General features: G+C 65.5%; 101 protein-coding genes, 1 tRNA gene and 1 rRNA gene (1 of these 103 only partly in view). 63 read left to right on the plus strand and 40 right to left on the minus strand.

Annotation, left to right across the window (positions count from 1 at the left end; translation table 11 throughout):
* Positions 1-61 precede the first annotated feature (61 nt).
* Positions 62-177 (plus strand): 5S ribosomal RNA (gene rrf / locus DN387_RS05955).
* A gap of 140 nt (positions 178-317) precedes the next feature.
* Here the strand turns inward: rrf and DN387_RS05960 are convergent.
* From DN387_RS05960 to DN387_RS05980, 5 genes are all read right to left on the minus strand, one after another.
* Positions 318-1,496, minus strand: coding sequence for a PepSY domain-containing protein (locus DN387_RS05960; RefSeq protein WP_043861335.1), 1,179 nt, complete (start codon positions 1,494-1,496; stop codon positions 318-320).
* A gap of 86 nt (positions 1,497-1,582) precedes the next feature.
* Positions 1,583-4,087: a TonB-dependent siderophore receptor gene (locus DN387_RS05965; protein WP_054915877.1), complete on the minus strand. Its 2,505-nt coding sequence runs from the start codon at positions 4,085-4,087 to the stop codon at positions 1,583-1,585.
* A gap of 92 nt (positions 4,088-4,179) precedes the next feature.
* Positions 4,180-5,148, minus strand: a complete 969-nt coding sequence (locus DN387_RS05970) for a FecR domain-containing protein (RefSeq protein WP_043861333.1) — start codon at positions 5,146-5,148, stop codon at positions 4,180-4,182.
* The gene (locus tag DN387_RS05975) at positions 5,138-5,635 is read right to left on the minus strand and encodes a sigma-70 family RNA polymerase sigma factor (protein ID WP_054915945.1); all 498 of its coding nucleotides are present in this window, start codon (positions 5,633-5,635) and stop codon (positions 5,138-5,140) included. The genes DN387_RS05970 and DN387_RS05975 overlap by 11 nt, the downstream gene beginning before the upstream one ends.
* A 95-nt stretch (positions 5,636-5,730) precedes the next feature.
* Positions 5,731-6,420: a GntR family transcriptional regulator gene (locus tag DN387_RS05980; RefSeq protein ID WP_043861332.1), complete on the minus strand. Its 690-nt coding sequence runs from the start codon at positions 6,418-6,420 to the stop codon at positions 5,731-5,733.
* A 211-nt stretch (positions 6,421-6,631) separates the two neighbouring features.
* Here DN387_RS05980 and lapG point away from each other — a divergent pair, with 211 nt between their 5' ends.
* Together lapG and lapD are read left to right on the plus strand one after the other, a co-directional pair.
* Positions 6,632-7,324 carry a cysteine protease LapG gene (lapG, locus tag DN387_RS05985; RefSeq protein ID WP_043861331.1) on the plus strand — a complete coding sequence of 231 codons (693 nt, stop codon included), beginning with the start codon at positions 6,632-6,634 and terminating at the stop codon, positions 7,322-7,324.
* A gap of 9 nt (positions 7,325-7,333) precedes the next feature.
* Positions 7,334-9,271: a cyclic di-GMP receptor LapD gene (lapD, locus tag DN387_RS05990; RefSeq protein ID WP_054915878.1), complete on the plus strand. Its 1,938-nt coding sequence runs from the start codon at positions 7,334-7,336 to the stop codon at positions 9,269-9,271.
* 76 nt (positions 9,272-9,347) lie between these two features.
* Here the strand turns inward: lapD and DN387_RS05995 are convergent, their stop codons facing one another.
* Positions 9,348-9,659: a hypothetical protein gene (locus tag DN387_RS05995; protein WP_043861329.1), complete on the minus strand. Its 312-nt coding sequence runs from the start codon at positions 9,657-9,659 to the stop codon at positions 9,348-9,350.
* A 168-nt stretch (positions 9,660-9,827) separates the two neighbouring features.
* Here DN387_RS05995 and DN387_RS06000 point away from each other — a divergent pair, with 168 nt between their 5' ends.
* From DN387_RS06000 to DN387_RS06055, 12 genes are all read left to right on the plus strand, one after another.
* Positions 9,828-10,727: a TauD/TfdA family dioxygenase gene (locus DN387_RS06000; RefSeq protein WP_054915879.1), complete on the plus strand. Its 900-nt coding sequence runs from the start codon at positions 9,828-9,830 to the stop codon at positions 10,725-10,727.
* Between the two features lie 20 nt (positions 10,728-10,747).
* Entirely contained in the window at positions 10,748-11,767 is a 1,020-nt protein-coding gene (locus DN387_RS06005; protein ID WP_043861327.1) for an ABC transporter substrate-binding protein, read from the plus strand.
* A gap of 4 nt (positions 11,768-11,771) precedes the next feature.
* A complete protein-coding gene (locus tag DN387_RS06010) occupies positions 11,772-12,635 on the plus strand; it encodes an ABC transporter ATP-binding protein (RefSeq protein ID WP_043861326.1) in 864 nt (287 codons plus the stop codon).
* A 15-nt stretch (positions 12,636-12,650) separates the two neighbouring features.
* Complete coding sequence (locus DN387_RS06015) at positions 12,651-13,520, plus strand: ABC transporter permease (protein ID WP_054915880.1); 870 nt, start codon at positions 12,651-12,653, stop codon at positions 13,518-13,520.
* 90 nt (positions 13,521-13,610) lie between these two features.
* Entirely contained in the window at positions 13,611-14,423 is an 813-nt protein-coding gene (locus DN387_RS06020) for a tetratricopeptide repeat protein (protein WP_043861324.1), read from the plus strand.
* Between the two features lie 97 nt (positions 14,424-14,520).
* Positions 14,521-14,973, plus strand: a complete 453-nt coding sequence (locus DN387_RS06025) for a MarR family winged helix-turn-helix transcriptional regulator (RefSeq protein WP_043861339.1) — start codon at positions 14,521-14,523, stop codon at positions 14,971-14,973.
* Positions 14,970-17,060 carry an FUSC family protein gene (locus tag DN387_RS06030; RefSeq protein WP_054915881.1) on the plus strand — a complete coding sequence of 697 codons (2,091 nt, stop codon included), beginning with the start codon at positions 14,970-14,972 and terminating at the stop codon, positions 17,058-17,060. The genes DN387_RS06025 and DN387_RS06030 overlap by 4 nt, the downstream gene beginning before the upstream one ends.
* Positions 17,057-17,269: a DUF1656 domain-containing protein gene (locus DN387_RS06035; RefSeq protein ID WP_043861322.1), complete on the plus strand. Its 213-nt coding sequence runs from the start codon at positions 17,057-17,059 to the stop codon at positions 17,267-17,269. Before DN387_RS06030 ends, DN387_RS06035 begins: the two co-directional genes overlap by 4 nt.
* Positions 17,266-18,141 (plus strand): HlyD family secretion protein, encoded by an 876-nt coding sequence (locus tag DN387_RS06040; RefSeq protein ID WP_254506032.1) that lies wholly within the window; start codon positions 17,266-17,268, stop codon positions 18,139-18,141. Before DN387_RS06035 ends, DN387_RS06040 begins: the two co-directional genes overlap by 4 nt.
* Positions 18,138-19,538, plus strand: coding sequence for an efflux transporter outer membrane subunit (locus DN387_RS06045; RefSeq protein WP_054915883.1), 1,401 nt, complete (start codon positions 18,138-18,140; stop codon positions 19,536-19,538). The genes DN387_RS06040 and DN387_RS06045 overlap by 4 nt, the downstream gene beginning before the upstream one ends.
* Positions 19,539-19,816: 278 nt before the next feature.
* A complete protein-coding gene (locus tag DN387_RS06050; RefSeq protein WP_043861319.1) occupies positions 19,817-20,059 on the plus strand; it encodes a DUF2789 domain-containing protein in 243 nt (80 codons plus the stop codon).
* A 69-nt stretch (positions 20,060-20,128) separates the two neighbouring features.
* Entirely contained in the window at positions 20,129-20,767 is a 639-nt protein-coding gene (locus tag DN387_RS06055; RefSeq protein ID WP_054915884.1) for a hypothetical protein, read from the plus strand.
* 3 nt (positions 20,768-20,770) lie between these two features.
* Here DN387_RS06055 and DN387_RS06060 read toward each other — a convergent pair whose 3' ends face one another.
* Both DN387_RS06060 and DN387_RS06065 read right to left on the minus strand, forming a co-directional pair.
* The gene (locus tag DN387_RS06060) at positions 20,771-21,211 is read right to left on the minus strand and encodes a CBS domain-containing protein (RefSeq protein ID WP_043861317.1); all 441 of its coding nucleotides are present in this window, start codon (positions 21,209-21,211) and stop codon (positions 20,771-20,773) included.
* Positions 21,212-21,315: 104 nt separating this feature from the next.
* Positions 21,316-21,942, minus strand: coding sequence for a LysE family translocator (locus DN387_RS06065; protein WP_054915885.1), 627 nt, complete (start codon positions 21,940-21,942; stop codon positions 21,316-21,318).
* Positions 21,943-22,066: 124 nt separating this feature from the next.
* Here DN387_RS06065 and DN387_RS06070 point away from each other — a divergent pair, with 124 nt between their 5' ends.
* From DN387_RS06070 to DN387_RS06105, 8 genes are all read left to right on the plus strand, one after another.
* On the plus strand, positions 22,067-23,485 hold the full coding sequence (locus tag DN387_RS06070; RefSeq protein WP_043861315.1) for a PLP-dependent aminotransferase family protein: 1,419 nt from the start codon (positions 22,067-22,069) through the stop codon (positions 23,483-23,485).
* 58 nt (positions 23,486-23,543) lie between these two features.
* The gene (locus DN387_RS06075; RefSeq protein WP_054915886.1) at positions 23,544-25,541 is read left to right on the plus strand and encodes a TonB-dependent receptor; all 1,998 of its coding nucleotides are present in this window, start codon (positions 23,544-23,546) and stop codon (positions 25,539-25,541) included.
* A gap of 367 nt (positions 25,542-25,908) precedes the next feature.
* Entirely contained in the window at positions 25,909-27,681 is a 1,773-nt protein-coding gene (locus DN387_RS06080) for a ShlB/FhaC/HecB family hemolysin secretion/activation protein (RefSeq protein ID WP_054915887.1), read from the plus strand.
* A gap of 8 nt (positions 27,682-27,689) precedes the next feature.
* Positions 27,690-28,208, plus strand: a complete 519-nt coding sequence (locus tag DN387_RS06085; protein WP_054915888.1) for a toxin-activating lysine-acyltransferase — start codon at positions 27,690-27,692, stop codon at positions 28,206-28,208.
* Between the two features lie 40 nt (positions 28,209-28,248).
* Complete coding sequence (locus DN387_RS06090; RefSeq protein WP_054915889.1) at positions 28,249-37,329, plus strand: hemagglutinin repeat-containing protein; 9,081 nt, start codon at positions 28,249-28,251, stop codon at positions 37,327-37,329.
* Positions 37,329-37,943 (plus strand): GAD-like domain-containing protein, encoded by a 615-nt coding sequence (locus tag DN387_RS06095; protein ID WP_043861310.1) that lies wholly within the window; start codon positions 37,329-37,331, stop codon positions 37,941-37,943. Before DN387_RS06090 ends, DN387_RS06095 begins: the two co-directional genes overlap by 1 nt.
* Before the next feature lie 4 nt (positions 37,944-37,947).
* Complete coding sequence (locus DN387_RS06100) at positions 37,948-38,565, plus strand: hypothetical protein (RefSeq protein WP_054915890.1); 618 nt, start codon at positions 37,948-37,950, stop codon at positions 38,563-38,565.
* 131 nt (positions 38,566-38,696) lie between these two features.
* The gene (locus DN387_RS06105) at positions 38,697-39,602 is read left to right on the plus strand and encodes a hypothetical protein (protein ID WP_043861308.1); all 906 of its coding nucleotides are present in this window, start codon (positions 38,697-38,699) and stop codon (positions 39,600-39,602) included.
* Between the two features lie 70 nt (positions 39,603-39,672).
* Here the strand turns inward: DN387_RS06105 and DN387_RS06110 are convergent.
* Positions 39,673-39,749, minus strand: a tRNA-Arg gene (locus tag DN387_RS06110).
* A 262-nt stretch (positions 39,750-40,011) separates the two neighbouring features.
* Here DN387_RS06110 and gabD point away from each other — a divergent pair.
* The 3 genes from gabD (at position 40,012) to DN387_RS06125 (ending at position 44,256) form a co-directional block, all read left to right on the plus strand.
* The gene (gene gabD / locus DN387_RS06115; protein WP_043861307.1) at positions 40,012-41,454 is read left to right on the plus strand and encodes an NADP-dependent succinate-semialdehyde dehydrogenase; all 1,443 of its coding nucleotides are present in this window, start codon (positions 40,012-40,014) and stop codon (positions 41,452-41,454) included.
* Between the two features lie 182 nt (positions 41,455-41,636).
* Complete coding sequence (gene gabT / locus DN387_RS06120) at positions 41,637-42,917, plus strand: 4-aminobutyrate--2-oxoglutarate transaminase (protein WP_054915891.1); 1,281 nt, start codon at positions 41,637-41,639, stop codon at positions 42,915-42,917.
* 136 nt (positions 42,918-43,053) lie between these two features.
* Complete coding sequence (locus DN387_RS06125; RefSeq protein ID WP_043861305.1) at positions 43,054-44,256, plus strand: response regulator; 1,203 nt, start codon at positions 43,054-43,056, stop codon at positions 44,254-44,256.
* A 97-nt stretch (positions 44,257-44,353) separates the two neighbouring features.
* On the opposite strand, the gene DN387_RS06130 is transcribed toward DN387_RS06125, so the two are convergent.
* Both DN387_RS06130 and desA read right to left on the minus strand, forming a co-directional pair.
* Positions 44,354-45,343, minus strand: a complete 990-nt coding sequence (locus DN387_RS06130; RefSeq protein WP_054915892.1) for a sensor domain-containing diguanylate cyclase — start codon at positions 45,341-45,343, stop codon at positions 44,354-44,356.
* Between the two features lie 150 nt (positions 45,344-45,493).
* Positions 45,494-46,678, minus strand: coding sequence for a delta-9 fatty acid desaturase DesA (gene desA / locus DN387_RS06135; protein ID WP_043861303.1), 1,185 nt, complete (start codon positions 46,676-46,678; stop codon positions 45,494-45,496).
* A 150-nt stretch (positions 46,679-46,828) separates the two neighbouring features.
* Between desA and dibA the strand changes: the two genes are divergently transcribed.
* The 6 genes from dibA (at position 46,829) to DN387_RS06165 (ending at position 52,983) form a co-directional block, all read left to right on the plus strand.
* Entirely contained in the window at positions 46,829-48,724 is a 1,896-nt protein-coding gene (gene dibA, locus DN387_RS06140; RefSeq protein ID WP_043861302.1) for a phosphodiesterase DibA, read from the plus strand.
* 236 nt (positions 48,725-48,960) lie between these two features.
* Positions 48,961-49,143, plus strand: a complete 183-nt coding sequence (oscA, locus tag DN387_RS06145; protein ID WP_007941032.1) for a sulfur starvation response protein OscA — start codon at positions 48,961-48,963, stop codon at positions 49,141-49,143.
* A 46-nt stretch (positions 49,144-49,189) separates the two neighbouring features.
* Positions 49,190-50,197, plus strand: a complete 1,008-nt coding sequence (locus DN387_RS06150; RefSeq protein WP_043861301.1) for a sulfate ABC transporter substrate-binding protein — start codon at positions 49,190-49,192, stop codon at positions 50,195-50,197.
* A gap of 87 nt (positions 50,198-50,284) precedes the next feature.
* A complete protein-coding gene (cysT, locus tag DN387_RS06155) occupies positions 50,285-51,103 on the plus strand; it encodes a sulfate ABC transporter permease subunit CysT (protein ID WP_043859898.1) in 819 nt (272 codons plus the stop codon).
* Between the two features lie 14 nt (positions 51,104-51,117).
* A complete protein-coding gene (gene cysW, locus DN387_RS06160) occupies positions 51,118-51,990 on the plus strand; it encodes a sulfate ABC transporter permease subunit CysW (protein ID WP_043859899.1) in 873 nt (290 codons plus the stop codon).
* Positions 51,991-51,993: 3 nt separating this feature from the next.
* Positions 51,994-52,983, plus strand: coding sequence for a sulfate/molybdate ABC transporter ATP-binding protein (locus DN387_RS06165; protein WP_054915893.1), 990 nt, complete (start codon positions 51,994-51,996; stop codon positions 52,981-52,983).
* Between the two features lie 119 nt (positions 52,984-53,102).
* Here DN387_RS06165 and DN387_RS06170 read toward each other — a convergent pair whose 3' ends face one another.
* Both DN387_RS06170 and DN387_RS06175 read right to left on the minus strand, forming a co-directional pair.
* The gene (locus tag DN387_RS06170) at positions 53,103-54,701 is read right to left on the minus strand and encodes an alkaline phosphatase family protein (RefSeq protein ID WP_043859901.1); all 1,599 of its coding nucleotides are present in this window, start codon (positions 54,699-54,701) and stop codon (positions 53,103-53,105) included.
* 100 nt (positions 54,702-54,801) lie between these two features.
* Entirely contained in the window at positions 54,802-55,746 is a 945-nt protein-coding gene (locus DN387_RS06175; RefSeq protein WP_043859902.1) for a LysR family transcriptional regulator, read from the minus strand.
* 144 nt (positions 55,747-55,890) lie between these two features.
* Here DN387_RS06175 and DN387_RS06180 point away from each other — a divergent pair, with 144 nt between their 5' ends.
* The 15 genes from DN387_RS06180 to DN387_RS06250 all read left to right on the plus strand — a co-directional run bounded on the left by DN387_RS06180 (position 55,891) and on the right by DN387_RS06250 (position 73,017).
* A complete protein-coding gene (locus DN387_RS06180; RefSeq protein WP_054915894.1) occupies positions 55,891-58,242 on the plus strand; it encodes a TonB-dependent receptor in 2,352 nt (783 codons plus the stop codon).
* Positions 58,243-58,494: 252 nt separating this feature from the next.
* On the plus strand, positions 58,495-59,295 hold the full coding sequence (locus DN387_RS06185; protein WP_043859904.1) for an energy transducer TonB: 801 nt from the start codon (positions 58,495-58,497) through the stop codon (positions 59,293-59,295).
* A 29-nt stretch (positions 59,296-59,324) separates the two neighbouring features.
* Positions 59,325-60,047, plus strand: coding sequence for a MotA/TolQ/ExbB proton channel family protein (locus tag DN387_RS06190; protein WP_043859905.1), 723 nt, complete (start codon positions 59,325-59,327; stop codon positions 60,045-60,047).
* A gap of 1 nt (position 60,048) precedes the next feature.
* Entirely contained in the window at positions 60,049-60,450 is a 402-nt protein-coding gene (locus DN387_RS06195; RefSeq protein ID WP_043859906.1) for a biopolymer transporter ExbD, read from the plus strand.
* Between the two features lie 226 nt (positions 60,451-60,676).
* Complete coding sequence (locus DN387_RS06200; protein ID WP_043859907.1) at positions 60,677-61,258, plus strand: alpha/beta hydrolase; 582 nt, start codon at positions 60,677-60,679, stop codon at positions 61,256-61,258.
* 66 nt (positions 61,259-61,324) lie between these two features.
* Positions 61,325-62,266, plus strand: a complete 942-nt coding sequence (locus DN387_RS06205) for a sigma 54-interacting transcriptional regulator (protein WP_043859908.1) — start codon at positions 61,325-61,327, stop codon at positions 62,264-62,266.
* 163 nt (positions 62,267-62,429) lie between these two features.
* Entirely contained in the window at positions 62,430-63,068 is a 639-nt protein-coding gene (locus tag DN387_RS06210) for a hypothetical protein (RefSeq protein WP_054915895.1), read from the plus strand.
* A 211-nt stretch (positions 63,069-63,279) separates the two neighbouring features.
* A complete protein-coding gene (locus DN387_RS06215) occupies positions 63,280-64,065 on the plus strand; it encodes a MetQ/NlpA family ABC transporter substrate-binding protein (RefSeq protein WP_043859910.1) in 786 nt (261 codons plus the stop codon).
* Between the two features lie 450 nt (positions 64,066-64,515).
* Positions 64,516-65,181, plus strand: a complete 666-nt coding sequence (locus DN387_RS06220; protein WP_054915896.1) for an amino acid ABC transporter permease — start codon at positions 64,516-64,518, stop codon at positions 65,179-65,181.
* A complete protein-coding gene (locus DN387_RS06225) occupies positions 65,162-65,821 on the plus strand; it encodes an amino acid ABC transporter permease (RefSeq protein WP_043859912.1) in 660 nt (219 codons plus the stop codon). The genes DN387_RS06220 and DN387_RS06225 overlap by 20 nt, the downstream gene beginning before the upstream one ends.
* On the plus strand, positions 65,818-66,591 hold the full coding sequence (locus DN387_RS06230; RefSeq protein WP_043859913.1) for an amino acid ABC transporter ATP-binding protein: 774 nt from the start codon (positions 65,818-65,820) through the stop codon (positions 66,589-66,591). The genes DN387_RS06225 and DN387_RS06230 overlap by 4 nt, the downstream gene beginning before the upstream one ends.
* Positions 66,588-67,466 carry a transporter substrate-binding domain-containing protein gene (locus DN387_RS06235; RefSeq protein ID WP_054915897.1) on the plus strand — a complete coding sequence of 293 codons (879 nt, stop codon included), beginning with the start codon at positions 66,588-66,590 and terminating at the stop codon, positions 67,464-67,466. The genes DN387_RS06230 and DN387_RS06235 overlap by 4 nt, the downstream gene beginning before the upstream one ends.
* 354 nt (positions 67,467-67,820) lie before the next feature.
* Complete coding sequence (locus DN387_RS06240; protein ID WP_043861586.1) at positions 67,821-68,909, plus strand: efflux RND transporter periplasmic adaptor subunit; 1,089 nt, start codon at positions 67,821-67,823, stop codon at positions 68,907-68,909.
* Positions 68,906-69,973: an efflux RND transporter periplasmic adaptor subunit gene (locus tag DN387_RS06245; protein ID WP_054915898.1), complete on the plus strand. Its 1,068-nt coding sequence runs from the start codon at positions 68,906-68,908 to the stop codon at positions 69,971-69,973. Before DN387_RS06240 ends, DN387_RS06245 begins: the two co-directional genes overlap by 4 nt.
* The gene (locus DN387_RS06250) at positions 69,970-73,017 is read left to right on the plus strand and encodes an efflux RND transporter permease subunit (protein WP_043861588.1); all 3,048 of its coding nucleotides are present in this window, start codon (positions 69,970-69,972) and stop codon (positions 73,015-73,017) included. Before DN387_RS06245 ends, DN387_RS06250 begins: the two co-directional genes overlap by 4 nt.
* A gap of 85 nt (positions 73,018-73,102) precedes the next feature.
* Here DN387_RS06250 and DN387_RS06255 read toward each other — a convergent pair whose 3' ends face one another.
* From DN387_RS06255 to DN387_RS06310, 12 genes are all read right to left on the minus strand, one after another.
* Positions 73,103-73,558, minus strand: coding sequence for a transposase (locus DN387_RS06255; RefSeq protein WP_054915899.1), 456 nt, complete (start codon positions 73,556-73,558; stop codon positions 73,103-73,105).
* 170 nt (positions 73,559-73,728) lie between these two features.
* Positions 73,729-74,373, minus strand: a complete 645-nt coding sequence (locus tag DN387_RS06260) for a methionine ABC transporter permease (protein ID WP_054915900.1) — start codon at positions 74,371-74,373, stop codon at positions 73,729-73,731.
* Complete coding sequence (locus tag DN387_RS06265) at positions 74,363-75,484, minus strand: methionine ABC transporter ATP-binding protein (protein WP_043861591.1); 1,122 nt, start codon at positions 75,482-75,484, stop codon at positions 74,363-74,365. The genes DN387_RS06260 and DN387_RS06265 overlap by 11 nt, the downstream gene beginning before the upstream one ends.
* A 1-nt stretch (position 75,485) precedes the next feature.
* The gene (locus DN387_RS06270) at positions 75,486-76,292 is read right to left on the minus strand and encodes a MetQ/NlpA family ABC transporter substrate-binding protein (RefSeq protein ID WP_054915901.1); all 807 of its coding nucleotides are present in this window, start codon (positions 76,290-76,292) and stop codon (positions 75,486-75,488) included.
* Positions 76,285-77,667: an LLM class flavin-dependent oxidoreductase gene (locus tag DN387_RS06275; protein WP_054915902.1), complete on the minus strand. Its 1,383-nt coding sequence runs from the start codon at positions 77,665-77,667 to the stop codon at positions 76,285-76,287. The genes DN387_RS06270 and DN387_RS06275 overlap by 8 nt, the downstream gene beginning before the upstream one ends.
* On the minus strand, positions 77,667-78,872 hold the full coding sequence (locus DN387_RS06280) for an SfnB family sulfur acquisition oxidoreductase (RefSeq protein ID WP_054915903.1): 1,206 nt from the start codon (positions 78,870-78,872) through the stop codon (positions 77,667-77,669). Before DN387_RS06280 ends, DN387_RS06275 begins: the two co-directional genes overlap by 1 nt.
* A gap of 21 nt (positions 78,873-78,893) precedes the next feature.
* Positions 78,894-80,135 (minus strand): SfnB family sulfur acquisition oxidoreductase, encoded by a 1,242-nt coding sequence (locus DN387_RS06285; protein ID WP_054915904.1) that lies wholly within the window; start codon positions 80,133-80,135, stop codon positions 78,894-78,896.
* Positions 80,136-80,318: 183 nt separating this feature from the next.
* Positions 80,319-81,044 (minus strand): hypothetical protein, encoded by a 726-nt coding sequence (locus tag DN387_RS06290; protein ID WP_054915905.1) that lies wholly within the window; start codon positions 81,042-81,044, stop codon positions 80,319-80,321.
* Positions 81,045-81,226: 182 nt separating this feature from the next.
* A complete protein-coding gene (gene tcyN / locus DN387_RS06295; RefSeq protein ID WP_054915906.1) occupies positions 81,227-81,988 on the minus strand; it encodes an L-cystine ABC transporter ATP-binding protein TcyN in 762 nt (253 codons plus the stop codon).
* 3 nt (positions 81,989-81,991) lie between these two features.
* The gene (gene tcyL / locus DN387_RS06300) at positions 81,992-82,660 is read right to left on the minus strand and encodes a cystine ABC transporter permease (RefSeq protein ID WP_088514101.1); all 669 of its coding nucleotides are present in this window, start codon (positions 82,658-82,660) and stop codon (positions 81,992-81,994) included.
* Entirely contained in the window at positions 82,657-83,451 is a 795-nt protein-coding gene (tcyJ, locus tag DN387_RS06305; RefSeq protein WP_043861601.1) for a cystine ABC transporter substrate-binding protein, read from the minus strand. The genes tcyL and tcyJ overlap by 4 nt, the downstream gene beginning before the upstream one ends.
* A gap of 21 nt (positions 83,452-83,472) precedes the next feature.
* Positions 83,473-84,486 (minus strand): D-cysteine desulfhydrase, encoded by a 1,014-nt coding sequence (locus tag DN387_RS06310; protein ID WP_043861602.1) that lies wholly within the window; start codon positions 84,484-84,486, stop codon positions 83,473-83,475.
* A gap of 193 nt (positions 84,487-84,679) precedes the next feature.
* Between DN387_RS06310 and epsC the strand changes: the two genes are divergently transcribed.
* Together epsC and betT are read left to right on the plus strand one after the other, a co-directional pair.
* Entirely contained in the window at positions 84,680-85,612 is a 933-nt protein-coding gene (epsC, locus tag DN387_RS06315) for a serine O-acetyltransferase EpsC (protein WP_043861603.1), read from the plus strand.
* A gap of 236 nt (positions 85,613-85,848) precedes the next feature.
* Positions 85,849-87,846, plus strand: coding sequence for a choline transporter BetT (gene betT, locus DN387_RS06320; RefSeq protein ID WP_054915907.1), 1,998 nt, complete (start codon positions 85,849-85,851; stop codon positions 87,844-87,846).
* A gap of 150 nt (positions 87,847-87,996) precedes the next feature.
* Here betT and tauD read toward each other — a convergent pair whose 3' ends face one another.
* From tauD to tauA, 4 genes are read right to left on the minus strand one after another with little or no spacing between them, the layout of a single operon-like run.
* Positions 87,997-88,830 carry a taurine dioxygenase gene (gene tauD, locus DN387_RS06325; RefSeq protein WP_054915908.1) on the minus strand — a complete coding sequence of 278 codons (834 nt, stop codon included), beginning with the start codon at positions 88,828-88,830 and terminating at the stop codon, positions 87,997-87,999.
* 21 nt (positions 88,831-88,851) lie between these two features.
* Positions 88,852-89,691: a taurine ABC transporter permease TauC gene (tauC, locus tag DN387_RS06330; protein WP_043861606.1), complete on the minus strand. Its 840-nt coding sequence runs from the start codon at positions 89,689-89,691 to the stop codon at positions 88,852-88,854.
* Positions 89,688-90,482 (minus strand): taurine ABC transporter ATP-binding subunit, encoded by a 795-nt coding sequence (gene tauB, locus DN387_RS06335; protein ID WP_043861607.1) that lies wholly within the window; start codon positions 90,480-90,482, stop codon positions 89,688-89,690. The genes tauC and tauB overlap by 4 nt, the downstream gene beginning before the upstream one ends.
* Positions 90,483-90,497: 15 nt before the next feature.
* Entirely contained in the window at positions 90,498-91,475 is a 978-nt protein-coding gene (tauA, locus tag DN387_RS06340; RefSeq protein WP_043861608.1) for a taurine ABC transporter substrate-binding protein, read from the minus strand.
* Between the two features lie 490 nt (positions 91,476-91,965).
* On the opposite strand from tauA, the gene DN387_RS06345 reads away from it, so the two are divergent.
* From DN387_RS06345 to DN387_RS06380, 8 genes are all read left to right on the plus strand, one after another.
* Complete coding sequence (locus tag DN387_RS06345) at positions 91,966-93,288, plus strand: OprD family porin (protein ID WP_043861609.1); 1,323 nt, start codon at positions 91,966-91,968, stop codon at positions 93,286-93,288.
* Positions 93,289-93,446: 158 nt separating this feature from the next.
* Complete coding sequence (locus DN387_RS06350) at positions 93,447-94,085, plus strand: peroxiredoxin (RefSeq protein ID WP_054915909.1); 639 nt, start codon at positions 93,447-93,449, stop codon at positions 94,083-94,085.
* A gap of 276 nt (positions 94,086-94,361) precedes the next feature.
* A complete protein-coding gene (ssuE, locus tag DN387_RS06355; RefSeq protein ID WP_043861611.1) occupies positions 94,362-94,955 on the plus strand; it encodes an NADPH-dependent FMN reductase in 594 nt (197 codons plus the stop codon).
* A 96-nt stretch (positions 94,956-95,051) separates the two neighbouring features.
* Positions 95,052-96,017, plus strand: a complete 966-nt coding sequence (locus DN387_RS06360; protein ID WP_054915910.1) for a sulfonate ABC transporter substrate-binding protein — start codon at positions 95,052-95,054, stop codon at positions 96,015-96,017.
* 58 nt (positions 96,018-96,075) lie between these two features.
* Positions 96,076-97,224 (plus strand): FMNH2-dependent alkanesulfonate monooxygenase, encoded by a 1,149-nt coding sequence (gene ssuD, locus DN387_RS06365; protein ID WP_043861613.1) that lies wholly within the window; start codon positions 96,076-96,078, stop codon positions 97,222-97,224.
* A gap of 10 nt (positions 97,225-97,234) precedes the next feature.
* Entirely contained in the window at positions 97,235-98,029 is a 795-nt protein-coding gene (ssuC, locus tag DN387_RS06370) for an aliphatic sulfonate ABC transporter permease SsuC (RefSeq protein WP_043861614.1), read from the plus strand.
* The gene (gene ssuB, locus DN387_RS06375) at positions 98,026-98,838 is read left to right on the plus strand and encodes an aliphatic sulfonates ABC transporter ATP-binding protein (RefSeq protein ID WP_043861615.1); all 813 of its coding nucleotides are present in this window, start codon (positions 98,026-98,028) and stop codon (positions 98,836-98,838) included. The genes ssuC and ssuB overlap by 4 nt, the downstream gene beginning before the upstream one ends.
* A gap of 28 nt (positions 98,839-98,866) precedes the next feature.
* Positions 98,867-99,082 (plus strand): molybdopterin-binding protein, encoded by a 216-nt coding sequence (locus DN387_RS06380; RefSeq protein ID WP_043861616.1) that lies wholly within the window; start codon positions 98,867-98,869, stop codon positions 99,080-99,082.
* Positions 99,083-99,188: 106 nt separating this feature from the next.
* Here DN387_RS06380 and DN387_RS06385 read toward each other — a convergent pair whose 3' ends face one another.
* The 4 genes from DN387_RS06385 to DN387_RS06400 form a co-directional block, all read right to left on the minus strand.
* Entirely contained in the window at positions 99,189-99,815 is a 627-nt protein-coding gene (locus tag DN387_RS06385; RefSeq protein WP_043861617.1) for a TetR/AcrR family transcriptional regulator, read from the minus strand.
* A 1-nt stretch (position 99,816) separates the two neighbouring features.
* Positions 99,817-101,403, minus strand: a complete 1,587-nt coding sequence (gene gshA, locus DN387_RS06390) for a glutamate--cysteine ligase (RefSeq protein WP_043861618.1) — start codon at positions 101,401-101,403, stop codon at positions 99,817-99,819.
* Between the two features lie 153 nt (positions 101,404-101,556).
* Positions 101,557-101,943, minus strand: coding sequence for a PaaI family thioesterase (locus tag DN387_RS06395; RefSeq protein WP_052504261.1), 387 nt, complete (start codon positions 101,941-101,943; stop codon positions 101,557-101,559).
* Positions 101,940-104,255: a Tex family protein gene (locus DN387_RS06400; RefSeq protein ID WP_054915911.1), complete on the minus strand. Its 2,316-nt coding sequence runs from the start codon at positions 104,253-104,255 to the stop codon at positions 101,940-101,942. Before DN387_RS06400 ends, DN387_RS06395 begins: the two co-directional genes overlap by 4 nt.
* Positions 104,256-104,497: 242 nt before the next feature.
* Between DN387_RS06400 and ompR the strand changes: the two genes are divergently transcribed.
* Together ompR and DN387_RS06410 are read left to right on the plus strand one after the other, a co-directional pair.
* The gene (gene ompR / locus DN387_RS06405; RefSeq protein ID WP_043861620.1) at positions 104,498-105,238 is read left to right on the plus strand and encodes a two-component system response regulator OmpR; all 741 of its coding nucleotides are present in this window, start codon (positions 104,498-104,500) and stop codon (positions 105,236-105,238) included.
* A gap of 124 nt (positions 105,239-105,362) precedes the next feature.
* Positions 105,363-106,676 carry an ATP-binding protein gene (locus tag DN387_RS06410; RefSeq protein WP_043861621.1) on the plus strand — a complete coding sequence of 438 codons (1,314 nt, stop codon included), beginning with the start codon at positions 105,363-105,365 and terminating at the stop codon, positions 106,674-106,676.
* Between the two features lie 12 nt (positions 106,677-106,688).
* Here DN387_RS06410 and rimK read toward each other — a convergent pair whose 3' ends face one another.
* Positions 106,689-107,594, minus strand: coding sequence for a 30S ribosomal protein S6--L-glutamate ligase (gene rimK / locus DN387_RS06415; protein WP_043861622.1), 906 nt, complete (start codon positions 107,592-107,594; stop codon positions 106,689-106,691).
* Positions 107,591-108,073, minus strand: a complete 483-nt coding sequence (locus DN387_RS06420; RefSeq protein WP_054915912.1) for an ATP-dependent zinc protease — start codon at positions 108,071-108,073, stop codon at positions 107,591-107,593. Before DN387_RS06420 ends, rimK begins: the two co-directional genes overlap by 4 nt.
* Positions 108,074-108,182: 109 nt before the next feature.
* Between DN387_RS06420 and DN387_RS06425 the strand changes: the two genes are divergently transcribed.
* Positions 108,183-108,584 carry an RNA-binding S4 domain-containing protein gene (locus DN387_RS06425; protein ID WP_043861624.1) on the plus strand — a complete coding sequence of 134 codons (402 nt, stop codon included), beginning with the start codon at positions 108,183-108,185 and terminating at the stop codon, positions 108,582-108,584.
* On the opposite strand, the gene DN387_RS06430 is transcribed toward DN387_RS06425, so the two are convergent.
* Entirely contained in the window at positions 108,581-109,384 is an 804-nt protein-coding gene (locus DN387_RS06430; protein ID WP_054915913.1) for a phosphatase PAP2 family protein, read from the minus strand. The genes DN387_RS06425 and DN387_RS06430 overlap by 4 nt on opposite strands.
* 105 nt (positions 109,385-109,489) lie before the next feature.
* On the opposite strand from DN387_RS06430, the gene hslO reads away from it, so the two are divergent.
* Positions 109,490-110,392, plus strand: a complete 903-nt coding sequence (hslO, locus tag DN387_RS06435; protein ID WP_043861626.1) for an Hsp33 family molecular chaperone HslO — start codon at positions 109,490-109,492, stop codon at positions 110,390-110,392.
* Positions 110,393-110,571: 179 nt separating this feature from the next.
* The gene (locus DN387_RS06440) at positions 110,572-112,113 is read left to right on the plus strand and encodes a phosphoenolpyruvate carboxykinase (RefSeq protein ID WP_043861627.1); all 1,542 of its coding nucleotides are present in this window, start codon (positions 110,572-110,574) and stop codon (positions 112,111-112,113) included.
* A 63-nt stretch (positions 112,114-112,176) separates the two neighbouring features.
* On the opposite strand, the gene DN387_RS06445 is transcribed toward DN387_RS06440, so the two are convergent.
* Together DN387_RS06445 and DN387_RS06450 are read right to left on the minus strand one after the other, a co-directional pair.
* A complete protein-coding gene (locus DN387_RS06445; protein ID WP_054915914.1) occupies positions 112,177-112,464 on the minus strand; it encodes a DNA-binding transcriptional regulator in 288 nt (95 codons plus the stop codon).
* A complete protein-coding gene (locus DN387_RS06450; protein WP_054915915.1) occupies positions 112,464-112,778 on the minus strand; it encodes a hypothetical protein in 315 nt (104 codons plus the stop codon). Before DN387_RS06450 ends, DN387_RS06445 begins: the two co-directional genes overlap by 1 nt.
* A gap of 179 nt (positions 112,779-112,957) precedes the next feature.
* On the opposite strand from DN387_RS06450, the gene DN387_RS06455 reads away from it, so the two are divergent.
* Positions 112,958-113,386 carry a thioesterase family protein gene (locus DN387_RS06455; RefSeq protein WP_043861629.1) on the plus strand — a complete coding sequence of 143 codons (429 nt, stop codon included), beginning with the start codon at positions 112,958-112,960 and terminating at the stop codon, positions 113,384-113,386.
* A gap of 12 nt (positions 113,387-113,398) precedes the next feature.
* Here the strand turns inward: DN387_RS06455 and DN387_RS06460 are convergent, their stop codons facing one another.
* Together DN387_RS06460 and DN387_RS06465 are read right to left on the minus strand one after the other, a co-directional pair.
* The gene (locus DN387_RS06460) at positions 113,399-114,055 is read right to left on the minus strand and encodes a response regulator transcription factor (RefSeq protein WP_043861630.1); all 657 of its coding nucleotides are present in this window, start codon (positions 114,053-114,055) and stop codon (positions 113,399-113,401) included.
* A gap of 39 nt (positions 114,056-114,094) precedes the next feature.
* Positions 114,095-114,813 carry the 3' portion of a chemotaxis response regulator protein-glutamate methylesterase gene (locus DN387_RS06465; RefSeq protein ID WP_054915916.1) on the minus strand. The gene runs 349 nt beyond the window's last position, so only the last 719 of its 1,068 coding nucleotides appear in the window; its start codon lies off the right edge, out of view; the stop codon is at positions 114,095-114,097.

Genomic DNA, 114,813 nt, shown 5'->3' on the forward strand with positions numbered 1-114,813 from the left:
AGAGTAGAAGCATCAAGAATTCGCCGGCACGTCGCAATGTACGGGCCAGCACACAGAATTTCTTGACGACCATAGAGCATTGGAACCACCTGATCCCATCCCGAACTCAGCAGTGAAACGATGCATCGCCGATGGTAGTGTGGGGTTTCCCCATGTGAGAGTAGGTCATCGTCAAGATTCAATTCCAGAACCCCTGTCTGCGCTGCAGACAGGGGTTTTGTCTTTTCAGGGGCTAGGGTAGCGGGTTGTTCCTGCCACCCTCTGCACCGGCCAGGCCGGCCCCTGCACACAATGGGCTGCAGGAGCCGACCTTCAGTCTATGCAGTGCGCCGAGCCCGGCTACTGCGCCGCGCCAGCAACTTGCGCCACCAGATATACACCCCTGTCACCGACAGCACCGCAATCACTACCCCCAGCACCGCGATCATCACCTGGCCTGTAGTGCCGAGGATCCTGCCGCCATGTATGGGTAGTTGCAGCCGGTAGAAGCGTTCCCCCAGGGTGCCCTGGCCAGCGATCTCCTGCCCCAGCAGGCGCCCGTCGGTGCCATGGAAGAACAACCACGACTTGCCCTGGGCATCGGTGTCGTGCTGTCCGAAACCGGCGCCATAGAAGTTGTACTCGAAGCTGTAGTACAACTCGCCGATCGGCGCCGTCAGCCCCAGCCGCTGGCCCTCCTGCTGCGCCAGCTGATGGGCTTGATGCCATGTCAGCTGGGTCTGTCCCAGTTCTTCCCTGGGCAGCCTGCCACGGGCCTCATAGACGCTTGGTTCCACCGGCGAGAACAGCGACACCGCCGGCTTGAACACCTGGCTGGGCAGGTTCATCGCCACACTGCTGACGGCCACCGGCAACAGCAGCAGCCACAGCCACAAGCCCCCAGCCCTGTGGATATCCATGTTCAGTCGATACGCATGCCCGCCCTTGATCTTCCAGGCCGTGCTCCATTTGCGCCAGAACGGACGACCACGGGGCAGGGTCAGCAGCAGGGCGATGAAGCAGTCGAGCACCCACAGGATCGCCACCACGCCCATCAGCCACAGCCCCCAGTTGCCCGGCAGGGTCAGGTTGTAGTGCAGCTCGAGGACGAACGGCATGAAGTTCTCCCGCGAGAAACAGCACTCGCCCCAGTAGCGCTGGCCCAACGTCTGGCCGCTGACCGGGTCGAGGTAGAACACCGTGTTTTTCTCGGCATACGGCTTGTCGGTGGCCGGGTCGTTGCGCGGCACCATCGCCAGCAACGCCGAATGGCCGGGCTCGTCGGGGTATTCCATGTACCACACCTGCAGGCGCGGGTGTTCGGCCTGCACCTTGTCCACCAGGTTGCCGGGGTCCTGGCGGGGGCCTTGCGCCGGGGCTTCATAGAACGAAGGGTTCAGCCATTCGTCGATCTCGTGGTTGAACGCCAGCACGCTCCCGGTGAGCCCTGCCAGGGCAAGGAACAGCGCGGTGGCCAGGCCGATATAGCGGTGCAGCAATACGTAGAGGTGGCGCATATAAAGGGATTCCAGATCAGGTCGCCAGATGCGACAAAGCCAGCGCCTGGAATCAGGCACTGGCTTTGCGGCTCACGGGGGTGTGGTCAGAACTGATAGCTGACCGTGGCGCTGACATTGCGCTCTTCACCCATGTAGCAGTAGTTCAGGCTCGCGCACGAGGCGATGTAGCTCTCGTTGGTGAGGTTGTTGGCATTGAGCCGCACATCCACGCCCTTGAGCCCGACCTTGCCCAGGTCGTAGCCCACCGACGCATCGAACAGGGTGTACGACGGTACCTTCATGGTGTTTTCCGCATCCACCCAGCTGTAGCCCACGTAACGCACGCCACCGCCTACGCGCACACCGTCCAGCACCCCCTGGCGGAAGTTGTAGTCCGCCCACAGCGAGGCCATGTGCTTTGGCGCCTGGGTTGGCGAGTTGCCCTTGTTGTCGAGTGTGCTGCCAGCCAGAGTGCTCGGCATCGTCTTGCTGTACTCGATGTCGGTGAAGGTGTAGCTGCCCAGCACCTTGAGGTTCTCGCTCAACTGCATGTGCGCCTCCAGCTCCAGGCCTTGGGAGCGTACCTGCCCGACCGGGTAGTAGAAGTCGTCCTGCGGCTGTTTGGTGGCCAGGTTCTCCTGCTCGATGCGGAAAACCGAGGCGGTGAACAGGTTGTCGGTGCCCGGCGGCTGGTACTTGATACCGGCCTCCCACTGGGTGCCTTCGGTCGGTGCCAGCGGGTTGCCGGCGGCATCGGCGTAGGAGTTGGGGTTGAACGACTCCGAATAGCTCAGGTAAGGCGCAATACCGTTGTCGAACAGGTACAGCACGCCCGCGCGGCCGGTGAGCTTGGTGCGGTCATCGCTGATCTTGGTGCCCAGTGGGCGGGTAGGCTCGGCGATACGATTCTCATCCGAGGTCTTCACCCAGTCCTGCCGCAGCCCCAGCGAGAAGCGCCACTTGTCCAGCTCGATCAGGTCCTGGGCGTAGATGCCGGTCTGCTGCAGGCGCCGGGTGTAGCTGGTCGGTGCGTAATAGGTGATCTGCGAATTGCCGTACTGCGGGTTGAACGCATCGATCGACGCCAGGCCGCCGCTGCTCCAGTCCACCACGGTCTTGCGTCGCTGGTAGTCCAGGCCCACCAGCGTGGTGTGCTTGGCCGCGCCGGTGAAGTACTCGGCCTGCAGCATGTTGTCAATGATGTAGGAGTGCAGTTTCTCGTCGGCACCGGTGTAGTAGCGGTTCAGCTTGTTGCTGGTGGGCGACTCGTAGCCCCAGGCGTACACCTGGTCCATCTTCACCGTCGAGTCCAGGTAGCGGAAGTTCTGGCGTGCGGTGAACACATCGTTGAAGCGATGCTCGAACTGGTAGCCGAACGACTGCTGATTGCGCTCGTAGCTGTCGATGCCCGGCTCGCCCTCGAAGAAGTGTTCCGAGATACGCTGGCCGTTGCGTTTGTGCAGCGCGCCATCGGCTGGCACGCCGGCGTGGTAGCCGCCTTCCGGATCGTTCTGCAGGTAGGCCTGCAAGGTCAGCGAGGTGTCCTCGGTGAAGTCGATGCTCAGGGTCGGCGCCAGCGCATAGCGCTTTTCTTCGTTGTGATCGAACTGGGTGTCGGACTGATGCGTCAGGCCGGTCAGGCGGTAGGCGATACGCTTGTCGTCGTCCAGCGGGCCGCTGAAGTCGAAGCCCACCCCACGCTGGCCCTGGGTGCCGACGGTAGCCTGCACCTGGCGGAAGGTCTCGTACAGTGGCTTCTTGGTGGTCAGCGCCACCAGGCCACCTGGCGAACTGCGGCCATACAGCACCGACGACGGACCTTTGAGAATATCCACGCGCTCGAGGAAGTACGGGTCGATCTGCATGGTGCTGAAGGTGCCGCTGTCACCCATCGACTTCAGGCCGTCGATGTAGATGTTGTCCACCGAGCCATCGTTGAAGCCGCGCATGGCCACATAGTCATAGCGGTGGGTCGCGCCATACGGGTTGGTCAGCACGCCCGGGGTGTAGCGCATGGTCTGCGAGACCGTCTGCGCGCCCTGGTCGTCCATCTGCTGGCGGGTTACCACAGACACCGACTGCGAGGTCTCCAGCAGCGCGGTGCTGGTCTTGGTCGCGATCTGGCTGTGGGTGGCGTTGTAGCCCTCCATGCTGCCCAGCGCGTTGCCCAGGGCAAAGCCGCGCACGTCGGTGGTAGGCAATGCCAGTGCGGCGTCCTGCGGGGCCGCATGCAGCACATAACTGGTGCCATCCTGGCTCACCGCCTCCAGCCCCGTGCCATTGAGCAACTGGCGCAGCGCCTGGTCGGTGGCGTAGCTGCCCTGCAGGCCGGGCGACTGCGCGCCCTGGGTCATCTGCGGGGTGCTCGACAGCGTGATGCCGGCCTGGCGTGCGAACTGGTTCAGCACCTCGTCCAGCGAGCCGGCGGGGATGTTGTACTGCTGGCTGGCGCTGCCCGCAGGTTCGGCCATCACTACCATCGGCACGCTGGCCAGGCCCAGCGCGGTACCGAACAGTGCGGCGCGCACCGCCTTGCCCAGGCGTGAATCTAAGAGAGGTTGAAACTCATTACTGTCAGTGAGCCGCGGCTGGGCCAGGGTATCGCGCATGAAGAGCATCCGTAGGGTCGGTAAGGGCAGAAGGGAGTCGCTTACTGTCCTAGCCGGACGTGCCGACAAAACCCGCCAAAAAAATCAGCGCATCACGCCTGGCGTTCCAGGCGTACCCACCAGCGCGTGCGATAGCTGACATGCACCGGCAGGGTCTGCGGCAGCAGGTGCAGCAGCTTGTCGGTGTCTTCCAGGCGGAACACCCCGGACAGGCGCAGGTTGGCGATATCGTCGGAGCAGCTCAGGTAGCCGTGGCGGTAGCGCGCCACCTCGTCGATGAAGTCCCCCAGGCGCATGTTGCGCGTGACGATCAGGCCATCGGCCCAGGCACCGGGGTCCATGTTCTGCTGCGCCACGGGTGTGGCGCCCTGGGCATTCACCAGAAAGGCTTCGCCAGCAGCCACCCATTGCAGTCCGGCGGGGCCGGGGTGATGGATCGCCACCTTGCCCTGGCTGACCGTGACGCGGGTGCAGTCGCGCTCCTGGCGCACCACGAAGCGCCCATCGAAGCCTTCGAGCAGCGCATCGCGGCTCTGCACCAGCAACGGCCGCCCAGCCGGTCCGAGCGGGTGTTCGGCGCAGGTCAGCATCAACTCCCCGTGCTTGAGGCGCACCAGGCGCTGGCGGCTGTCAAAGGCCAGGTCTGCCGCGGTATGGGTATTGAGATTGAGCAGGCTGCCATCGGGCAGGCGGACGCTGCGCCGCTCGCCGGTGGCCGTGGCGAAATCCGAGGTCCACGGGTCGAGCAGGCCAACGTCCTTGCTGACCCAGGCCGCTGAGCCAAGCATCACCACGCCGCCCAGCAGCTTCAGGGCCTGGCGCCGGTGCAGCCGCTGCTGGCTGTTCTCCAGGGTCTGCAGGGCGACGACACCGGCGCCCGGCACCGCACGCAGGTTCATTTCCTGCTGCAGGCTGTGCACCCGTTGCCAGGCCAGTTCGTGCTCGTGGCTGGCGCTGCGCCACTGCTCGCACTGGGCCTGCAACTGCGGGCTGGCGCCGTTCTCGCGCACCCGCAGCATCCAGTGAATGGCCTGCTTGACCACGCGCGGGCTAGGGTTCATAGCGCAGCAGGTAGCAGTGATAGAGGGCGTCGGCCACATACCGCTCCACCGAGCGCAGCGAGATACCCATCTGCTCGGCGATCTGCTTGTGGCTCAACCCTTCGCACTGGGCCAGCAGGAACGCGGTGCGCACCTTGGGCCTGAGGCCGTCGAGCAGGCACGCAATGCGTTCCAGCAGTTCCAGCAGCAGCTCGCGGGTTTCCGCTGATGGCACCTCGGCCTCGGGCAGCTGCGCCAGGGCTTCGAGGTAGGCACGCTGCAGCTCTTCGCGGCGCCAGTGATCGATCACCAGCCCCCGTGCGATGGTACGCAGGAATGCGCGTGGTGCATTCAGCTCCAGTTGTTCGCGCCGCTGCAGCAGGCGCACGAAGGTGTCCTGGGCCAGGTCCGCGGCATCGGCCGCATTGCCCAGGCGGCAGCGCAGCCAGGTGTTCAGCCAGCTGTGGTGTTGCTGATAGAGCCTGTGCACAGAGTCGTGGGAGGACATGAAGGCGCGCTGCAACCAAGGTCATAAATGATAATTAGTCTCATTGTTATGGGGCCTTGCGCAATTTGCAACCACTGACCGACCCGGCGGCGCGTTCAGCCCTGCGGCTGGCTGGCCAGGTACTGCCTGATGGCCTGCATGCCCTTATCCAGGTGCTGGGTCAGAAGCTGTACAGCTTCGTCCACCTGGCCGGCCTGGGCTGCGTCCACCAGCGCGATGTGATCGTCCTGGGTCAGCTTGCCCAGCCCCATCGACGACAGATGAAACCGCAGGAAGCGCGCCTCTTCGCTCAACTCGTTGTCGATCAGGCGCAGCAACTTCTGATTGGGCGCCTTGCGGTACAGGGCCATGTGCAACAGGCGGTTGAGCTGGCCCATTTCGGCGTGCCGGGTCTCGTTCTGCAGTTGCTCGATGTAGCCCCGGGCCAGGGCGATGTCCTCGGCGTCCAGCAGCGGGATCGACTGGCGCAGCGCCTCGCTCTCCAGGATCACCCGTAGCCCGTAGGAGTCCATTGCATCTTCGCTGATCAGCGGGGCCACCACCGCGCCCTTGTGCGCAACCACCTGCAGCAGCGATTGCGCCTCCAGCTGACGCAGGGCCTCGCGCACCGGCATGCGACTGACCCCGAACAGCGTCGCCAGCTCCTGTTGGCGCAACGCCATGCCGGGTGCCAGGCGTCCGTCGAGGATGGCGCTGCGCAGGCGCTCTTCGATCACGCTGCGCGCCAGGTGAGCAGGCACCTGCTCGTCACCCAGAATGCTCAGGAGTTTGATTTTTTCGGCCACGCTGACTGCCCTGCTAGCAAAGATTGGATCCAATGACCCTAGTGATGACGGTTGCGCCTGTCAAATTCAGGCCGGCGCGGGCCTGCGGGCGTTCGCGGCGGCTATCCTGAATGAAGTCGCAGCGCTTTGGAAGCTTGCCGCCGTGCGCCATTGTCTTTTGCCCGCCCAGCCTGCACCATCGCGATTCCACGATCTGCATGGACCGCCGGCCTTGGCGATACGTTGGGCTTTGCCTCTGACCCCGCGCCGGGCTGGCCTGGCGCTGTTGCTCGGCTGCGTATTGCTGGGCAACCTGCGCGCGGACTGGGACTTTTCCCAGATCAGCCGCAAGGCCCAGGCCCTGTACGGCCCCCTTGGTGCCGGCCAGCAGCGTATCGATGCCTGGCAGCAGTTGCTTGCCACCCAGCGCCAAGGCAGCGAAGCCGAGCGCCTGCAGGTGGTCAACCAGTTCTTCAATCGCCAGTTGCGCTACGTCGAAGACCCCGAACTGTGGCAGCAGGCCGACTACTGGTCCACCCCGATCCAGTCACTGATCAAGGGCGCCGGCGACTGCGAAGACTACGCCATCGCCAAGTATTTCAGCCTGCGCCGCCTGGGTATCCCCAGCGAGAAACTGCGCATTACCTACGTCAAGGCGCTGCGCCAGAATCGCGCGCACATGGTCCTGACCTACTATTCCACTCCAGAGGCGATGCCGCTGGTGCTCGACAGCCTGATCGACACCATCGAGCCGGCCAGCCAGCGCACCGACCTGCTGCCGGTGTATGCCTTCAATGGCGAGGGCCTGTGGCTGACCGGGGCGGGTGGCAATCGCAAGGTCGGCGACAGCAAGCGCCTGTCGCGCTGGCAGGATCTGTTGAAGAAGATGCAGGCCGAGGGGTTTCCCACCGAGCCGGCTTACTGAGGATTGCGGATGTCACTGTTCAAGCAATTGTTGCTCGCCATCTGCCTGTTTCTGGTGGTCGCCTTCAGCGGCAGCTTCATGGTCGGCCTGGAAAGCTCGCGCAGCCAGTACGTCAATCAGCTGCGCGCGCATGCGCAGGACGCCGCCACCGCGCTGGCGCTGTCGCTCACGCCGAACATCGACGACCCGGCAATGGTCGAGCTGATGGTCAGCTCCATCTTCGACAGCGGCTACTACGCCAGCATCCGCGTGATCGACCTGGGCCCCAATGCCCTGCTGGTGGAGCGTCACGCCGAGCCGGACAGCAGCCGTGTGCCGGCCTGGTTCATCCGCCTGATCAACCTGGAGCCGGCCGGCGGCGATGCCATCGTCAGCCGCGGCTGGCAGCAGGCGGCGCGGGTCGAGGTGGTCAGCCACCCGATGTTCGCCCTGGCCAAGCTGTGGCGCAGCGCGCTCGGCAGCCTGGCCTGGCTGCTGGCCTGCGGGGTGGTCAGTGCACTGCTGGGGGCGCTGCTGCTGCGCCGTCAGCTGCGACCGCTGGACTACCTGGTGGCACAGTCCCAGGCCATTGCGCGTCGCGAGTTCCTCAGTGCGCCGCGCCTGCCGCGCACCCCGGAGCTGCGCCGGGTGGTGCAGGCCATGAACCAGATGGTCGAGAAACTCAAGGCGCTGTTTCTCGAGGAGGCCCAGCGCAGTGAAGCCCTGCGCGCCGAGGCCTGGCAGGACAGCCTGACCGGCCTGGGCAACCGGCGCTTCTTCGAGATGCAGCTGTCTGCCCGGCTCAGCGCCCAGGACGATAGCCCCGGCTACCTGATGCTGGTGCACGTGCAGGACCTGGCCGGGCTCAACCTGCGCCTGGGCGGCCAGCGCACCGATGCCCTGCTGCAGGCTCTTGCGCAGCAGGTGCAGCGGGTGTGCGCGCACTATCCCAAAACCCTCGACCTGATCGCCCGTAGCCGTGGCGGCGAGTTCGCCGTGCTGGCACCGGGGCTGGTGCATGACGAGGCCGTGCACCTGGCCCAGGAACTGGAGCAGACCCTGCACAGCCTGTACGACACCGGCGCTTCCGACCGTAACCCGGTGGCCTGGATCGGCCTGGCCCCCTACAGCCCGGGCGACGCCCCGCAGGCCCTGCTCGAGCGCTGCGACGAAGCCCTGGCCCAGGCGCAGAGCCAGCAGCTGCCGACGTGGGTCTGCCTGCCCGCGCACGCCCCGGCGCTGCTGGACCACGACTGGCATGCCCTGCTGCAACACGCCCTCGACCAGCGCCGCTTCGAGCTGTTCTTCCAGCCGGTGGTGGCGACGCACGAGCTGGGCCGCGTATTGCAGTACAAGGTGCTGTCGCGCCTGCCCGACGGGCATGGGCAAACCCTCCCCGCCGGGCGCTTCCTGCCCTGGCTCGAGCGTTTCGGCTGGTCGATCCGGCATGACCTGCTGATGCTCGAACAGGTGCTGGCCCACCTGCAGCGCCATGACCAGGCGCTGGCGCTGAACCTGTCGGCGGCCACCCTGGCCGACCCCCAGGCGTTGCAGGCGGTGTACGGGCTGCTGGGGCGTCACGCGGTGCTGGGCCCGCGCCTGACCCTGGAGATCGGCGAAGAGCAGTTGCCCGACCAGGCCGCGCTCGAGCAACTGGCACGGCAACTGGGCGCGTTGGGCTTCAAACTGAGCCTGCAGCACTTTGGCGGGCGCTTCAGCATGATCGGCAACCTGGCGCACCTGGGCCTGGCGTACCTCAAGGTCGACGGCAGCTTCATCCGCGCCATCGATCAGGAGCCGCACAAGCGCCTGTTCATCGAGGCGATCCAGCGCGCAGCGCACAGCATCGACCTGCCATTGATTGCCGAGCGGGTGGAAACCGAAGGTGAACTGGAGGTGCTGCGCGAAATGGGGATTTTCGGGGTGCAGGGGCGCTTGATCGGCGAGCCCCGGCCCTGGGCGCCGTAGTGGCTTCTTCGCCGGCCAGGCCGGCGCCTGCAGGCGGCGGTGAACCCCGCAGGCGCCGACGTGGCGGGCGAAGCTGCTAGATCAACGGCCGCTCCTCATCGATCAGCTTGTTCAAACCCCCCATGGTCTGGCGCGCGCTCGAACGGCTGAGCAGCTTGGCCTGTGCGCTCGCCGGCAGGTCGGTGATGCTGATCACGCCCTTGCTGGTCAGTACCTCGATCAAGTCCTCCAGCACCCGGATCATGTCCAGGTCGCTCTGCTGCAGCTTCTTGGCAAACCAGGCCTGGGCCTCCGGCGAATCGTTGGGCAGCGCTTCGTTCTCCTCGGCAAAGGGCGTCGACTCCAATCGCACGATCTGCCCACGGGTGTCGCGTTGCACATAGAACATGGCTTTTCCCCCTGATGACATCTGCTTGATGGCCTCAGCAGCATAGGCCACGCGAGGCGGACAACCCTCTCTATGCTTATTCTCTAAAGGTATTTAAATTATTTTTCTTATGCATTTATATTTATTTCCACGCGCAGTTACCGACCCGACACGTGGGAGTGAAAAGATATGTCAGCGGCCCCTGGCGCCTTGTCGTACACCGACAGCGCCCAACCCCAAGCCTTCGAGATTCGTCCGTTTGCCGGTGCCGTGGGCGCCGAGATCATCGGCCTGGACCTGAGCCGTCCGGTCAACGCTGGCGATTTTGCGCGCATCCACCGCGCGCACCTGGACCACCATGTGGTGGTGTTCCGCGACCAGCGCATCACCCCCCAGCAGCAGGTCGACTTCAGCCGCCGTTTCGGCGTGTTGCAGATCCACGTGCTCAAGCAGTTCCTGCTCGGCGGCCACCCCGAGATCCTGATCGTCTCCAACATCATCGAGAACGGCCAGAACATCGGCCTGGGCGATGCCGGCAAGTTCTGGCACTCGGACCTCTCCTACAAGGAACTGCCCAGCCTGGGGTCGATGCTGCATGCCCAGGAACTGCCCAGCGAGGGCGGCGATACCCTGTTCGCCGACATGCACAAGGCCTGGGACCAGTTGCCCGCCCACCTGCGCGCCGCCGTCGAAGGCCGCAGCGCCGCGCACTCCTACACCGCGCGCTACAGCGAAACCAAATTCGAAGGCAACTGGCGCCCCACGCTCACCGCCGAGCAACTGGCCCAGGTGCAGGAAGTGATCCACCCGGTGGTGCGTACCCACCCGGAAAACGGGCGCAAGGCGCTGTTCGTCAGCGAGGGCTTCACCACCCGCATCGTCGGCCTGCCCGAGGACGAAAGCCGCCAGATCCTGGCCGAGCTGTACGCCCACAGCGTGCTCGAACACAACATCTACCGCCACCAGTGGCAACCCCACGACCTGGTGTTCTGGGACAACCGCTCGCTGATCCACCTGGCCGCCGGCTGCCCCGCGCACCTGCGCCGCAAGCTGTACCGCACCACCATCCAGGGCGACGCCCCGTTCTGACCCGTCTTCAGGAGTACCGCATGCGCAACTCAATCAGCCGCCTGGCGGCCAGCATCGGCCTGGGCGTCAGCCTGCTCGCCGGCAGCCTTGTCGCCCCCGCCACGGCCCAGGCCGAAGGTGAAATCCGCATCGCCGAACAGTTCGGCATCGTCTACCTGCTGCTCAACGTGGTGCGCGACCAGCACCTGATCGAGAAGCACGGCAAGGCCCAGGGCATCGACATCAAGGTCGACTGGACCCAGCTCTCGGGCGGCGCCGCGATCAACGACGCGCTGCTGTCCGGCTCGGTGGACATCGCCGGTGCCGGCGTCGGCCCGCTGCTGACCATCTGGGACCGCACCTACGGCCGCCAGAACGTCAAGGCCGTGGCCTCGCTGGGCAACTTCCCGTACTACCTGGTCAGCAGCAACCCCAACGTCAAGACCATCGCCGACTTCACCGAAAAGGACCGCATCGCCCTGCCGGCGGTTGGCGTCTCGGTGCAGTCGCGCTTCCTGCAGTACGCCGCCGCCCAGCAGTGGGGCGACAAGGACTACGCGCGCCTGGACAAGTACACCCTGGCGGTCCCGCACCCCGACGCCACCGCCGCGCTGCTGGCCGGCGGCACCGAGCTCAATGCGCACTTCTCCAACCCGCCGTTCCAGGACCAGGCGCTGGCCAACAAAAGCGTGCACGTGGTGCTCGACACCTACGACCTGCTCGGGCCCAACTCGCCCACCGTGCTGTTCGCCACCGAAAAATTCCGCAACGACAACCCCAAAACCTACCAGGCCTTCGTCGACGCTTTGGCCGAGGCGGCCGACTTCGCCCAGCACGACAAGGGCGCGGCGGCCGATACCTACATTCGCGTGACCAAGGCCAAGATCGACCGCGAGGCGCTGCTCAAGATCATCGACAACCCGCAATACGAATTCAGCGTCACGCCGAAGAACACCTACAAGCTGGCCGACTTCATGTACCGCATCGGCGCGATCAAGCACAAACCCGAATCGTGGAAGGACTACTTCTTCCAGGACGCCAAGCCACTGCAGGGGAGCTGAGCGCATGACCGCCCGCTTGCCAGGCCACACGGCCAGCAACCTGAGCCCCGTGAGCGCACCGGCGCTGCTGCAGGTGGACAACCTCAGCCTCGAATACCGCACCGCCCAGCGCGTGGTGCGGGCCACCCACCAGGTCAGCTTCGAAGTGGACAAGGCCGACCGTTTCGTCCTGCTCGGCCCCTCAGGTTGCGGCAAGTCGACCTTGCTCAAGGCCGTGGCCGGCTTCATCGAGCCCCGTGAGGGCGCGATCCGCCTGCAGGGCCAGCCGGTGCACGGGCCGGGCCCGGACCGCATCGTGGTGTTCCAGGAGTTCGACCAGCTGCCGCCGTGGAAAACCGTCAGGCAGAACGTGATGTTCCCGCTGCTGGCCTCCGGCACGCTCAAGCGCGCCGAGGCCGAACAGCGCGCCCTGCATTACCTGGACAAGGTCGGCCTGGCGGCATTTGCCGATGCGTACCCGCACACCCTCTCCGGCGGCATGAAGGCGCGCGTGGCCATCGCCCGGGCGCTGGCCATGCAGCCCAAGATCCTGCTCATGGACGAACCCTTTGCCGCCCTCGACGCGTTGACCCGGCGCAAGATGCAGGAAGAACTGCTGCTGTTGTGGGAGGAGGTGCGCTTCACTCTGCTGTTCGTCACCCACTCCATCGAGGAGGCGCTGGTGGTGGGCAACCGCATCCTGCTGTTGTCGCCGCACCCGGGGCGCGTGCGCGCCGAGATCCACAGTCACCAGTACGACCTGCACAGCCTGGGCGCTGCCGACTTCCAGGCCAGCGCGCGGCGCATCCATCGTCTGCTGTTCGACGATGATGCCGCCGCCGAGCAGGACGCCGCCCTGGATTTCACCGACATCCGCATCGCCTACTGACCGGGAGCCCCACCGATGACCACCTCTGCACCGGCTCCGCGTCAGGAGTACGAAGTCACCCTTGAACCCCTGCTCAGCGTACCGCTGGAACGCGAGCTGCCCCTGGGCCAGCGCCTGTGGCAACAGGGCTGGCTGCGCAAGAGCCTGATCCTGATCCTGCTGGCGCTGGCCTGGGAAGCCGTGGCGCGCTATCAGGGCAACGACCTGTTGCTGCCCAGCTTCCTGCAAACCGCCGCGGCGCTGTACGACGGCCTGCTCAGCGGCGAACTGCCGGCCAAGGTCGGGGTGTCGCTGGTGGTGCTGCTCAAGGGCTACCTGCTGGGCATCGTGCTGGCCTTCGGGCTCACCAGCCTGGCCGTGTCGACCCAGATCGGCCGCGACCTGCTCAGCAGCCTGACCTCGATGTTCAACCCGCTGCCGGCCATTGCCCTGCTGCCGCTGGCGCTGCTGTGGTTCGGCCTGGGCGACAACAGCCTGATCTTCGTGCTGGTGCACTCGGTGCTGTGGGCGCTGGCGCTCAACACCTATGCCGGCTTCATGGGTGTGTCCGAAACCTTGCGCATGGCCGGGCGCAACTACGGGCTGCGCGGCTTGCGTCTGGTGGTGCACATCCTGATTCCGGCGGCGCTGCCGTCGATCCTGTCGGGGCTCAAGATCGGCTGGGCGTTCGCCTGGCGTACCCTGATTGCCGCCGAACTGGTGTTCGGTGCCACCAGCGGCAAGGGCGGGCTGGGCTGGTACATCTTCCAGAACCGCAACGAGCTGTACACCGACAAGGTGTTCGCCGGCCTGGCCGTGGTGATCCTCATCGGCCTGCTGGTCGAGAGCCTGGTGTTCAATACCCTCGAGCGCGTCACAGTACGGCGCTGGGGCATGCAGCGCTGAGCGCATCGGGGCGACAAAAGTGCGTGTCCTTGTCTAGGCTTGCCTCACAGGGTGGCATGGGCCACCCACCGGTCAGTCAGGGATGAACCGTTGTCTGCTGCCAGCACCATCTACCCACTGCTCGCGCGGCTGTTGCCCAGGGCGATCGCCCCCGATCCGGGCGGGCAGACCCAGCGCCACACGGCCGGCATCGGCATGCCGGCCCAGCGTGCGGTGCTCGGCAGGGGCTTCTGCCTGGTCAACCGCCTGGACGAAGCCGTCGACCTGCAGGCGGTGTATGCCGACCTGCGCCAGCAGGCGCTGGATGGCAGCGTGGTGGCGCTCAACGACCTCGGCTGGGTATGGCTCAACGGCAAGTACTGGCGTGCCGAACCGGCCCTGGCCGGGCGCCTGCTGCGCATGGCGGCGCTGCAGGGCAGTGCGGTGGCCTGGTACAACCTGGGCCAGCAGCACTATTTCGGCAAGGGCGTGACCATCGCCTACGCCAGCGCCGCCGAGTGCTACCGGCAGGCCTTCGAGCGCGGCCTGGACGAAGCTGCCGCGGCGCTGGGCGACCTCTACGAAGAAGAGATCTGCGATACCCACCTGCAAACCTGGCAGGTCGATCCGCAGCGCGCCTACGACTGGTTCATGCAGGGCGCCCAGCGCGGCGATGGGCGCTGCCGGTTCGAGATCGGCTACCGCCTCCTGCATGGCCAGCAGGTGCGGGCCGATGCCAGGCTCGCCGTGTACTGGCTGGAGCTGGCGGCCGCAGCGGGGGTGATGCCGGCGGCCGAGGAACTGGCCATGCATTTCAGCGTGGCCGGCAACCCCATGCGCTATCTGTTCTGGCGCGACCGGGCGATCAGCCTGGGCAGCCCGCGGGCGCTGACCCTGAAACACGAAGACCAGTACCGGCGCTGACCTCGGCCGACGGATGCCGCATTGCCGCTATTGACGCCCGGGGCGTTGATCGAAGAACATTGATAGTTAGCAAACTATGAATCTCGACACCTTGCCCATGAATCTTGATGCACTGCAACTGAACATCAGCAGCGGCATGGTCGCGGCCAGCCGTCACTGGCGGCGCATCTGCCAGGCCACGCTGGTCGGCTACGGCATCTCCGAAGCCTGCGCGGTACCACTGCTGATGATCGTGCGCCTGGGCGATGGCGTGCACCAGGTGGCGGTAGCCCAGGCCGCAGGGCTTGAAAGCCCGTCGCTGGTACGCCTGCTCGACCAGCTGTGCAGCGCCGGTTTCGTATGCCGCAGCGAAGCCCCCGGTGACCGCCGCGCCAAGGCCCTGAGCCTGACCCCGCGCGGGCGCGAGCTGGCCGAGGCGATCGAGGCCGAGCTGGTGCGCCTGCGCCGCCAGGTGCTGCACGACATCCCGCCCGCCGACCTCGAAGCGGCGCTGCGTGTGGTGCGCGCCTTCGAAGACGCCGCGCAGCGCTCGCCGGGCGTGCCTTCATGAAGGACTTCTTCAGCTCCATGCCGCCGGCGCGGGACTGGTTCTACGGCGTGCGCACCTTCGCCGCGTCGATGATCGCCCTGTACATCGCCCTGCTCATGCAACTGCCGCGCCCCTACTGGGCGATGGCCACGGTCTACATCGTCTCCAGCCCGTTCGTCGGGCCCACCAGCTCCAAGGCCCTGTACCGAGCCCTGGGTACACTGCTGGGCGCGGCGGGGGCGGTGTTCCTGGTGCCGCTGCTGGTACAGACCCCGGTGCTGCTCACCTGCGCCATCGCCCTGTGGACCGGCACCCTGCTGTTTCTCTCGCTGCACCTGCGCACCGCCAACAGCTACGCGCTGATGCTGGCCGGCTACACCCTGCCGATGATCGCCCTGCCGGTGGTGGACAACCCGCTGGCGGTGTTCGACATCGCCTCCTCGCGGGCCCAGGAAATCTGCCTGGGCATCGTCTGCGCGGCGGTGGTCGGGGCGATCTTCTGGCCGCGCCGGCTCACCCCGGTGGTGGTCGGCGCCACCGGCAACTGGTTCGCCGAGGCGATCCGCTACTGCGACACCTTTCTTGCCCGCCAGGCCACGCCCGAAACCGTGGGCGGGCTGCGCGCCTCGATGGTCACCACCTTCAACTCGCTGGAGATGATGATCGGCCAGCTGTCCCACGAGGGCGCGCGGCCGCAGACGGTCAAGAATGCCCGCGAGCTGCGCGGGCGCATGATCCATCTGTTCCCGGTGATCGACGCCCTCGACGACGCGCTGCTGGCCCTCGAAGGCCGCGCCCCGGCCCAGGCGGCGCAACTGCAAGGCTTGCTGGAGCAGGCCCGCAGCTGGTTGCAGGCCAGCGCCGAAGACGCCTCGGTGGCGCGCTGGACGGCCCTGCGCGAGCAGCTCGAACGCCTGCAACCGAGTGTCGCCGCCCTCGACGAGCGCCCCGGCCTGCTGCTGTCCAATGCCCTCTACCGGCTGGGCGAATGGATCGACCTGTGGCAGGACTGCTGCAGCCTGCAGCACGCCATCCGCGACGAAGACCTGTCGCCCTGGCGCGCGGTGTACCGGCACTGGCGCCTGGGCCGCCTGACGCCGTTCTTCGACCGTGGGCTGATGCTCTACTCGGTGTTCTCCACCTTCACCGCGATCCTCGCCGCCACCGCGCTGTGGATACTGCTCGGCTGGCCCGACGGCGCCAGCGCCGTGATCCTCGCGGCGGTGGCGTGCAGTTTCTTCGCGGCCATGGACGATCCCGCGCCGCAGATCTACCGGTTCTTCTTCTGGACCACCCTGTCGGTGGTGTTCGCCAGCCTCTACCTGTTCCTGGTGCTGCCCAACCTGCATGACTTCCCGATGCTGGTACTGGCGTTCGCCGTGCCGTTCATCTGCGTCGGCACCCTCACCGTGCAGCCGCGCTTCTACCTGGGCACCTTGCTCACCATCGTCAACACCGCCTCGTTCATCAGCATCCAGGGCGCCTACGACGCGGACTTCCTGACCTTTGCCAACGCCAACCTGGCCGGCCCGGTGGGGTTGCTGTTCGCTTTCGTCTGGACCCTGGTGGTGCGCCCGTTCGGCGTGGAGCTGGCGGCCAAGCGCCTGACCCGCTTCAGCTGGCACGACATCGTCGGCATGACCCGCCCGGCCAGCCTGGCCGAACACCGGCGCCTCGGCGTGCAGATGCTCGACCGCCTGATGCAGCACCTGCCGCGCCTGACCCAGACCGGCCAGGACACCAACAGCGCGCTGCGCGACCTGCGCGTGGGGCTCAACCTGCTCGACCTGCTGGCCTACATGCCACGGGCCACGCCGCCGGCACAGGCGGCGCTGGCGCAGGTGATCGCTGAGGTGGGTGCGCACTTTCAGGCGTGCCTCAAGGCCCGCCGCCGCCTGCATGCGCCGGCCGACCTGCTGCGCAGCATGGAGCGTGCGCGGCATGCCCTGAACCTTGAGGCCATGGCCGACTGCGGGGAAACCCGCGTGCACCTGCTGCATGCCCTGAGCGGCCTGCGCCTGGCGCTGCTGCCGGGGGTGGAGGTGGTGCTGGAACCGTCCGACGATCAACCGCAACTGCCCTACGGCATCGATGGAGCCCCCCTGTGATCGGTGAACTGGATATCAGCGGGGTATTTCTGCCCACGCTGCTGGTGATGATGGTGTTCACCTATGTGCTGTTCCTGGGGGTGCACGCGGTACTCACGCGCCTGCACTTCTACCGCCTGGTCTGGCACCGGGCGCTGTTCAACGTTGCTCTCTACGCCGTGCTGCTGGGCACGGTCGACCACTTTTGCCGAAGCCTGATGCTGCCATGAAAAAACCCTTACTGACCTTGGGCCGCGTGGTCCTGACCCTGCTGGTGGTATCGCTGGCAACCGTGCTGGTGTGGCAGATGGTGCTGTACTATATGTTCGCCCCCTGGACCCGCGACGGCCACGTCCGCGCCGACGTGATCCAGATCGCCCCCGATGTGTCCGGGCTGATCCAGCAGGTGTCGGTACGCGACAACCAGGTGGTCAAGCGCGGCGACGTGCTGTTCAGCATCGACCAGGACCGCTTCCACCTGGCCCTGCGCCAGGCCCAGGCGACCCTGGCCGAACGCCGTGAAACCCTGGCCCAGGCGCAGCGCGAGGCGCGCCGCAACCGTGGCCTGGGCAACCTGGTGGCGCAGGAGCAGCTCGAAGAAAGCCAGTCGCGCCAGGCCCGCGCGCAATCGGCCCTGGCCGAGGCGCAGGTGGCGGTGGACGCGGCGCAGCTGAACCTCGACCGTTCGGTGGTACGCAGCCCGGTCGACGGCTACCTCAACGACCGCGCCCCGCGCGCCCACGAGTTCGTCAGCGCCGGGCGCCCGGTGCTGTCGGTGGTCGACAGCAACTCCTACCACGTCGATGGCTATTTCGAAGAGACCAAGCTGGGCGGCATCCATATCGGCCAGGCCGTGGATATCCGCGTGATGGGCGACGACGCGCGCCTGCGCGGTCGCGTGCAGAGCATCGCCGCAGGCATCGAGGACCGTGACCGCAGCAGTGGCGCCAACCTGCTGCCCAACGTCAACCCGGCCTTCAGCTGGGTGCGCCTGGCGCAGCGCATACCGGTGCGCATCGCATTCGACGAGGTGCCGGAAAACTTTCGCATGATCGCCGGGCGTACTGCCACGGTGTCGATCATCGAGGATGCCGCCCGATGAAACGCTTTGCGCTGCTGGGCGCAGGGTTGCTGCTGTCGGCCTGCCAGATGGTCGGGCCCGACTACAGCGTGCCCAAGGAGGCGGCGGTCAATCGCGGCGACCTGCAGGGCGCGCTGCGCAGCGACGCCGACAGCGTGGTCTCGGCACCGGTGCCCGCCAACTGGTGGCACCTCTACCAGGACCCGCGTCTCGACGCGCTGGTCAACCAGGCGCTGGCCGCCAACACCGAACTGCGCGTGGCCGCGGCGAACATCGCGCGGGCGCGGGCACAGGTCGAGGAGGCCGAGGCCCAGGGCGGGTTCAATGGCGGGGTCAAGCTGGGTGCGCAGCGCCTGCAGGAGTCCGGCGAAGCCTTTCTGCAACCCGACAAGGTGCCGGTGGCCAACATCGGCGAGGCGATCCTCAGCGCCTCGTACCAGTTCGACCTGTGGGGCACGCTCAAGCGCGGCGTCGAGGCCGCTCAGGCCCACGCCGACGCCACCCAGGCTGCCGCCGACACCGCCCGCATCACCCTGGTGGCGGATGTGGTGCGGGCCTACACCCAGGTGTGCGCGGCCAACGAGGAATACCACGTCGCACGGGCCTCGCTGGACCTGCAGGAGCAGAGCGTGACCCTCACCCAGCGCCTGCGCGATGCCGGGCGCGGTGACGAAACCCAGGTGACGCGCAGCGAGACCCAGTTCAAGTCGCTGCGCGCCGAACTGCCGCGTTACCAGGCCATGCGCGAGGCGGGCCTGTACACCTTGTCGATGCTGCTGGACAAGCCGGTCGAGCAACTGCCGGCGGGTACCGCGCACTGCGCCGAGCTGCCGCACATCGCGCAACGTGTGCCGGTGGGCGATGGCGCCGCGCTGCTCAAGCGCCGCCCCGACATCCGCCAGGCCGAACGCAGCCTGGCGGCGGCCACTGCCGGCATCGGCGTGGCCACCGGGCAGCTGTACCCGGACATCAGCATCGGCGCGCAGGTGGGCACCATCGGCATCCTCGAGAACCTGGGCAAGCCGGCGACCAACCGCTGGGGCTTTGGTCCGCTGCTGACCTGGACCGTGCCCACCAATGGTTCGCGGGCACGCATTCGCCAGGCCGAGGCCTCGACCCAGGCTGCGCTGGCGCATTTCGACGGGGTGGTGCTCAACGCCATCCGCGAGACCCAGACCAGCCTGGCGCAGTACAGCGCGCTGCTTGACCGGCGCGACGCGCTGGCCGAGGCCGAGCGCTCGGCGCAACTGGCGGCCGACCAGACCCACCGGTTCTTCAAGGCCGGGCGTGAATCGTTCCTGGCCGACCTGCAGGCCACGCGCACCTACACCGACATGCGTGCGCAGCTGGCGGCGGCCAATACCCAGGTCGCGATGGGGCAGATCGGCTTGTTCCTGGCGCTGGGCGGCGGCTGGTAGCAACCGCTATCTTGCAGGGCCATTCTGGCCCGCTCCCACATGGGCAGCGGTGATCCTTGTGGGAGCGGGCTTGACCCGCGATTGGGCCGCAAAGCGGCCCCCACCCACCCTCGAGCGACGCCATCGGCATCGGAACGTCTGCATGTACCGCAACTGCAGCGACTAAACTCCAGCGGTCGGGACCGGCGGTGAAATTAAACGCCAACCCGACTGACCTCGAACGACCTGTGCGCTGTCTACCCCATTCAACCCGGCCTGACGCCCAGAAGGAGTGACCCATGGAAGCACCTACCCACAGCTTTAGCGCCCTGTTCAAGCAGCTTGGCCTGCCCGATGATCCCAAGGGCATCGACCAGTTCATCACCAGCCACTCGCCGCTCAAGGGCGACATCAAGCTGGTGGATGCGCCGTTCTGGACGCCGGCACAGCGCGAATTCCTCAAGGAGGCGATTCTGGAGGATGCCGACTGGGCCGTTCAGTTCGACCAGCTCAACGAGGCGCTGCGCAATCCCCGCAAATAAGCGCTGAGCGGCACCTGTACCTGCAGTTGGCGTTGCTATGCTCAGGAAAACAATAAGGGGATGGCGCCAATGAAAGATCCCTACGCACCCGGCTTCTGGGCGGCCGTGACCGCCCTGGGCCTGCTGAGCACCGGCTACTTCTACGGCGTTCGCCAGCTCTACCAGCTGGTGGAGGCCATGCACTTCATGTACGCGGCCGCCGCCGTGATTGCGGCGCTGGCCCTCACGGCCCTGGCCTGGAGCAGCTGGCAGCAGCTCAAGGTGCGCAAGCGCCAGCTAGAGCAGGGCCGCACCCTGGTGGCCATCTGGAACACCAAGGTTGCCCTGCGCCGGGTCGAAACCGTATTCGACCGCTACTTCTGGGGCAGCTACTGGCAGCCGGGGCGCACCTTTCAGGAAGTGATGGGCGAGCTTGAAGGCACCCCGCTCGAACAGAGCCTCGAAGCCCTCAAACGCCAGTGCCAGCAGCTCGACCAGCAGACCCGCGGGCGCCACCGCTACTGGCTGAACAACGCCCGCGAACTTTCCAGCGTGGCCACGGCCATGGCCCGCGAACGCTACCAGCTCGACCTGTGCGACTCGCAGCAGAGTGCCGGGCGCGGCAGCGCCGTGCTCAACCGCGACCTCGAAGTGCTGGTGTACACCTGGTCGGCGCGCCTGCGCAGCTTCGACCACCAGCTCGACGAGCTGGAGGGCGAATACCGCTGAGGTTCATTCGCCGCGGATGTACTGCTCCAGCTGCAGGATCAGGTTGGCCTGTTCGGCAATCGCCGCCTTGACCAGGTCGCCAATCGACAGCAGACCGATCAGCTGGCCGTTCTCCACCACCGGCAGATGGCGCAGGTGGCTGTTGGTCATCAGGTTCATGCACACCTCCACGCTCTGGTGCGGGTCTACCGTGACCACCGGTGCGCTCATGATGTCGCGTACCGGCGTGCCCACCGACGAACGCCCCTTGAGCACCATCTTGCGGGCGTAGTCACGCTCGCTGATGATCCCGACCACCTGGCCGTCATCGACCACCGGCAAGGCGCCGACGTTCTTCTCGCCCATCACCATCAGCGCCTCGAGCACCGTCTGGTGCGACCTGATGGTGTGTACCGCATGGTGTTTTTCTTCTTTGGTATTGAGCAGCTCTTTCACGGTTTTCATGTGCAGCCTCGGCGGTGGATAAGCGGCGATGCCTATCCCCTAAGAATCGTGCACGGATGCCCACTCGGCAAGGTTGAAAACGCCATGGGGCCGATTGAAAAACGTCATGCTCCGTCGAAACCGCGCATCAGCATCAACGCCACGCCTGTCAGCAGCACCGCCGTGGCCCGTTGCAGCAGGCGCCGACGCGCCGGCTGCTGCAGCACATGACGGATGCGCTGGCCGAAATAGCAGTACAGGCAGCCGCTGGCAAACTGCAGCAGCAGGAAGGTCAGGCCGAGCACGGCGATGTCGCGGGTGTGGCTGGCAAACTGCGGGAACACCGCGCTGAACATCAGGATGCTCTTGGGGTTGGACAGCCCGGTCAGCAGGCCCCTTGCGAACAGCGCCCGGAAACCCTCCAGCGCCGGCCCGCCGCTATCGCCCAGCGCCAGCCCGGTACTGGACCACTGCCGCCAGGCCAGGTACAGCACATACGCGACCCCCAGGGCCTGGATCAGCTGGCGCACCAGCGGGTAGCCCTGGATCAGCGCCGAAAAGCCCAGTGCAAACACCAGAATCGACAGCAGGTAGGCCACGCTGGCGCCCAGTTGCGCCGGCAGCGACTGGCGCAGGCCGGCCTTGAGGCCCAGGCTCAGCAACAGCAGGGTCATCGGCCCGGGGCTGAAGGTCATGCTGGCGCAGAACACCACGAAGTAACCGAAAGAGGAGGGCGTCAGGCCGAGGCTCATGGGGCAGTGCTCACAGTGCAAAGGCCGCAGTCTAGAGCGCGGGCCACGCTGCGGGCAGGCCAAGCAGCGGGCAATCGCGCCCGACTTTACTGGTAGGATTACCGGTAAACCTGTGGAGACCTGCATGCTGCCCGTCATCGAGTTCTGCCCCGGAACACCCAAGGTCCAGCAGATCGCCGAAGCCTGGGCGCGTGCCATTGAGGCCGGCGAGCTGCCGGCGGGCAGTCGCCTGCCGCCGGTGCGCGAACTGACCGCGCAACTGGGCGTGAGCAAGTTCACCGTGATCGAAGCGCTGGACCGCCTGCGTGCCCGCAACCTGATCACCTCCAGCCAGGGCCGCGGGCACTTTGTCGCCAGCCGTCACGCGCCGAGGGTGCCGGGGGGCGACACCGACTGGCTGCCGCAGGACCTGGCCAGCGTGCTGCGCCGCTCACTGCTGGCCGATGACAACAGCCTGCGCCCCGGCAGCGGGCACCTGCCGCCCGACTGGCTGGAGCCCGGCAACCTGCGCCAGGCATTGCGCGCCGTGGCCCGCTCCACGCGCCTGCGCATTGGCGGCTACGGTACGCCGGCCGGTTACCTGGCGCTGCGCCAGACCCTGCAGACGCGCCTGCTCGGCCAGGGCATCGCCGCGCCGCTGGAGCAGATCGTCACCACCAGCAACACCGTGCAGGCGCTGGACATGCTGCTGCGGGTGATGCTGCGCCCGGGCGATTGCGTGGTGCTCGACAGCCCGTGCTATTTCAACTTCCACGCCAACCTGGCCCTGCACGGCGCGCGCATCGTCACCGTGCAACGCACCGCCGAGGGCCTCGACCTGGCGCGTTTCGAACAGCTGCTGGCGCAGCACCGGCCCAGGCTGTACCTGACCACCAGCGTGCTGCACAACCCCACCGGGCACTCGTTCACTGCGGGCCAGGCGTTCGCGCTGTTGCAGCTGGCGCGCCAGTACGACTGCCATGTCATCGAGGATGACCTCTACGCCGACCTGCACCCGCAGGCGCCGGCCCGCCTGGCGGCGCTGGCGGGCCTGGAGCAGGTGACGTATCTGTCCGGGTTCTCCAAGACCCTCAGCGCCAACGCCCGGGTCAGCTATGTGGTGGCCGCGCCGCAACTGGCCGCCAGCCTCACCCACATGAAGCTGATGAGCGGCGGCATCACCTCCGAACTGCTGGAGCAGGTGGTCGACCAGCTGCTCACCGATGGCAGTTACGACAAGCACCGCAAGCGCCTGCAGCTGCGCCTGCAGGAGGCAGCCGGGCGCGTCGAGCAGCGCCTGCGGGCGCTGGGCTGCGAGCCGCTGCAGGGGTATGCCGGCGGCCTGTTCATCTGGGTGCGGCTGCCCCCCGGTTGCGACGCCCAGGCCCTGGCCCGTGCAGGCCTGGCGCGGGATGTGCTGCTGGGGCCGGGCAGCCTGTTCGGCCCCGAGCCCGGCCTGTTGCAGTGCATGCGCTTCAACGTCGCCTGCAGCGACGACCCGCAGCTATGGTCGGAGCTGGCGGTACTATTGGACAGTTTTGCCGACCCGGCATCTGCGTTATAACGAACCCCCAAAAACGTCGGCACAGTGTGTAGCCGGCGGCCACCTTCAAGGAGTCACCATGTTGCCAAGGCGGCCCACCGTCCTCACCTTCCTGTTGCTTGGCGCGGGCTCCGCGAGCGCCGACAGTGTCGACCTGGCGCCGCTGGAAGTCACCTCCACCCGCGTGACCTCCGAATGGTTGCAGACCCCGGCCGCCGTCAGCTCGGTGAGCGTCGCCGACAAGCCCGGCGAACAGATGCTGACCCTCGACAGCCTGCTGATGGCGGTGCCCGGTGCGGTGCCGCAAAGCCGCTACAACATGGCCCAGGGCATGCGCCTGTCGATTCGCGGCTTTGGTGCCCGCTCCAGCTTCGGCATGCGCGGCATCCGCGTACTGGTCGACGGCGTGCCGTTGACCATGCCCGATGGCCAGACCGAGATGGACGGTGTCGACTTGAGCCTGGTGGAAAACATCGAAGTGATCCGCGGCTCGGCTTCCACCCTGTACGGCAACGGTGCCGGCGGCGTACTGGCGATCACCACCCGCGAGCCCTCGCTGGAGCCGCGCACCCTCGTGGACGTGGGTGGTGGTGCCGACGGCTATCGCCGCGTGCGTGCCGAAACCAGTGGCACCTCCGGCAACCTTGGCGGGTTGCTGGCGCTCAACGTCACCAACATGGACGGCTACCGCGATCACGCCGCCTCCGAAGCGCGCAACCTCACCGGCAAGCTGCGCTGGCAGGCCGATGCCGGCGTGCTGGGGGTAACCTTCCAGGCCCTCGACAACCGCTCCGAAGACCCTGGCGCCCTGACCCTCGCGCAGGTGCGCGACAAGCGCAGCCAGGCGCGCCCGCAGAGCCTGCTGTTCGACTCCGACGAACAGATGAACCAGCAACGCCTGGCGGTCAACTGGACCAGCCAGCTGAGCGACACCGACAGCTACCAGCTGCGTACCTGGCTGGGCCGGCGTGACTTCGGCAACCGCCTGCCGCTGCGCGCGGGCGGGCAGACCACCTACGAACGCCTGTTTGCCGGTGTCGGCGGGCAGTACACGCACCTGGCCAACTGGTTCGGCCTGGGTCATCAGCTCACCACCGGCATCGACATCGAGCAGCAGCGCGACGACCGCGAGCGGCACAACAACGAAGTCGGTGGTCACACCGGCAACCTCACCCTGCGCCAACGCGAAAAGGCCGGTGGCTATGGGCTGTACGTGCAGGACAGCATCGACCTCACCGAGCGTCTGCAACTGACCCTGGGCGGACGCTATGACGCCACGCGCCAGTCGGTCGACGACCGCTTCCCGAGCGACGGCGATGCCTCCGATGCGCAGCGTTTCGAAGACTTCAACTACAGTGCCGGCCTGAGCTACCGCCTTACCGAGCACACCATGGCGTATGCACGGGTGGCCACCTCGTTCGAGACCCCCACCCTCAACGAACTGAGCAACCCGACCGCAGGCGGCTTCAACACCGGGCTGCAACCGGCGCGGGCGCTGACCCGCGAGCTGGGTGTGAAGGGCGAGTGGGACGACCTGCGCCTGGAGGCGGTGGTGTACAGCATCCTGCTCAAGGACGAACTGGTGGCGCAGAGCACCGACCGCGGCAACACCTACAGCAACGCCGGCAAATCGCGGCGTGACGGCTTCGAGTTGAGTGGCGAATACCGCCCTGTGGATAACTGGCGCCTGTCGATGGCCTACAGCTACAACGACTACCACTACACCCGTTTCGAGGGCTATGACGACAACCGTCTGCCGGGCATTCCCCGGCAGACCTTGTTCACCGAGGTGGGCTACGAGTCGGATGCGTTCTATGCACGGGTCAACATGAACGCCTATGGCCCGCAGTATGCGGACAACGCCAATGAGGCGCGGGTGGCGGGCAATGCCTTGTTCAACCTGCGCGTGGGCACGGTACTCAAGCTTCATGGCCAGGAGCTGGAACCGTACGTGGGTGTGGATAACCTGACTGACCGGCGTTACTACGACAACCTGCGCATCAACGACACAGGCGCCCGTTACTACGAGCCGGGCCCAGGTCGGACCTTGTACGCGGGCATCCGCGCGAGCTTCTGAAGGCCTGACGCCGAGCGAACAAGGCTGGCAACGCCGATCCTGCAGGCCATGGCGCGTTGCAATCGATACAGGAGCCGGCCTTGCCGGCGAAGCGCCGCGCGGGCGGCGCTCGATCTGATCGATCGCCGCAGAAGCAGCGGCTGGCACCTTGTGAGGTCACATCTGTTGCCATCCCCTGCAAAACCTTGAACCCCATCACGTTTCCCGCACCCCGTTGCAACTTTCTCGCGATATCCCCGTCAGAGCGGTGCGGAAGAGGTTGTAGGACAAATCACGTCCCTCCCAGCAGGCTTGAACATTCAGCCGCGCACAACGCTCCGCCCCCCGATAACACTCCCCCAAGAATTCCGGCCCACAAGGATGTGCCATGCTGCCGATCGCCCATTGCCGGGCGTTGACGACACGTGTTGCCCACTGCTTCGTCAGCACCTCGCGCCCCACTCCCGCTGCCGCACTGCTGCTGGCCCTCGCTGCCTGGGCCGCCGGTGCCGGCACCGCCGCACACGCCGCCGACCCGAATGCCGAGCTGCTGCGCCAGCGCGACCGCGAGCGGGTGCAGCGCGAGCAGCTCGAAGCACGCCCCGACGTGCGCCTCGAAGCACCGCTGGCCGATGAAGGCGACGGCCGCCTGCCCGCCAACGAAACCCCGTGCTTCCCCATCCGCCAACTGCGCCTGGTGGGCGATGCGGCCGAGCGCTTCCAGTGGGCGCTGCGCGCCGCCAACCCCAAGGATGACCCGGCCACCGGGCGCTGCCTGGGCAGCGCCGGCATCAACCTGACCATGAAGCGCATCCAGAACGCGATCATCGAAAAAGGCTACGTCACCACCCGCGTGCTGGCCCAGGCCCAGGACCTCAACAGCGGCGAACTGACCCTGACCCTGATTCCCGGGCGTATCCGCGACATCCGCTTCGCCGAAGGCACCAGCTCGCGCGCCAATGCCTGGAACGCGCTGCCGGCGCACTCGGGCGACCTGCTCAACCTGCGCGACATCGAACAGGCCCTGGAGAACTTCAAGCGCGTACCCACCGCCGAAGCCGACATCCAGATCGCCCCGGCCCAGGCCCGCGACGCCGGCCCCGGCGAGAGCGACATCGTGATCGCCTGGCGCCAGGCCTTCCCGGCGCGGCTCAGCCTGTCTGTGGATAACTCCGGCAGCAAGACCACCGGCAAGTACCAGGGCAACCTGGCGCTGTCGCTGGACAACATCCTCTCGCTCAACGACCTGTTCTACGCCAGCGCCACCCACGACCTGGGCGGCGGCGAGTCGGGCAATCGCGGCTCCAAGGGCAACACGCTGCACTACTCGCTGCCGTTCGGCTACTGGCTGCTGGGCTTCACCACCAGCGAGTACGATTACCACCAGCAGGTGGCCGGCGAGAACGAGACCTACCAGTACCGCGGCGAAACCCGCAACAACGAGCTGCGCCTGTCGCGCCTGCTGTACCGCGATGCGGTGCGCAAGACCACGGCCTGGGGCAGCCTGTGGACGCGTACCTCGGAAAACTTCATCGACGACACTGAAATCCAGCTGCAGCGCCGGCGCATGGCCGGCTGGGAAGCGGGCCTGAGCCACCGCGAATTCATCGGCGCCTCCACCCTCGACCTGAGCGCGGGCTACCGCCGCGGCACCGGTGCCCACGGCGCATTGCAGGCGCCAGAAGAACTCACCGGCGAAGGCACCTCGCGCTCCAAGATCATCAGTGCCGATGCCCAGCTGCAGGTGCCCTTCATCGCCTACAACCAGCGTATGCGCTACATCGGTGGCTGGCGCGCGCAGTGGAACCGCTCGGCGCTGGTGCCGCAGGACCGCTTCTCCATCGGCGGGCGCTACACCGTGCGCGGCTTCGACGGCGAGAACATCCTCTCGGCCGAACGCGGCTGGACCCTGCGCAACGAGATCGGCCTGGCCCTGGGCGATACCGGCCAGGAGCTGTACACCGGCGTCGACTACGGCGAAGTCAGCGGCCACTCCAGCGAGTACCTGGTGGGCAAGCGCCTGGCCGGTGCCGTGGTAGGGGTGCGCGGCGGCTACAAGGCGCTGTCGTATGACTGGTCCTGGGGTACGCCGCTGAAGAAGCCCGACGGTTTCGAAACGGCCAACATCACCAGTGCCTTCACTGTCTCTTTGTCGTTCTGAGGCCCGCCATGCGTATCGATCGCTTCGACATCATCGCCCCCGGGCTCTTCGACGAGCCCTGGAACGAGGCCACCGTGCTGGGCTCGGCTACCTGGCTGTGGATGCATTCCACAGCTCACCGCGACGCACCGCTGCACAGCCTGGCCACCCTGTTGCTGCCGGCGCTCAAGCACCGCCAGTTCGTGCTCGGCAGCGAGGCCGGCAAGCCGGTGTTCTACCTGTCCTGGCTCAACCTCGACGGCGCCGCCGAGCAGCGCTACATCCAGCGCTCGCCTGTCGAGATGGCCGATGCCGACTGGAACAGCGGCGAACGCCTGTGGATAAACGACTTCGTCGCCCCGTTCGGGCATGCGGCAACGCTGGCGCGCCTGGTGCAGCGCCAGCTGTTCCCCAACCGCTGCATGCGCGCCCTCGACCACCAGGGCGAAGTGCGCGGCCTGCGGGTCAAGACGCACCTGGGGATCGGCGTGATTCCCGAACAGGCCAAGGCCTGGTTTGCCGCTCACCCGCTGGAACTCACAGCGTAACCCTGACTTCTGGCGGTCTGGCACCGCAAATGGAATTGCAATGAACAAGCATCTCTACCGTATCGTTTTCAACAAGGCTCGCGGGCTGCTGATGGTGGTTGCCGAGAACGTCGCCAGCCAGGGCAAGGCGCCGGGCACCACCACCGGGCCCGTGGCCGGCTCGGCCGGCACACTGGCCGAAATGGGCCGCCTGCGTTTCGCAATGATGCTCGCCCTCGGCCTGGTGGCGCTGGACGCTGCACCTTCCTGGGCTGCCGGGGTGGTCGCCGATGGGCGTGCGCCAGCAGCCCAGCGCCCGAACGTGGGCCAGAGTGCCAACGGCACGCCGCAGGTGAACATCACCGCCCCCAGCGCCGCCGGCGTGTCGCGCAATACCTACAGCCAGTTCGACGTGGACAAGCGCGGGGTCATCCTCAACAACGGCGTCAAGGCCAGCCAGACCCAGCTGGGTGGCTGGATCCAGGGCAACGGCAACCTGAGCAAGGGCAGTGCGCGGGTGATCCTCAACGAGGTCAACGCCAGCAACCCCAGCCAGTTGCGCGGCTATGTGGAAGTGGCCGGGCAACGCGCCCAGGTGGTGATCGCCAACCCGGCCGGCGTCACCTGCGACGGCTGCGGGTTCATCAACGCCAACCGCGCCACCCTGACCACCGGCCAGGCGCAGCTTGAGAACGGCCGCATCACCGGCTACCAGGTCAAGGGCGGTACCCTCAGCATCCAGGGCAAGGGCCTGGACAGCGCCGACGCCGACTACACCGACCTGATCGCGCAGAGCGTGCAGGTCAACGCCGGCATCTGGGCCAAGGACCTGAAAGTCACCGCCGGGCGCAACCAGGTCAACGCCGACAATACCCGCGCAACCCGGCTGGCAGGCAGCGACGAGGAGGCCCCCGCAGTCGCCATCGACGTGGCCAAGCTCGGCGGCATGTACGCCGGCAAGATCATGCTGGTGGGCACCGAGGGCGGTGTGGGCGTGCGCAACGCCGGCACGATCGGTGCCGGCGCCGGCGAAGTGGTGATCAGCGCCGACGGCAAGCTGCTCAATAGCGGCACCCTCAGCAGTGCCGGCGCCACCCGCGTCGCCGCCAAAGGCGGGGTCGACAACAGCGGCACGGTCTATGCCAAGGGCGACCTGCAGCTGAGCAGCGCCGGCGACCTGAACAACAGCGGCACCCTGGCCAGCCAGGCCAATGTCGAACTCAAGGCGACCGGCGCGCAGTCGACCATCACCAGCAGCAAGGGCTCGGCACTGGCTGCCGGGCTGGACGAGAGCGGCAAGCTGGGCAAGGCCGGCAACCTGACCCTCACCGCGCAGCGCGTGCAGGCCCACGGCGAACACCTGGCCGGCGGCGACTTGCAGGTCAGTGCAGGCGACGTCGACCTGAGCGCCAGCCGTAACGTGGCCGGCAACATCACCCTCACCGGCGGCGACATCAACCTCGCCAACGCCAGCGTCGATGCCAGCAAGACCCTCAGCGCCACCGCCCGCCAGACCCTGCGCAGCGACGCCGCCAAGGTGGTGGCGGGCAACCTGCAAGTACGCGCCGGCGAGCTGTCGAACGTGGGCGGCGAGCTGACCCAGAGCGGCAAGGGCAGCACCTCGATCAAGGTCGACGGCACCCTCGACAACCGCAGTGGCCGCATCGCCAGCAACGCGACCCATGCCACGCTCAGCGCCGCCACCGTGGTCAACACCCAGGGCCGCGTCGAGCATGCCGGCGCCGGCACCCTGCAGTTGACTGCCACGACGCTCGACAGCGCGCAGGGCACGCTGGTCAGCACCGGCACCCTGCAGGTCAACGCCGGCCAGGTTCAGCTCGACGCCGGCGTGGCTCAGGGCAAGGACGTATCGATCGAGGCCGACACCCTGTCCAACCGCGGCGGCAAGGTCCTGGCCACCCAGGGCGGCAGCCTTGCGGTCGCCACCCAGGGCCTGCTCGACAACACCGGCGGCACCCTTGCGGCCAGCGGCAACGGCGTGTTCAACGCCGGCACGCTGGACAACCGCAGTGGCACCGTGAGCGCCGGCGGCACACTGTTTGCGGGCGCTGGCGAGCTGTTCAACACCGCCGGCACCTTCGCCGCGATCCGCCAGATGACGCTGACTGCGGCGCACCTGAACAACAGCGGCGGTACGGTCGGCTCGGTACAGGGCGCCCTGCTGCTGACTGCCCGCGACAGCCAGCTGGGCAACGTGGGCGGGCGCCTGGAAGCGGCGGGCGACATCGTGGTGAACGCTCAGGGTATCGACAACAGTGGCGGCGTGATCAGCGGCCTGGCACTCAACCTGGACAGCAATGGCCAACTGCTGCAGAACGCCCAGGGCACCCTGGATGCGCGCAGCACCCTGGATCTGCGCAGCGGGCGCCTGGAAAACGCCGGCGGGCTGATCCAGTCCCAGGGCAGGCTGTACATCGATACCGGCGAACAGGCACTGGTCAACCTCGACGATGGCAGCGGCAAGGGCATCATCAGCCAGGGCGCGCTGGAGATTCACAGCGCGCACCTGAGCAACGCCGGCGGTTACGTCTCGGCCAAGGGCGCGATGCAACTGCTGGCCGCCGACGTGACCAACGCCGGCGGGCGCATCGTCGGCGCCGACAGTGTGCAGGTGCAGGGCCTGCGGCTGAACAACCAGGCCGGGCAGTTCCAGGCGCTGGGCGCCATCGACGTGGCCTCGGCCGAACGTGTGGACAACCAGGGCGGCCTGATCCGCTCCGCCGGTTTGCTGCATGTGTCGACCGGCACCCTCGCCAACAACGCCACCCAGGCCGACAACCAGGGCCTGCAAGGGCACGCCCTGCGCCTTGAGTCCGACGTGCTGGGCAACCAGGCCGGTGTGATTCGCGCCGACACCACGCTGGACATCGGCGTCAGCCAACTGCTGGACAACGCGGGCGGGCTGATCAGCTCCAGCCAGCACCTGAACATTACCGACCGTGACCCCGCTGCGCGCCGCCAGAGCATCAGCAACCTCGACGGGCGCCTGCTGGCCGGCCAGTCGCTGAGCCTGAACGCCGCCTACTACAGTGGCAACGGTCAGGCCGTGAGCCTGGGCGACCTGACCCTGCGCCTGCTCGCAGGCCTTGAACTCAGTGGCCTGCTGCAGGCCAACGGCACCCTCGACGTGCAGACCGGCGGTGCGCTGAACAACAGCGGCAAGCTGCTGGCCGGCCGCTCCATGCTGCTCGACGCCAGTACCCTGGACAACCGCGCCGAGGGTGAAATCAGTGCCGACCAGGTGCGTATCACTGCCCACCAGAGCCTGACCAACCGTGGCCTGATCGACGGCCAGAAGGTGCGCCTGCAAACCGGCGTGCTGTACAACCTGGGCACCGGTCGCATCTACGGTGACCATCTGGGCATCGCTGCCGGCACCCTGGTCAACGCCAACGAGGGCGACCGCTCCGGTGCCATCGCCGCCCGTGCGCGCCTGGACATCGGCGCCACGCAGATCGACAACAGCGAAGCGGCGCTGATCTTCAGTGCCGGCGACATGGCCATCGGCGCCACGCTGGATGACGCCGACCACGCCAGCGGCCGCGCCGCGCTGCTGACCAACGCCAGTGCCACCATCGAGTCGCTGGGGCACATGGCGCTGGACGTGCAGACCCTGCGCAACCTCAACAACCACTTCAGCACCCGCGACGTGGAAATCAGCCGCCAGAGCTTCCAGGAATTCCAGCTGGCCGGCTCGCCCAACCGCTACCAGACCGACCAGGTCACGTTCCGCCACAACGAAGTGCAGTACCTGATCACCCCCGAGGGCCAGAAGGACAACTGGAACCGCTACGACGTGACCCGCGTGGTGCGCGAAACCCAGATCGCCACCTCGGCGCCGGGGCAGATCCTGGCCGGCGGCAACCTGGTCATCAACGCCGGCGAAGTGCTCAACGACAAGAGCCGGATCATCGCCGGCGGCCTGCTGCAGGGCGCCATCGGCAGCCTGGTGAACACCGAGTTCAAGGGCCAGCAGGTCACCACCGACAGCGGCACGGTGACCAACTTCTACCGTATCCAGCGCAAGGGCCGCGACCGCCAGGGCGCCCGCGTGGCCGGTTATGTGCCCGCGCCGCTGATCCAGGAAATCTCGCTGCAGCCCACCGTATGGCAGGAGCTGGCCGCCATCACCGGCAGCGGCACCCAGCTCGGCGGCCATGCCAGCCAGCTGAGCGACCAGCAGGCCGCCGGCGCCGGCGCGGTGGACAGCGCCGCCGCCAATGCCTACCAGGTGGCGCCGATCATCGAGGTGGCGGCGCAGGCCGGGCTCAATGCCGAAGGCGTCGGCGAGCAGATCCGCACCGGCGGCCCGGTGCTGACCCTGCCGAGCAACAGCCTGTTCGACAGCAACCCGCAGGCGGTGCGCAATTATCTGGTGGAGACCGACCCGCGCTTTGCCGGCTACCGCAACTGGCTGTCGTCCGACTACATGCTGCAACAGTTGCACCTGGACCCGGGGCAGACCCTGCAACGCCTGGGCGACGGCTTCTACGAACAGAAGCTGATTCGCGAACAGGTCGCCCAGCTCACTGGCCGGCGCTTCATCGACGGCTATGCCAACGACGAGGAACAGTACCGCGCGCTGCTCGACAACGCGGTTACCGTGGCCAACACCTGGCAACTGGTGCCGGGTGTGGCGCTGAGCGCCGAGCAGATGGCCCAGCTGACCAGCGACATCGTGTGGCTGGTGGAAAAACAGGTGACCGTGGCCGGCGGCGAAACCCGCAGGGTGCTGGTGCCGCAGGTGTACGTGCGGGTGCAGCAGGGCGACCTCAACGGCGCGGGTGCGTTGATGGCCGGCCAGCAGCTCAAGCTCGACGTGAACGACACCCTGAGCAACAGCGGCAGCCTCGGCGGGCGCAGCATCCTGGCGCTGACCGCGCAGAACGTGGAGAACCTCGGCGGGCGCATCCAGGCCGACAAGGTGTCGGTGCAGGCACGCGAGAACCTCGACAACCTCGGCGGCCTGATCGGCGCCGTGGACAGCCTGGCGATCAGCGCCGGCAACGACCTCAACGTCATCTCCAGCACCCATGACAGCAGCAGCGAGCAGGGCACGCGCAGCAACCTGTCGCGGGTGGCCGGGCTGTTCGTCAGCGGCGCCGGCGGCACGCTCACGGCCTCGGCCGGCAACGACATCAACCTGGCCGGCGCCCAGGTGGTCAACGCCGGTGCCAACGGCAGCACGCAACTGGTGGCCGGCAACAACCTGAACCTGACCACCGTCACCGAGTCGCACCAGCAGTCGATCACCTGGAACAGCAGCAACTGGCGCAAGGACGCCAGCCGCACCGAGGTGGGCAGCAATGTGCAGGGCACCGGCGACGTCAGCCTCAAGGCCGGTCAGGACATCAACCTGCGCGCCAGCCAGGCCAGCAGCGAGCAGGGCATGGTGATGGCCGACGCCGGCCGCGACGTGAACCTGATGGCCGGGCAGAACTACCAGTTCGCCGACGAGGCGCACAAGGTCACCGGTGGCAACGGCATGTTCTCCAAGACCACCAGAACCACCCGTGACACGCTCAGCGAAACCACCGCCCAGGGCTCGACCCTCAGCGGCGAGCACACCTACGTGCAGGGCGGGCGCGACATCAACCTGCAGGGCGCCAACGTGGTGTCCAGCCAGCAGACCATCCTGGTGGCGGGCAACGACGTCAACATCGCGGCGGCCAGCGATAGCCGCAGCGAGCGCCACGACAAGACCGAGAAGACCAGCGGCCTGTTCAGCGGTGGTGGCATCGCCGTGACCGTCGGCACCCAGGAGCAGCGGGTCAAGGACATGACCACCAGCACCACCGCGGTGGCCAGCACCGTCGGCTCTACCGAAGGCGACGTGCTGATCGAGGCCGGCAAAAGCTATCGCCAGGTCGGCAGCCAGGTCATGGCGCCCAAGGGCGACGTGGATATCCGTGCCGAGAAGATCGCCATCGTCGAGGCGCGCAACACCAGCGAGCGTGAGCGCCAGACCCTGTTCAAGCAGACTGGCGTGTCGCTGACCCTGACCAACCCGGTGATCAGCGCCATCCAGACCACTCAGCAGATGAAGCAGGCCTCGGACAAGACCGAAGACGGGCGCATGAAGGCGCTGGCCGCGGCCACCGCGGCGCTGGCGGCCAACAACGCGGCCACCGCGGTGGCCACCGATCCGGGTTCGGCGGGCGGGATCAACCTGAGCCTGTCGCTGGGCACCAAGAAGAACCAGAGCACCACCGAGCAGCACAGCGATACCGCTGCCGGCTCGACCATCGTCGCTGGCAACGACGTGCGCCTGATCGCCACCGGCGCCGACGAGGACAGCACCCTCACCGTACGCGGCAGCCAGATCAAGGCCGGCAACAATGCCAGCCTGCTGGCCGACGGCGACATCAACCTGCTGGCCGCCACCAACACCAGCACCCAGCAAACCGACAGCACCGGCAGCAGTGCCAGTGTCGGTATCGGCCTGTCGCTGGGCGGCACGCGCAACGGCTTCACCCTCGACCTCGGGGTGTCGGGCAATCGCGGCGAAGCCGATGGCGAGGACCTCACCCACACCAACACCCATATCGATGCCGGCAACCAGCTGGTCATGGTTTCGGGCGGCGACACCAACCTCAAGGGCGCGGTGGTCAGCGGCAAGCAGGTGGTGATGGACGTGGGCGGCAACCTCAACATCGAGAGCCTGCAGGACACCAGCACCTACACCGTGGACGAGAAGAGCCTGGGCGTGGGTATCAGCCTGTGCATTCCGCCGTTCTGCTATGGCATGAGCTCGGTCAGTGGTGCCAGCGGCAGCTTCGGCGCCACCGACATCGACTCCAGGTACGCCAGCGTCACCGAGCAGTCGGGGATCAAGGCCGGCGACGGCGGCTTCGATATCTACGTGGCCGGCAACACCGACCTGGTGGGCGCAGTGATCGCCAGCAGCGACAAGGCCGTGCAGGACAGCAGCAACCGCCTGGTCACCGCCAGCCTGACCAGCCGCGACATCAGGAACGAGGCCGAGTACAAGGGCAGCAGCCTGAGCCTTGGCGGCGGTTACCGCGAGGTCGGCAAGGACCAGCAGGGCAACGCCACCAGCGGCGCCACGCAAACCCCTGGCACCGACCTTGCCAAAAACGAGAACGACATCGGTGTGAGCATGCCGATCGCCATCAGTGCCAGCGATAGCGCCAGCAGCGTGACCCGCAGCGGTATCAGTGGTGGCAGTATCGTCATCACCGATGCGGCCGAGCAGCACAAACGCACCGGCAAGAGCGTGGACGAGGCCATAGCCAGCCTCAACCGCGACGTGTCCAGCGACCGCGATGGCAGCAATGCGCTGAAGCCGATCTTCAACGAGGAGCAGATTCGCGCCGGGTTCGAGATCGTCGGCGCGTTCGCCAACGAGGCGGGCACCCTGCTCAACAACAAGGCCAAGGAAGTCGACGCCAAGCGCAACCAGGCCAAGGAGGCCGAAGCCAAGGCCGCCAACCCGGAACTGGGCGACGGCGAGCGTACTGCCTTGCTGCTGGCGGCCAGCGACCTGCGCCATCAGGCCGACGGCATTGCCGAAAACTGGGGCGCCGGCGGCACCTACCGGCAGATCACCACCGCGCTGGTGGGTGCGGCCAGCGGCAACATCAGCGCCGGCAACACGGCGTTCATGCAGGGCCTGGTGGTCAACTACGTGCAGCAGCAGGGCGCGGGCTATATCGGCGAGCTGGTGGCCAACGGCAGCCTTATCGAAGGCTCGCCGGTACACGCGGCGCTGCACGGCATCCTCGCCTGCGCGGGCGCGGCGGCCAGCAGCCAGAGTTGTGGCAGCGGTGCGGCCGGGGCGGCGGCATCGAGCGTGCTCACCGGGTTGTTCTCCGAAGCCAGCCCCAACGAGTCCGAGGCGCAACGTGAAGCCAAGCGCAACCTGATCACCAGCCTGGTCACCGGGCTGGCCGCCAGCACCGGCCTGGATGCCGCCACCGCCAACACCGCCGCTGGCGCCGCCACCGACAACAACTGGCTGGCCACCCAGCAACTGGTGCAGGCCAAGAAGGAGCTCAAGGAAGCCGAGGGCCTGGCGGACGAGCTCAAGGTCATTGCCAAGTGGGGCTTCATCAGCAAGAAGCAGGACCTGCTGACCCAGGTTGGCGTGGGGCGTGGCCTGGTCGAGGCCGGCATCAACGATATCGAGGGGCTGGCGCAGTTCATCGCGCACCCTATCGATGGCCTCAAGGGCATCAAGGAACTGATTTCCAACCAGGAGGCGCGCGACAAGCTGGGCGCCGATGTGGTGGATGAACTCAACGCCAAGATCGACCGCGTGACCCTGGCGCTGGAGGTGGGCGGTGACGAGCACGCCATGCAACTGGGGCGTGACCTGGGCGAGATCGTGTGGCAGGCCGGCAGCATTGCCACCGGCGTGGGCGGCGCGGCCAAGGCCGGCGTGACGCTGGCCAAGACCGGCATCAAGATGGGCCGGGCGGGTCTGGAAAAAATGGCCGCCAAGGCCGAAGTGCTGGTCAAGGAAGCGCCGGTGGCCAAGGTCGAGCTGCCCCCTGCCGGCAAGCCGGCGGCGGGTGCGGGCACCGTGGCCACCGTCGAGCGCCTGGACGAACTGCCCGTGAAGCAGTTCAACCCCTATGACAACCCGCGCTACAAGGAGATGACGCCCACCGAGCAGCAGGCGTACCTCAAGGAATACAACAAGCAGTTGCAGGCCCAGCAGGACGCCATCAACAACATGACCGCCGACGAGTTCAAGTTCGCCCGCGAGGCGTTCGACAGCACCGGGCGCAACCCCGACGCGGTGGCGCTGCAGCGCAAGTTCGGCCGCGAATTCGAGCGCAGCGTGGCCGAGAACATCCAGAAGGGCCTGGTCAACAACGGCGTCGACCCCAAGGTCGCGGCGCAGATGGCCAAGGCACGGGCCAAGGAAATCAAGTCGAACCTGGCCGCACTGCACGAGCCCGACATGGTAGCTGGCGGGTGGGTAAAACCCGACCCTGTTAGAATGGGCAATTCGAACGTCAACTCGTCGATCGGCGCCAGCTGGTCGAGCCGGTTGCCGCTGCTGGACGAGACCGTGCGCAAGGCGGTGGAGGCGGGCAACGGCAGTGCCAAATTGAACATCAGGTTAGAGCTAGCCAGGGGAGCCAGTCAGTGATGAAGGACGCATTTCTCGAGATGTTTATCGAGGCCATGGGCGAGCCTGCCCATCAGCGGCCCGTGCCGGCCGAAAGCATCGCGCAGTACCGTGGCCGCCTGCCGGACAAACTGCTGGAGTACTGGCAGGAGCAGGGGTGGGGCAGCTATGCCGACGGCCTGTTCTGGCTGGTCAACCCGCACGACTACCAGCACCTGCTGGACATGTGGCTGCAAGGCACCGAGTTCGAAAAGCTGGACACCTACCATGTGATCGGCCGCACGGCCTTTGGCGACCTCTATGCATGGGGCGAAACCTATGGCCGCAAGCTGATCGTGCTGTGTGCGTACAACCGCGTGTACGCCATGAGCAGCGAAAAGAACGTGCCCTGCAGCAACCCGGACCTGGAGCTGCAGTCGTTCCTGTCGATGGTCGAGCGCGAGGACTTCGACATGGAGGACGCCGATGGCGAGTTCCTGTTCGAGCGTGCGCTGCAGGCCCTGGGCCCGCTGGGCGAGCAGGAGCTGTACGGCTTCGAGCCCGCGCTGGTGATGGGCGGCAAGGCGGTGCTGGGCAACCTGCGCAAGCTGCAGCTGGATGTGCACCTGACGATTCTTCGCCAGTTCGGTCGCTGAGCGCATGACCCTGCTCGATGACTGGATAGCGTGCCGCGAAGGTCGCGTCGTGCTCGACAGCTCGCATTTTCTCGGCTTGTTCAAGGAGCATGGCAGCGACGCGGAGCTGGCGCAGATCTTTGCCGGCTTTGCCCAGGCCGATGCCTTGCAGGCGCGGGCGCAGCAGGTGCTGGCGGCAGGTTCGCTGGACAGCAGCCTGTACCTGTTGCCGCAGCGCGGCTGCGATGAAGGCCGGCTCAAGGCCGCGGCGCTGGCCTGGTGGAACGAACAGGCACGGTACTGCCTGTCCACCCAGGGGCCGTGGCCGGAGCAGGCCCACTGGCAGCCTGTGGTCGAGGTGGTAAGCCGCGAGGTGGCGTTGAAGGCGTTGCAGAGCGATGCGCCGAATGCCTGGGTGTTCGAGCATTTCGCCGACACGGTCATCGAGGACGTGCGTGGCAGCCAACTGCCGATGTACGCGCTGCTCGAAGCGTTGTACGGGATTGCCGCTGACTATTACCTGGCGTGGTACATCGCGGCGCCGCTGCTGGCGCTGGAGGTGGATTTTGCGCGTTACTTCGAGCTGTGGCGGCTGGGGGGCATGAGCGTGGTGCTGCAGGACCGGCTGCTGGTGGCCGGTTGACAGGTATCAGCAGAGCCGGCATCGACGGCGAACAGGCCCGCACCGCCTGCCAAAACCTCCGGCACTGCCTGTAGACTCTCCAGCGCCCCGCACCTGTGCGGTTGATCGATCAAGCGTTGAGAGGATAGAGAATGAGTCTCTGGGATGACCTGAAAAAGAAAGCCGTCGACGCCAACCCCGAGCTTGCCGCCAAGGCGGCCCAGGCGCTGACCAAGGCCAGGGAACTGGCCGTGGAGGCCGGCCAGAAGGCCGCGCCGGTGCTCAAGGAGGCCAGCGAAAAGGCCGCTGCCTACGCCCAGGAGAAAACCCCGATCCTCAAGGCCCAGGCGCTCAAGGCCATCGACGACGCCAAGGTGCGCCGCGCCGAGCTCAAGGAGCGCGCCAGGCACGACAAGGCCGCGCGCGAGGAAATGGTGCGCACCATGTATGACATCAGCCTGTCGCCCGACGACCCCAACTTCATCGACGAGCCGTTCAACCACTACGATCGCCAGTTGCATTTCTTCGTGGTCACCGGCGAGATTCTCGACACCCAGAAGCGCAACCAGACCCACCTCAGCGCCAGCCACTCGCACCATTCCGGCGGCGGCTACATGATCGACGGCTACGGCTCCATCGGCGGCAGTTCGTCGTCGATGCATGTGAGCAGCCACAACATCCAGGAGCATGAGTTCTGGGTGAAGCTGCGCGATGGCAGGGAAGCGTGTTTCCAGTTCGCCGACAGCGCCGTGCGCATCCGCACCGGGCAGACAGTGAGCATGCTGTTCGCGCGCCCTGCCGACACCCAGACCGGGCAGATGGTGGCGCTGTACAACCACAGCTCGCAGGAAAACCATGTGATCGCCGGGCCGGCCGCGATCAACCAGATATTCAACCTGTATACCGTCGAGCCCGGGCTGTTCAACGGCAATGAGGTGACCACCCGGCGCAACCGCCTGCTGCAGGAGCTGGATCGGCGGCTGGGGCAGTTGGCCAGGTACTCGGCATTGCATGGCAACAGCCAGGGGCAGCTGATAGAGGGGGAGCGCACGGTCTGAGGCCCGGCCTGCCCCTTTTTCGCGCCCATGAAAAAAGGCCCGGGTTTTCACCTGGGCCTTTTGTCGTAGATGGCGCACTCGGCGGGATTCGAACCCACGACCCCTGCCTTCGGAGGGCAGTACTCTATCCAGCTGAGCTACGAGTGCAACGCGGGCGCCATGATACCCATCTGCACCCTTGGCGTCCATCGCCAGTAATGTTGTGTTCGATTCCGAACACCCGCTGGTGCAAAAGTGACGTTGATCTGAAATTTCAGGGTCTGCTAGGCTTTTTGTTCTTTTTTTCGAACACCCTATTGTCCTTTGTTCCCGTTGATCCTAGGATTCGTTTGAGATTTCAAACGCTCTCCTTTTTCTACAAATCAATAATTCGCCCTGTGTTCGCACGGTGCAGTTAAGGAAGCCCGACATGCAGCTCAAAGACGCCCAGTTGTTCCGCCAGCAAGCCTTCGTCAACGGAGAGTGGCTGGACGCGGACAACGGTCAGACGATCCAGGTGACCAACCCGGCCACCGGTGAAGTGCTCGGCACCGTGCCTAAAATGGGCGCCGCCGAAACCCGTCGCGCCATCGAGGCCGCCGACAAGGCTCTGCCGGCCTGGCGCGCACTGACCGCCAAGGAGCGTGCTGGCAAGCTGCGCCGCTGGTTCGAACTGATGATCGAGCACCAGGACGACCTGGCCCGCCTGATGACCTCCGAACAGGGCAAGCCACTGGCCGAAGCCAAGGGCGAAATCGCCTATGCCGCCTCGTTCATCGAGTGGTTCGCCGAAGAAGCCAAGCGTGTCTATGGCGACACCATCCCGGGCCACCAGCCCGACAAGCGCCTGATCGTGATCAAGCAGCCGATCGGCGTTACCGCGGCCATCACCCCGTGGAACTTCCCGGCTGCGATGATCACCCGCAAGGCCGGCCCGGCCCTGGCCGCTGGCTGCACCATGGTGCTCAAGCCCGCTTCGCAGACCCCGTACTCGGCCCTGGCCCTGGTCGAGCTGGCCACCCGTGCCGGCATCCCGGCTGGCGTGCTGAGCGTGGTCACCGGCAGCGCCGGCGACATCGGCAGCGAACTGACCGGCAACCCGATCGTGCGCAAGCTGTCCTTCACCGGCTCGACCGAAATCGGTCGCCAGCTGATGGCCGAATGCGCCAAGGACATCAAGAAGGTTTCCCTGGAGCTGGGCGGCAACGCTCCGTTCATCGTGTTCGACGACGCCGACCTGGACAAGGCCGTCGAGGGCGCGATCATCTCCAAGTACCGCAACAACGGCCAGACCTGCGTCTGCGCCAACCGTATCTACGTGCAGGACGGCGTTTACGACGTGTTCGCCGAGAAGCTCAAGGCGGCAGTCGCCAAGCTCAAGATCGGCAACGGCCTGGAAGACGGCACCACCACCGGCCCGCTGATCGACGGCAAGGCCGTGGCCAAGGTGCAGGAGCACATCGCTGACGCGGTGAGCAAGGGCGCCAAGGTACTGAGCGGCGGCAAGCTGATCGAAGGCAACTTCTTCGAGCCGACCATCCTCGTCGACGTGCCGAAAAGCGCTGCCGTGGCCAAGGAAGAAACCTTCGGCCCACTGGCTCCGCTGTTCCGCTTCAAGGACGAGGCCGAAGTCATCGCCATGTCCAACGACACCGAATTCGGCCTGGCCTCGTACTTCTATGCCCGTGACATGAGCCGTGTGTTCCGTGTCGCCGAAGCCCTGGAATACGGCATGGTCGGCATCAACACCGGCCTGATCTCCAACGAGGTCGCGCCGTTCGGTGGTATCAAGGCCTCGGGCCTGGGCCGCGAAGGCTCCAAGTACGGCATCGAGGACTACCTCGAAATCAAATACCTGTGCATCAGCGTCTGATCGCAGCGTAAGGCTTTACCTCTGCCAGCGGGGCGCGAGAGCGCCGTCCCGCTGGCCTTTTTTACACCGTGACATCCGGCCGCCTGGGCCCCTGCAGCAGTCGATCAACGCATGCTGCTGCAGTCGAATACCGGCCGCCCCGATCGAATCGCGCCACCTGCGTGTGGCGAAATGAGGACATTATGAGCAAGACCAACGAATCCCTGATGCAACGCCGTGTAGCCGCCGTCCCACGTGGCGTCGGCCAGATCCACCCGATCTTCGCCGAGTCGGCCAAGAACGCCACCGTGACTGACGTCGAAGGCCGCGAGTTCATCGACTTCGCCGGCGGTATCGCGGTACTCAACACCGGTCACGTGCATCCGAAAATCATCGCTGCCGTTGAAGCTCAACTGCACAAGCTGACCCACACCTGCTTCCAGGTACTGGCCTACGAGCCGTATGTCGAAGTGTGCGAAAAGATCAACGCGCTGATCCCGGGTGATTTCGCCAAGAAAACCCTGCTGGTCACCACCGGTTCCGAAGCCGTTGAAAACGCCATCAAGATCGCCCGTGCCGCCACCGGCCGTGCCGGCGTGATCGCCTTCACCGGCGCCTACCACGGTCGCACCATGATGACCCTGGGCCTGACCGGCAAGGTCGTACCGTACTCGGCCGGCATGGGCCTGATGCCAGGCGGCATCTTCCGCGCCATCTACCCGAACGAACTGCACGGTGTGAGCATCGACGACTCGATCGCTTCGATCGAACGCATCTTCAAGAACGACGCCGAAGCCAAGGATATCGCTGCGATCATCCTGGAGCCGGTCCAGGGCGAAGGCGGTTTCTACGTCGCGCCTAAAGAGTTCATGAAGCGTCTGCGCGCCCTGTGCGACCAGCACGGCATCCTGCTGATCGCCGACGAAGTACAGACCGGCGCTGGCCGTACCGGTACCTTCTTCGCCATGGAACAGATGGGCGTCGCGCCTGACCTGACCACCTTCGCCAAATCCATCGCTGGCGGCTTCCCGCTGGCCGGTGTGTGCGGCAAGGCCGAGTACATGGACGCCATCGCTCCAGGCGGCCTGGGCGGCACCTACGCCGGTAGCCCGATCGCCTGCGCCGCGGCCCTGGCCGTGATGGAAGTGTTCGAAGAAGAAAAACTGCTGGACCGCAGCAAGGCAGTCGGCGAGCGTCTGGTCACTGGCCTGCGCAAGATCCAGGACAAGCACCCGATCATCGGTGACGTGCGTGCCCTGGGCTCGATGATCGCGGTCGAGGTGTTCGACAAGGCCGGTTCCCACACCCCTAACCCGACTGCCGTTGCAGCCGTCGTGGCCAAGGCGCGTGACAAGGGCCTGATCCTGCTGTCGTGCGGTACCTATGGCAACGTGCTGCGCATCCTGGTTCCGCTGACCTCGCCTGACGAGCAGCTGGACAAGGGCCTGGCCATCATCGAAGAGTGCTTCGCCGAACTGGCGTAAGTGTGACGCGATAGGAAAAAACCCGCCTCGGCGGGTTTTTTTTCGCCCAAAGCCCGACAAGGGCGCTAAGGTTTGCACAGGAGCTACCTTGGAAGACGCCCTGGATGGCGTGCATCGAGATGTCAGGAGAAGCCCGATGACCGTTTCAAACCCACCCACCGCACCCTGTGTGCTGATTGCCGAAGGCGACCCGTGGGTGCGTGACATGCTCAAGGACATGCTGCTCAGCGTGCGCTGCGATGCCCGCCTGCACGTCTGTGCCAATGGCCACGAGGCGCTGTCCGCGCTGGCCAGCCAACCCGATCTGATCATCGCCGCCCGCGAGCTGCCCGGCATCGACGGCCTGGACCTGCTGCGCAGCGTGCGCGCCAAGCGCCGCAGCTTGCCGTTCATCCTGATCAGCAGCCGCAGCGATGTGGCCAGCGTGCGCGAGGCGCTGCCGCTGGCGCCCACGGCGTACCTGAGCAAGCCGCTCAATGCCGAGCTGCTGCGCCAGCGCCTGGAGGAGCAACTGCTTGGTGCCGGCGAGGCGGTGGCCTGCCCGGTGCCGGCATTGCGCCCGGGCATCACCTTGTCGCGGTTTCTCGAAGACCACCGCAGCACCGCCGATGGCGGGCCGTTGCTGGCTGATGTGAAGCAGGCGATCAAGCACGCGCTCAACCCCGAGGGGCTCAACCTCAAGGCACTGGAAGAAGAGATCCGCAACGACCCGCAGATCACCGCGGTGCTGATCGCTGCGGCCAACAGCGCGGCGCTGCATCGTGACGGTGCGGTGCAGACCCTGCTGCAGGCGTTGAACAAGCTGGGCACCACCCAGAGCATGAACCTGATCATGGGCCTGGCACTCAAGCGCAGCGCCAGGCTCAGCGACCCGTTGCTGTCACGCCATGCCGAGCATTTCTGGGGCCTGTCGCTGCACACGGCCGAGTATGCCGCCAGCCTGGCGCGGTCGATGGAGCTGGACCAGGAGCGTTGCTACTGTGCCGGCTTGCTGCATTGCCTGGGCGACCTGGCGTTGCTGCGCTGCCTGCAGGAGTGGAGCCTGGCCGGGGGCGAGCTGGACGAGGACGCGGTGCAGTTGTCGTTGAACGAGTATGGCGCTGCGTACGGCTCGGCGCTGCGTACCCGCTGGCGCTTGCCGCTGGAGCTGCGCGAACTGATTGCCTCGGTGTATCAGTTGGGGGGCGGGGTGTACTCGCGGGAGAACCTGATCTTGAACCTGGCCGGGCAGCTGGCGCGGCTGCCGGCCGAGCAGGGCCTGGAGCAGTTGGCCGAGAGCAAGACGGCGCGCCTGCTGAGGGTGGGGTTGGCGCAGCTGGAGCTGCTGCGCAAGGCCTGAGACCGCAATCGCGGGTCAAGCCCGCTCCCACAGGGCCCTGGTAAACCTGTGGGAGCGGGCTTGGCCCGCGATGGGGCCGGCTCAGGCGCCGGACGTTTCAGCCCCTGACAATCTGGTTCTTGCCCTGCCGCTTGGCCTGATACATCGCCGCATCCGCCCGTGCGAACAGGCTGTCGAGCACTTCATCCTCCTCATCGATGCCGGTCAGCCCCTGGCTCACCGTCACCCCGAACACCTGTTCGTCCTGGCTGAAGCTAAGGCGCTGGATCTCGCGCTGCAGACGCTGCGCCACCTGCAGCGCCAGCTCTGGCGTGCACCCGGGAAACACCGCCGCGAACTCTTCGCCGCCAATGCGCCCGAACAGGTCGCCACGGCGCAGCACCGCCTTGCCGCTGTCGGCGATGCGTTGCAGCACCTGATCACCCGTCTGGTGCCCGTAGGTGTCGTTGACCTGCTTGAAGTCATCGATGTCCAGCAGCAGGAACGCCATCGGCGCCTGCTCCTGGCGTGCCTTTTCGAAGGTGTGGTACGCGCATTCGAAAAAGTGCCGGCGGTTGCTGCTCTGGGTCAGCACGTCGGTGGTAGCCAGGCGCTGCAACTCGCCTTCGAGCTGCTTCTTTTCGGTGATGTCCTCGGCCATGCCGACCACGATCACGCCCTGTGCGCTATCGGCCTGCTGGTTGATGAAGCACTTGTCGCTGAGCCAGCGCACCTGCCCGTCGGCGGCGATGATGCGGTACTCGCGGTCTTCCACCGCGCCCTTGACCAGCACCTCGGCCAGGCTGCGTTCGGCGTACTCCAGGTCGTCGGGGTAGATGCTGTCGCGCCACTCGTTGTGATCGGCCAGCAGCAGACCGGCCGAGCGCCCGAAAATCCGCTCGTAGGCCGGGCTCACGTACAGCACGCGCCGGGTTTCCCAATCCATGGCCCAGAGCACCGCGTTGACACTGTCCAGCAGCGAGCTGAACAGCTGCTCGCGCTCGCTCAGGCGCGCGACTTCACCCTGGGCATGCAGCAGGGCCAGCAAGGTGTGCGCGGGATGCGACGGTGGGCTGAACGACGGGGACGGCGGGTTCTTGTTGACCATGTGCACGAAGCGTCTCGAAAAGCGGAATCGAAAGGCGAAGGGCGTGCGGCCTAACACGGCCCGCCACGCGGGCGATATGCCAGTCAGAGTGAAAATCGAAGGGAGAGTTCCTCAGGCGCGCCCCAGGACGGGGCGCGCCGATCAACGGCGTCAGGCCAGGGCAGGGCGCAGCGAATAGGTCTTGAGCTGTGCGGCGAAGTCGCGCAGCGACTGGATACCGCTGGCCTCGGCCTCGTGTACCCAGTCCTTCATCGCGGCCAGCATGTCGTGGCCGTTGGCGCTGGTGCGTGCCCAGATCTGCTGCAGGGCCAGGCGCTTCTCGTAGATGGTCTTGAGTGCCTGGCTGTGCGCCAGCATCGACTCGATGCGCTGGTGGTGGCGGTCTTCGAGCAGGCTCGGCTCACGCGAAAGCAGGCGCTTGGCGCGGCGGAACTGGTGGCGCACCGAGTCGTCCACGCGCATCAGCTCCTGTTTGACCAGCGGCGCGATCACCAGCTTGCGGTACTGCGCCATGATCTGGAAGCGGTTGTTGAGGATCGCCATGGCGGTGTCCATGTCGAGCTGGCCCTTGCCCTCGACGCGGTGCGCGATGGGTGCCACGCGCTGCACCTTGGCCAGGCGCAGCCAGGTGAACAGCTTGATCCACGCCCAGCCCATGTCGAACTCCCATCGCCTGACCGAAAGCTTGGCCGAGTTGGGGTAGGTGTGGTGGTTGTTGTGCAGCTCTTCGCCGCCGATGATGATGCCCCACGGCACCAGGTTGGTGGCGGCATCGCGGCATTCGAAGTTGCGGTAGCCCACCGCGTGGCCCAGGCCGTTGACCACGCCGGCGGCCCAGAACGGAATCCACATCATCTGCACTGCCCAGATGGTGATGCCGATGGTGCCGAACAGCAGCACGTCGATCAGCGCCATCAGCGCGATGCCGCCCAGCTTGTAGCGCGAGTACAGGTTGCGTTCGATCCAGTCCTCGGGGCAGTTCTTGCCGTAGATGCGCAGGGTCTCGGGGTTCTGCGCCTCTTCGCGGTACAGCTCGGCACCCTTGCGCAGCACCGTGGACAGGCCCTTGATGACCGGGCTGTGCGGGTCGTCGACGGTTTCGCACTTGGCGTGGTGCTTGCGGTGGATGGCGGTCCATTCGCGGGTGTTCTGCGCCGTGGTCAGCCACAGCCAGAAGCGGAAGAAGTGCTTGAGCCCGGCATTGAGCTCCAGGGAGCGGTGCGCGGAATAGCGGTGCAGATAAACCGTGACCGCGACGATCGTCACGTGGGTCATCAGCAGGGTGACGGCCAGCAGTTGCCAGGCTGACAGGTCGAGAAAACCGTTGTACCACATAGGCGGGTGGGCCCTCGTAAAGCGAAAGAAACAGCGCAAAGTATTATCCCTACCCTACTAAATAAAACCAGTCGGCGTTTTAGATAGGAGGTCACGGGATATTTCTACCCCTATAATGGCCATCATTTTGCCCTGGGTTCCAGCGACTCTATGTCTGTATCCGTTCGAGACGCCCTGCGTATGTCCGCGCTGTATCTGGTGCTGTCGGTCATGTGGTTGGTGCTGTCTGATCAAATACTGAGCAATCTTTTCGATGATCCCGCCCAGCTGGCACGCTGGGAGCTGATCAACGCCTACGCGTGGATGGGCTGCAGCGCTGCGCTGATCTTTGTGTCGCGCTGGCGCCTGCTCAATTTCATCGGCGTGGGCGCGCGCCTGCGCCGCGAGGACCGCGAGCGCCTGCGCATGGCCGCAGCGGTGTTCGACAGCACCCTCGAAGGGGTGCTGGTGAGCGACCGCGACGGCCTGATCGTGCACGTCAACCGGGCGTTCATGCAGATCACCGGCTACCAGAAGGACGAGGTGCTGGGCCAGCGCCCGAGCAAGTTCAAGTCGGGCCGCCACGACACCGCGTTCTACCAGCAGATATTCGCCACCCTGGCCGAGAAGGGCGAATGGAGCGGCGAAATCTGGAACCGGCGCAAGAACGGCGAGATCTACCCGCAGTGGCAGACCATCTGCGCCATTCACGACGACAGCGGCCAGCTGACCCACTACGTGGCGGTGTTCAGCGACATCAGCGCGATCAAGCACACCGAGCGCGAGCTGGCGCACCTGGTGCACCACGACCCGCTCACCGACCTGCCCAACCGCCTGCTGTTCAACGACCGGGTCAAGCAGACCCTGGCTGCGGCCCAGGCCAACAAGCGCGGCTGTGCCCTGTTGCTGCTGGACCTGGACCACTTCCAGAGCATCAACGACAGCCTCGGCCACAACACCGGCGACCAGTTGCTCAAGGCCGTGAGCGAACGCCTGCTGGCCCAGCTGGGCACCGGCATGACCCTGGCGCGGCTGGGCGGCGACGAGTTTGCCGTGCTGTCCGAGAACTGCGCCCAGGTCGGCCAGGCCGCTGCCCTGGCGCAAGGCATCATCGATTGCCTCAAGGAGCCGTTCGAGCTCGACCACCATCGCCTGTTCACCAGCGTCAGCATCGGCATCAGCCTGTTCCCCAGCGATGCGCTGAGCGCCGAGCAATTGCTGCGCAACGCCGACTCGGCGCTGTTCAAGGCCAAGGGCAATGGCCGCTCGGGGTACGCCCTGTACACCGAGGAGCTGACCGCCCATGCCCAGCAGCGGGTCGAGACGGCCGGCGAGTTGCGCCGTGCCCTGGAGCAGCAGGAGCTGCGGGTGTACTACCAGCCGGTGCACGACCTGCTCACCGGCGCCATGATCGGCGTCGAGGCACTGGTGCGCTGGCAGCACCCCGAGCGCGGGCTGGTGCCGCCGGGCGAGTTCATTCCGATTGCCGAACGCACCGGGCTGATTGCCGAGATCGACACCTGGGTGATGCGCCAGGCCTGCCAGCAGATGGTGCAGTGGCAGGCCGAGGGCAAGGCCCTGAGGTTTGTCGCGGTCAACGTGTCCAGCCGCCTGTTCGGCAAGCGCAGCCTGTACCAGCTGGTGGCCCAGGTGCTGCACGACACCGGGCTGGACCCGGCGCGGCTGGAGGTCGAGGTGACCGAAAGCGCGGTGATGGAAGACCCCGAGGTGGCACTGGAGCAGTTGCACCGCCTGCGCGAGCTGGGCCTGCAACTGGCCATCGACGATTTCGGTACCGGTTACTCCTCGCTGCTGCGGCTCAAGCGCCTGCCGGTGCAGAAGCTCAAGATCGACCAGGGCTTCGTGGCGGGCCTGCCCCATGACGATGATGACGTCGCCATCGTGCGGGTGATCATCGCCCTGGCGCGCAGCATGGGCATGCAGATCCAGGCCGAGGGCATCGAAGAGGCCGAGCAGGCGCGCTTCCTGCTGGAGCAGCAGTGCGACATGGGCCAGGGCTACTGGTACGGTCGACCGGTACCGGCGCAGCAACTGCGCTGGTCCTGAGGGCCCTTTCGCGGGTCAAGCCCGCTCCCACAGGGGCCGGTGGAGAACCTTGTGGGAGCGGGCTTGACCCGCGATGGGCTGCAAAGCAGCCCGCCTCTACACTTTTTAGTTATATAAAAATTCTTAAATAGTATTTTTAAGAATATTCCACCCTCTCTAAGATTGCCCTCAAGCCAGGCGCAGTCGTCCCCTTCAGATGCAGCTGCACGGCACCCCTTATTTCCAGGAGCACGAGCATGAGCGCATCTCTGCGTAGCGTTGACGGACAGGACGAAGCCACCATTCTGCGCGAGATCCAGAGCGCATTGCGCGACCTGCGTTTCGGCGCGGTGGAAATCACCGTGCACAACGCCCAGGTCGTGCAGATCGAACGCAAGGAAAAATTCCGCCTGCAGAATCCAGGCAACAAGCCCAGCTGATTCAGCCCTCTAATTAGAAAAAAATACGCCAATCGGGAGCTTCACCATGTCCATCCGCCGTTATGCCCTGGCCGCACTGGCCAGTGCCGTGTTTGCCGGTTCCGCCATCGCCAAGGACTACGAGCTGTTGAACGTGTCCTATGACCCCACCCGCGAGCTGTATCAGCAGTACAATGCCGAATTCATCAAGCACTGGCAGCAGGCGCACCCGGACGACAAGGTCAAGATCCAGCAGTCCCACGGTGGCTCGGGCAAGCAGGGCCGTGCGGTGATCGACGGCCTGCGCGCCGACGTGGTGACCCTGGCCCTGGCCGGCGACATCGACGAAATCGCCAAGCTCGGCAAGACCCTGCCGGAGAACTGGCAGACCCGCCTGCCCGACGCCAGCACCCCGTACACCTCGACCATCGTGTTCCTGGTGCGCAAGGGCAACCCCAAGGGCATCAAGGACTGGGGCGACCTGATCAAGAAGGACGTGTCGGTGATCACGCCCAACCCTAAAACCTCCGGTGGCGCGCGCTGGAACTTCCTCGCAGCCTGGGCCTACGGCCTGAAGGCCGGCGGCAGCGAAGCCAAGGCCCAGGAATACGTGCAGGAGCTGTTCAAGCACGTGCCGGTACTGGACACCGGCGCCCGCGGCTCGACCATCACCTTCGTCAACAATGGTCAGGGCGACGTGCTGCTGGCCTGGGAAAACGAAGCCTTCCTGGCCCTCAAGGAAGACGGTGGCGCCGACAAGTTCGACATCGTCGTGCCGTCGCTGTCGATCCTGGCCGAGCCGCCGGTGGCGGTGGTGGACAAGAACGCCGAGAAAAAGGGCAATACCGCGATCGCCACCGAATACCTCAAGTACCTGTACAGCCCGGCCGGCCAGAAGATCGCCGCCGAGAACTTCTACCGCCCGCGTGACGAGAAGGTCGCTGCCGAATACGCCAAGCAGTTCCCTAAACTCGAACTGGTGACTATCGACAAAGACTTCGGTGGCTGGAAAACTGCGCAGCCCAAGTTCTTCAACGATGGTGGTGTGTTCGACCAGATCTACACGGCGCAGTGATGCGTGGCCGTTAGGATAATCGCCATTCAGTAGCCAGCATGGGCCCGGGATTCGTCTCGGGCTTCGTGCGTTAAACCAGGGACTTCTATGTCGCGTCGTATCTCCCCCGTCATACCCGGCTTCGGGCTGACGCTGGGCTACACCTTGGTGTACCTCAGCCTGATAGTGCTCATACCGCTGGCGGCCATGTTCATCCATGCCGCCCAGCTCACCTGGGACCAGTTCTGGACCATCGTCACCGCACCCCGGGTGCTGGCCGCGCTCAAGCTCAGCTTCAGCACCGCGTTCTATGCGGCGCTGATCAACGGCGTGATCGGCACGCTGCTGGCCTGGGTGCTGGTGCGCTACACCTTCCCAGGGCGCAAGGTCATCGATGCGATGATCGACCTGCCGTTCGCCCTGCCCACCGCCGTGGCCGGCATCGCCCTGACCGCGCTGTATGCGCCGTCCGGTCTGGTGGGCCAGTTCGCCACCGACCTGGGCTTCAAGATCGCCTACACGCCGCTGGGCATCACCCTGGCGCTGACCTTCGTGACCCTGCCGTTCGTGGTGCGCACGGTGCAGCCGGTGCTGGCCGACATCCCGCGCGAGGTCGAAGAGGCCGCCGCGTGCCTGGGGGCCAAGCCGCTGCAGGTGTTCCGCTACGTGCTGGCACCGGCGCTGCTGCCGGCCTGGCTGACCGGCTTCGCGCTGGCCTTCGCACGGGGTGTGGGCGAGTACGGTTCGGTGATCTTCATCGCCGGCAACATGCCGATGAAGACCGAGATCCTGCCGTTGCTGATCATGGTCAAGCTCGACCAGTACGACTACACCGGCGCCACTGCCATCGGCGTGATGATGCTGGTGGTTTCCTTCATCCTGCTGCTGCTGATCAACCTGTTGCAGCGGCGCATCGAAACCCCGTGAAGGAGGCCTGACCCATGTCTGCATCATCTGTTGGTGTGGCCGCTTCGGCCAACGCTGCCCGCCGTGGCAGCGCGATTTCACGGCGCGTGCTGATCGGCCTCGGCTGGCTGATCTTCGCGCTGTTTCTGCTGCTGCCGCTGTTCATCGTGGTGTCCCAGGGCCTGAAGATGGGCCTGGGCACCTTCTTCGAGGCGATCTTCGAGCCCGACGCGCTGTCGGCGCTCAAGCTCACCCTGATCGCGGTGGCCATCTCGGTGCCGCTGAACCTGGTGTTCGGGGTCAGCGCGGCGTGGTGCGTGAGCAAGTACAGCTTCCCCGGCAAGAGCATCCTGGTGACCCTGATCGACCTGCCGTTCTCGGTGTCGCCGGTGATCGCCGGTCTTGTCTACGTGCTGATGTTCGGTGCCCAGGGCTTCTTCGGCCCGTGGCTGCAGGACCATGACATCCAGATCGTGTTCGCCCTGCCCGGCATCGTGCTGGCGACCATCTTCGTCACCGTGCCGTTCGTGGCGCGCGAGCTGATCCCGCTGATGCAGGAGCAGGGCACCCAGGAAGAGGAGGCTGCACGCCTGCTCGGGGCCAACGGCTGGCAGATGTTCTGGCACGTCACCGTACCCAACATCAAATGGGGCCTGATCTATGGCGTGGTGCTGTGCACGGCGCGCGCGATGGGCGAGTTCGGTGCGGTGTCGGTGGTGTCCGGGCATATTCGCGGGGTGACCAACACCTTGCCGCTGCATGTCGAGATCCTCTACAACGAATACAACCATGTCGCGGCCTTCAGCGTGGCCAGCCTGCTGCTGATCCTGGCGCTCTTCATCCTGCTGCTCAAGCAGTGGAGCGAGTCCCGCATTAACCGCCTGCGCCACAGCGCCGCGGAGGAATAATTCATGTCGATCGAAGTTCGTAACGTCAGCAAGCGCTTCAACGCTTTCCAGGCCCTGGACAGCATCAACCTGGATATCCACAGCGGCGAGCTGGTGGCGCTGCTGGGCCCGTCCGGCTGCGGCAAGACCACCCTGCTGCGCATCATCGCCGGGCTCGAGACGCCGGACCAGGGCAGCATCGTGTTCCATGGCGAGGACGTGTCGGGGCACGACGTGCGTGATCGTAACGTCGGCTTCGTGTTCCAGCACTACGCGCTGTTTCGCCACATGAGCGTGTTCGACAACGTCGCCTTCGGCCTGCGCATGAAGCCCAAGGGCGAGCGCCCGAACGAGACGCGCATTGCCGAGAAGGTCCACGAGCTGCTGAACATGGTGCAGCTGGACTGGCTCAGCGACCGCTACCCCGAGCAACTGTCCGGTGGCCAGCGCCAGCGTATCGCCCTGGCGCGGGCGCTGGCGGTGGAGCCCAAGGTGCTGCTGCTGGACGAGCCGTTCGGTGCGCTGGACGCCAAGGTGCGCAAGGAGCTGCGTCGCTGGCTGGCGCGGTTGCACGAAGACATCAACCTGACCTCGGTGTTCGTGACCCACGACCAGGAAGAAGCCATGGAAGTGGCCGACCGTATCGTGGTGATGAACAAGGGCGTGATCGAGCAGATCGGCTCGCCGGGCGAGGTATACGAGAACCCGGCCAGCGACTTCGTCTACCACTTTCTGGGCGACTCCAACCGCCTGCACCTGAGCGAGGACCAGCACGTGCTGTTCCGTCCGCACGAAGTGTCGCTGTCGCGGCAGGAGGTGGAAGGCCACCACGCAGCTGAAGTGCGTGACATACGCCCGTTGGGCGCGACCACGCGGGTGACGCTGAAGGTGGAAGGGCAGAGCGAGCTGATCGAGGCCGAGGTGGTCAAGGACCACGACAGCCTGACCGGGTTGGCCCGTGGCGAGACGTTGTTCTTCAAGCCGAAGGTGTGGCAGAAGGTCGGCAATATCTGAGGCCTTACGGGCCTCATCGCGGGTCAAGCCCGCTCCCACAGGTACTCCACTGCCCCTTGGATCAGTGATATCCCTGTGGGAGCGGGCTTGACCCGCGACGGGCCGCGAAGCGGCCCGCCTCACCACACCCCGATCTTCACCACGCTGTCCGCCTGCGGCTCCCCGTAGCGGAACCGCTCCCCCCGCCGCTCGATCTCCGCATGGCTGATCGTGGTGCGGCGCTTGAGCCCGCGCAGCCACTGCAACAGGTACCCCTGATGCACCTCGCGCACGCCGGCATGCGCCGGATCATCGCCCAGGTCGTGCCGCTCCTGCGGGTCTTCCTGCAGGTCGAACAGCTGCGCCCTGAAGCCGTCATACGCGATGTACTTGAAGCGCTCGCTGCGCACCATGGTCATGCGGCAACGGTCGATCGGCTGCCCCAGCCGCTCCCGCGCCGGGGTCTGGAACGCATAGTCGTACTCGGCAATCGCGTATTCGCGCCATCCCTGCGCCGTACCGTGCAGCAACGGTACCAGTGACCGCCCCTCCAGCCGATGCTCGGCCCCCGGCAATCCCAGTGCGTCCAGAAACGTCGGCAGCGCATCGATGGTCTCCACCAGCCGCGCATCCACCGTGCCACGGGTGGCATCTGCCGCCCCACGCGGGTCGCGCACGATCAACGGCACACCCACCGCCTGCTCCAGCAGAAACTCCTTTTCCCCCAGCCCGTGGTCGCCCAGAAAATCACCGTGGTCGCTGGTGAACACGATCAGCGTGTCGTCCCAGCGCCCGGTGCGTCGAAGCACTTCGAACAGCCGTCCGAGCTGGTCGTCCACCTGCCTGATAAGCCCCATGTAGGTGGGGATCACCTTCAGGCGCACCTCCTCGCGGGAGAAGTTCACGCTCTCCTGATGCTGGCGGAACGCGCCATACACCGGGTGATCGCTGCGCCCGCCAGGCACCGCCGGCAGCACCTGCGCCGCGCCATACAGCGCGTGGTAGGGCGCCGGCGCGATGTACGGCCAGTGCGGCTTGATGTACGACAGGTGCAGGCACCACGGCTGCTCGCCCTGTTCGGTGATGAAGTCGATGGCGCGGTCGGTGGTGTACACCGTCTCCGAATGCTGCTCGGGCAGGCGCGTGGGGCGGTCGGCGTGGCGCATGTGCCAGCCGCTGAGCACCTCGCCGTCTTCGCCCTGCGCCGCATTGGCCCAGTCGTGCCAGGGGTTGTCGCCGCCATAGCCGTGTTCGCGCAGGTAACGGGTGTATGGGGCGCTCTCGCGCTTGTCGGCGAACTGCGGGTCGTCGGGGTAGATACCGTCATGGCGCACATAGGCTTCGAAACCCACTTCATCGAGCTGCCTGGCCATGTCGGCGTCGATGCCCAGCTGCTGCTGCGCCTGAAGGTTCGGCGTGGCGTGGGTCTTGCCCACCAGCGCGGTGCGGATGCCGGCCGGGCGCAGGTAGTCGCCCAGGGTCAGCTCCTCCAGCGGCAGCGGCACGCTGTTCCAGGCCACCTGGTGGCTGCTCACATAGCGCCCGGTGTACGCCGACATGCGCGACGGCCCGCAGATGGTGCCTTGGGTGTAGGCGCGGCTGAAGCGCACCCCGGCAGCGGCCAGGCGGTCGATGTTGGGCGTGTGCAGGTGCGGGTGGCCGTAGCACGACAGATAATCGCGACGCAGCTGGTCGCACATGATGTACAGCACGTTGCGCACGGGGGCAGGTTGGGTCATGGCGCTCACCGGTTGAAAGTCTGGTGGGTGATTTCGCCCTGCACGCCACGCGACCACAAGCGCATTTGCCGAATACCTTCGATGCGCCCGGCGCAACACCTCAGATGGCCAGGCGCTCCAGGTTGCACAGGTCCTGGTCGGCCTGATCGGTGGCGACGATCTGCGCGATCATTGCCTCGGCCAGCGGCGACAGGCGCTGGCGCGCACGGCTGACGATGCCGTAGCGGGTGTACAGCTCCTCGCAGTCGTCGTGCAGGCCGTCGATGTTCAGGCGCACCAGTTGCTGGGCGGCGCTGTGCAGCGCATCGCTGTTGGCGCTGCAGATGCCGATCGCGTCGGAGTTCAGCACCACCCCCAGCAGGCTGTAGCCGTTCTCGCACTCGACGCTGGCGGTGAAGTCCGGGCGCCCGCTCAGGTCGCTGATCACCTTGCGCAGGTTGGGCGGGCGCAGGGTCACCGCCAGGGGGTAGGCCAGCAGTTGCTCGGCGCTGACGCTCGGCAGTTGCGCCAGCGGGTGCGCGGCGCGGCAGCAGAAGTGCCAGCGGCGCGGGCGCAGGCGCACGGTGTGGTAGGCCGGGTCGGCCTCGAAGCGGCGGGTATCGGCCACGAAGAACTCGAACTCTTCGGCCAGCAGGCGCTTGTCCAGGTTCTGCCAGTCATCCACCTGAAAACGCACCCGTGCCCTGGGGTAGCGCCCGATGAACGTGCCGATGGCACGCGGCACCAGCCCGGCGGCCGGCGCCGGGCCGCAGCCAAAGCGCAGCTCGCCGGCCTCCAGGCCGTTGAACTGGCTGATCTCGTTGCTCAACTGATGCGCGCCGCTGACCAGCCGGCGTGCATGTTCGAGCACCACCAGGCCCTGCTTGGTCGGCGCCAGCTCCTTGCTCGACCGGTCCACCAGCAGGCACCCGGCGCTGTGTTCCAGGGCCTGGATGCTACGGCTGAAGGCCGATTGCGAAAGGCTCACCGCGTTCGCCGCCGCCACGAAGCTGCGGTGCTCGGCAAGCGCGATCAGGTGGCGAAGCTGGCGTAGGTCGATATGCATTTTTCACATGAAAAGTATCGGGCAAATGCATTTGCTCTGCCTCGGCTGCACTCCTTATAAAGGCAATCTCTTATGCAGTAAACATATGTGAAATCATAAATAAATAACTTTAAGGAATATCAATTCCTTGCCCAGGAGCCGCCCATGTGCCCGTCTTCCCCCGCCGCACCCTTGTCTTCCCGACGGCTCAAGCGCCTGCCGCTGGCCTTGCTGCTGGCCGGCAGCGCGCATTGGCTGCCGGCCCAGGCGGCCACCGAGGCGGCCACCGAGGCGGCGCCCGAGGTCAAGCCCGACAGCCAGCTCAAGGCCGTCACCGTGACTGCGCGCCGACGTGAAGAGAGCGCCCAGGACGTGCCCACGCCGATGAGCGTGCTCGACGGCCAGGCCCTGGAAAGCCAGCGCGTGTACCGCATCCAGGACCTTCAGCAGTTGGTGCCCAGCGTCAACGTGGCCTACATGCATGCGCGCCAGTCCAGCGTGTCGATCCGCGGCCTGGGCAACAACCCGGCCAGCGACGGCCTGGAAGGCAGCGTGGGGCTGTACCTGGACAACGTCTACCTCGGCCGCCCCGGCATGGCGGTGTTCGACCTCATGGACATCGAGCAGCTCGAAGTGCTGCGCGGCCCCCAGGGCACCCTGTTCGGCAAGAACACCACTGCGGGGGTCATCAACATCAGCACCCGTGCGCCCAGCTTCACCCCCGAGCGCAGCATCGAGGCCTCGGTGGGCGAGGACGGCTACTTCCAGACCAAGGGCACGCTTTCCGGCCCGCTCACCGAGACCCTGGCCGGCCGCTTCTCGGCCTACCGCACGCGCAGCGACGGCGACATCAGCAACGAGCACGACGGCCACACCCTCAACGGTGGCGCGCGCCAGGGCTTTCGCGGGCAACTGCTGTACAAGCCCAGCGAGCAGTTCAACCTGCGCTGGATCGGCGACTACAACGAGGAAGACTCCAGCGCCGGCACCCGCGTGCTGTACAGCACCGGGCCGACCATCAACGGCGTCAACCGCTATGAAAACCGTGCGGCGGCGGCCGGCGCCACGCTGGTCGACGGCCGCCACCGCAAGGTCAACCTGGACGACGACCAGAAGGTAACGGTGTTCCAGGGCGGCACCTCGCTGGAGGCCAACTGGACCCTGGACAACGACTTCACCCTGACCTCCATCAGCAGCTACCGCTGGTGGGACTTCACCCCGCGCAACGACGACGGCCTGGATGTGCCGGCGACCTACAACGCCGGGGTGTCGGTGCAAGACAAGCAGTACTCCCAGGAATTTCGCCTGGCCTCGCCCACGGGCGGCTTCTTCGACTACGTACTGGGCGCGTACTACTTCGGCTCCAACCTGGACAACAAGTCCTTCGCCTTCTACGGCCCCCAGGCCGACGTGTGGAACGGCACGCCGACCGGTGCGCTGGCCAACGTCAGCTCGGTGGGCAAGGGGCACATTAAGACCGACAGCTTCGCCCTGTTCGGTCAAGGCACCTGGCACCTCACCCCGCGCCTGGACTTCACCGCCGGGATACGCGGCACCTACGAAGAGAAAAGCGCCTGGGTCAACCGCAGCGCCCCGGTGGGCGGCGCTGCGGTCAGCGGGGCGGCGGCAGCGGTACGCCAGGGACGGGCCGGTGCGTATGACTCGGGCGACCTCAACCAGTACAGCACCAGCCCCTCGGGCCTGCTCAACCTCAGTTACCGCTTCACCGACGACCTGCTGGGCTACGCCACGCTGTCCCACGGCGAGAAGTCCGGCGGGGTCAACCTGGCGGTGGGCACCGCACCGGTGGCTGGCGCCGACTCGTTGCTGATCGGCACCGAGCGCGCCAACAACGCCGAACTGGGCTTCAAGAGCACCCTGTGGGACCGCCGCCTGCAACTGAACGCCAACCTGTTCTGGACCCAGGTCAACGGCTACCAGACCAACGCCTACGACGACGCCAACCGCGTGCAGTACCTGACCAACGCAGGCTCGGTGCGCTCACGCGGGGTCGAGTTCGACAGCACCCTGGTGCCGCTGCGCGGCCTTACGCTGAACCTCAACGGCTCGTTCAACGACGTGCGCTACCTCGCCTACAAGGACGCCCCGTGCGCGCCGGAGGTGGCTCTGCAACCGGGTGCCCCGGCCGCCTGCGACCTCAGCGGGCATCAGGTGGTCGGCGCCTCCAAATGGATCGCCAACGCCAACGGGCAGTACCAGTGGGACCTGGACAACGGCCTGCAGCCCTATGTCACCGCCAGCTATGCGTTCCGTTCCAGGGCGGTGGGCACGGTCGAGGACTCGGACTTCGCGCAGATCCCCAGCTACGCCGTGGTCAACCTCAGTACCGGCCTGCGCGGCGATGCCGAGGGCGGGCAGTGGGACGTGTCGCTATGGCTGAAGAACGCCTTCGACAAGACCTACTACACCACCCTGTGGAGCGCCGCCAACGGCGGCTACGAAGGGCTGCTCGGCACCCCGCGGACCCTGGGCGTGACCGGTCGCTATGACTTCTGAGGGGTTTTTCGATGCCTTTGGCGAATATTTTCGATGCCGCAAAGGCATTGCCAGATCAGCAATGCCCTCCAGCCCTTGATTGGCGCGGGCTAGAGCGGTTCAGCGGTTTTGTATATGCGATCAGGTTCTATCCATAACTTTAAAGATTACTTTAAGAGATAAGCAGCACGCGTCGATCATCCACCTCAGCGAAGGCCGGCCAGACCGGGCGGCCTTCGATGCACATGCACCGAACCTCCCAGGAGTTGATCAATGGGTAATGTCCAGACCGCCGCCAGTGCTCTCGATGTGCTTTGGCGCCAGGCGCCGGGCGGCGAGCTGGTCGACCTCGGTCGGCCGCACCGGTTGCCGCTGGCGCAACAGCGCTTGCAGCGCACCCCGCGTAGTGCCTTGAAGGGCCGCGAGAAGGTGCTGCTCGGGGTTTTCGCGCTGGTGCTGCATGGTGCCGTGGCCTACTGGGTCAGCCAGGCACCGGCCCCGGTGTTGCCGGTGGTTCCACCGGAAATCCCGCCGATGACCATCGAGTTTTCCCAGCCGGCGCCACCGGTTGTCGAGCCGCCGCCCCCGGCGCCGGCCGAGCCTGTGGTGGAGCCGCCACCGCCGGTGGTCGACGAGTTGGCCGTCAAGCCGCCGCCACCGCCCAAGCCGGTACCCAAGCCCAAGCCAAAGCCGGTGCCCAAGCCCGAGCCCAAGCCTGCGCCCAAACCGGTCGAGCCGCCGCCGGCACCGCCACAACCTGCCGCCCCGCCTGCGCCACCTGCCCCGGCGCCGGTGACCCCGGCTTCGGCCAGCGCGGCGTACCTGAAGAACCCGGCGCCGGAATACCCGTCGCTGGCCCAGCGTCGCGGCTGGGAAGGCACCGTGCTGCTGCGGGTGCATGTGTTGCCCAGCGGCAAGCCTGGCGAGATCCAGTTGCAGAAGAGCAGTGGTCGCCAGCAGCTCGACGATGCCGCGCTGGCGGCGGTAAAGCGCTGGAGCTTCGTGCCGGCCAAGCAGGGCGACGTGGCCCAGGCGGGCTGGGTCAGCGTGCCGATCGATTTCAAGATTCGCTAAAAATTTCGCGCTAACAGAGAGAAACCATCATGAGTGTATTGGCATCCCCCCTTGAATCCATCGAAAGCGCGGTGATCTGGCTGCTGGTGGTGTTTTCCGTCGCGACCTGGGGCCTGGCCCTGGTCAAGGGCTTGCAGTTCGCCCGCCTTAAGAACCAGGACAAGCGCTTCCACAAGCAGTTCTGGGCAGCCTCAAGCCTTGATTCGGCCGCCGAACTCACCCAGACCCAGCCCGGCGCCGCCGCCCGCGTGGCCCAGGCCGGCTACGCCGCCATCGCGGTGGGCGAGCCCGGCCAGGCCAATGACCTGAGCCAGGCGATCAATCACCAGGACCGCCTCGAACGTGCCCTGCGCCAGCAGATCGTGCGTGAGCGCCGCTCGCTGGAAACCGGCCTGGCGGTGGTGGCCAGTATCGGCAGCACGTCGCCGTTCATCGGCCTGTTCGGTACCGTGTGGGGCATCATGGAAGCGCTCAAGGGCATCAGTGCGGCGGGCTCGGCGAGCCTGGAAACCGTGGCCGGGCCGATTGGTGCGGCGCTGGTGGCCACGGGTGTGGGGATCGCGGTCGCGGTGCCGGCGGTGCTGGTTTACAACTACTTCCTGCGTCGCCTGAAACTCACGGCGGCCGACCTCGACGACTTTGCCCACGACTTCTACAGCCTGGCGCAGAAGAGTGCCTTCCGCGTGCTGGTGCACCCTGCGCTTCACAAAGCTGCAACAGTGAGCGGCCAACCTGTGAAAGAGGCGTCCTGACATGGCCTTTTCTACCCAGGACAGTGACGAGGTACTCAGCGAGATCAACGTGACGCCGCTGGTGGACGTGATGCTGGTGCTGCTGGTGGTGTTCATCGTGACCGCGCCGTTGTTGACCAACGCGATCCCGATCAGCCTGCCCAAGACCGAGGCCGTGGCCCCGGTGGAGCAGAAGGACCCGCTGGTGGTGAGCATCGATGGGGGCGGCAAGTTGTTCATCAACAAGGACGAGATCCAGCCGGACTTGCTGGAGACCAGCTTGCAGGCGGCCAAGGCCAAGGACCCGGAGGTACGCGTGCAACTGCAGGCGGACGACGGTGTGAATTATGGGGAAGTGGCGCGCGCCATGGCCTCGATCGAGCGGGCGGGTATCACCAAGCTTTCGGTGATCACCGCGCGTTGAACACGATGCAACGGTAAGGGCAACGCATTCGGGGGCCGTATCCTGGCAGGGGACGGCCCCTTTTTTTATGCCCGTTCCGAGGGCGCCGATACCAGCGCCCACAGGGTTGCACACAGCATTCGGAAAGCAGTTTTGGTTATTAATAAATAGCTTCTTATTCCTTTACGAATATAACCCCCGCCCTATACTTGCCCTCATGCAATGCAAACCCAGCAGGAGGCATCTCATGCGCAATGAGTCGATTCGTTACCTGATTGTGCCGGGCTGGCAAGGATCGCCAGACGATCACTGGCAAACCCACTGGCAGAACAGCCTGCCCAACAGTGCCCGCGTCGAACAGGCCGACTGGATCACCCCGCGTCGTGAAGACTGGGTTGCCGCGCTCGAACATGCCATCGCCGCCGACACCTCGCCGGTGATCCTGATCGCCCACAGCCTGGGCTGCATCACCGTCGCGCATTGGGCCGCCCACGCCAGCGAAACCCTGCTGCAGCAGGTACGTGGCGCACTGCTGGTGGCCCCGGCCGACGTCGAACGCCCGGCCTGTGCACCGGCCCTGCGCAACTTCGCGCCGATTCCGCAGAACCTGCTGCCGTTTCCCAGCCAGGTGGTCACCTCCGACAACGATCCGGCGGTCAGCGCGCCACGGGCGATGCAACTGGCTCGCGCCTGGGGCGCAGAAGCCGGTGTGCTCGGCGGCGCCGGGCATATCAACGTCAAGTCTGGACACCGGCGCTGGGAGCAGGGCTTTGCCTACCTCTATCGCCTGCAGAGCCGCCTGGAACAGCACGCACTGCGTCGCGCCTGACCCCGGGCGCTACCCTCTTTTTCATCAAGACGTCCGCGCCGTGAGTCGCTCGGGCGGGAGTTTGCCATGAGCCTTCACGACACCTACGGCCAGCCACTGCTGACCTTCCCCGAGAGCGACAAGAGCCCGTTGAGCATCCGCGCCAAGGCGCTGGTGTTCGTCGACCCGCGCTCGCGCCAGCTGCGCGAAGAGCTGGAGCTGCTGGCGCCGCTGGCCTTGCCCGTGCTGATCCGCGGCGAAAGCGGCACCGGCAAGGAGCTGCTGGCCCGGCAGATCCACCGCGCCAGCGACCGCGGCGGGCTGTTCGTCTCGGTCAACTGCGGCGCCATCAGCCCCACCTACGCCGACGCCGAACTGTTCGGCTACAGCGCCGGCGCCCACAGTGGTACCGCCAGCAGCCGCGCCGGCTGGTTCGGCTCGGCCAACGGCGGCACGCTGTACCTGGATGAAATCGCCGACCTGCCGCTGCCGATCCAGGTCAAGCTGCTGGCTGCCCTGGAAAACCGCGAAGTCACCCGCGTTGGCGCCCAGCAACCCAACCCGGTGGACGTGCGCCTGGTGGCCGCCTCCAGCATCGACCTGGCCCAGGCGGTGGCCGCCGGCAAGTTCCACGACCGTCTCTACCACTACCTGCACGAAGGCCGCCTCGAGCTGCCCGCGTTGCGCGAGCGGGTGGGCGATATCCTGCCGCTGGCCGAGTACTTCGTGGGCATCTACAGCCCGCGCCTGAACCTGGCCGTGCCGCCGCTGCTCAGCGAGGCCGCGCAGCGGGTGCTGGAACTGCACAGCTGGCCGGGCAACACCCGCGAACTGGAAAACGTCATTCACTTCGCCCTGCTGGTCAGCAGCGGGGAGGAAATACTGCCCGAGCATCTGAACCTGCCGGAAACCTTGACGCCGCTGGCCGCATTGGAGCGGCAGATCGAGGTGTTGCTGCGCGCAGGTGCAAGTGAGCGCAGTGGCCTGAAGGCCTTGCTGGAGAAGGTGGCGCTGCGGTTGGGTGTGTAGGCGTAACGCACAGGCGGTTGTCTGCGGAGCAACCGTTGCAGATGCGAATGAGGTGGATTACCTTCTTGCTTCGCAAGCCTTGGATCGCTTGAAGCATTGAAAGGATATTCATGAAAAACCTACCTTGCGCGGTACGTGTCTTCCTTGCCCAGGCCAGCCGCTGATGCGCCTGTCGATGCTGTGCATGAGCACGCTGCTCGCTTCCTTTTCGGCAAGCGCCGAGCTGGAGATTCTACCGCTCAGTGGCAATACCCATATCCAGAAGGTCATTGAGAAAAGGGCGGTCTCGCCCACGGCCGAGCCAGAGAAGAACTCGACCTTTCCTGGTTTCGAGCAATTCAGTTCGATGATCACACTCGCCCAGGCGAGCGACAGAAGGCTGGCTCAAGCCGTCCGATTCAAATCGCAATCCCGAGCAGCGATCGAGAAGTTGCAATGTCGGCTGTCCAAAGAACTCCCCTCCGGGGTCGAGATGAAGGAGGGCGGCTTGAACGGCGTCATGTCGCTTTATTCGTGCGGCGATGATTATGTGGTGACCTACGAGACCCACTATGAGCGCGAGCTGACACAGCGCGTGGTGGTTTACGACGATGATTACGCCAAGCCTCAGGACCCCGGCAAGCCCCTGGTGAAAACGTCGGAAAAAGTAATGGGTGGGGTCAGGAGGACAGGATTGCGCTGGATGAATTCCACGCATGAGATCAGGTATGACATCTACGCCAATGTGCAGGGTGATGGTGCACTCGAGAAGGAACTGGCCACTGTCATCACCGAGGTTGCCATCGAGACCGCTAACCGATAGACCGCGAGCATTGTCTGTTGCGGCGCCGGATGCACCTGGCAGGACAGCCGGTGCTCTCTTCTTTATCAGTCAAAAAGATATAAGCGTCTGCATAAAAGATATTGTTAAGGAATAAAAAATCTCGGTATTGTCGCCTCCACGCCAGCTAGCACAATACTGGCACCCTCTCTTCCGCCGTCGACGATGGCTGTGATTCGAATAAGGACTGCGCATGAAAAAGGCTTTGTTGTTGACTGCATTGGCAGCCGCTCTGTCGGTTGCAGGCTTCGCCCACGCCGGCCAGAAGCTGGTGGTTGCCGCCACCCCGGTGCCCCACGCCGAGATCCTCGAGCTGATCAAGCCAACCCTGGCCAAGGAAGGCGTGGACCTGGAAATCAAGGTGTTCACCGACTACGTGCAGCCCAACGTGCAGGTCGATCAGAAGCGTCTGGACGCCAACTACTTCCAGACCCTGCCCTACCTCAAGAGCTTCAACGAAGGTAAAGGCACCCACCTGGAAACCGTGATCGGCGTACACGTCGAACCGTTCGGTGGCTACTCGAAGAAGGTCAAGAGCCTGGCCGAGCTCAAGGACGGCGCCACCATCGCCATCCCCAACGAAGGCTCCAACAGTGGCCGTGCGCTGATCCTGCTGCAGAAGGCCGGGCTGATCGAACTCAAAGATCCGAAAAACGCCCTGGCCACGCCCAAGGACATCGCCAAGAACCCGCACAACTTCAAGTTCAAGGAGCTTGAGTCGGCCCTGCTGCCACGCGTGCTGGACCAGGTCGACCTGGACATGATCAACACCAACTATGCGCTGGAAGCCGGCCTGAACCCGGCCAAGGATGCCCTGGTGATCGAGGGTTCCGACTCGCCTTACGTGAACTTCCTGGTGGCGCGCCCCGACAACAAGGACAGCGACGCCATCCAGAAGCTGGCCAAGGCCCTGACCAGCCCTGAAGTGAAAGCCTTCATCGAGCAGAAATACAAAGGCGCGGTACTGCCGGCGTTCTGATTCGCCCGCTGTAGACCGCACGATGCAAAACGCCGACTCCGGTTACCGGGTCGGCGTTTTTTTTGAATGGGGTTTCAGCGTGGTGTGTTGACCGCGCGGCGCAGGGCCGTCAGCCATTTGATCAGTTCGCTGGGGTCGAGGGTCGGCTGGTCGCTGTTCATGGTGTTGTTTTCCTTGTGGGTTGAACGGCCCACGGGGCCGCGCACGACAGCTGTTTGATGGCGCGCGCGCGGGAAAGATCCCGCCTGCCACGAGGAAATTTGCGGTTAGTTTTTTGCGTGATATCAATATGCAATAACGATATTTAAATAAATATTTTTATAGCTTTAGAGTATTACCAAAGTGCTTACCGGCACGCCCAACCCTAGCCGCCACCGCCCGTCTACCCTCGGGCCGGTTCGAGACCACCCCCATGCAGCGCACCCTGTTTCGGGCGCCGAGGCCACGCCGATGAGCTTCGACGTCGCATTCATCCTCAGCACATTTCCCGCGTTTCTCAAGGCCGTCGGGGTCACCCTGCAGGTCGGCCTGATCGCCATCGCCACCTCGCTGGTGGTGGCCGTGATCAACACCGCGATCCTGGTCTACCGCACGCCCTACCTGCAGCGCGCCGTGGGCCTGTACGTGGAGCTGGCACGCAACACGCCGCTGCTGATCCAGCTGTTTTTCGTGTACTTCGCGCTGCCCAGCCTGGGCCTGAAGATTTCCGGCTTCGCCGCCGCGATCATCACCATGACGTTTCTCGGCGGGGCCTACCTGACCGAGGTGCTGCGCGCCGGTGTCGAGGCGGTGCCCGCCGCACAGCTGGAGTCCGGGCGCTCCATCGGGTTGTCCGAAGGCCAGCTGCTGCGCCACGTGATCCTGCCCCAGGCCGGCATCCTCAGCCTGCCGGCGCTGTTCGCCAACTTCATCTTCCTGCTCAAGGAAACCACCGTGGTGTCGGCGGTGGCGGTGCCCGAGATTCTCTACACCACCAAGAGCTACATCGCCCTGTACTACAAGACCTACGAAATGCTCGCGGTGCTGACGCTGATCTGCGTGCTGCTGTTCTTGCCGTTGTCGCTGCTGCTGAGCCGTCTGGAAAGGAGGTTGCAACATGGCCAGTTCGGGTCTTGAACTGCTGCTGGTGTCGCTGCCGCAACTGGCCCAGGGCGCCGCGCAAACCCTGTCGATCTCGGCCCTGGGCATCGCCTTCAGCACCCTGGGCGGGGTGCTCTACGGCGTGCTCGCCACCCTCGGCAAGCGCAGCGTGAACCTGGTGCTGCGGGTGTACCTGGAGCTGTTTCGGGCGATACCGGTACTGGTGTGGCTGTACCTGCTGTTCTTCGGCCTGCCGATCTTCTTTGCCGTGAGCATTCCCAGCTTCTGGTGCGCGGTGCTGGTGTTGTCGCTGTGGGGTGCCAGCGAGGTGGGCGAGGTGGTGCGCGGTGCACTGCATTCGCTGCCGCGCGGGCAACGCGAGGCGGGGCTTTCGATCGGCCTGGATGGCTGGCAGCTGTATGGCTACGTGCTGCTGCCCCAGGCACTCAAGCGCATGACCCCGCCGACCATCAACATCTACACACGCATCATCAAGACCAGTTCGCTGGCAGTGCTGATCGGCGTGGTGGACGTGATCAAGGTGGGCCAGCAGATCATCGAGCGCACCTATGAGTCGGTGCTGATCTACGGCGCGCTGTTCCTGTTCTTCTTTTTCATCTGCTACCCGCTGTCGGCCGCCTCGCGGGCGCTGGAGCGGCGCTGGACACACGCATGAGCGCATTGATCGAGTTCAAGGGTTTCAACAAGTTCTTCGGTGAGCACCAGGTGCTCAAGGGCATCGACCTGCAGGTGCGCAGCGGCGAAGTGGTGGTGATCCTGGGCCCCAGCGGCTGCGGCAAGAGCACCCTGCTGCGCTGCCTCAATGGCCTGGAAGTGGCCCACGGCGGCAGCCTGACACTGGCCGGTAAAGAGCTGCTGAGCAAGGCCACCGACTGGCGCCAGGTGCGCCAGCAGGTGGGCATGGTGTTCCAGAGCTACCACCTGTTCGGCCACATGAGCGTGATGGAAAACCTGCTGCTCGGGCCGCTCAAGGTGCAGAAGCGCGAACGCCTCGAGGCCCAGGCCCAGGCCGAAGCACTGCTGGCGCGGGTGGGCCTGCTGGATAAGCGCGACGCCTATCCGCGCCAGCTTTCCGGTGGCCAGCAACAGCGTATCGCCATTGTGCGTTCGCTGTGCATGAACCCGCAGGTGATGCTGTTCGACGAGGTGACCGCCGCCCTCGACCCGGAGATGGTCAAGGAAGTGCTGCAGGTGATCCAGGGCCTGGCCCGCGACGGCATGACCCTGTTGATCGTGACCCATGAAATGGCCTTCGCTCGCGCGGTGGCCGACCGCATCGTGTTCATGGAGGCCGGCAGGATCCTTGAACAGAGCCCCCCCGAGAGCTTCTTTACGAACCCGCAGACCGCACGCGCGCAGCAGTTCCTGGAGAAATTCTCCTTTGTCGAAAGCCTGCCCAAGACACCACACAAGGAACTGTCATGAAGACTGCCCACGCTTCAAAACTGCTGCTGTCGCTGTTCACCCTGGCCGTACTGGCCGGTTGCAACAAATCCGAAGCGCCGAGCAAGCCTGCCGCCAATGCCGCAGCGCCGGCCACCAGCTACCTGGAAACCATCAAGGCCCGCGACAAACTGATCGTCGGCGTGTTCACCGACAAGCCGCCATTCGGCTATGTGGATGAAAGCGGGCGCTATGTGGGTTTTGACACCGACATCGGTCGCGAGCTGGCCAAGTCGCTGCTGGGCGACGAGAACAAGGTCGAGTTCGTGGCCGTGGAGCCGGCCAGCCGCATTCCCTTCCTGCAGAGCGACAAGGTCGACCTGATTCTGGCCAACATGACCGTGACCCCGGAGCGCAAGGAAGCGGTGGAGTTCACCAACCCCAACCTGCGCGTGGCGGTACAGGCGCTGGTGCCCGAGGGCAGCGAGGTGAAGAAGCTCGACGACCTGGCGGCCAAGACCACCATCGTCACCACCGGCACCACGGCGGACATCTGGCTGACCAAGAACCACCCGGACTGGAAACTGCTCAAGTTCGAGAAGAACTCCGAGTCGTTGCAGGCGTTGGCCAATGGCCGTGGCGATGCGTATGCGCAGGACAACCTGATCCTGTTCAGCTGGTCCAAGCAGAACCCGGGCTACCGTGTGCTGGACGAGAAGCTGGGCGAGGAAGCGCCGATTGCGCCGGCGGTGAAGAAGGGCAACATCGAGCTGCGTGACTGGGTCAACAGCGAGCTGGCGCGCCTGGGCGAGCAGAAGTACCTGCTCAAGCTGTATGACCAGTACGTGCGCAAGGAGCTTAGCGACGACACCAAGCCGGAGAGCGTGATCGTCGAGGGCGGCAAATGGCAGGGCTGAGGCCCTGACACCGCGTCGCTCTTATCGCGGGTCAAGCCCGCTCCCACACAGACAGCGACGGTCCTTGTGGGAGCGGGCTTGACCCGCGATGGGCCGCCCCGCGGCCCCGCCTTCTCTCCGGCCACCGCCCTTGCCCCACCCCCCGCGTCTACCCCAACGCCTTCTCCAGCACGATGCAGTTGCTCTGCGCATCCTGCTCCAGCGCCGCGATCAAACGCGATGCAGGCGACAGCCCCCACCCCTCGCAACGTCGCCGCTGTGCTCAATTGCCCCCAGGACAAGCGGCACGCGGAACCCTGATCTACGCTAACAGTCGCATCTAGCAACTGCCCAGAACCCACGCAAGGAGCCCGCATGACGGTGTCGCCCCCCAACCTGATCGTCTGCCTGGGGCTTGCGCTGCTGCTTGGCTGCGGCGAGAAGAAAGCCGCCGCACCCGACCTGCCCAGGGTGGCGGTGCAACAGGTCAAGGCCGGCGACTTTGCAGCCTCCGTGACCCTCACCGGCGATGTCCAGGCACGGGTGCAGGCCGACCTGTCGTTTCGCGTGGGCGGCAAGATCATCGAGCGCAACGTCGACGTGGGCGATCACGTCAGCGCCAATCAGGTGCTGGCGCGCCTGGACCCCAAGGACCTGCAAACCAATGTCGACTCGGCCAAGGCCGAGGTCTTCGCCGAACAGGCTCGCGTGACCCAGACTTCCGCCGCCTTCGTGCGCCAGCAGAAGCTGCTGCCCAAGGGCTACACCAGCCAGAGCGAGTACGACGCGGCCCAGGCCGCCCTACGCAGCAGCCAGAGCGCGCTCAAGGCCGCCCAGGCGCAACTGGCCAACGCCCGCGAACAACTGAGCTACACCGCGCTGATCGCCGAGGCGCCCGGGGTGATCACCGCGCGCCAGGCCGAGGTGGGGCAGGTGGTGCAGGCCACCGTGCCGATCTTCACCCTGGCCCGCGACGGCGAGCGCGACGCGGTGTTCAACGTCTACGAATCGCTGCTGATGGCGCCACCCACCCAGCAGGCGATCATCGTCAGCCTGCTCGACGACCCCAAGGTGCAAGCCAAGGGGCACGTGCGCGAAATCACCCCGACGGTCTCGGCGCAAAGCGGCACGGTGCAGGTCAAGGTCGGCCTGAGCGAGGTGCCGCCGGCCATGCAGCTGGGCTCGGTGGTGAGCGCCACCGCCAGGGCCGAGGGCACCCCGAGCATCGAGCTGCCGTGGTCGGCGCTGACCAAGGATGTGCATGACCCGGCGGTGTGGCTGGTGGGCCAGGACAACAAGGTCAACCTGCGCAAGGTCAAGGTGCTGCGCTACCTCACCGGCAAGGTGGTGGTGGGCGACGGCCTCAAGGGCGGCGAAACCGTGGTGATCGCGGGTGGGCAGCTGCTGCACCCGGACATGCAGGTGGAAGTGGCAGACCCAGCCGATATCGGGGTGACGCAATGAGAACCCTGTGGCTGATGTTCGGTTGTGTGTTGCTGGCCGCCTGCGCCGATGACGAGCCGCCGCCCGAGCCGGTGCGCCCGGTGCTGTCCCAGGTGGTGCAGGCGCAGGACCAGGCGCGCCTGGGGCGCTTTGCCGGCTCCATCCAGGCGCGCTACGAAAGCACCCTGGGCTTTCGCGTGGGCGGGCGCATCGCCCGGCGCTGGGTGGATGTGGGCGCCACGGTGAAGGCCGGCGACACCCTGGCCACCCTCGACCCCACCGACCAGCAGAACCAGTTGCGTGCCGCCGAAGGCGACCTGGCCAAGGTGCAGGCGCAGTGGATCAACGCCCAGGCCAACGCCCGTCGTCAGCAGCAGCTGTTCGACCGGGGCGTGGGGGCCCAGGCCCAGCTGGACATCGCCCAGACCGACCTGAAGACTACCGGCGCCTCGCTCGAACAGGCCAAGGCGGCGGTCAACCAGGCCCGCGACCAGCTGGGCTACAGCACCTTGCAGGCCGACCACCCCGCCGTGGTCACTGCCTGGCAGGCCGAGGCCGGGCAGGTGGTCACCGCCGGCCAGGGCGTGGTCACGCTGGCGCGCCCGGACGTCAAGGAGGCGGTGATCGACCTGCCCGCAGGCCTGGCCGACGAACTGTCGGGCGAGGTGAAGTTCCTGGTGGCCGCGCAGCTCGACCCCAGCGTGAACACCAGTGCCGTGCTGCGCGAGATCGAGCCCCAGGCCGACGCGGCCACGCGTACCCGGCGCGCGCGCCTGACCCTGGCCGACACCCCCGAGGCCTTTCGCCTGGGCACGGCCATCAGCGTCACCCTGAGCTCGGCGATCCAACCGCGTAGCGAGCTGCCGTTGAGCGCCCTGCAGGAGGTCGACGGGCACACCCGGGTATGGGTCGTCGACCCGCAGGAGCATACGGTTTCATTGCGTGACGTGAAGGTCAGCGAGCGGCTGGACAACAGCGTGGTGCTCAGTGCCGGCCTGCAGCCGGGCGAGCGTGTGGTCACGGCGGGGGTCAACAGCCTCAAGCCTGGCCAGAAGGTAAAAATCGATGAGGAAGGCCCGCGATGAAAGGAAGCTTCAACCTGTCGGAATGGGCACTCAAGCACCAATCCTTCGTCTGGTACCTGATGTTCGTCGCGTTGCTGATGGGGGTGTTTTCCTATTTCAACCTGGGCCGTGAAGAGGACCCCTCGTTCACCATCAAGACCATGGTCATCCAGACCCGCTGGCCCGGCGCCACCCAGGACGAGACCCTGCTGCAGGTCACCGACCGCATCGAGAAGAAACTCGAGGAACTGGACTCGCTCGACTACGTGAAAAGCTACACCCGGCCCGGCGAGTCGACGGTGTTCGTCAACCTGCTCGATACCACCAAGGCTGGCGACATCCCGCAGATCTGGTACCAGGTGCGCAAGAAGATCCAGGACATCCGCGGCGAGTTCCCCCAGGGCATCCAGGGCCCCGGCTTCAACGACGAGTTCGGCGATGTGTTCGGCTCGGTGTATGCGTTCACCGCCGACGGCATCTCGATGCGCCAGCTGCGCGATTACGTCGAGCAGGTACGTGCAGAAATCCGCGAGGTGCCGGGGCTGGGCAAGGTCGAGATGATCGGCCAGCAGGACGAGGTGCTGTACCTGAACTTCTCCACCCGCAAGCTGGCGGCCCTGGGCATCGACCAGCGTCAGGTGGTGCAGGCGTTGCAGGCGCAGAACGCGGTGACCCCGGCCGGGGTGATGGAGGCCGGCCCCGAGCGCATCTCGGTGCGCACCACTGGCCAGTTCGCCTCGGAGAAAGACCTGGAGCAGGTCAACCTGCGCCTGGACGACCGCTTCTATCGCCTGGCCGATATCGCCGAGATCAGCCGCGGCTACGCCGACCCGCCCACGCCGATGTTCCGCTACGACGGCAAGCCTGCCATCGGCCTGGCCATCGGCATGAAGAAGGGCGGCAACATCCAGGCCTTCGGCAAGCAGCTGCACGAGCGCATGGAGGCCGCCACCGCCGACCTGCCGGTGGGCGTGGGCGTGCACACCGTGTCGGACCAGGCGGTGGTGGTCGAGGAGGCCGTGGGCGGCTTTACCAGTGCGCTGTTCGAGGCGGTGGTGATCGTGCTGGTGGTCAGTTTCATCAGCCTCGGGGTGCGTGCCGGGCTGGTGGTGGCCTGCTCGATCCCGCTGGTGCTGGCCATGGTGTTCGTGTTCATGGAGTACAGCGGCATCACCATGCAGCGGATCTCCCTCGGCGCGCTGATCATCGCGCTGGGCCTGCTGGTGGATGATGCGATGATCACCGTAGAGGTGATGGTCACGCGGCTGGAGAAGGGCGAGAGCAAGGAGCAGGCGGCCACGTTCGCCTACACCTCCACTGCGTTCCCGATGCTCACCGGCACCCTGGTGACGGTGGCGGGTTTCGTGCCCATCGGCCTGAACGCCAGCTCCGCGGGCGAGTACACCTTCACCCTGTTTGCGGTGATCGCCGTGGCGCTGCTGGTGTCGTGGGTGGTGGCGGTGCTGTTCGCGCCGGTGCTGGGGGTGCACCTGCTCAGCGCCAAGGTCAAGGCCCACGACGCCGAGCCCGGGCGTATCGGTCGCGGTTTCAACCATGGCCTGCTGTGGTGCATGCGCCACCGCTGGATCACCATCATCGGCACCGTGGTGCTGTTCGCCCTGGCGGTGTTCAGCATGCGCTTCGTGCAGAACCAGTTCTTCCCGTCCTCGGACCGTCCGGAGATCCTGGTGGACCTCAACCTGCCGCAGAACGCCTCCATCGACGAGACGCGCAAGGCGGTGGACAAGCTGGAGGCGACCCTCAAGGACGACCCGGACATCGTGCGCTGGAGTACCTACATCGGTCAGGGCGCGATCCGTTTCTACCTGCCGCTGGACCAGCAGCTGGAGAACCCGTACTACGCCCAGCTGGTGATCGTGAGCAAGGGCCTGGAGTCGCGCGAGGCGCTGACGGCGCGTCTGAAGGAGCGCCTGCGCAAGGACTTCGTCGGCATCGGCAGCTACGTGCAATCGCTGGAGATGGGCCCGCCGGTGGGGCGGCCGATCCAGTACCGGGTCAGCGGCAAGGACATCGACCAGGTGCGCAAGCATGCGATCGAACTGGCGGCGCTGCTCGATGGCAACTCCCATGTGGGCGAGATCATTTACGACTGGAACGAGCCGGGCAAGGTGCTGCGCATCGACATTGCCCAGGACAAGGCGCGCCAGCTTGGGCTGTCGTCCGAGGACGTGGCCAACCTGATGAACGGCATCGTCAGCGGCTCGCCGGTGACCCAGGTGAACGATGACATCTACCTGATCGACGTGATCGGGCGCGCGGTGGACAGCGAGCGTGACTCGCCGCAGACCCTGCAGAACCTGCAGATCGTCACGCCCAGCGGCACCTCGATTCCGTTGTTGGCGTTTGCCACGGTGCGCTACGAGCTGGAGCAGCCGCTGGTGTGGCGGCGTGACCGCAAGCCGACCATCACGGTCAAGGCGGCGGTGCGTGACGAGATCCAGCCGACCGACCTGGTGGCGCAGCTCAAGCCGCAGATCGACGAGTTTGCGCGTAAGTTGCCGGCCGGTTATCAGGTGGCGACGGGGGGCACGGTGGAGGAGAGCGGCAAGGCCCAGGGGCCGATTGCCAAGGTGGTGCCGTTGATGCTGTTTCTGATGGCGACGTTCCTGATGATTCAGCTGCACAGTGTGCAGAAGCTGTTCCTGGTGGCGAGCGTGGCGCCGCTGGGCTTGATTGGCGTGGTGCTGGCGCTGATCCCCACGGGTACGCCGATGGGGTTCGTGGCGATATTGGGCATTCTGGCGCTGGCGGGGATCATCATCCGCAACTCGGTGATCCTGGTGACGCAGATCGATGCGTACGAGGCTGATGGGTATGCGCCGTGGGATGCGGTGGTGGAGGCCACGGACCATCGTCGCCGGCCGATTCTGCTGACGGCGGCGGCGGCGAGCCTGGGCATGATTCCGATTGCGCGGGAAGTGTTCTGGGGGCCGATGGCCTACGCGATGATTGGCGGCATCATTGTCGCCACGTTGCTGACCTTGCTGTTTTTGCCGGCGCTGTATGTGGCCTGGTACAAGATCAAGGAGCCGCAGCGCGAGTAATGGCCATCGCGGGTCGAGCCCGCTCCTACAGGTCCGGTGTTGTCTCTGTGGGAGCGGGCTCGCCCCGCGATGGCCGTTACCGGTTCTAGAGCCATACGGCGTCCCAATGCGGATAGTCGCCGAGCCGCTTTACCAGCCCCGCCCGCAAAGGATTGGCAACGATGTAGCGGGCGACTGCGCGCGCATCGTCTTCCCGTCTTAACGCACGATCATGAAACCCGGGCTGCCAGATGCGCCCCTGATGCCTGCAAGCCTTGAGTACGGCACAACCCGTGCGCGACTTGAAACGTCGCATGAGTGTCGCCAGGGTCAGGTTCTGCAACTCGATCAACCAGTGAACGTGGTCAGGCATGACGACCCAGGCCAGCGAGTGTGCACTGCCTTCTCGCTGCGCCTGCATGAACTGGGCTACCACCAGGCGCGCGATGTGGAAGTCCCGAAGAAGAGGTTTGCGGTGTTCGATGATGCTGGTAAGCAGGTAAAGCCGGCCAGGTTCCGAGAAACGGCCGCGGCGCAGGAAACGAGAGCTTGGACAGTCCATGTCGATCTCCTTGAGGTTGAAATCTCAAGGTAGTCAGGTGTGCACCTGCATGAAGGGTGTCATTGACTCCGGATGTGTCCGGGCTGGCCAATCGCGGGTCAAGCCCGCTCCCACAAGGACTTCAGCGGACCTGTGGGAGCGGGCTTGACCCGCGATACGGACGCTGCGGTCTATCTTTTGTTCAACCCCCGCGCCAACCGGTCCCCGCCCAGCTGGATCAACGCCACCAGCACTACCAGCATCACGATCACCGTCAGCATGATCTGGCTGTCGAAGCGCTGGTACCCGTACCGGTACGCGATGTCCCCCAACCCTCCGGCACCAATCGCACCGGCCATCGCCGACGAATTGATCATGGTCACCAGGGTGATGGTGAAGCCGCCCACGATCCCCGGCAGCGCCTCGGGCAACAGCACATGCCAGACGATGTGCCAGCGCCGGCACCCCATCGCCTGCGCCGCCTCGATCAGCCCGTGATCCACCTCGCGCAGGCTCACCTCGGCAATGCGCGCAAAAAACGGTGTGGCCGCAATCGTAAGCGGCACCACCGCCGCCCACACGCCATACGTGGTGCCCACGATCAGCCGAGTGAACGGGATCAACGCCACCATCAGGATCAGAAACGGTATCGAGCGGAACAGGTTGACGAACGCCCCCAGCACGCGGTTCACCAGCGGCGCCTCGTAGATGCCGCCCTTGCCGCTGGTCACCAGGATCACCGCCAGCGGAATGCCCGCCAGCAACGCGATCAGCGACGACACGCCCACCATCAGCAAGGTGTCGAGTACCCCCTGCAACAAACGATCAAACCACATAGCCCAGCACCTCCACCTGCGCCGCCCACTGGCGCGCCCGTTCGATCACCTGCGCATGCCCGTGCGCCGAGTTGGCCACCGACACCACCAACTGCCCCAGCGCACGTTCCTGGATTGGTTCGATACCGCCCTGCAGCAGGCTCACCTGGCCGCCCAGCAACGCGAACAGCGTCGACAGTTCCGGTGCCTCGCGGTCGCGCCCGCTGACGCGCAGGCGCAGTACCAGCGCGGCCTGCGCATTCGGCGCCTCGGGCAGCAGGCGGGCCTGCAGGTGCTGCGGCAAGGCTGGCTGCAGCGGGGCCAGCAAGGTCTTGCTGACCGCGTGCTGCGGGTCGCCGAACACCTGCCACACCGCCCCCTGCTCGACGATGCGCCCGCGCTCGAGCACCACCACGCGATGGCAGATATCGCGGATCACCGCCATCTCGTGGGTAATCAGGATGATGGTCAGGCCCAGACGCTGGTTGATGTCGCGCAGCAGCGCCAGAATCGAGCCGGTGGTCTCCGGGTCCAGCGCCGAAGTGGCCTCGTCGCACAGCAGTATCTGCGGGTCGTGCACCAGCGCGCGGGCAATCCCCACGCGCTGCTTCTGCCCGCCCGACAACTGCGCCGGGTACACCCCGTGCTTGTCCTGCAGGCCCACCAGCTCCAGCAGTTCGGCCACCTTGCGCTGGCGCTGGGCCTTGGGCACGCCGGCCACCTTCAGCGGCAGTTCGACGTTCTGCCACACGGTCTTGGCCGACATCAGGTTGAAGTGCTGGAAGATCATGCCGATACGTCGGCGCAACGCCACCAGGTGGTCCTCGTTATGCTCGCCGATGTCGACCTGGTCGATCAGCACCCGGCCGCTGCTGGGTTGCTCCAGGCGGTTGAGGGTGCGGATCAGCGACGATTTGCCGGCGCCGCTGCGGCCGATGATGCCGAAGATCTCGCCGCGCTGGATGTTCAGGTCGATGTCCGCCAGCGCCGCCGTGGCCTGCCCGGGGTAGGTCTTGTTGACGCCGATCAGGCGCACTTGCGCGCTGCTCAACTCAGGGTGCAGCGCGTGCCGTGGCGCGGGCTGCGCAGGTGGGCTGGGGTGCGCCGTCTGGCGGGCGGTGGCAGCACTCATCTCAGCTCTCCCAGCCCGGCTGGTAGAGCTTGCCGTAGGCTTTGTCGAGGGCTGCGCGCACCACCGGCGAGTGCTGGTAGATATCCACGAACCTGGCCAGGCGCGGGTCGTCCTTGCTCTGCGGGCGGATCACGAACTGGATCACGTATTCCTTGTGCTCCACGCCGTCGAACATCAGTGCCGAACCTGCATCGAAGGTGTTGGCCAGGCGGATGTAGTGCGGGTAGCCCTGCACCAGGTCGGCGTCGTCATAGGCACGTACCAGTTGCACGGCCTCGACCTGCAGGATTCTGAGCTTTTTCGGGTTGGCGACGATGTCGTCCTCGGTGGCCTTGTAGCCCACCCCCGGCTTGAGCGTGATCAGGCCGGCCTTGGCCAGCAGTTGCAGGCCGCGTCCGCCGTTGATCGGGTCGTTGGCGATGGCGGCGGTGGCGCCCTGGGGCAGCTCGTCGAAGCTTTTGTACTTTTTCGAGTACAGCCCGACATTGTTGATGATGCCCGGTGCATACGGCACCAGCGTCGAGCCCGCCGCGGCGTTGGCGTTTTCCAGGAACGGGATGTGCTGGAAGTAGTTCACGTCGAGGTCGCCGGCGGCGAGGCTGACGTTGGGCGCGATCCAGTCGCTGAACTCCACCAGTTCCACCTTGAGGCCCTGCTTCTTGGCCTCGTCCACGGCCGCTTCCAGGGCCGGGGCGAAGGCTGCGGTGGTGCCGACCTTGAGCGGTGCATCGTTGGCATGGGCGCCACCGATCAGGCCGAGGGCCAGGGCCAGGGCCGCGACAGGGCGGGCCAGAAATGTCTTAAGCATGCGGTTGCGCTCCAGTCGGGTTGAGGGTGCGATAGCCCGCGCCGGTGTGGTCGGCGGGCAGGTGCGGGCCGGCGGCGAAGAGTTTTTCGCGCAGGCTGCCGTCGGTGTAGGCGGTCTTGTACGAACCGCGACGTTGCAGCTCGGGGATCACCAGGTCGATGAAGTCCTCATAGCTTTCCGGGGTGACGGTGCGGGCCAGGTTGAAGCCGTCCAGGCCGGTCTCCTCGATCCAGCGCTCCAGTTCGTCGGCAACCTGGGTCGGCGAGCCGACTAGGGTGATGTAGCGCCCGCCCAGGGCGTGCTGGTCGAGCAGCTTGCGCCGGGTCCAGTCGTTGTTCTGCAGGTGCTTGGTGGCGGACTGGATGGCGTTGCTCTTGACGTACTGGATCGGCTCGTCCAGGTCGTATTCGGCAAAGTCGATGCCGGTGGAGCTGGCAAAGTGCGCCACGCCGGCCTCGGGGCTGGCATGGCGCAGGTACTCGGCGTGCTTGGCGCGGGCCTGCTCCTCGGTGCGGGCCACGATCACGGTGAGGCCCATGAACACCTTCACCGCGTCGCCATCACGCCCGGCCGCCGTGGCCGCGGCGCGCACCTTGTCGACCTGGGCGCGGGTCGCGGCCTTGTTCTGGCCACTGATGAACACGCATTCGGCATGCTGCCCGGCAAACGCCAGGCCACGCTCGGAGGCGCCGGCCTGGAACAGCACCGGGGTGCGCTGTGGCGACGGTTCGCACAGGTGATAACCCTCCACCCGGTAGAATTCGCCGTGGTGCTGCACCTTGTGCACCTTGGCCGGGTCGGCGTACACGCGCTGTTCGCGGTCGTTGCGCACGGCGTCGTTTTCCCAGCTGCCTTCGAGCAGCTTGTACAGCACCTGCAGGTACTCGTCGGCCTGGTCGTAGCGCCGGTCATGCTCGGGCTGCGCGTCCAGGCCCATGGCCTTGGCCGCGCTGTCGAGGTAGCCGGTGACGATGTTCCAGCCCACCCGACCATTGCTCAGGTGGTCGAGGGTCGAGAGCCTGCGGGCGAACAGGTACGGCGGCTCGTAGGTGAGGTTGGCGGTGAGGCCGAAACCCAGGTGGCGGGTGACCGCGGCCATCGCCGACACCAGCAGCAGCGGGTCGTTGACCGGCAGCTGGATGGACTCCTTGAGTGGCACATCGACCGACTGCTGGTACACGTCGTACACCCCGACGATGTCGGCGATGAACAGCCCGTCGAACAGCCCGCGCTCGAGCAACCGCGCCAGGTCGGTCCAGTACTCGAGGGTCTTGTACCGGGTCGAGGTGTCGCGCGGGTGCGTCCACAGGCCGTGGTTGATATGCCCCACGCAGTTCATGTTGAACGCGTTGAGCAGGATCTTCTTTTTCGCCATCAGATAGTGCCCCGCAACGGTGGGTTTTCATCGTTGAGGTAGAAGTTGCCGATGGCGTGGTACTTCCAGCGCACCGGGTCGTGCAGGGTGTGCACGCGGGCGTTGCGCCAGTGGCGGTCCAGGCCGTGTTCGGCCAGGGTGGCCTGGCTGCCGGCCAGTTCGAACAGCGTGCTGCCGGCGGCCAGGGAGATCTCGGTACTGATGGCGCGCGCCTCGGCCACGGCGATGGAGGCCGCCGCGACGGTGTCGGCATTGGTCTCGGCCTGGGCTCGGTCGAGGTATTCGCCGGCGCGTTCGAGCAAGGCTTCGGTGGCATGCAGGCGGATCGCCAGGTGACCGAAGGACTTGAGCGTCAACGGGTCGTCGACTGCCTTGTCGATACCCGAGTCGATCCATGGCCGGGTGCGCGTGCGCACAAAATGCAGGGCATCTTCATAGGCGGCGCGGGCGATGCCGGTGTCGATGGCGGCGTGCAGAATCTGCGCCAGCGGGCCGACCGGGGTCGGGCGCTCGAAGGCGCTCTGGAACGGCACCACATCGTCGGCTTCGACACGCACGTTGTCGAACACCACCGAGCCACTGCCGGTGGTGCGCTGGCCGAAGCCGCTCCAGTCGTCGATCACGTCGAGCCCGGCGCTGTCGGCGGGCACGAAGGCCAGCTGTTGCACGCCCTGTTCGTCGATCACCGAGGTGGGGATGCGCTGCGCGTACAGCGCGCCAGTGGCGTAGAACTTGCGGCCGTTGATGCGGTAGCCGTCACCGTCACGGGTGAGGGCGGTGGTGCGGTCGTGGGCGGTCTTGGTGCCCAGTTCGGCCAGGGCGTTGCCGAAGCGCCTGCCGGCCAGCACCTCGGCGTAAAGGCGCGCCTGTTGCGGCGGGCTGCCGTTCACGCGCAGCACTTCAAGGGCGTAGAAATGGTTCTGCGGGATCTGCCCCAGCGAGGCGTCGGCCTGGGCGATACGGGCGATGACCTTGGCCAGGGTGACGTTGGACACGCCCGCGCCACCGAAGGCTTTCGGCACGCTGATGCCCCACAGGCCCGAGCGCGAGAACAGCGCCAGTTCCGGGTGCGGCAGGCGGCGTTCGCGGTCGCGCTCGATGCTGTCGCGGCGCAGTTGTTCGGCAATCTGTTCGGCAGTTTCCAACGCCTGGGCATCAGAAGAGATGACCGCCACAAGATCGTGCGGTTGCGGCAATAGGCTCATGAGAGGGCTCCAGTGGTCTGGTCAGATCCAGGAATGCCGGGCAGGCAGGGTCGCGTTGAGGTGGTAGGCGCCCACGGCGTGGTACTTCCAGCGCACCGGGTCGTGAAGGGTGTGCACGCGGGCGTTGCGCCAGTGCCGGTCGAGGTTGAACTCGGCCAGGGTGGCGCGGCTGCCCGACAGCTCGAACAGCTTCTCGCTGGCCTGCAGGGCAATCTCGGTGGTCAGCACCTTGGCTTCGGCCACGGCAATCGAGGCACGTGCGGCAGCGGCGGCATCGATGGGCGCGGCGTTGACCTCGTCGAGCACGCGCGCGGCGCGGCCGAGCAGCGCCTGGGCGGCATGCAGTTCGAGGGTCAGGCGGCCGATGTCGGCAATCACATAGGGGTCGTCACTGGCGCGATCGACCTTGGCGTCGACCCACGGCCGCGCGCGTTCGCGCACGAAGCTGATCGCATCGGCCACTGCGGCCTCGGCGATGCCGGCGTCGATGGCGGCCTGCACCAGCTGCGAGGCGGCGCCCTGGATGTTGGGGCTGTCGGCCTGGCGCCAGTTGTCGAGCACCAGCTCCGCGTCCACCGGCACCTCGTTGAGCAGCACCGTGCCGCTGGCGGTGGTGCGCTGACCGAAGCCGGACCAGTCGTCGACGATACGCAGGCCCGGGCTGCCACGGCGCACGAAGGCCATGACCTGGCGCCCGTCGTCGTTCAGCGCCTTGACTGCCACCCAGTGGGCGAACAGCGCGCCGGTGGAATAGAACTTCTGCCCGGTGAGCAGAAAGTGATCGCCCTGGCGCACGGCGCGGGCCTTGAGTTCGAGGGTGTTCTTGCTGCCGCGCTCGGGGCCGGCATTGCCGATGCGCCAGCCGTCGAGCACCGACTTGAACAGCAGGTGCTTCTGGCGTTCGTTGCCGGTGTTCTTGACCTGCTGGAGGATGCCGAACTGGTTCTGCGGGATCTGCCCCAGGGCCGGGTCGGCCGCACTGATGATGCGGAACACCTCGGCGATGGTGGCGAAGGAAACGTCCGGCCCGCCGTGCTCGCGCGGGATGCTGATGCTGCCCAGGCCGCTGCGGGTGAACTGCTCGATCTCGGCCCACGGCAGCTTGCGCTGCTGGTCGCGGCGGGCGGCCTGCAGGCGCGCGGCGGCGGCCAGTTCATGGGCGGCCTCCAGGGCCTCTGCGTCATTGCGCAGGACCTTGGCCGGCAGCAGTAATGGGGCGTTGTCCAGATCGCTGTGGACTGCGTCGTGTACCAAGCTGGACATCAGTACCGCTCCTTGGCTGCACTCAATGCCCTGGCGTTGCGCACTGGGGTGATTGTGTTCCTGACCATACCTACCTCACGTATTGGAAACGTCGCCGTGATCGATATGGGCGACAGAAATGCGCTGGTCCGGTGGTCCGGTCTATATACCCTAAGCGTGTATAAAAATTAAATAAACTAACCTTTAGGAATATGCATAGAAGTGCCTCCGCGGCCCTTGGCCGAACACCCGCAGGCGCACGGCCGGGGCCCACTGCGAGCAGTTGCCGACCTTGTCCAGAATGCAGTAGCTGGCGTCCAGGTGCTCGTCGTTGCCGGCTTCCAGCAGCACTTGGGGCGGGATCAGGCCCTGTATCGGGCCGCCGATACCGTCGCCGGGCAGTGGCGCCAGGTCGATGCGCAGGTCGGCCCAGCGCAGGGTGATCGCATCGCCTTCGGCCATGTGCCGGTACGGCGCGATGTTGAACGGTACACCCTGCCCGCAGTGGCTCAGATCCAGCCCTTGGCGCAGCAGCCGGCCAGGCAGGCGCAAGGGCGTCAGGTGCGGGTTCTCCGGGGTGGTCACGTAGCCGCCGGGGCAGTTCAGCTTGACCGCTACCTGCAATGGCGCGGAGCGACGCGGGTGCTGGCCGGGCTGGAGCAGGCGGTAGTGCAGGGTGTTGAGCCCCGGGTAGAGCATCTGCCTGGGCACGGCGAGGGCTATCGAGGTGCCGGGCTCGCCGGCGCGCAGTAGATGCGCGGCCACGTAGCGGTTGCCCCAGAACAGTTCCAGCAGGTCGCCGGCCTGCAGGGTCGGTGCGGTCTGGATGCTGGCTTGCAGGTGGCTGGCGGTGTGCACGCCAATGCCATGGGGCGCGATATGGAGCAGGGCGGGGGGCGGCAGTTCAGATCCTTTGGCTGCGCGGTGCATGGTCCGTTTCCTTGTGCGGGTGGTGGCACGAGGCTTTGGTTATTGGCTGGATCGGCAGGTGAGTCAAGGTGCCCGATGGCCGTGACCGGGCAGTCGGCAGCGCTTCAGAGCGGTCCTACCCGAAGCGGCATGGGGGCTGTGGATAAACTCGGATTTGTCTGTGCTCGGGCGGTGCATCCGGGTCAGTGGGCGTGGCCCTGCGCGCCGAGAAACTTGCCCAGAAACTGGCGTGTGCGTTCTTCCTTCGGCGCGGCGAACAGGGCCTTGGCCTCGCCCTCTTCGACGATCACGCCCTTGTCGAAAAAGATCACCCGGTTGGCCACGTCGCGGGCGAAGTTCATTTCGTGGGTGACGATGATCATGGTGCGGTTTTCCTGGGCCAGGCCGCGAATGGTCGCCAGCACCTCGCCCACCAGCTCGGGGTCCAGCGCCGAGGTGGGTTCGTCGAACAGGATCACCTGCGGCTCCATGGCCAATGCCCTGGCAATGGCCACGCGCTGTTGCTGGCCACCGGACAGGCGCCGCGGGTAGGCATCCTCCTTGCCCGCCAGGCCGACCTTGGCCAGCAGCGCACGGCCCAGGGCCAGGGCCTTTTCGCGGGGGGCCTTCTTGACCACCAGCGGCCCCTCGATGACGTTCTCCAGGGCGGTGCGGTGCGGGAACAGGTTGAAGTTCTGGAACACGAAACCGACCTGCTGGCGCAAGTGGCGAATCAACGTGGCCTGCTTGGCCAGCGGGCGGTCGCCGTCGATCTCGATGTCGGCCACACGAATGCGTCCGCTGCTGGGGGTCTCCAGCAGGTTCAGGCAGCGCAGGAAGGTGGTCTTGCCCGAGCCGCTGGGGCCGATGATGGCGATCACTTCACCGGCCTCGACCTTCAGGCTGATGTCGTCGAGCACGGTCAGGCCGTTGAACTGCTTGCTCAGGCGGGTGACTTCGATCATGCCTCAGGGCTCCAGGTCATGGCGGTTGACCCGCGCTTCCAGACGGTTCTGCAGGTGGGCCAGCGCGCTGGCCAGCACCCAGTAGATCAGGGCGGCGGCCAGGTACATGGTGAAGATCTCGAAGGTGCGTGCGGTAATCAGCTGGGCCTGGCGGAACAGCTCCGGCACCTGGATGGTGGCGGCCAGCGCGGTGTCCTTGACCAGCGAGATGAAACTGTTGCCCAGCGGCGGCAGGGCGGTGCGCGCCGCCTGCGGCAGGATCGCGCGGCGCATCGCCTGGCCGCGGGTCATGCCGATGCTGGCGGCGGCCTCCCACTGGCCGCGGTCGATGGAGCTGATCGCGGCGCGCAGGATTTCACAGGCATAGGCGGCCATGTTCAGGGAAAACCCGATCAGCGCCGCGGGCAGCGGGTCCAGCTCGATGCCCAGCTGCGGCAGGCCGTAATAGATCATGAACAGCTGCACCAGCAGTGGCGTGCCGCGAAAGAACGACACGTAGACCCGCGCCGTCCAGCTCAGCAGCTTGATCGCAGACAGGCGCATCAGCGCCAGGCCGAAGCCGATCAACAGGCCGAAGAACATCCCGCCCAGGCTCAGGAACACCGTGAAGTAGGCGCCCTTGAGCAGAAAGGGCGCGCTGTCCAGGGCCAGCTGCAGGCTCTCTTCGATCATTGCGTCACGTCAGCACTGAAATACTTCTCGGAAAGCTTTTTCAGCGTGCCGTCGGCGCGCAGTTTGTCGAGGGCCTTGTTGATCGCGTCGAGCAGTTCCGGCTCGCCCTTGCGCAGGGCCACGCCGGCTTCCTGGCGCGAGAAGGCGTCGCCGGCGGCGATGGTGTCCTTGGCTTTTCTGGCGTATTCCAGTGCGGCCAGGCGGTCGATCAGGATGGCGTCGATGCGGCCCACGCGCAGGTCCTGGAACTTGCTCGGGTCATCGTCGTAGGTCTTGATGATGGCCTTGGGCACGTTGTCCTTGAGCCATTGCTCGTAGTTGGTGCCCAGGCCCACGCCCACCTTCTTGCCGGCCAGGTCCTGTGCGGTCTTGATGGTGTCCTTGTTCTTGGTCAGCACCAGGGCCTGGATGCCGGAAACGGTGTAGGGCTCGGAGAAGTCGTATTTCTTCTTGCGCTCGTCGGAGATGGTCACCTGGTTGACCACGATGTCCAGACGCTTGGATTCAAGGGCGGCGAGGATGCCGTCCCACTTGGTCGGCTGCAGCCTGGCCTTGACCCCGAGTTCCTTGGCCAGGGCCTCGGACAGCTCGACCTCGAAGCCGGTCAGCTTGCCGTCGGTGTCGACGAAGCTGAACGGCGGGTAGGTGCCCTCCAGGCCGACACTGATGCTGCCGCTGTCCTTGATCTTCTGCAATTGCTCGCCGGCGACCGCCTGGCCAAGCAGGCCCAGGCCAAGTACCAGGGCAGCCCCTGTGCCCAGCAACTGTTTACCGAATACGGAAATCGTCATGACTGGCCCCGCTGATATCAATTAAGCCGTTATTGGTTGACTGCTCCAGACCTCAGGGTAGGCGAATAATGCAGGTGCCCCACCGGTATGCAGAAAAATCAGCGGGCCCTCGTCGAAACGCTGGCGCGCGATGCCGTCGAGCAGCCCGGCCATGGCCTTGCCGGTGTACACCGGGTCCAGCAGCAGGCCCTCGTGGCTGGCCAGCAGGCGGATGGCGGCCAGGGTGCCGGCATTCGGTTCGCCGTAGCGCGGCGCGAAGTACTCGTCCCACAGTTCGACCTTGAAGGCGTCAGGCAGGTCGATGCCCAGCAGCTCGGCGGTGCGTTCGGCCAGGCCCTGCACCTTGGGGCGCTGGGCCTCGTCGCTGCGCGACACGGTCACGCCGATCAGCGGCAGTTGCGGCAGCGCTTGGGCCAGCGCCAGGCCCAGGCCGCTGTGGGTGCCCGCACTGCCGGAGGCCAGCACCACCCCGGCGAAGGTCTGCCCGCTGCGGGTGATCTGCTCGGCCAGCTCCAGCCCGGCGCGCACATAGCCCAGGGCGCCACGCGCATTGGAACCGCCAATCGGCACGATGTAGGGCTTGCGTCCGCTGGCATGCAGGCGCACGGCCAGCGCCTGCAACTGGTCATCGGCATCGTCGAGGTTATCCACAAGCTCGACCCTGGCGTCGAACAGCTCCAGCAGCAGGCGGTTGCCGTTGTGCTGGTAGGCGGGGGAATCGGTGCCGATGGGGTTTTCCAGCAGGGCCACGCAGCCCAGGCCCAGTTGCGCGGCCAGTGCTGCGGTCTGGCGCACGTGGTTGGACTGGATGGCGCCAGCGGTGATCAGCGTGTCGGCACCGCTGGCCAGCGCGTCGGCGGCCAGGTACTCGAGCTTGCGCAGCTTGTTGCCGCCCAGGGCCAGCGGGGTGAGGTCGTCGCGCTTGATGTAGATGTCGCGCCCGGCCCAGGCCGACAGGCGTTCGAGCCGGTGCAGCGGGGTGGGTGCATCGAGCAAGGGCAGGCGTTTGAAGCGTTCGAGCTGGTGTTCGATCATGGCATCGGGCTGACTGGGGAAACTTCGACTATAGGCAGCCGTGGGCGTCTCTTCCACTGGGCCGGCTTATGCCGGATTTATAGCCAAAGCGCATAAAGGGATATTTTTTCCGCCGTGGCCATTTGCCGTAAAGTGATCCGCAACAAGGCGGCCACCCCCTCCACAAGCCGCCGCCGCGTCAGGAGAAACAACCGTGAGCGACAACGCGCAAACAGGCCATTGGCAGTTGCAAACCCTCGTCAGCCAGCTGCGTTCAGCCCGTGACCAATGGCGCAGCCGCAATGGCCGCAGCAGTGGCGAGCAGGGCGGGCGCGAGCTGCCCTCGCGCGAGGCGATGCGCCAGATTCTCGAGCAGCTGTGCGGCGCGCTGTTCCCCATGCGCCTGGGCCCGGTGGACCTGCGCGAAGAGAGCGAAGACTTCTATGTGGGCAACACCCTGGACGCGGCGCTGACCGCATTGCTGGCCCAGGCGCGCCTTGAGCTGCGCTACGCCGCGCGCCAGGGCAAGGCCGAGTCGCTGGAGATTGACGCCCAGGCGCTGCGCCTGATCCAGGATTTCGCCGCCGCCCTGCCGGGCCTGCGCACGTTGCTCGATACCGATGTACTGGCGGCTTATCACGGCGACCCGGCGGCGCGCAGCGTGGACGAGGTGCTGCTGTGCTACCCCGGCGTGCTGGCAGTGATCCACCACCGCCTGGCGCATCACCTGTACCGCGCCGGGCTGCCGCTGCTGGCGCGCATCAGTTCGGAGCTGGCGCATTCGGCCACCGGCATCGACATTCACCCCGGCGCGCAGATCGGCCCGAGCTTCTTCATCGACCATGGCACCGGTGTGGTGATCGGCGAGACGGCGATCATTGGCGAGCGGGTGCGTATCTACCAGGCGGTGACCCTGGGCGCCAAGCGGTTCCCGGCGGACGAGTCGGGGCAGTTGCAGAAGGGCCAGCCGCGCCACCCGATCGTCGAGGACGACGTGGTGATTTACGCCGGCGCGACTATTCTGGGGCGTATCACCATCGGCAAGGGCTCGACCATCGGCGGCAATGTGTGGCTGACCCGCAGTGTGGCGGCAGGCAGCAACCTGACCCAGGCCAATCTGCAGCATGATGATGGGACGCAGAAGTAGATCTTCAGTGTTTTTGAAGGCCTCATCGCGGGCCGAGCCCGCTCCCACAACGATCACCGCTGTTCTTGTGGGAGCGGGCTTGACCCGCGATGGGTCGCACCGTAACCCCCATCCATGTTTAACTTGAACGTTCGTTCAACTTAAACGGTGGTCCGCTGCCGGTGTTCAACAGGAGGAAACCCTTTGCTGAACCCGTACAACTCAACCCTCACACACCCCCGCGAGGTGCACACGCAATGAGTGCACCGTCTTCGAATACCCCCAGCACTATCCGCATGAACCCCCCGGTGTTCTATTTTGCCGCCAGCTTCATCCTGCTGTTCGGCCTGGCCGTGATCAGCAACCCGCAGGTGGCCGGTGAATGGCTGCTGGCGGCTCAGAACTGGGCCGCCAACACCGTGGGCTGGTACTACATGCTGGCGATGACCCTGTACCTGGTCTTCGTGGTGGTCACCGCCTTGTCCGGCTACGGCAAGATCAAGCTCGGTGCCGACCACGACGAACCCGAGTTCAGCTACCTGTCGTGGGCCGGCATGCTGTTCGCCGCCGGCATCAGCATCACGCTGTTCTTCTTCTGCGTCTCCGAACCCCTGACCCACCTGCTGCAGCCGCCCCAGGGCGAAGCCGGCACCGCCGAGGCCGGGCGCCAGGCGATGCAGCTGCTGTTTCTGCACTGGGGCCTGCACGGCTGGGGCGTGTTCGCCTTCGTGGGCATGGCGCTGGCCTACTTCGCCTACCGCCACAACCTGCCGCTGGCGCTGCGTTCGGCGCTGTACCCGCTGATCGGCAAGCGCATCAACGGCCCCATCGGCTACGCGGTGGACGGCTTCGGCATCATCGCCACGGTGTTCGGCCTGGGCGCCGACATGGGCTTTGGCGTGCTGCACCTGAACTCGGGCCTGGACTACCTGTTCGGCATCCCGCACACCCAGTGGGTGCAGGTGATCCTGATCAGCCTGATGATGGGGGCAGCGGTGGTGGTGGCCATCGCCGGGGTCGACAAGGGCGTGCGGGTGATGTCCGACATCAACATGGTGCTGGCCTGCGCACTGCTGCTGTTCGTACTGTTCGCCGGGCCTACCCAGCACCTGTTCAACACCCTGATCCAGAACCTGGGCGACTACCTGGGCGCGTTGCCGCGCAAGAGCTTCGATGTGTACGCCTACAACGAACCGAGCGACTGGCTGGGCGGCTGGACGGTGTTCTACTGGGCCTGGTGGATTGCCTGGGCGCCGTTCGTCGGGTTGTTCATCGCACGGATTTCCCGCGGGCGCACCATCCGCGAGTTCGTGTTCGGCGTGCTTCTGATTCCGCTGGGCTTCACCCTGGCGTGGATGTCCATCTTCGGTAACAGCGCGATCCTGCAGGTGCTCAATGGCGCCACGGCGCTGGGGCAGTCGGCGCTGGAAAACCCCTCGATGAGCCTGTACCTGCTGCTGGAAACCTACCCGTGGAGCAAGGTGGTGATCGCGGTCACGGTGTTCATCAGCTTCGTGTTCTTCGTCACTTCGGCCGACTCGGGCACGGTGGTGCTCTCGACCCTGTCGGCCCGTGACGGCAGCCCGGACGAGGACGGCCCCAACTGGCTGCGGGTGTTCTGGGGTGCGATGACGGCGCTGGTGACCAGCGGGCTGCTGTTTGCCGGCAGCATCGACTCGCTCAAGTCGGCGGTGGTGCTGACCTCGCTGCCGTTCTCGGTGATCCTGCTGGCGATGATGTGGGGCCTGCACAAGGCGTTCTACCTGGAGTCGCAGCGTCAGATCGCGCAAATGCACTCGCTGGCACCGTTCGCCAACTCGCGGCGCGGGCGTGGCGGCTGGCGGCATCGCCTGAGCCAGGCGGTGCACTTCCCCTCGCGGGACGAGGTGTACCGGTTCATGGATGACGTGGTGCGCCCGGCGATCGCCGAGGTGACCGACGTGTTTGCCGAGAAGGGGCTGAATGTCATCACCCAGGAAGACCCGAGCCACGACAACGTGAGCCTGAAGATCGGCCATGGCGAAGAGCAGCCGTTCATCTACCAGGTGCAGATGCGCGGCTACTTCACGCCATCGTTCGCACTGGCAGGGCTGGGCACGCAGGAGTTGAAGAACCGGCGCTACTACCGCGCCGAGGTGCACCTGAGCGAAGGCAGCCAGGATTACGACCTGGTGGGCTACAGCAAGGAGCAGATCATCAACGACATCCTCGACCAGTACGAGCGTCACCTGCAGTTTTTGCACATGGTGCGTTAGGGCTGCCGGCCCCTTCGCCGGCAAGGCCGGCTCCTACAGGAGCCGGATTTGCCGGCGAATGCCCCCCTCTTGCCAGCTACGCCCAACGGGGTGTTTTCATACCTTGATTCGTACCACGTAGTACGTAATTGATGGCCGCGGCGCACCGCTTCAAAACGGCTTGTCGCCCAGAATAGTCGCCCGATGCATTACCCGCCGCTGCGGTCGGTAATCGTCCACCGCGTAATGCTGCGTTACGCGGTTGTCCCAGAACGCCACGTCGTTTTCCTGCCAACGCCAGCGGATGGTGAACTCCGGGCGCGTGGCGTGGGCGAACAGCAGTTTCAGGATCGCCTCGCTCTCGGCCTCGCCCAGTTCGTTGATGCGGGTAGTGAAGCCTTCGCTCACGAACAGCGATTTACGCCCGCTCACCGGGTGCGTGCGGATCACCGGGTGCGACAGCGGCGGGTTGTTGCGCCGCGCCGCTTCCCAGCGCGCCAGGTCTTCGGCGGTGTTGCCAAAGCGCTCCAGCGGAAACGACTTGGTGAAGTCGTGGGTGGCGGTCAGCCCGTCGAGCAGCTGGCGCAGCGGCGCCGACAGTGCCTCATAGGCGGCAATGCCGCTGGCCCACAGGGTGTCGCCACCATAGGCCGGCAACTGCTTGGCGCTGAGCACCGCACCCAGCGCCGGGGTGGGCAGAAAGGTCACGTCGGTATGCCAGATGGCGTTGTCGCGTACATCGGTGACGGCCGTGTCGAGCACCAGCACCTGTGGCGTTTCGGGCACGTTGGGGTAGATGGGGTGAATGTGCAGATCGCCGAAACGCGCGGCAAAACTGGCCTGCTGCTGCGGGGTCAGCGGCTGCTCGCGAAAGAACAGCACCTGGTGCTGGAGCAGCGCCTGCTCCACGGCGTCACGGTGTTCACGGCTGATCTCGCGGGTCAGGTCGATGCCGCTGATCTGGGCGCCGAGCGCGGGGCTCAGCGGGGTAATGGTCAGGCTCATGTCGGTCTCTTTGTGCAAGTCTCAATGGCTCTGGCCATGCCAGGGCACCAGCTTGCGCTGCAGGGCGCGCAAGCTCATTTCCAATGCGAAGGCGATCAGGGCAATCACCAGAATGCCCAGCACCACCACGTCGGTCACCAGGAACTGCGCGGCTGACTGCACCATGAAGCCCAGCCCGCTGGTGGCGGCAATCAGTTCGGCGGCCACCAGGGTCGACCAGCCCACGCCCAGGCCGATGCGCACGCCGGTAAGAATGTCGGGCAGTGCGCTGGGCAGGATCACGTGGCGAATCAGTTGTGCCCGGGTGGCCCCCAGCGACTGCGCGGCGCGCAGCCTGGCCGGGTCGACGGTGCGTACGCCGGTGGCAGTGGCGATGGCGATCGGGGCGAAGATCGCCAGGTAGATCAGCAGCACCTTGGACAACTCGCCGATGCCGCACCAGATCACGATCAACGGCAGGTAGGCCAGCGGCGGGATCGGCCGGTAGAACTCGATCAGCGGATCGAAGATGCCGCGGGCAATACGGTTGTGGCCGATGGCGATGCCGATCGGGATTGCGGTCAGGATCGCCGCGCCCAGGGCCAGGCCGATACGCTGCAGGCTCGCGCCCAGGTGCTGCCACAGGGTCGATTCCATGTAGCCCTGGGTCATCAGTAGCCAGGCCTTGCCCAGCACCGCCTCGGGCGAGGGCAGAAACAGCGGCTCGATCCATTCGGCGGCGGTCACCGCCCACCAGGCCAGCAGCAGCGTGGCCAGGGTCAGTACGCTGATCCAGCGTGTGCTCAGGCTGCGCCGCACCTTCACGGGCACCGCTGCAGCAGCGGCAGGTTTGGCCGTTACCGGCAGGTCGAGGCTGCTCATGCGAGCTCCTTGCGCGGGGTGGCGCTGCGTTGGGAGAACACCCGCGACAGTACGTGCTCGCGGGTTTCGATGAAGCGTGGGTCGGACTTGATCGCGCGTGCCGATTCGCCTGCGGCGTAGCGCTGGCCGAAGTCCAGTTGCAGGCGCTCGACGATCTGCCCCGGGTTGGGCGCCAGCAGCACCAGTTCGGTGGCCAGGAACACCGCCTCCTCGATGTCGTGGGTAATCAGGAACACCGGCTTGGCGGTGCGTTGCCACACCTGCAGCAGCAGTTCCTGCATCTGTTCGCGGGTGAATGCATCCAGGGCGCCGAACGGCTCGTCCATCAGCAGGATGCGCGGGTCGGCAGCCAGTGCACGGGCCAGGCCCACACGCTGCTTCTGCCCGCCCGACAATTGCCAGATACGCCGGCTGCCGAAGTCGGCCAGGTCCACCAGGGCGAGCATTTCGCGGGCCCTGGCTTCACGTTGTGCACGGGGTACGCCGGCCAGTTCCAGGCCGAAGCCGACGTTGGCCAGTACGTCCTGCCAGGGCAGCAGGGCGTCGTCCTGGAACACCACGCCACGGTCGGCGCCGGGGCCCTGCACCGCTTGGCCATCGAGGGTGATGCGCCCGGCGCTGGGGGTGACGAAGCCGGCGATCAGGTTGAGCAGCGAAGTCTTGCCGCTGCCGGAAGGGCCCAGGGCCACCAGCAGCTGCTGCGGGCCCAGGCTCAGTGAGATGTCGGCCAGTACGGGTTCGGCAGCGCCGGGGTACTGTGCGCTGATGCGCTCCAGTTGTAGCAGGGCCATGAAGAGGCTCCGGTGTCAGTTGGTGATGAACTGGGCGCTGACATAGGGCGCGTAGTCCGGCAGTACCGCGTCGACCTTGCCTTGTTCCTTGAGAAAGGTGGCGGTGTCGGTGATGGCCTTGGTGGTCGGTGCGCCCAGGGCCGCGACCTGGTCGGCGGCCAGCGGGAACACGTTGCCCTGCAGCAGGCCCGGAATGTCCGCGGCCTTGGCGCCGGAAAGCTTGACCAGCTTGTCGACGTTGGCCTTGTCGGCCAGCCAGGCTTGCGGGTTTTTGCGGTAGTCGGCGTAGGCGTCGAGGGTGACCTTGGCGAAGGCCTTGACGATCTCGGGGTGCTTGGCGGCGAAGTCCTTGCGCACGATCCAGGCGTCGAAGGTCGGCGCGCCTTTTTCGGCCAGCTCGCCGGAGGTGATCAGCACCTTGCCGTTTTCCTTGGCCACGCCCAGGGCTGGGTCCCATACGTAGGTGGCGTCGATGTCGCCGCGCTTCCAGGCGGCGATGATCGCCGGTGGCGCGAGGTTGAGGATCTGCACCTTGGACGGGTCGATGTTCCACTGTTTGAGTGCGGCCAGCAGGCTGTAGTGGCCGGTGGACACGAACGGTACGGCGATCTTCTTGCCGATCAGGTCCTGCGGCGAGTTGATGCCGCTGCCCTCGCGAGCCACCAGTGCCTCGGCGGCGCCGATCTGGGTGGCGATCAGGAAGGTTTCCACCGGCAGCTTGCGGGTGGCGGCGGCGGCCAGGGGGCTGGAGCCCAGGTAGCCGATCTGTACGTCACCGGAGGCGACGGCGGTGATCACGTCGGCGCCGCTGTCGAACTTGCGCCAGTCGATGCTGGCCTTGCTGGTCTTTTCATAGGTGCCATCGACCTGGGCCACCTTGGCCGGATCGACGGTGGTCTGGTAGGCCACGGTCAGGTCGGCGGCCTGGACGAAGAAGGCGGCACCGGCCAGGGCCAGGGCGGTGAACAGGCGCAGCGGGGCAGGCAGGGTCATGGAAAACTCCTCGTCAGGCGGGTAGGCGGTGTGGATGAGGAGAAGACTAGTTGATCTAAGAATTCCAAAATAAATAACTTTTTGGCATTAGCTTAGGAGTCATTGGCTGGATGACCCGGGTCAAGGTGGTCGCTGCCAGGGTGGTGAACAATCGCGGGCTGCCGGGGCAATGAGGAAGATGATCGGTATAAAAAATATCTTTTTAAGAAGATATGGGAATTAGCTTATGGGCTATCCTGCAAAACGCTGAAATAATCGGACTATATTCCGTAATAATCTGAAAAATTCACAAAATTGTCTTTTTTGATTTATAGGATTGTCATTATCCTTCGCACCCAAGGCCGGCGCCTTAGACCAAAGTAGTGAAACGACTGGTTACGATTGACTTATCAGTCACGCTTTGGTGCTAATCGCCAATCGTCTTTGGAGCGGAACGACAGAGTCTGCCCATCAAGCGACACACAAAAATTAGAATCGAAAGGAGTGATGCATGAACAAGTCCAGCCTGGCACTTGCCGTGGCCGTAGGGGTACTGGCCCAGCAAGCGGGTGCAGCCGGTTTTGTGGAAGACAGCAAGGCGAGCATCACTGCGCGCAACTTCTACATCAACCAAGACAACCGTGATGGCACCGCCAAACCTTCCAAGCAGGAAGAATGGGGCCAAGGTTTCATCTTCAACTTCAGCTCGGGCTTCACCGAAGGCACAGTCGGCTTTGGTGTCGACGCCATCGGCCTGGCCGGTTTCCGTCTGGACTCGGGTAAAGGCACCCACTACAACCCAACCAGCTCTGCCAAGGGCGGCCTGGTGTTCCCAACCGACGGCGACGGCCGTGCGGTCAACGAATTCAGCAGCGTGGGCCTGACCGGCAAGGTCAAGATCTCGAAAACCGTCGCTCAGCTGGGCACCCTGCAGCCAAAACTGCCGGTCGTGACCTACAACGACGGTCGTCTGCTGCCGCAGACTTTCGAAGGTGGCCAGATCACCTCGAACGAAATCGACAACCTGACCCTGATCGGCGGCAAGCTGGAACATGCCAAGGGCCGTAACTCGACCAACAACGAGTCGTTGAGCATCGCCGGCTCCAACGCCGCCAGCGGAGGCAAGCGCAGCAACGGCTTCTACTACGCCGGTGCCGACTACAAGGTCACCAAGGACCTGCTGGCGCAGTACTACTACGGCAACCTGGACGACTTCTACAAGCAGCACTTCCTGGGCCTGACCCACACCCTGGCACTGCCAGTGGGTAGCCTGAAGTCCGACCTGCGCTACTTCTACAGTGATTCGGACGGCAAGAACGGCAGCACCGAAGGCCGCCTGGCCGGCTACCGTGCCTCCGGCTACCAGAACAACGGTGAAGTCGACAACCGTACCTGGAGCGCCAAGTTCACCTACAGCCTGCAAGGCCATGCCTTGAGTGCCGGCTACCAGCGCGTCAACGGTACCAGCGACTTCCCGTTCCTGAACCAGGGCGACGGTGCGACCAGCTACCTGATCACCGACGTGCAGATCGGCAAGTTCCAGCGTGCCGGCGAGCGCACCTGGCTGGCGCAGTACGCCTATGACTTCGCTGCCATCGGCGTGCCTGGCCTGACCACCTCCGTAATCTACCTCAAGGGCGACAACGTCAACGCGCCGGGCAGTGACCGTTCCGAGTGGGAACGTGACTTCACCCTGGGCTACGTCGTACCGGAAGGTACCCTCAAGGGTCTGGGCCTGGCCTGGCGTAACGCCTCGCTGCGTTCCGACGCGGTCAACCAGCGCGATCAGGACGAAAACCGTCTGATCCTCAGCTACACCTACAGCTTCCTGTAAGGCCTGGCTGAACGAAAAGCCCCGCCGTGTGCGGGGTTTTTTTTGTTCGTGAATTGATAGGCTTTTCAGTTATAAATAAATCGATATTTATTCTTTTTAACCTTATGCACAGGCAGGCTACAGTGAGGTCATAAACAACCCAGCCAAGGAGCCGCACCATGAGCCTCAGACTCGGCGATATCGCCCCCGATTTCGAACAGGATTCCAGCGCGGGCAAGATCCGCTTCCACGAGTGGCTGGGCGACAGCTGGGGCGTGCTGTTCTCGCACCCCGCCGACTTCACCCCGGTGTGCACCACGGAACTGGGCTTTACCGCCAAGCTCAAGGACCAGTTCGCCGAGCGCGGGGTCAAGGCCATCGCGCTGTCGGTCGACCCGGTGGACTCGCACCACCGCTGGATCGAAGACATCAATGAAACCCAGAACACCCTCGTCAACTTCCCGATCCTGGCCGACGCCGACCGCAAGGTGTCGGACCTGTACGACCTGATCCACCCCAACGCCAGCGACACCCTGACGGTACGCTCCCTGTTCGTGATCGACCCGAACAAGAAGATCCGCCTGACCATCACCTACCCGGCCAGCACCGGCCGCAACTTCAACGAGATTTTGCGGGTGATCGATTCGTTGCAGCTCACCGACAACCACAAGGTCGCCACCCCGGCCAACTGGCAGGACGGTGACGAGGTGGTGATCGTGCCGTCGCTCAAGGACGAAGAGGAAATCAAGCGGCGCTTTCCGAAGGGCTACCGGGCGGTCAAGCCGTACCTGCGCCTGACCCCGCAGCCTAACCGTTGAATGTTTTGATGTAGCCACAGCAGGGCATTTCGGGGCCGTTTCGACGGCCCTTTTTTATGTCCGCGCGGGCCTCTTTCGCCGGCAGGGCCGGCTCCTGCAAGGTTGCACTGCCCCCTGTAGGAGCCGGCCTTGCCGGCGAAGCTCTTATAGTTCTATATAGAATAAACAAATGAAAAAATATGATTTATTGGTATATATGCCGAGCTGTTATGGTCACTCCACTCCAGCGAGATCCAATCTCGCGGCCCTCTAGAACACGATCAAGGAAGTGCTCCAATGCTGGTTGTTTCTCTCGGCGGTAGTCCCAGTCTGCGTTCGCGCTCCGGCGTCCTGCTCGACCGCGCGCGGCAATGGCTGAACAGCCAGGGCGTGGAAGTGGTGAGCTTCCAGGTGCGTGATTTCCCCGCCGAAGACCTGCTGCACGCACGTTTCGACAGCCCCACGGTGCAGCACTTCCTGCAACTGGTGGCCCAGGCCGACGGCCTGGTGGTTGCCACCCCGGTATACAAGGCGTCCTTCGCCGGTGCGCTGAAGACCCTGCTCGACCTGCTGCCCGAGCGTGCGCTGGAACACAAGGTGGTTCTGCCCATCGCCACCGGTGGCAGCATCGCCCACATGCTGGCGGTGGACTACGCGCTCAAGCCGGTGCTCTCGGCGCTCAAGGCCCAGGAGACCCTGCAGGGGATCTTCGCCGACGACAGCCAGATCGCCTACGGCGAAGGCAGCGCCGCCGCCCAATTGGCGCCGGTGCTTGAGCAGCGTCTCAACGAATCGCTGGAACTGTTTCACAGCGCCCTGGCGCGCCGCCCCAAGCCGGTGGCCCCGGGCCTGCTCAACGAACGTCTGCTCAGTGCTCGCTGGAGCATCTGAAGCGCTACACCGGCTTTACCGTCTTACCCCACCTTACTCGCCCGCCAACGGGCAAGCAGGTGCAGCCTGAACCCCCACAGCAAAAAGGAGAGCGCTATGCGCACTGTCGTTTTGCGTCGCGGTCTGGTCGCTCTGTTTGCTGCGGCTGTGTCCTTCGGCGCCATCACTCAAGCCCAGGCCGAGAGCCTGCGCATCGGTTACCAGAAGTACGGCACCCTGGTGCTGCTCAAGGCCAAGGGCTCCCTTGAAAAGCGCCTGGCTGCCCAGGGCGTGCAGGTGCAGTGGACTGAATTCCCCGGCGGCCCGCAGCTGCTCGAGGGCCTCAACGTGGGCTCCATCGACTTTGGCGTGACCGGCGAAACCCCGCCCGTGTTTGCCCAGGCCGCCGGTGCCGACCTGCTCTACGTGGCCTACGAGCCACCGGCCCCCACCAGCGAGGCGATCCTGGTGCCCAAGGGTTCGCCGATCCAGTCGGTGAAGGAACTCAAGGGCAAGAAGGTCGCCCTGAACAAGGGCTCCAACGTGCACTACCTGCTGGTGCGCGCCCTGGAAGACGCCGGCCTCAAGTACACCGACATCACGCCGGTATTCCTGCCGCCAGCCGATGCCCGCGCCGCGTTCGAGCGTGGCAGCGTCGACGCCTGGGTCATCTGGGACCCGTACCAGGCCGCCGCCGAGCAGCAGTTGCAGGCACGCACCCTGCGCGATGGCAGTGGCATCGTCGACAACCACCAGTTCTATCTGGCCACCCGGCCCTATGCGCAGCAGCACCCTGAAGTGATTGCCGCGCTGGTGGACGAGGTGCGCGCGGTGGGCGAGTGGTCCAAGGCCAACCCGCAGGAGGTCACCGACCAGGTGGCGCCGCTGCTGGGCCTGCCGGCCGACATCACCCTGACCTCGGTCAAGCGCCAGGGCTACGGTGCGCATTTCCTGACCCCGGACGTGGTCACCGCCCAGCAGAAGATCGCCGACACCTTCCATACCCTGAAGCTGATTCCCAAGCCGCTGAGCATCAAGGATGTGATCTGGACGCCACCGGCCAAGGTCGCCACCGCGCCTTGACGTTCGACCGCACCGGGGCGCCGCCCCGGCTTGCGCCACCCCTTAGGAGACAACTCCAATGAGCCTCAATGTTTTCTGGTTTCTGCCAACCCACGGCGACGGTCATTACCTTGGCACCGCCGAAGGTGCTCGCGCTGTCGATCATGGTTATCTGCAACAGATCGCCCAGGCCGCCGACCGTCTGGGCTTCGGTGGCGTGCTGATCCCTACCGGCCGCTCGTGCGAAGACTCGTGGCTGGTGGCCGCGTCGCTGATTCCGGTGACCCAGCGCCTGAAGTTCCTGGTGGCCCTGCGCCCGGGAATCATCTCGCCGACCGTGGCGGCACGCCAGGCCGCGACCCTCGACCGCCTGTCCAATGGCCGTGCGCTGTTCAACCTGGTGACCGGTGGCGACCCGGAAGAGCTGTCCGGCGACGGCCTGTTCCTCAGTCACGAAGAGCGCTACCAGGCCTCGGTGGAATTCACCCGCATCTGGCGCCGCGTGCTGGAAGGCGAAACCGTCGACTACGATGGCCAGCACATCAAGGTAAAAGGCGCCAAGCTGCTCTACCCGCCGGTGCAGCAGCCACGCCCGCCACTGTACTTCGGTGGCTCGTCGGAAGCGGCGCAGGACCTCGCCGCCGAACAGGTCGAGCTGTACCTGACCTGGGGCGAGCCACCGGCCGCCGTGGCCGAGAAAATCGAACAGGTGCGCGCCAAGGCCGCCAAGCAGGGCCGTAGCGTTCGTTTCGGTATCCGCCTGCACGTGATCGTGCGCGAGACCAACGCCGAGGCCTGGCAAGCGGCCGAGCGCCTGATCTCGCACCTGGACGACGACACCATTGCCCGTGCCCAGGCCTCGCTGGCGCGCTTCGACTCGGTGGGCCAGCAACGCATGGCTGCGCTGCATGGCGGCAACCGCGACAACCTGGAGGTCAGCCCCAACCTGTGGGCCGGGGTCGGCCTGGTGCGTGGCGGTGCCGGCACCGCGCTGGTCGGCGATGGCCCGACCGTGGCCGCACGGGTCAAGGAATACGCCGACCTGGGTATCGACACCTTCATCTTCTCCGGCTACCCGCACCTGGAAGAGTCCTACCGCGTGGCCGAACTGCTGTTCCCGCACCTGGACATCCAGCGCCCCGAGGCCCCGGCCGGTGCCAACTATGTGAGCCCGTTCGGTGAGATGGTCGCCAACGACATTCTGCCCAAAGCCGCGGCCAAGGCGTGAGGATCGAAGCATGAAACGATCCTCCATTCCCTTGTCGCATCGCCTGGCGCCGTGGGCCCTGCCCGTGCTGCTGCTGGCGGTGTGGCAGCTGGCGGTCAGTGCCGGTTGGCTGTCGACGCGCATCCTGCCGGCGCCGAGCGCGGTGCTCAGTGCCGGCGTAGAGTTGGTGCGCAGCGGCGAAATCTGGACCCACCTGGCCATCAGCGGCTGGCGCGCCGCGGTCGGCTTCGTGATCGGCGGCAGCATCGGCCTGGCGCTGGGCTTCATCACCGGCCTGTCGAAGTGGGGCGAACGCCTGCTCGACAGCTCGGTGCAGATGATCCGCAACGTGCCGCACCTGGCGCTGATCCCGCTGGTGATCCTGTGGTTCGGCATCGACGAGTCGGCGAAGATCTTCCTGGTGGCCCTGGGCACCCTGTTCCCGATCTACCTGAACACCTACCACGGCATCCGCAACGTCGACCCGGCGCTGGTGGAAATGGCCCGCAGCTATGGCCTGAGCGGTTTTGCGCTGTTTCGCCAGGTGATCCTGCCCGGTGCGCTGCCCTCGATCCTGGTGGGCGTGCGCTTCGCGCTGGGCTTCATGTGGCTGACCCTGATCGTGGCCGAAACCATCTCGGCCAACGCCGGCATCGGCTACCTGGCGATGAACGCCCGCGAATTTCTGCAAACCGACGTGGTGGTGCTGGCGATCGTGCTGTACGCCGTGCTCGGCAAGCTCGCCGACCTGGCCGCCCGTGGCCTGGAGCGTGTATGGCTGCGCTGGCACCCGGCCTATCAAGTCAGCAAGGGAGACGGCGCATGACCGTGCTCAAGGAACAACCGCCACGGCTGCTGCGCGGAATACCGCTGGCCGTGCACAAGCTGCAAAAGACCTTTGGCCAACGTCAGGTGCTGCGCGACATCGACTTGCACATCCCGGCGGGCCAGTTCGTTGCCATCGTCGGCCGTAGCGGCTGCGGCAAGAGCACCCTGCTGCGTCTGCTGGCCGGGCTCGACCAGCCCAGTGCCGGCGAGCTGCTGGCCGGTTCTGCGGCGCTCAGCGATGCCCGCGAGGACACCCGGCTGATGTTCCAGGAGGCGCGCCTGCTGCCCTGGAAGAAAGTCATCGACAACGTCGGCCTGGGGCTGACCGGCAACTGGCGCGAGCGTGCGTTGCAGGCGCTGGAGGCAGTGGGCCTGGCAGACCGGGCCAACGAGTGGCCGGCGGCGTTGTCCGGTGGGCAGAAGCAGCGCGTGGCCCTGGCCCGTGCGCTGATTCACCAGCCGCGCCTGCTGCTGCTGGACGAGCCGCTGGGCGCACTGGATGCGCTGACCCGGATCGAGATGCAGCAACTGATCGAGAACCTGTGGCGCAAGCACGGCTTCACCGTGTTGCTGGTGACCCATGACGTCAGCGAAGCGGTGGCCGTGGCCGATCGGGTGATCCTGATCGAGGACGGCGAGATCGGCCTGGACCTGCTGGTCGACCTGCCGCGTCCGCGGGCACGCGGCTCGCATCGCCTGGCGGCGCTGGAAACCGAAGTGCTGAACCGTGTCCTGTCGGTGCCGGGCACCCCGCCCGAGCCTGAACCTGTAGCACCTTTGCCCACGCAACTGCGTTGGGCCCATTGATCTTTCGTCTTTAAAAGGAAACCTGCACATGACCATCAAAGCGATCAACGTACGTAACCAGTTCAAAGGCACTGTGAAAGAAATCCTGGAAGGCCCTGTACTGTCGGAAATCGACGTGCAGACGGCATCGGGCATCGTCACCTCGGTGATCACCACCCGTTCGGTCAAGGAGCTGGAACTGGTGGTGGGCAGTGAGGTGATTGCGTTCGTGAAGTCGACTGAAGTGTCGATCGCCAAGCTCTGAGACCGCGCCGTCTGCATCGCGGGTCAAGCCCGCTCCCACAGGTGTCCCGCCGTTCTCAAGGACGGCGATTACCTTGTGGGAGCGGGCTTGACCCGCGATGAGGCCGTCAGCGTTTGGGCAGAAAGGGCGGCAGGTACAACCCCAGGTACGCATCGAACACCCGCATTCCTTCCTCCGCCATGCGCGGGGTGATCTGTCCGTGCAGCTGCACCGAACGGGCATACACCCGGTCTCCCAGCTCCATCGCCAGGGCAAACACATCCACATCGTCCGGCAACGCCGGCAGCCGGAAGTGCTCGGCAAACAGCTTGTGCATCAGGTCGCCCAGCTCGATATCGTGCTGGCGGTCGGCCTGGGTCACTTCGCTCAGCCCATGCTGCGCCAGAATCAGCTGGCGCGCCGCCGCATCCTGGTTGTAGATGCTCAGCATGCGCTGCTCCACCAGGCGCGACAGGTCGCCCCAGTGCTGCAGGCTGCCAGGCTCGATCGGCGCCTGCAGGCAGGCGCGAAAGGCGCTGTGCACATCCGCCGTCAAGGCTTCGAGCAGCGCCGGCACACTGGCGAAGAAGTGGTACACCGACGAGGGTGGGATCTGTGCGCGTTCGGCCACTGCATAGATCGACAGGCTGGCCACGCCTTCGCTGGCCAGCAGGTCGCGTGCGGCGGCCAGGATCGAGTCGATCCGGGCCTGGCTGGCAGCGCGCGGTTTGCGGGGCGTGGCTGCACGGCTCATGTCAGTTGCTGATCGCCAGGATGCTGGCCTGGTAGGCGCCCACGAACAGGTCGAAATCGACCACGTCCTCTTCGCGCTCCAGGGTGGCCTGGGCCTCCAGCGATTCACGCGCCAGGGCCTCGAAACGCTGCTGCGCCTCGCTGCTCAGCGGCGTGCCGCGCAAGTAGTCGGCATGCGCCTGGCTCTGGCGCAGGGAGAAGCGGCTGAAGCTCTCCTTGTGCTCGGTCATGCTTGCCAGCACCTGGGCCGACGGCGTCAGCGACGGGTCGCTGACCTTGGCCGCCTGCGCGGCCAGGGCCTTGGCGTGCTCGTCGCTGGCGTGGCTGCGGTCGAGCAGTTCGGCCAGCGGGGCGATACGTTGCAGCAGCTCGTCGGCCCACTGTTTGAGCGCGACCGGCTGGCCGTCACGTTGCAGTTCCAGGCCAGGCTTGCGGCCCTGCTTGACCACGCTGAGGAAGTTGCTGGTGCATTGGCCGCACTCGCCGTTGTCCAGCAGCGGGCTCTGCTCCAGTGCGCAGAACAGCAGGAAGGCGTCGAGGAAGCGCGCTTCGGTGAGGTCGATGCCGGTGGGCAGGAACGGATTGATGTCCAGGCAGCGCACTTCGATGTACTGGATGCCGCGGGCCATCAGCGCCTGGATCGGCCGCTCGCCGCTGTAGGTCACGCGCTTGGGGCGGATGTTGGAGTAGTACTCGTTTTCGATCTGCAGGATGTTGGTGTTCAGCTGTACCCACTCGCCATCCTTGTGCGTGCCGATCTCGACATACGGCGCATAGGGCGTGGCGACGGCCTTGCGCAGGCTGTCGGTGTAGCTGGCCAGGTTGTTGTAGCACGGCGTCAGGCCGGCCTGGGCGTTGCTCTGGTAACCCAGGTCGCTCATGCGCAGGCTGGTGGCGTAGGGCAGGTACAGGGTGTCGGCATCGAATTGTTCGAGCTGGTGCGCGCGGCCGCGCAGGAAGCCTGCGTCCAGCGCCGGGGAGGCGCCGAACAGGTACATCAGCAGCCAGCTGTAGCGACGGAAGTTGCGGATCAGTGCGATGTACGCCGACGACTGGTAGTCGCGGTCGTCGCCCGCCTGGCCTTCGGCCTGGCGCAGCAGCGGCCAGATCTGTTCTGGCAGCGAAAAATTGTAGTGGATGCCGGCAATGCATTGCATGGTGCGCCCGTAGCGCAGGGCCAGGCCCTTGCGGTACACGTACTTGAGCTGACCGATGTTCGAGGTGCCGTACCAGGCGATCGGGATGTCTTCCTCGGCCGGCAGCGGGCAGGGCATCGACGGGCTCCACAGGTACTCGTTACCGAGCTTGCTGTAGGCGAAGCGATGGATGTTCTCGAGGCTTTCGAGGGTCTGGGCAGGGTCGGCCAGGGCAGGGGTGATGAACTCCAGCAGCGACTCGGAATAGTCGGTGGTGATCTGCTCGTGGGTCAGGGCCGCGCCCAGGGCTTCGGGGTGCGGGGTCTGGGCCAGACGACCGTCCTCGGTCACGCGCAGGCATTCACGCTCGATGCCGTGCAGGCACTGCTTGAGCAGGGAGAGGTTGTCGCCCTGGCCGAGCAGGCTCAGGCGGCGGTTGAGAAGTTCGCTCAAGATGGATTCCTTCACGCGTCAGTCGCCCCAATATGGGGGTGGAAACGACGGTCTACAAGGGTGGACAGAGGAACTGGCGTGGTCGCCTGGTTTTCGCAGGGTTCCGGCAGTGCCCGCGCACTGCCGAAAGTACCGCACATTGGGCGTTTGCGGCTAGAGCACGGTGAAGGTGCCCTGGGCCCTGGCCATCAGTTTTTCGCCTTGCAGCACGTCGGCATCGACCACCAGGATGCGCCGCCCGGCCTGCAGCACGCGGGCCACGCACAGCACCTCGCCCTCGCTGACCGGACGCAGGTAGTTGATCTTGCATTCCACGGTGACGCTCTGCTTGTCGAAGCCATGGGCGCTGGAGCAGGCCAGGCCCATGGCGATGTCGACCAGGCTGAAGATCGCCCCGCCATGCAGCTTGCCGCCGCGGTTGCGCAGGTGCGGCTCAAGGGCCAGGGCCACCTCGGCAACGCCCTGGTCGAGGCGTTGCAGGCGACAGCCGAGCAGTTGGCTGAATGCGCTGCGCACCTGCTCTTCGGGCAGGTCGGTCACTTCTTCTTCAACTGCTTGGCGTTGGCGAACAGCGAGGCCATGGCGTTGTTGGCCGGGGCCGGGGTCTCCTTGGTGCGTGCCGGCTGCTGCTGGCGCGGTGCCGAGCCCGGGCGGCTGCCGCGGGCGCCGTCGATTTTCTCGCCCGGGGTGTCGCCCATGCGCATCGACAGGCCCACGCGCTTGCGCGGAATGTCCACTTCCATGACCTTGACCTTGACCACGTCGCCGGCCTTGACCGCTTCACGCGGGTCCTTGATGAACTTCTCCGACAGCGCCGAGATGTGTACCAGGCCGTCCTGGTGCACGCCGATGTCGACGAAGGCGCCGAAGTTGGTCACGTTGGTGACCACGCCTTCGAGGATCATGCCCAGTTGCAGGTCCTTGAGGTCTTCGACGCCTTCCTGGAACTCGGCGGTCTTGAACTCGGGGCGCGGGTCGCGGCCGGGCTTGTCCAGCTCTTGCAGGATGTCGGTGACGGTCGGCAGGCCGAAGGTTTCGTCGGTGAATTTTTTCGGGTCCAGGCGCTTGAGAAAGCCGCTGTCGCCGATCAGCGAGCGGATGTCGCGGTCGGTGTCGGCGGCGATGCGCTGTACCAGCGGGTAGGCTTCAGGGTGCACCGCCGAGGCGTCCAGCGGGTTGTCGCCGTTCATCACGCGCAAGAAGCCTGCGGCCTGCTCGAAGGTCTTCTCGCCCAGGCGGCTGACCTTTTTCAGCGCGGCGCGGGTCTTGAAGGCACCGTTGGCATCGCGGTGTGCCACGATGTTCTGCGCCAGGGTGCTGTTGAGGCCCGAGATGCGTGCCAGCAGCGCCACCGAGGCGGTGTTGACGTCCACGCCCACGGCGTTCACGCAGTCCTCGACCACCGCATCCAGGCCACGGGCCAGCTTGAGTTGCGACACGTCGTGCTGGTACTGGCCCACACCGATGGATTTGGGGTCGATCTTGACCAGTTCGGCCAGCGGGTCCTGCAGGCGACGGGCAATCGACACCGCGCCGCGGATCGACACGTCCAGGTCGGGGAATTCCTTGGCCGCCAGCTCGGAGGCCGAGTACACCGAGGCGCCGGCTTCGGAGACCATGATCTTGGTCATCTTCAAGGCTGGGTATTTCTTGATCAGCTCGGCGGCCAGCTTGTCGGTTTCACGGCTGGCGGTGCCGTTGCCGATGGCGATCAGCTCGACCTTGTGCCTGGCGCACAGGGCGGCGAGCACGGCGATGGTCTGGTCCCACTGGTTCTTGGGTACGTGCGGGTACACCGTGGCGGTGTCGAGCAGTTTGCCGGTGGCATCCACCACCGCCACCTTGCAGCCGGTGCGCAGGCCCGGGTCCAGGCCCAGGGTGGTGCGCGGGCCGGCCGGGGCGGCCAGCAGCAGGTCATGCAGGTTGTGGGCGAACACGTTGATCGCCTCGCTCTCGGCGTTGTCGCGCAGCTCGCCGAACAGGTCGGTTTCTAGGTGCGTGTAGAGCTTGACCTTCCAGGTCCAGCGCACCACTTCGCCCAGCCACTTGTCGGCTGGGCGGTTCTGGTTTTTCACGCCGAAGTGCTCGCCGATCATCATTTCGCAGGGGTGCAGGGTGCCGGGCAGCTCTTCGCCGACCTTGAGGCTGGCCGACAGCACGCCTTCGTTGCGCCCGCGGAAGATCGCCAGGGCGCGGTGCGAGGGCGCGCTCTTGAGCGGCTCGTCGTGCTCGAAGTAGTCACGAAACTTTGCCCCTTCCTCTTCCTTGCCGGCCACCAGGCGAGCGCTGAGCACCGATTCCTGCTTGAGGAAGTTGCGCAGCTTGGCCAGCAGGCTGGCGTCTTCGGCGAAGCGCTCCATGAGGATGTACTTGGCGCCTTCGAGGGCCGCCTTGACGTCGGCCACGCCTTTTTCGGCGTCGACGAAGCGCGCCGCTTCGGTTTCCGGGTTCAGCTGCGGGTCGTTGAACAGGCCGTCGGCCAGCTCGCCCAGGCCGGCTTCCAGGGCGATCTGGCCCTTGGTACGGCGCTTCTGCTTGTACGGCAGGTAAAGGTCTTCGAGGCGGGTCTTGGTGTCGGCCAGCTTGATCTCGCGGGCCAGCTCCGGGGTCAGCTTGCCCTGCTCCTCGATGCTGGCCAGGATGCTGGCGCGGCGGTCGTCGAGTTCGCGCAGGTAGCGCAGGCGCTCTTCCAGGTTGCGCAGTTGGGTGTCGTCCAGGCTGCCGGTCACTTCTTTACGGTAACGGGCGATAAAGGGCACCGTGGAGCCTTCATCAAGTAGAGCCACGGCCGCTTCGACCTGTTGCGGGCGGACACCGAGTTCCTCGGCGATGCGGCTGTTGATGCTGTCCATAAAACCACCTGACAATTCGTGAATGCAAAGGCCGCAGGCCGGCGCCACGGGGCGCGCTCGAGCAGGGCGACGCTGGATCAAAGCGGCGCATTATACCCAGCGATCCGGGCTTGCGGGGATCGCGGCGCGCCAGCCTGTCGGGGCATGCCGCTGGCGACTTGGGAAAAATCTGCTAACAATGCACACGGCACGCTCAAATGGCGCCTAAGCCATAATGCCCGCCGAGATTAAAGGAGCTACCCATGAGCAGCACTGCACAACCCGCCGAAGGCGAGAAAATCCTCATCGTCGATGACGACCCGGGCCTGAGCAGCCTGCTGGAGCGTTTCTTCACCAGCAAGGGCTACCGTGCCCGTGCCGTACCCAACACCGAACAGATGGACCGCCTGCTGGCGCGTGAAGTGTTCAACCTGATCGTGCTCGACCTGATGCTCCCCGGCGAAGACGGCCTGACCGCCTGCAAGCGCCTGCGCGGGGCAAACAACCAGGTGCCGATCATCATGCTCACCGCCAAGGGTGACGAACTCAGCCGCATCAAGGGCCTGGAACTGGGCGCCGACGACTACCTGGCCAAGCCGTTCAACCCCGACGAACTGATGGCGCGGGTCAAGGCCGTGCTGCGTCGTCAGGCCCCGGTGGTACCGGGCGCACCAGGCAGCGAGGACGAAACCGTCACCTTCGGCGACTACGCGCTGTCGCTGGCCACCCGCGAACTCAAGCGCGGCGACGAAGTGCACATGCTCACCACCGGCGAATTCGCGGTGCTCAAGGCGCTGGTGATGCATGCCCGCGAGCCGCTGACCCGCGACAAGCTGATGAACCTGGCGCGCGGTCGCGAGTGGGACGCCCTGGAGCGCTCCATCGATGTGCAGATCTCGCGTTTGCGCCGCATGATCGAACCCGACCCTTCCAAGCCACGCTATATCCAGACCGTCTGGGGTGTGGGCTATGTCTTCGTGCCGGATGGCAATGCCGGCAAGTGAAGCCTTGTACAGGAGCAGGTCAGCATAGGCAGGGCGCCCCTCGGGTTGCCCTGTTTTTGCCTGTGCCGAAATCCGCAACGCCTGCGAGCCGCGCTCGCTCCTGCCAACCGTGTAGCCGTCGCCCATGAAAACGCCATTGTGGTTCCCCCAAAGCTTCTTCGCCCGCACGCTGTGGCTGGTGCTGGCCGTGGTGCTGTTCTCCAAGGCACTGACGCTGGTGTACCTGCTGATGAACGAGGACGTGCTGGTGGACCGCCAGTACAGCCACGGCGTCGCACTGACGCTGCGCGCCTACTGGGCGGCCGATGAGGAAAACCGCGAGAAGATTGCCGAAGCCGCCGGCTTGAAGCGGGTGGTCGGCACCGGTGTGCCCGAGGGTGAGCAGCACTGGCCCTACAGCGAGATCTACCAGCGCCAGATGCAGGCCGAGCTGGGCGAGGACACCGAGGTGCGCCTGCGCATCCATGCGCCGCCGGCGCTGTGGGTACAGGCCCCGAGCCTGGGCGATGGCTGGCTGAAGGTGCCGCTGTACCCGCACCCGTTGCGCGGCCAGAAGATCTGGAACGTGCTGGGCTGGTTCCTGGCCATCGGCCTGTTGTCCACGGCTTCGGCCTGGATCTTCGTGCGCCAGCTCAACCAGCCGCTCAAGCGCCTGGTGTTCGCCGCCCGACAACTGGGCCAGGGGCGCAGCGTGCGCCTGCCGATCAGCGACACGCCCAGCGAGATGACCGAGGTCTACCGGGCCTTCAACCAGATGGCAGAGGATGTCGAGCAGGCGGGGCGCGAGCGTGAGCTGATGCTGGCCGGGGTGTCCCATGACCTGCGCACGCCGCTGACGCGCCTGCGCCTGTCGCTGTCGCTGCTGGCCAACGAAAGCGACCTGACCGATGACATGGTGCGCGACATCGAGGACATGGACGCGATTCTCGACCAGTTCCTGGCGTTCATCCGCGATGGCCGCGACGAGCCGGTCGAGGAGGTGGACCTCAGCGACCTGGTACGCGAGGTGGTCGCGCCGTTCAACCAGCCCGAAGAGCAGGTGCGGCTGTGCCTGGAGCCGATCCCGCCGTTTCCGCTGCGCCGGGTATCGATCAAGCGCCTGCTCAACAACCTGATCGGCAATGCGCTGCATCACGCCGGGCAGGGCGTGGAAGTGGCGGCCTATGTCTCGGGTGACACCAGCGCGCCCTACGTGGTGCTGAGCGTGCTCGACCGCGGCGCCGGCATCGATCCGGGTGAGCTGGAGGCGATCTTCAATCCGTTCATTCGCGGTGATCGCGCCCGCAGCGGCAAGGGCACCGGCCTGGGCCTGGCTATCGTCAAGCGCATTGCCGCCCAGCACGGCGGCAATGTGGAGCTGCGCAACCGTTCCGGTGGCGGCATCGAGGCGCGGGTACGCTTGCCCCTGGGCCTGCTGCTGCCACGCGACGCGGTCTAGGGACGCAAGGGCTCAGCCCTTGCCCTTGGTGCGGGTCAGGTTCGGCCCGCCGTTCTTCTCCAGGTGTTCGATGATCATCCCGGCCACGTCCTTGCCGGTGGTGACCTCGATGCCTTCCAGGCCCGGCGAGGAGTTGACCTCCATCACCAGCGGGCCGTGATTGGAGCGCAGGATGTCCACGCCGGCCACGCTCAGGCCCATGACCTTGGCAGCGCGGATGGCGGTCATGCGCTCTTCCGGGGTGACCTTGATCAGGCTGGCGGTGCCGCCCCGGTGCAGGTTGGAGCGGAACTCGCCGGGCTTGGCCTGGCGCTTCATTGAGGCGATCACCTTGTCGCCCACCACAAAGCAGCGAATGTCGGCGCCACCGGCCTCCTTGATGTACTCCTGCACCATGATGTTCTGCTTCAGGCCCATGAAGGCCTCGATCACCGACTCGGCCGCCTTGGTGGTTTCGCACAGCACCACGCCGATGCCCTGGGTGCCCTCGAGCACCTTGATCACCAGGGGGGCGCCGTTGACCATCTGGATCAGGTCGGGAATGTCGTCGGGCGAATGGGCAAAGCCGGTGACCGGCAGGCCGATGCCACGGCGCGACAGCAGTTGCAGGGAGCGCAGCTTGTCCCGCGAGCGGGCGATGGCCACCGATTCGTTGAGCGGGAACACGCCCATCATCTCGAACTGGCGCAGCACCGCGCAGCCATAGAACGTCACTGACGCGCCGATGCGCGGGATGACGGCGTCGAACCCTTCCAGCGGCTTGCCGCGATAGTGGATCTGCGGCTTGTGGCTGGCGATGTTCATGTAGGCGCGCAGGGTATCGATCACAACCATTTCATGGCCTCGTTGCGTACCGGCTTCGACCAGACGACGAGTGGAATACAGACGCGGGTTCCGCGACAGCACAGCGATCTTCATGCAACACCTGTGGAGGGGGTAATGGTGGCCGGAGAGGCCGGCTTGTCCTGTACGTATTTGAGGCCCGGGTTGACCACCAGCTGGCCGTGTACCAGGGCCTTGGAGCCGAGCAGCAGGCGATAGCGCATGGCCTTGCGGCAGGCCAGGGTGAACTCCACTTCCCACACCCGGTCGCCGAGTGCCAGGGGCGTGCGGATCACGTAGCGGGTCTGGGCATGGCCATTGGAGCTCTTGATGGTCTTCATCGTCACCAGCGGCGCTTCGCAGCGCCGGTGACGCAGTTGTACCACCGAACCCAGGTGCGCGTTGAAGCGGACCCAGGTTTCACCATCGCGTTCAAAGGTTTCCACTTCGGTGGCGTGCAGGCTGGAGGTGCTGGCGCCGGTATCGATCTTGGCGCGCAGGCCTGCCACGCCGAGGTCGGGCAAGGCCACCCACTCGCGCAGGCCGATCACGCTCAAATGGTCAAATGTCTTCAAGATGCACAACCTGGGTAAAAGTCGGTGAACTGTAAGCACGCCGCGTATTTTTTGCATCCGCCAGTTACGGTAGTACAGTTCCATGAAACAAATGAATCGGGGAAATGCCATGGCACAAAAGCCGGAAGAGGACGACAAGGTTCGCCTGGACAAATGGTTGTGGGCGGCGCGCTTCTACAAGACCCGCGCCCTGGCCAAGGCGGCGATCGAGAGCGGCAAGGTGCATTGTCGGGGCGAGCGTTGCAAGCCGGGCAAGGAGCCGCGGGTGGGTGACGAGTTCGTGCTGCGTACCGGTTTCGACGAACGTACCGTGGTGGTTACGGCGCTGTCGGTGGTGCGCCGCGGCGCACCCGAGGCACAGGCGCTGTACGAGGAGACCGCACAGAGCCTGGCACGCCGCGAGCAGGCCGCGGCGCTGCGCAAGGCCGGCGCCCTTGGGGTAAGCACCGACGGGCGGCCCACCAAGAAGCAGCGCCGCCAGCTACATCAGTTGCACGACAGCGCCGGTTAACCCCGCGCGCCGATCATGCTCAGGCGGCCGAGCACCGGCAGCCGTGCCAGCCAACCGAACAAGGGCGCGGTGACACGCACCAGGCCGGCGCTGGTCCGGGCAGCAAACGGCGTATAGTAACTCCAGCCCAGCGCCAGGATGGCCATGCCCAGGCCGCCGATATAGTCGTCCTGGCCCCAGTGGGCACCCGCCACCAGGCGTGGCAGCATGAACAGCACCGCCAGTGCCCATATCAGCACATGCTGCATCAGGCGGCGGCTGAACAGGCTCATGAACAGTGCCCACAGCAGCAGCACCGAGGCGTGGTCGCCGGGGAAGCTCTGGCTGGAACGGTCCTTGAGCTCCCAGCGCGCTTCGAGCGCCGGGTAGTAGTCGCTGAGCATGATGGCGTCACTGAACACCATCGACGGGCTATGGTGCTGCCAGCCCATCAGGCGTACCAGCTTGGAGAACAGGGCGCGGATCACCACCAGCACCAGCAGGGTCACCAGGAAGCCGAAAAAAGCCCGGCGCACCTCGACGGCCTTGAATACCCAGTCGCCGCGAATCAGCAGCATCAGCATGATGAGCCCGACCACGATGTCGAACGGGCGCAGGCTGCCCAGGGTCCAGATGCTGCGCCACAGGGTGTTGTCGGCCAGTGGGCGATTGAGGGCGTGGAACAGCCATTCGTCGAGCGCCATGCAAAGGGCCTGGCCAACGGGCCATAACCAGAAACACAGTAGTGCAACGGGAATCAACGTAGCCAGACACAGGGGGCCCCAAGCCCACCTGGCTTGGAACAGGGGTGGATTGTCCATAAACTACCTCTTTTACAGCGCTATCGTTCGCACCATTCTGGTGCTCTAAACGGGGCTTTATAGGCCCTTGAAATTATTTTGTCATCTTTCAGAAAGCCAGAAACCATGTCCGATTTGCCAGATACCGACTTCACCCAACGCTTCATCTTCGACGAGCGCGACGTACGCGGCGAACTGGTTTCGCTCGAGCGCAGCTACGCCGAAGTCCTGGCCAAGCACCCCTACCCGCAGCCGGTGGCGCAACTGCTCGGTGAGCTGATGGCCGCGGCGGCGCTGCTGGTGGGCGCGCTCAAGTTCGACGGCCTGCTGATCCTGCAGGCACGCTCCGAAGGGCCGATCCCGCTGCTGATGATCGAGTGCTCCAGCGAGCGCGACATCCGTGGCCTGGCGCGCTATCACGCCGAGCAGATCGCCCCCGATGCCACCCTGGGCGACCTGATGCCCGATGGCCAGCTGGCGCTGACCATCGACCCGGCGCAGGGCCAGCGCTACCAGGGCATTGTCGACCTGGATGGCGAGAACCTCTCGGAGTGCTTCACCAACTACTTCGTGATGTCCCAGCAGGTGGGCACGCGCTTCTGGCTCAACGCCGATGGCCAGCGCGCCCGCGGCCTGCTGCTGCAGCAGTTGCCGGCCGACCGCCAGAAGGACGAGGACGACCGCGAAGACAGCTGGAAGCACGTCACGGCCCTGGCCAACACGCTGAAGGCCGAAGAGCAACTGGGCCTGGACAACGAGACCGTGCTGCACCGTCTGTACCACGAAGATGCCGTGCGCCTGTTCGATATCCAGCCGCTGCAGTTCCGCTGCAGTTGCTCGCGTGAGCGCTCGGGCAACGCGCTGGTCAGCCTCGGCCAGGACGATGCCCTGGCCCTGGCGGCCGAGCATGGCGGGGCGATCGAAATCGACTGCCAGTTCTGCAACCAGCGCTACCTGTTCGATGAAACCGAAATCGCACAATTGTTCGCCGGCGGGGGTGTTGACGCACCGTCAGATACTCGTCACTAAAACGTTTAAGCTCAGGTAAATCTCCTGTCGAACGCCGGAAACACGCCGTTCTGACAGGAGGGCCCTACTTTTTTTGGGCGTTTCTGGCATAATCCCGCCACTTTTTTCGCTGTAGTAGTTTTAAAAGCTCTACTACAAAACGTTCGGAGCACTCGGCCGCAGGCCGGATGGGGAATCTCATGACGCAAGCCAACAACACCGTGTACACCGACCTGAGCGTCGATGAACTGGTAAAAGAAGCGCTGAACCGCGGTGAAGGCGAGCTGGCCGATACGGGCGCGCTGGTCGTGAAAACTGGTCACCGCACCGGTCGTTCGCCGGTCGACCGTTTCATCGTCGACGAGCCGTCCACCTCGTCTGCCATCGCCTGGGGCCCGATCAACCGCAAGTTCCCGGCCGACAAGTTCGATGCCCTGTGGGACCGCGTCGAGGCGTTCAACAACGCCCAGGATCATTTCGTTTCCCACGTGCACGTAGGTGCGGCCGCCGAGCACTACCTGCCGGTACGCATGACCACCCAGACTGCCTGGCAGAACCTGTTCGGCCGTTGCCTGTTCATCAACCCGGCGCAGTACAACCCGGCCGGTCGTGATGAGTGGCAAGTGCTCAATGTCGCCAACTTCGAATGCGTGCCCGAGCGTGACGGCACCAACTCCGATGGTTGCGTGATCCTCAACTTCGCCCAGAAGAAGGTACTGATCGCTGGCATGCGTTACGCCGGCGAGATGAAGAAAGCCATGTTCTCGGTGCAGAACTTCCTGCTGCCGGCTGCCGACGTGCTGCCGATGCACTGCGCCGCCAACATCGGCGAAGCAGGCGACGTGACCCTGTTCTTCGGCCTGTCGGGCACCGGCAAGACCACCCTGTCGGCCGACGAAAGCCGTTACCTGATCGGTGACGACGAGCACGGCTGGGGCGAGGGCGTGGTGTTCAACATCGAAGGCGGTTGCTATGCCAAGTGCATCGACCTGTCGGAGAAGAACGAGCCGGTCATCTGGAAAGCCATCAAGCATGGTGCCGTGCTGGAAAACGTCGTCATCGACGACGCCAAGCACGCTGACTACTCCGATGTCAGCCTGACCCAGAACAGCCGTGCGGCGTACCCGCTCGAGCACGTTGCCAAGCGTTCCGAGAAGAACCTGGGTGGCGAGCCCAACGCAGTGATCTTCCTGACCTGCGACCTGACCGGCGTACTGCCACCGGTATCGATCCTCAGCGAAGAGCAGGCGGCCTACCACTTCCTGTCCGGTTACACCGCGCTGGTGGGCTCCACCGAAATGGGTTCGGGCAGCGGCATCAAGTCGACCTTCTCCACCTGCTTCGGCGCGCCGTTCTTCCCGCGTCCGGCTGGCGAATACGCTGAACTGCTGATCAAGCGTATCCGTGGTTTCGGTTCCAAGGTGTACCTGGTCAACACCGGCTGGACCGGTGGTGGCTACGGCGTGGGCAAGCGCTTCAACATCCCGACCACCCGTGCGGTGATCGCGGCCATCCAGAGCGGCGCACTGGTCGGTGCTGAAACCGAGCACCTGGACATCATCAACCTGGACGTGCCGAAACTGGTACCGGGTGTTGAAACCGTACTGCTCAACCCGCGCAACACCTGGGCTGACAGCGCTGCCTACGACGAAGCGGCCAAGGGCCTGGCTTCGCTGTTCATCGAGAACTTCAAGAAGTTCGACGTTTCCGACGCCATCAAGGCAGCGGGTCCGCAACTTTAAGTTGCTGCTCGCCAGCTGAGAAAAAGCCGCCCGAATGGGCGGCTTTTTCGTTTGGGCTGTGATTCAGGCCAATGCGGCCAGAACATGTTCCGGGTCATTGTGAATCGCACGCAGCAGTGCCCGTGCTGGCCCTTCTGGAGCACGGCGTCCTTGCTCCCAATTGCGCAACGTACCCAGCGGTACATCGATACACTGCGCAAATCTTTCCTGGGTAAGCCCGGTTGCCTCGCGTATGGCCCTGACCTGCATGGCGTCTACCTTGAACTCGCGTGAAGGTTTGCGCTCCCCCCGATCGATTTCAGCCATCTCGGTCATGCTGTCAACGAGACGACCGAAAAGATTCCTGTCCATCATTTCCACCCTTGGTTGAGGCTTCGAAGTACGGCTTTCTGTTTTTTAGTCAATGTATCGTGGATGCCTTTGCGGTAGATAAGCAGCAAACGGATCTGGCTGGCTGACACGGCGTAGCAATAGATCACTCGAACCCCGCCGCTTTTTCCTTTGCTTTTTGCTGCCCATCGAATTTTTCGCAGCCCGCCGGTATCTTCGATCAGGTCACCTGCTTCAGGGTGCTCGGCAAGATACACCTGAAGCGACAGGTACTCGTGATCATCGAGATGGCTTGAAACGTCGCTGGTAAATACGCTTGTTTCGATGAAGAGCATGCCAACCTTTGTACGCCATTGGCGTAGTTAGAGTCTATGCCTTGCGCAGTAGCGGCGCAACCGCATGGATGTTTCGAGTAGGCGCCCATGCTATTCAGCCCTGCTACGGTTTACTGTCACCGTGCTTCTGAATTCGTTGTGGGATGCTTCCCGCCCCCTTCACTGCATACAGGTCATTCATGTCTGCCACACCCGAACGCCACCACTACCCCCACGTCCACCCCCTGCCGACCCGCTGGCAGGACAACGACGTCAACGGCCACATCGCCAGCGCCACGGTCTACGCCTTCTTCGACAGCGCCGTGCAGGCCTACCTGATCGAGCATGCCGGGCTCGACCCGCAGGATGGCGAGGTGGTGGGGTTCGTGGTCAGTTCGGGGTGCGACTTCTTTGCCTCGGCCGCCTTCCCCGAATGCCTGGAAGTCGGCCTGCGCGCGGTGCGGGTGGCCGGCAGTTCGGTGGAGTACCAACTGGCCCTGTTCAAGGTCGGTGAAGCTCAGCCCTGCGCCGCCGGGCGCATGGTGCAGGTGTTCGTCGAGCGTGCCACCGGCCAGCCCGCCAGCTTGCCGACGGCCCTGCAAGGCGCCCTGGTAGCCCTGCAAGGCTGAAACCCGGCGCGGTCAGTCGTTGATGCGGATGATGCCTTCGCGCACCGCAAACAGCACCAGGCCCGGTATGTCGTGTATCTGCAGGCGGTGCATGATCTGCGAGCGGTGCGCCTCCACCGTCTTCACGCTCAGGCCCAGGCCATCGGCAATCGAGCGGGTCGACTCGCCTCGTGCAATCAGGCGCAGGATCTCCAGCTGGCGGGTGGTCAGTTGCATGGTGCTGCTGCCGGCATGGCGTTTGCGGCTGTGCTTGACCGCCTGCCCGATCACCAGCGGCAACACCGCCGACGACAGGTACTGGCCGCCGTTCTTCAACGCCTGCAACGCCAGCTCCAGTTCCAGCACGGTGGCAGTCTTGAGCAGAAAGCCGTGGGCACCCTGCTGCAGGCACTTCATCACGAACTCCAGCTCCGAGCGCGCCGACAGCATCAGCACCATGCTTGCCGGCACGCGCAGGCACAGCTCGCGCAGGATCTCTTCGCTCTCCAGCGCATCCAGCGCCATGTCCAGCATGATGATGTCCGGCTTGAGCTGTTCGGCGAGCTCGACGGCGCTCACGCCGTCACCGGTTTCACCCACCACTGCGTAATCTTGTTTTTGTTCGAGCAGCGCGCGCAGCCCCGCTCTGAACAGGGGCGACTCGTCTGCAAGGAGTATTCGGCAAAGCATAGGTAGGCCTGTGTCGCAAGGTAAGGGGCGGTGTATGGCTCAGCTGGCACGTGGGTTGTCGCTGAACTGGGCGATCAGCGCCGGCAACCGTGTCAGCGGTTCCACCGCCTGGGCCGCACCCAGCCGTATGGCTTCCTTGGGCATGCCGAACACGATGCAACTGGCCTCGTCCTGTGCCACGGTGGCGGCGCCTTGCTCACGCATGCTCAGCAGGCCTCGGGCACCGTCATCGCCCATCCCGGTCATGATGATGCCAAGGGCATTGCCCCCGGCATGCCGGGCGGCGGAGCGAAACAGGACATCGACCGAGGGTTTGTGCCGATTGACGGCGGGACCGTCGAGCACCTCCACCAGGTAGTGCGCACCACTGCGTTTGAGCTGCATGTGCAGGCCCCCCGGGGCCAGCAGTGCCAGGCCGCTGTGGACACGGTCCAGATGCCTGGCCTCGCGCACCTCGATCTGACAGAGGCTGTTCAGGCGCCTGGCGAAGTCGGCAGTGAACCTGGCCGGCATGTGCTGCACGATCACGATGCCCGGGCAATCGCGCGGCAGCTGACGCAGGATGAATTCCAGCGCCTGGGTGCCGCCGGTCGAGCAGCCAAGTGTAACGATTCGCTCGGTGGTTTTGCTTGGGGTTGCAGGCAGTGCACTGGTTTTTTCTTTCGCCTGCGACAGAGGTAACAATACCGGGCGGGTGCGGGCAGCTTCCTCGATGCTGCGGATCAGCCCGCTGGCGAGGTTTTCCAGGCTCTGGCGCA

Origin of the sequence: Pseudomonas sp. FBF18, from assembly GCF_024261405.1 — a bacterium.
GTDB classification, from domain to species: domain Bacteria; phylum Pseudomonadota; class Gammaproteobacteria; order Pseudomonadales; family Pseudomonadaceae; genus Aquipseudomonas; species Aquipseudomonas palmensis.

Coding starts and splice junctions, on each gene's coding strand:
- DN387_RS05960 (WP_043861335.1), bottom strand. CDS start 1,496: ATGCGCCACCTCTACGTATTGCTGCACCGCTATATCGGCCTGGCCACC.
- DN387_RS05965 (WP_054915877.1), bottom strand. CDS start 4,087: ATGCGCGATACCCTGGCCCAGCCGCGGCTCACTGACAGTAATGAGTTT.
- DN387_RS05970 (WP_043861333.1), bottom strand. CDS start 5,148: ATGAACCCTAGCCCGCGCGTGGTCAAGCAGGCCATTCACTGGATGCTG.
- DN387_RS05975 (WP_054915945.1), bottom strand. CDS start 5,635: ATGTCCTCCCACGACTCTGTGCACAGGCTCTATCAGCAACACCACAGC.
- lapD (WP_054915878.1), top strand. CDS start 7,334: ATGTCACTGTTCAAGCAATTGTTGCTCGCCATCTGCCTGTTTCTGGTG.
- DN387_RS05995 (WP_043861329.1), bottom strand. CDS start 9,659: ATGTTCTATGTGCAACGCGACACCCGTGGGCAGATCGTGCGATTGGAG.
- DN387_RS06000 (WP_054915879.1), top strand. CDS start 9,828: ATGTCAGCGGCCCCTGGCGCCTTGTCGTACACCGACAGCGCCCAACCC.
- DN387_RS06005 (WP_043861327.1), top strand. CDS start 10,748: ATGCGCAACTCAATCAGCCGCCTGGCGGCCAGCATCGGCCTGGGCGTC.
- DN387_RS06010 (WP_043861326.1), top strand. CDS start 11,772: ATGACCGCCCGCTTGCCAGGCCACACGGCCAGCAACCTGAGCCCCGTG.
- DN387_RS06015 (WP_054915880.1), top strand. CDS start 12,651: ATGACCACCTCTGCACCGGCTCCGCGTCAGGAGTACGAAGTCACCCTT.
- DN387_RS06025 (WP_043861339.1), top strand. CDS start 14,521: ATGAATCTTGATGCACTGCAACTGAACATCAGCAGCGGCATGGTCGCG.
- DN387_RS06030 (WP_054915881.1), top strand. CDS start 14,970: ATGAAGGACTTCTTCAGCTCCATGCCGCCGGCGCGGGACTGGTTCTAC.
- DN387_RS06040 (WP_254506032.1), top strand. CDS start 17,266: ATGAAAAAACCCTTACTGACCTTGGGCCGCGTGGTCCTGACCCTGCTG.
- DN387_RS06045 (WP_054915883.1), top strand. CDS start 18,138: ATGAAACGCTTTGCGCTGCTGGGCGCAGGGTTGCTGCTGTCGGCCTGC.
- DN387_RS06050 (WP_043861319.1), top strand. CDS start 19,817: ATGGAAGCACCTACCCACAGCTTTAGCGCCCTGTTCAAGCAGCTTGGC.
- DN387_RS06055 (WP_054915884.1), top strand. CDS start 20,129: ATGAAAGATCCCTACGCACCCGGCTTCTGGGCGGCCGTGACCGCCCTG.
- DN387_RS06060 (WP_043861317.1), bottom strand. CDS start 21,211: ATGAAAACCGTGAAAGAGCTGCTCAATACCAAAGAAGAAAAACACCAT.
- DN387_RS06065 (WP_054915885.1), bottom strand. CDS start 21,942: ATGAGCCTCGGCCTGACGCCCTCCTCTTTCGGTTACTTCGTGGTGTTC.
- DN387_RS06070 (WP_043861315.1), top strand. CDS start 22,067: ATGCTGCCCGTCATCGAGTTCTGCCCCGGAACACCCAAGGTCCAGCAG.
- DN387_RS06075 (WP_054915886.1), top strand. CDS start 23,544: ATGTTGCCAAGGCGGCCCACCGTCCTCACCTTCCTGTTGCTTGGCGCG.
- DN387_RS06080 (WP_054915887.1), top strand. CDS start 25,909: ATGCTGCCGATCGCCCATTGCCGGGCGTTGACGACACGTGTTGCCCAC.
- DN387_RS06085 (WP_054915888.1), top strand. CDS start 27,690: ATGCGTATCGATCGCTTCGACATCATCGCCCCCGGGCTCTTCGACGAG.
- DN387_RS06090 (WP_054915889.1), top strand. CDS start 28,249: ATGAACAAGCATCTCTACCGTATCGTTTTCAACAAGGCTCGCGGGCTG.
- DN387_RS06095 (WP_043861310.1), top strand. CDS start 37,329: ATGAAGGACGCATTTCTCGAGATGTTTATCGAGGCCATGGGCGAGCCT.
- DN387_RS06100 (WP_054915890.1), top strand. CDS start 37,948: ATGACCCTGCTCGATGACTGGATAGCGTGCCGCGAAGGTCGCGTCGTG.
- DN387_RS06105 (WP_043861308.1), top strand. CDS start 38,697: ATGAGTCTCTGGGATGACCTGAAAAAGAAAGCCGTCGACGCCAACCCC.
- gabD (WP_043861307.1), top strand. CDS start 40,012: ATGCAGCTCAAAGACGCCCAGTTGTTCCGCCAGCAAGCCTTCGTCAAC.
- gabT (WP_054915891.1), top strand. CDS start 41,637: ATGAGCAAGACCAACGAATCCCTGATGCAACGCCGTGTAGCCGCCGTC.
- DN387_RS06125 (WP_043861305.1), top strand. CDS start 43,054: ATGACCGTTTCAAACCCACCCACCGCACCCTGTGTGCTGATTGCCGAA.
- DN387_RS06130 (WP_054915892.1), bottom strand. CDS start 45,343: ATGGTCAACAAGAACCCGCCGTCCCCGTCGTTCAGCCCACCGTCGCAT.
- desA (WP_043861303.1), bottom strand. CDS start 46,678: ATGTGGTACAACGGTTTTCTCGACCTGTCAGCCTGGCAACTGCTGGCC.
- dibA (WP_043861302.1), top strand. CDS start 46,829: ATGTCTGTATCCGTTCGAGACGCCCTGCGTATGTCCGCGCTGTATCTG.
- oscA (WP_007941032.1), top strand. CDS start 48,961: ATGAGCGCATCTCTGCGTAGCGTTGACGGACAGGACGAAGCCACCATT.
- DN387_RS06150 (WP_043861301.1), top strand. CDS start 49,190: ATGTCCATCCGCCGTTATGCCCTGGCCGCACTGGCCAGTGCCGTGTTT.
- cysT (WP_043859898.1), top strand. CDS start 50,285: ATGTCGCGTCGTATCTCCCCCGTCATACCCGGCTTCGGGCTGACGCTG.
- cysW (WP_043859899.1), top strand. CDS start 51,118: ATGTCTGCATCATCTGTTGGTGTGGCCGCTTCGGCCAACGCTGCCCGC.
- DN387_RS06165 (WP_054915893.1), top strand. CDS start 51,994: ATGTCGATCGAAGTTCGTAACGTCAGCAAGCGCTTCAACGCTTTCCAG.
- DN387_RS06170 (WP_043859901.1), bottom strand. CDS start 54,701: ATGACCCAACCTGCCCCCGTGCGCAACGTGCTGTACATCATGTGCGAC.
- DN387_RS06175 (WP_043859902.1), bottom strand. CDS start 55,746: ATGCATATCGACCTACGCCAGCTTCGCCACCTGATCGCGCTTGCCGAG.
- DN387_RS06180 (WP_054915894.1), top strand. CDS start 55,891: ATGTGCCCGTCTTCCCCCGCCGCACCCTTGTCTTCCCGACGGCTCAAG.
- DN387_RS06185 (WP_043859904.1), top strand. CDS start 58,495: ATGGGTAATGTCCAGACCGCCGCCAGTGCTCTCGATGTGCTTTGGCGC.
- DN387_RS06190 (WP_043859905.1), top strand. CDS start 59,325: ATGAGTGTATTGGCATCCCCCCTTGAATCCATCGAAAGCGCGGTGATC.
- DN387_RS06195 (WP_043859906.1), top strand. CDS start 60,049: ATGGCCTTTTCTACCCAGGACAGTGACGAGGTACTCAGCGAGATCAAC.
- DN387_RS06200 (WP_043859907.1), top strand. CDS start 60,677: ATGCGCAATGAGTCGATTCGTTACCTGATTGTGCCGGGCTGGCAAGGA.
- DN387_RS06205 (WP_043859908.1), top strand. CDS start 61,325: ATGAGCCTTCACGACACCTACGGCCAGCCACTGCTGACCTTCCCCGAG.
- DN387_RS06210 (WP_054915895.1), top strand. CDS start 62,430: ATGCGCCTGTCGATGCTGTGCATGAGCACGCTGCTCGCTTCCTTTTCG.
- DN387_RS06215 (WP_043859910.1), top strand. CDS start 63,280: ATGAAAAAGGCTTTGTTGTTGACTGCATTGGCAGCCGCTCTGTCGGTT.
- DN387_RS06220 (WP_054915896.1), top strand. CDS start 64,516: ATGAGCTTCGACGTCGCATTCATCCTCAGCACATTTCCCGCGTTTCTC.
- DN387_RS06225 (WP_043859912.1), top strand. CDS start 65,162: ATGGCCAGTTCGGGTCTTGAACTGCTGCTGGTGTCGCTGCCGCAACTG.
- DN387_RS06230 (WP_043859913.1), top strand. CDS start 65,818: ATGAGCGCATTGATCGAGTTCAAGGGTTTCAACAAGTTCTTCGGTGAG.
- DN387_RS06235 (WP_054915897.1), top strand. CDS start 66,588: ATGAAGACTGCCCACGCTTCAAAACTGCTGCTGTCGCTGTTCACCCTG.
- DN387_RS06240 (WP_043861586.1), top strand. CDS start 67,821: ATGACGGTGTCGCCCCCCAACCTGATCGTCTGCCTGGGGCTTGCGCTG.
- DN387_RS06245 (WP_054915898.1), top strand. CDS start 68,906: ATGAGAACCCTGTGGCTGATGTTCGGTTGTGTGTTGCTGGCCGCCTGC.
- DN387_RS06250 (WP_043861588.1), top strand. CDS start 69,970: ATGAAAGGAAGCTTCAACCTGTCGGAATGGGCACTCAAGCACCAATCC.
- DN387_RS06255 (WP_054915899.1), bottom strand. CDS start 73,558: ATGGACTGTCCAAGCTCTCGTTTCCTGCGCCGCGGCCGTTTCTCGGAA.
- DN387_RS06260 (WP_054915900.1), bottom strand. CDS start 74,373: ATGTGGTTTGATCGTTTGTTGCAGGGGGTACTCGACACCTTGCTGATG.
- DN387_RS06265 (WP_043861591.1), bottom strand. CDS start 75,484: ATGAGTGCTGCCACCGCCCGCCAGACGGCGCACCCCAGCCCACCTGCG.
- DN387_RS06270 (WP_054915901.1), bottom strand. CDS start 76,292: ATGCTTAAGACATTTCTGGCCCGCCCTGTCGCGGCCCTGGCCCTGGCC.
- DN387_RS06275 (WP_054915902.1), bottom strand. CDS start 77,667: ATGGCGAAAAAGAAGATCCTGCTCAACGCGTTCAACATGAACTGCGTG.
- DN387_RS06280 (WP_054915903.1), bottom strand. CDS start 78,872: ATGAGCCTATTGCCGCAACCGCACGATCTTGTGGCGGTCATCTCTTCT.
- DN387_RS06285 (WP_054915904.1), bottom strand. CDS start 80,135: ATGTCCAGCTTGGTACACGACGCAGTCCACAGCGATCTGGACAACGCC.
- DN387_RS06290 (WP_054915905.1), bottom strand. CDS start 81,044: ATGCACCGCGCAGCCAAAGGATCTGAACTGCCGCCCCCCGCCCTGCTC.
- tcyN (WP_054915906.1), bottom strand. CDS start 81,988: ATGATCGAAGTCACCCGCCTGAGCAAGCAGTTCAACGGCCTGACCGTG.
- tcyL (WP_088514101.1), bottom strand. CDS start 82,660: ATGATCGAAGAGAGCCTGCAGCTGGCCCTGGACAGCGCGCCCTTTCTG.
- tcyJ (WP_043861601.1), bottom strand. CDS start 83,451: ATGACGATTTCCGTATTCGGTAAACAGTTGCTGGGCACAGGGGCTGCC.
- DN387_RS06310 (WP_043861602.1), bottom strand. CDS start 84,486: ATGATCGAACACCAGCTCGAACGCTTCAAACGCCTGCCCTTGCTCGAT.
- betT (WP_054915907.1), top strand. CDS start 85,849: ATGAGTGCACCGTCTTCGAATACCCCCAGCACTATCCGCATGAACCCC.
- tauD (WP_054915908.1), bottom strand. CDS start 88,830: ATGAGCCTGACCATTACCCCGCTGAGCCCCGCGCTCGGCGCCCAGATC.
- tauC (WP_043861606.1), bottom strand. CDS start 89,691: ATGAGCAGCCTCGACCTGCCGGTAACGGCCAAACCTGCCGCTGCTGCA.
- tauB (WP_043861607.1), bottom strand. CDS start 90,482: ATGGCCCTGCTACAACTGGAGCGCATCAGCGCACAGTACCCCGGCGCT.
- tauA (WP_043861608.1), bottom strand. CDS start 91,475: ATGACCCTGCCTGCCCCGCTGCGCCTGTTCACCGCCCTGGCCCTGGCC.
- DN387_RS06345 (WP_043861609.1), top strand. CDS start 91,966: ATGAACAAGTCCAGCCTGGCACTTGCCGTGGCCGTAGGGGTACTGGCC.
- DN387_RS06350 (WP_054915909.1), top strand. CDS start 93,447: ATGAGCCTCAGACTCGGCGATATCGCCCCCGATTTCGAACAGGATTCC.
- ssuE (WP_043861611.1), top strand. CDS start 94,362: ATGCTGGTTGTTTCTCTCGGCGGTAGTCCCAGTCTGCGTTCGCGCTCC.
- DN387_RS06360 (WP_054915910.1), top strand. CDS start 95,052: ATGCGCACTGTCGTTTTGCGTCGCGGTCTGGTCGCTCTGTTTGCTGCG.
- ssuD (WP_043861613.1), top strand. CDS start 96,076: ATGAGCCTCAATGTTTTCTGGTTTCTGCCAACCCACGGCGACGGTCAT.
- ssuC (WP_043861614.1), top strand. CDS start 97,235: ATGAAACGATCCTCCATTCCCTTGTCGCATCGCCTGGCGCCGTGGGCC.
- ssuB (WP_043861615.1), top strand. CDS start 98,026: ATGACCGTGCTCAAGGAACAACCGCCACGGCTGCTGCGCGGAATACCG.
- DN387_RS06380 (WP_043861616.1), top strand. CDS start 98,867: ATGACCATCAAAGCGATCAACGTACGTAACCAGTTCAAAGGCACTGTG.
- DN387_RS06385 (WP_043861617.1), bottom strand. CDS start 99,815: ATGAGCCGTGCAGCCACGCCCCGCAAACCGCGCGCTGCCAGCCAGGCC.
- DN387_RS06400 (WP_054915911.1), bottom strand. CDS start 104,255: ATGGACAGCATCAACAGCCGCATCGCCGAGGAACTCGGTGTCCGCCCG.
- ompR (WP_043861620.1), top strand. CDS start 104,498: ATGAGCAGCACTGCACAACCCGCCGAAGGCGAGAAAATCCTCATCGTC.
- DN387_RS06410 (WP_043861621.1), top strand. CDS start 105,363: ATGAAAACGCCATTGTGGTTCCCCCAAAGCTTCTTCGCCCGCACGCTG.
- rimK (WP_043861622.1), bottom strand. CDS start 107,594: ATGAAGATCGCTGTGCTGTCGCGGAACCCGCGTCTGTATTCCACTCGT.
- DN387_RS06425 (WP_043861624.1), top strand. CDS start 108,183: ATGGCACAAAAGCCGGAAGAGGACGACAAGGTTCGCCTGGACAAATGG.
- DN387_RS06430 (WP_054915913.1), bottom strand. CDS start 109,384: ATGGACAATCCACCCCTGTTCCAAGCCAGGTGGGCTTGGGGCCCCCTG.
- hslO (WP_043861626.1), top strand. CDS start 109,490: ATGTCCGATTTGCCAGATACCGACTTCACCCAACGCTTCATCTTCGAC.
- DN387_RS06440 (WP_043861627.1), top strand. CDS start 110,572: ATGACGCAAGCCAACAACACCGTGTACACCGACCTGAGCGTCGATGAA.
- DN387_RS06445 (WP_054915914.1), bottom strand. CDS start 112,464: ATGGACAGGAATCTTTTCGGTCGTCTCGTTGACAGCATGACCGAGATG.
- DN387_RS06450 (WP_054915915.1), bottom strand. CDS start 112,778: ATGCTCTTCATCGAAACAAGCGTATTTACCAGCGACGTTTCAAGCCAT.
- DN387_RS06455 (WP_043861629.1), top strand. CDS start 112,958: ATGTCTGCCACACCCGAACGCCACCACTACCCCCACGTCCACCCCCTG.
- DN387_RS06460 (WP_043861630.1), bottom strand. CDS start 114,055: ATGCTTTGCCGAATACTCCTTGCAGACGAGTCGCCCCTGTTCAGAGCG.